General features: G+C 34.7%; 98 protein-coding genes and 2 tRNA genes (2 of these 100 cut by a window edge). 64 read left to right on the top strand and 36 right to left on the bottom strand.

Annotated elements, in window-relative coordinates; genetic code table 11:
• From FDM27_RS04840 to FDM27_RS04825, 4 genes are all read left to right on the top strand, one after another.
• Positions 1-183 carry the end of a hypothetical protein gene (locus FDM27_RS04840; protein WP_140485411.1) on the top strand. It extends 462 nt beyond the left edge of the window, so only the last 183 of its 645 coding nucleotides appear in the window; its start codon lies beyond the left edge, outside the window; the stop codon is at positions 181-183.
• 138 nt (positions 184-321) lie between these two features.
• Positions 322-804, top strand: coding sequence for a hypothetical protein (locus FDM27_RS04835; protein ID WP_140485410.1), 483 nt, complete (start codon positions 322-324; stop codon positions 802-804).
• Between the two features lie 9 nt (positions 805-813).
• Positions 814-1,125, top strand: a complete 312-nt coding sequence (locus FDM27_RS04830; protein WP_140485409.1) for a hypothetical protein — start codon at positions 814-816, stop codon at positions 1,123-1,125.
• Positions 1,126-1,203: 78 nt separating this feature from the next.
• Positions 1,204-3,327, top strand: coding sequence for a Tex family protein (locus tag FDM27_RS04825; RefSeq protein WP_140485408.1), 2,124 nt, complete (start codon positions 1,204-1,206; stop codon positions 3,325-3,327).
• A gap of 76 nt (positions 3,328-3,403) precedes the next feature.
• Here the strand turns inward: FDM27_RS04825 and tatA are convergent, their stop codons facing one another.
• Complete coding sequence (gene tatA / locus FDM27_RS04820) at positions 3,404-3,592, bottom strand: twin-arginine translocase TatA/TatE family subunit (protein WP_071184357.1); 189 nt, start codon at positions 3,590-3,592, stop codon at positions 3,404-3,406.
• A 214-nt stretch (positions 3,593-3,806) separates the two neighbouring features.
• Here tatA and FDM27_RS04815 point away from each other — a divergent pair, with 214 nt between their 5' ends.
• The 5 genes from FDM27_RS04815 (at position 3,807) to FDM27_RS04795 (ending at position 9,352) form a co-directional block, all read left to right on the top strand.
• Entirely contained in the window at positions 3,807-4,307 is a 501-nt protein-coding gene (locus FDM27_RS04815) for a peptidase (RefSeq protein ID WP_140485407.1), read from the top strand.
• Positions 4,308-4,373: 66 nt separating this feature from the next.
• On the top strand, positions 4,374-5,876 hold the full coding sequence (locus FDM27_RS04810) for a GH3 auxin-responsive promoter family protein (RefSeq protein ID WP_140485406.1): 1,503 nt from the start codon (positions 4,374-4,376) through the stop codon (positions 5,874-5,876).
• Positions 5,873-7,552, top strand: a complete 1,680-nt coding sequence (locus tag FDM27_RS04805; protein WP_140485405.1) for a DUF6909 family protein — start codon at positions 5,873-5,875, stop codon at positions 7,550-7,552. The genes FDM27_RS04810 and FDM27_RS04805 overlap by 4 nt, the downstream gene beginning before the upstream one ends.
• Before the next feature lie 46 nt (positions 7,553-7,598).
• Positions 7,599-8,582, top strand: a complete 984-nt coding sequence (locus FDM27_RS04800; protein ID WP_140485404.1) for a UDP-glucuronic acid decarboxylase family protein — start codon at positions 7,599-7,601, stop codon at positions 8,580-8,582.
• Between the two features lie 2 nt (positions 8,583-8,584).
• Positions 8,585-9,352 (top strand): glycosyltransferase family 2 protein, encoded by a 768-nt coding sequence (locus tag FDM27_RS04795; protein WP_071184352.1) that lies wholly within the window; start codon positions 8,585-8,587, stop codon positions 9,350-9,352.
• Here FDM27_RS04795 and FDM27_RS04790 read toward each other — a convergent pair whose 3' ends face one another.
• Positions 9,353-9,883 (bottom strand): ORF6N domain-containing protein, encoded by a 531-nt coding sequence (locus FDM27_RS04790; RefSeq protein ID WP_140485403.1) that lies wholly within the window; start codon positions 9,881-9,883, stop codon positions 9,353-9,355.
• Positions 9,884-9,925: 42 nt separating this feature from the next.
• Positions 9,926-11,236, bottom strand: coding sequence for a phenylacetate--CoA ligase family protein (locus FDM27_RS04785; protein ID WP_140485402.1), 1,311 nt, complete (start codon positions 11,234-11,236; stop codon positions 9,926-9,928).
• Between the two features lie 150 nt (positions 11,237-11,386).
• Here FDM27_RS04785 and purD point away from each other — a divergent pair, with 150 nt between their 5' ends.
• Positions 11,387-12,661 (top strand): phosphoribosylamine--glycine ligase, encoded by a 1,275-nt coding sequence (gene purD, locus FDM27_RS04780; protein ID WP_140485401.1) that lies wholly within the window; start codon positions 11,387-11,389, stop codon positions 12,659-12,661.
• A 75-nt stretch (positions 12,662-12,736) separates the two neighbouring features.
• Here the strand turns inward: purD and FDM27_RS04775 are convergent, their stop codons facing one another.
• Positions 12,737-12,967 carry a DUF6341 family protein gene (locus tag FDM27_RS04775; protein WP_071184348.1) on the bottom strand — a complete coding sequence of 77 codons (231 nt, stop codon included), beginning with the start codon at positions 12,965-12,967 and terminating at the stop codon, positions 12,737-12,739.
• A gap of 143 nt (positions 12,968-13,110) precedes the next feature.
• Here FDM27_RS04775 and FDM27_RS04770 point away from each other — a divergent pair, with 143 nt between their 5' ends.
• Positions 13,111-14,040, top strand: coding sequence for a DUF6427 family protein (locus FDM27_RS04770; protein ID WP_140485400.1), 930 nt, complete (start codon positions 13,111-13,113; stop codon positions 14,038-14,040).
• On the opposite strand, the gene upp is transcribed toward FDM27_RS04770, so the two are convergent.
• Positions 14,035-14,688: a uracil phosphoribosyltransferase gene (gene upp, locus FDM27_RS04765; RefSeq protein WP_140485399.1), complete on the bottom strand. Its 654-nt coding sequence runs from the start codon at positions 14,686-14,688 to the stop codon at positions 14,035-14,037. The genes FDM27_RS04770 and upp overlap by 6 nt on opposite strands.
• A gap of 96 nt (positions 14,689-14,784) precedes the next feature.
• On the opposite strand from upp, the gene FDM27_RS04760 reads away from it, so the two are divergent.
• The 4 genes from FDM27_RS04760 (at position 14,785) to FDM27_RS16025 (ending at position 20,200) form a co-directional block, all read left to right on the top strand.
• Positions 14,785-15,390, top strand: a complete 606-nt coding sequence (locus FDM27_RS04760; protein ID WP_140485398.1) for a DUF4254 domain-containing protein — start codon at positions 14,785-14,787, stop codon at positions 15,388-15,390.
• Positions 15,391-15,432: 42 nt separating this feature from the next.
• Entirely contained in the window at positions 15,433-16,431 is a 999-nt protein-coding gene (locus FDM27_RS04755; RefSeq protein ID WP_140485397.1) for a glycosyltransferase family 9 protein, read from the top strand.
• Between the two features lie 186 nt (positions 16,432-16,617).
• A complete protein-coding gene (locus FDM27_RS04750) occupies positions 16,618-19,401 on the top strand; it encodes an outer membrane beta-barrel protein (RefSeq protein ID WP_140485396.1) in 2,784 nt (927 codons plus the stop codon).
• 37 nt (positions 19,402-19,438) lie between these two features.
• Positions 19,439-20,200, top strand: coding sequence for a GLPGLI family protein (locus FDM27_RS16025; RefSeq protein WP_181161634.1), 762 nt, complete (start codon positions 19,439-19,441; stop codon positions 20,198-20,200).
• A gap of 62 nt (positions 20,201-20,262) precedes the next feature.
• Here the strand turns inward: FDM27_RS16025 and FDM27_RS04740 are convergent, their stop codons facing one another.
• The 3 genes from FDM27_RS04740 to FDM27_RS04730 all read right to left on the bottom strand — a co-directional run bounded on the left by FDM27_RS04740 (position 20,263) and on the right by FDM27_RS04730 (position 22,554).
• Positions 20,263-20,571 carry a hypothetical protein gene (locus FDM27_RS04740; RefSeq protein WP_140485394.1) on the bottom strand — a complete coding sequence of 103 codons (309 nt, stop codon included), beginning with the start codon at positions 20,569-20,571 and terminating at the stop codon, positions 20,263-20,265.
• Positions 20,572-20,610: 39 nt separating this feature from the next.
• Positions 20,611-21,312, bottom strand: coding sequence for a GIY-YIG nuclease family protein (locus FDM27_RS04735; protein ID WP_140485393.1), 702 nt, complete (start codon positions 21,310-21,312; stop codon positions 20,611-20,613).
• Between the two features lie 192 nt (positions 21,313-21,504).
• Positions 21,505-22,554 carry a ferredoxin--NADP reductase gene (locus tag FDM27_RS04730; protein WP_071184339.1) on the bottom strand — a complete coding sequence of 350 codons (1,050 nt, stop codon included), beginning with the start codon at positions 22,552-22,554 and terminating at the stop codon, positions 21,505-21,507.
• 352 nt (positions 22,555-22,906) lie between these two features.
• On the opposite strand from FDM27_RS04730, the gene FDM27_RS04725 reads away from it, so the two are divergent.
• The 15 genes from FDM27_RS04725 to FDM27_RS04650 all read left to right on the top strand — a co-directional run bounded on the left by FDM27_RS04725 (position 22,907) and on the right by FDM27_RS04650 (position 38,655).
• Positions 22,907-25,522 (top strand): tetratricopeptide repeat protein, encoded by a 2,616-nt coding sequence (locus FDM27_RS04725; protein ID WP_140485392.1) that lies wholly within the window; start codon positions 22,907-22,909, stop codon positions 25,520-25,522.
• Between the two features lie 5 nt (positions 25,523-25,527).
• Positions 25,528-25,914, top strand: coding sequence for a polymer-forming cytoskeletal protein (locus FDM27_RS04720; RefSeq protein ID WP_071184337.1), 387 nt, complete (start codon positions 25,528-25,530; stop codon positions 25,912-25,914).
• Entirely contained in the window at positions 25,898-26,128 is a 231-nt protein-coding gene (locus FDM27_RS04715) for an AtpZ/AtpI family protein (protein ID WP_071184336.1), read from the top strand. The genes FDM27_RS04720 and FDM27_RS04715 overlap by 17 nt, the downstream gene beginning before the upstream one ends.
• Before the next feature lie 538 nt (positions 26,129-26,666).
• Positions 26,667-27,830 (top strand): F0F1 ATP synthase subunit A, encoded by a 1,164-nt coding sequence (gene atpB, locus FDM27_RS04705; RefSeq protein WP_071184334.1) that lies wholly within the window; start codon positions 26,667-26,669, stop codon positions 27,828-27,830.
• 113 nt (positions 27,831-27,943) lie between these two features.
• Positions 27,944-28,135, top strand: a complete 192-nt coding sequence (atpE, locus tag FDM27_RS04700) for an ATP synthase F0 subunit C (RefSeq protein WP_026712861.1) — start codon at positions 27,944-27,946, stop codon at positions 28,133-28,135.
• Between the two features lie 124 nt (positions 28,136-28,259).
• Positions 28,260-28,760 (top strand): F0F1 ATP synthase subunit B, encoded by a 501-nt coding sequence (locus FDM27_RS04695; RefSeq protein ID WP_071184333.1) that lies wholly within the window; start codon positions 28,260-28,262, stop codon positions 28,758-28,760.
• 4 nt (positions 28,761-28,764) lie between these two features.
• Positions 28,765-29,298 (top strand): ATP synthase F1 subunit delta, encoded by a 534-nt coding sequence (gene atpH / locus FDM27_RS04690; RefSeq protein WP_140485390.1) that lies wholly within the window; start codon positions 28,765-28,767, stop codon positions 29,296-29,298.
• A 37-nt stretch (positions 29,299-29,335) separates the two neighbouring features.
• Complete coding sequence (gene atpA, locus FDM27_RS04685) at positions 29,336-30,913, top strand: F0F1 ATP synthase subunit alpha (RefSeq protein WP_071184331.1); 1,578 nt, start codon at positions 29,336-29,338, stop codon at positions 30,911-30,913.
• Positions 30,914-30,994: 81 nt separating this feature from the next.
• The gene (gene atpG, locus FDM27_RS04680; RefSeq protein ID WP_071184330.1) at positions 30,995-31,855 is read left to right on the top strand and encodes an ATP synthase F1 subunit gamma; all 861 of its coding nucleotides are present in this window, start codon (positions 30,995-30,997) and stop codon (positions 31,853-31,855) included.
• A 159-nt stretch (positions 31,856-32,014) separates the two neighbouring features.
• On the top strand, positions 32,015-33,490 hold the full coding sequence (locus FDM27_RS04675; RefSeq protein ID WP_140485389.1) for a lipopolysaccharide biosynthesis protein: 1,476 nt from the start codon (positions 32,015-32,017) through the stop codon (positions 33,488-33,490).
• A 30-nt stretch (positions 33,491-33,520) separates the two neighbouring features.
• Positions 33,521-33,955: a dUTP diphosphatase gene (dut, locus tag FDM27_RS04670; protein ID WP_140485388.1), complete on the top strand. Its 435-nt coding sequence runs from the start codon at positions 33,521-33,523 to the stop codon at positions 33,953-33,955.
• A gap of 112 nt (positions 33,956-34,067) precedes the next feature.
• A complete protein-coding gene (locus FDM27_RS04665; protein WP_140485387.1) occupies positions 34,068-35,078 on the top strand; it encodes a sugar phosphate nucleotidyltransferase in 1,011 nt (336 codons plus the stop codon).
• A gap of 111 nt (positions 35,079-35,189) precedes the next feature.
• Positions 35,190-36,539, top strand: coding sequence for a tetratricopeptide repeat protein (locus FDM27_RS04660; protein ID WP_140485386.1), 1,350 nt, complete (start codon positions 35,190-35,192; stop codon positions 36,537-36,539).
• A gap of 1 nt (position 36,540) precedes the next feature.
• On the top strand, positions 36,541-37,317 hold the full coding sequence (locus FDM27_RS04655) for a DUF4292 domain-containing protein (protein WP_071184325.1): 777 nt from the start codon (positions 36,541-36,543) through the stop codon (positions 37,315-37,317).
• Between the two features lie 24 nt (positions 37,318-37,341).
• Positions 37,342-38,655: a murein hydrolase activator EnvC family protein gene (locus tag FDM27_RS04650; RefSeq protein WP_181161633.1), complete on the top strand. Its 1,314-nt coding sequence runs from the start codon at positions 37,342-37,344 to the stop codon at positions 38,653-38,655.
• A 266-nt stretch (positions 38,656-38,921) separates the two neighbouring features.
• Here the strand turns inward: FDM27_RS04650 and FDM27_RS04645 are convergent, their stop codons facing one another.
• The 7 genes from FDM27_RS04645 to FDM27_RS04615 form a co-directional block, all read right to left on the bottom strand.
• On the bottom strand, positions 38,922-39,854 hold the full coding sequence (locus FDM27_RS04645; RefSeq protein WP_071184323.1) for a transglutaminase domain-containing protein: 933 nt from the start codon (positions 39,852-39,854) through the stop codon (positions 38,922-38,924).
• Between the two features lie 5 nt (positions 39,855-39,859).
• The gene (locus tag FDM27_RS04640; protein WP_083382059.1) at positions 39,860-40,813 is read right to left on the bottom strand and encodes an alpha-E domain-containing protein; all 954 of its coding nucleotides are present in this window, start codon (positions 40,811-40,813) and stop codon (positions 39,860-39,862) included.
• 40 nt (positions 40,814-40,853) lie between these two features.
• The gene (locus FDM27_RS04635) at positions 40,854-42,290 is read right to left on the bottom strand and encodes a circularly permuted type 2 ATP-grasp protein (protein WP_071184322.1); all 1,437 of its coding nucleotides are present in this window, start codon (positions 42,288-42,290) and stop codon (positions 40,854-40,856) included.
• Between the two features lie 301 nt (positions 42,291-42,591).
• A complete protein-coding gene (locus FDM27_RS04630) occupies positions 42,592-43,446 on the bottom strand; it encodes a polysaccharide deacetylase family protein (protein ID WP_140485385.1) in 855 nt (284 codons plus the stop codon).
• Positions 43,447-43,464: 18 nt separating this feature from the next.
• The gene (locus tag FDM27_RS04625) at positions 43,465-44,490 is read right to left on the bottom strand and encodes a hypothetical protein (protein ID WP_140485384.1); all 1,026 of its coding nucleotides are present in this window, start codon (positions 44,488-44,490) and stop codon (positions 43,465-43,467) included.
• Between the two features lie 322 nt (positions 44,491-44,812).
• Entirely contained in the window at positions 44,813-45,271 is a 459-nt protein-coding gene (locus tag FDM27_RS04620) for a c-type cytochrome (protein WP_140485383.1), read from the bottom strand.
• Between the two features lie 160 nt (positions 45,272-45,431).
• Positions 45,432-46,550, bottom strand: a complete 1,119-nt coding sequence (locus FDM27_RS04615) for a PQQ-dependent sugar dehydrogenase (RefSeq protein WP_140485382.1) — start codon at positions 46,548-46,550, stop codon at positions 45,432-45,434.
• A gap of 446 nt (positions 46,551-46,996) precedes the next feature.
• On the opposite strand from FDM27_RS04615, the gene FDM27_RS04610 reads away from it, so the two are divergent.
• Positions 46,997-47,266, top strand: a complete 270-nt coding sequence (locus tag FDM27_RS04610; RefSeq protein WP_140485381.1) for a helix-turn-helix domain-containing protein — start codon at positions 46,997-46,999, stop codon at positions 47,264-47,266.
• Positions 47,266-47,736 (top strand): hypothetical protein, encoded by a 471-nt coding sequence (locus FDM27_RS04605; protein WP_140485380.1) that lies wholly within the window; start codon positions 47,266-47,268, stop codon positions 47,734-47,736. The genes FDM27_RS04610 and FDM27_RS04605 overlap by 1 nt, the downstream gene beginning before the upstream one ends.
• Here the strand turns inward: FDM27_RS04605 and FDM27_RS04600 are convergent.
• Entirely contained in the window at positions 47,726-47,968 is a 243-nt protein-coding gene (locus FDM27_RS04600) for a hypothetical protein (protein ID WP_140485379.1), read from the bottom strand. The genes FDM27_RS04605 and FDM27_RS04600 overlap by 11 nt on opposite strands.
• A gap of 400 nt (positions 47,969-48,368) precedes the next feature.
• Between FDM27_RS04600 and FDM27_RS04595 the strand changes: the two genes are divergently transcribed.
• Positions 48,369-49,925: a sodium:solute symporter gene (locus tag FDM27_RS04595; protein ID WP_140485378.1), complete on the top strand. Its 1,557-nt coding sequence runs from the start codon at positions 48,369-48,371 to the stop codon at positions 49,923-49,925.
• A 30-nt stretch (positions 49,926-49,955) separates the two neighbouring features.
• Positions 49,956-50,876 (top strand): dihydrodipicolinate synthase family protein, encoded by a 921-nt coding sequence (locus tag FDM27_RS04590; RefSeq protein ID WP_140485377.1) that lies wholly within the window; start codon positions 49,956-49,958, stop codon positions 50,874-50,876.
• Positions 50,877-51,733: 857 nt separating this feature from the next.
• Here FDM27_RS04590 and FDM27_RS04585 read toward each other — a convergent pair.
• Positions 51,734-52,603: an AraC family transcriptional regulator gene (locus tag FDM27_RS04585; protein WP_140485376.1), complete on the bottom strand. Its 870-nt coding sequence runs from the start codon at positions 52,601-52,603 to the stop codon at positions 51,734-51,736.
• 264 nt (positions 52,604-52,867) lie between these two features.
• Between FDM27_RS04585 and FDM27_RS04580 the strand changes: the two genes are divergently transcribed.
• The 22 genes from FDM27_RS04580 to FDM27_RS04475 all read left to right on the top strand — a co-directional run bounded on the left by FDM27_RS04580 (position 52,868) and on the right by FDM27_RS04475 (position 86,710).
• Positions 52,868-54,466 (top strand): fucose isomerase, encoded by a 1,599-nt coding sequence (locus FDM27_RS04580; RefSeq protein ID WP_140485375.1) that lies wholly within the window; start codon positions 52,868-52,870, stop codon positions 54,464-54,466.
• A 645-nt stretch (positions 54,467-55,111) separates the two neighbouring features.
• Positions 55,112-56,260, top strand: coding sequence for an ABC transporter substrate-binding protein (locus tag FDM27_RS04575; RefSeq protein WP_140485374.1), 1,149 nt, complete (start codon positions 55,112-55,114; stop codon positions 56,258-56,260).
• Complete coding sequence (locus tag FDM27_RS04570; protein ID WP_140485373.1) at positions 56,257-57,393, top strand: CaiB/BaiF CoA transferase family protein; 1,137 nt, start codon at positions 56,257-56,259, stop codon at positions 57,391-57,393. The genes FDM27_RS04575 and FDM27_RS04570 overlap by 4 nt, the downstream gene beginning before the upstream one ends.
• 3 nt (positions 57,394-57,396) lie before the next feature.
• Entirely contained in the window at positions 57,397-58,533 is a 1,137-nt protein-coding gene (locus tag FDM27_RS04565) for a CaiB/BaiF CoA transferase family protein (RefSeq protein WP_140485372.1), read from the top strand.
• A 119-nt stretch (positions 58,534-58,652) separates the two neighbouring features.
• Entirely contained in the window at positions 58,653-59,900 is a 1,248-nt protein-coding gene (locus FDM27_RS04560; RefSeq protein ID WP_255510478.1) for an ABC transporter substrate-binding protein, read from the top strand.
• Positions 59,901-59,902: 2 nt separating this feature from the next.
• A complete protein-coding gene (locus FDM27_RS04555; RefSeq protein WP_140485371.1) occupies positions 59,903-60,970 on the top strand; it encodes a Gfo/Idh/MocA family protein in 1,068 nt (355 codons plus the stop codon).
• 92 nt (positions 60,971-61,062) lie between these two features.
• The gene (locus tag FDM27_RS04550) at positions 61,063-61,506 is read left to right on the top strand and encodes a MaoC/PaaZ C-terminal domain-containing protein (protein ID WP_035661941.1); all 444 of its coding nucleotides are present in this window, start codon (positions 61,063-61,065) and stop codon (positions 61,504-61,506) included.
• Positions 61,507-61,526: 20 nt separating this feature from the next.
• Positions 61,527-62,828 (top strand): L-fucose:H+ symporter permease, encoded by a 1,302-nt coding sequence (gene fucP, locus FDM27_RS04545; RefSeq protein WP_140485370.1) that lies wholly within the window; start codon positions 61,527-61,529, stop codon positions 62,826-62,828.
• Positions 62,829-62,963: 135 nt separating this feature from the next.
• On the top strand, positions 62,964-67,007 hold the full coding sequence (locus FDM27_RS04540; RefSeq protein ID WP_255510477.1) for a hybrid sensor histidine kinase/response regulator transcription factor: 4,044 nt from the start codon (positions 62,964-62,966) through the stop codon (positions 67,005-67,007).
• A 236-nt stretch (positions 67,008-67,243) separates the two neighbouring features.
• Positions 67,244-70,228, top strand: a complete 2,985-nt coding sequence (locus FDM27_RS04535; RefSeq protein WP_255510476.1) for a SusC/RagA family TonB-linked outer membrane protein — start codon at positions 67,244-67,246, stop codon at positions 70,226-70,228.
• A gap of 11 nt (positions 70,229-70,239) precedes the next feature.
• A complete protein-coding gene (locus FDM27_RS04530; RefSeq protein ID WP_140485368.1) occupies positions 70,240-71,838 on the top strand; it encodes a RagB/SusD family nutrient uptake outer membrane protein in 1,599 nt (532 codons plus the stop codon).
• A 31-nt stretch (positions 71,839-71,869) separates the two neighbouring features.
• Entirely contained in the window at positions 71,870-73,015 is a 1,146-nt protein-coding gene (locus FDM27_RS04525) for a SusE domain-containing protein (RefSeq protein ID WP_140485367.1), read from the top strand.
• Between the two features lie 12 nt (positions 73,016-73,027).
• Entirely contained in the window at positions 73,028-74,101 is a 1,074-nt protein-coding gene (locus FDM27_RS04520; protein WP_255510475.1) for an arabinogalactan endo-beta-1,4-galactanase, read from the top strand.
• Between the two features lie 89 nt (positions 74,102-74,190).
• Entirely contained in the window at positions 74,191-76,617 is a 2,427-nt protein-coding gene (locus tag FDM27_RS04515; protein ID WP_140485366.1) for a DUF4982 domain-containing protein, read from the top strand.
• Positions 76,618-76,871: 254 nt separating this feature from the next.
• Positions 76,872-78,539, top strand: coding sequence for a glycoside hydrolase family 28 protein (locus FDM27_RS04510; protein WP_140485365.1), 1,668 nt, complete (start codon positions 76,872-76,874; stop codon positions 78,537-78,539).
• A gap of 106 nt (positions 78,540-78,645) precedes the next feature.
• The gene (locus tag FDM27_RS04505) at positions 78,646-79,317 is read left to right on the top strand and encodes a LamG-like jellyroll fold domain-containing protein (RefSeq protein ID WP_140485364.1); all 672 of its coding nucleotides are present in this window, start codon (positions 78,646-78,648) and stop codon (positions 79,315-79,317) included.
• A 30-nt stretch (positions 79,318-79,347) separates the two neighbouring features.
• A complete protein-coding gene (pelA, locus tag FDM27_RS04500; RefSeq protein ID WP_140485363.1) occupies positions 79,348-80,535 on the top strand; it encodes a pectate lyase in 1,188 nt (395 codons plus the stop codon).
• A gap of 254 nt (positions 80,536-80,789) precedes the next feature.
• Entirely contained in the window at positions 80,790-82,685 is a 1,896-nt protein-coding gene (locus FDM27_RS04495) for a glycoside hydrolase family 97 protein (RefSeq protein ID WP_255510474.1), read from the top strand.
• Between the two features lie 345 nt (positions 82,686-83,030).
• Complete coding sequence (locus tag FDM27_RS04490) at positions 83,031-84,305, top strand: ATP-binding protein (RefSeq protein WP_181161632.1); 1,275 nt, start codon at positions 83,031-83,033, stop codon at positions 84,303-84,305.
• A gap of 6 nt (positions 84,306-84,311) precedes the next feature.
• Positions 84,312-84,743 carry a response regulator gene (locus FDM27_RS04485; RefSeq protein ID WP_140485360.1) on the top strand — a complete coding sequence of 144 codons (432 nt, stop codon included), beginning with the start codon at positions 84,312-84,314 and terminating at the stop codon, positions 84,741-84,743.
• Positions 84,744-84,807: 64 nt separating this feature from the next.
• Positions 84,808-85,806, top strand: a complete 999-nt coding sequence (locus tag FDM27_RS04480; RefSeq protein ID WP_140485359.1) for a hypothetical protein — start codon at positions 84,808-84,810, stop codon at positions 85,804-85,806.
• A gap of 76 nt (positions 85,807-85,882) precedes the next feature.
• Positions 85,883-86,710 carry an ATP-binding protein gene (locus tag FDM27_RS04475; RefSeq protein WP_140485358.1) on the top strand — a complete coding sequence of 276 codons (828 nt, stop codon included), beginning with the start codon at positions 85,883-85,885 and terminating at the stop codon, positions 86,708-86,710.
• 591 nt (positions 86,711-87,301) lie between these two features.
• Here the strand turns inward: FDM27_RS04475 and FDM27_RS04470 are convergent.
• The 3 genes from FDM27_RS04470 to rseP all read right to left on the bottom strand — a co-directional run bounded on the left by FDM27_RS04470 (position 87,302) and on the right by rseP (position 89,267).
• Positions 87,302-87,375: transfer RNA gene (locus tag FDM27_RS04470), tRNA-Asn, on the bottom strand.
• 340 nt (positions 87,376-87,715) lie between these two features.
• Positions 87,716-87,789, bottom strand: a tRNA-Asn gene (locus tag FDM27_RS04465).
• A 134-nt stretch (positions 87,790-87,923) separates the two neighbouring features.
• Positions 87,924-89,267 carry an RIP metalloprotease RseP gene (gene rseP / locus FDM27_RS04460; protein ID WP_140485357.1) on the bottom strand — a complete coding sequence of 448 codons (1,344 nt, stop codon included), beginning with the start codon at positions 89,265-89,267 and terminating at the stop codon, positions 87,924-87,926.
• Positions 89,268-89,420: 153 nt separating this feature from the next.
• Here rseP and FDM27_RS04455 point away from each other — a divergent pair, with 153 nt between their 5' ends.
• From FDM27_RS04455 to FDM27_RS04445, 3 genes are all read left to right on the top strand, one after another.
• The gene (locus FDM27_RS04455) at positions 89,421-90,488 is read left to right on the top strand and encodes an NADH:flavin oxidoreductase/NADH oxidase (RefSeq protein ID WP_140485356.1); all 1,068 of its coding nucleotides are present in this window, start codon (positions 89,421-89,423) and stop codon (positions 90,486-90,488) included.
• 125 nt (positions 90,489-90,613) lie between these two features.
• On the top strand, positions 90,614-91,657 hold the full coding sequence (locus FDM27_RS04450) for a Gfo/Idh/MocA family oxidoreductase (protein ID WP_140485355.1): 1,044 nt from the start codon (positions 90,614-90,616) through the stop codon (positions 91,655-91,657).
• Between the two features lie 244 nt (positions 91,658-91,901).
• Positions 91,902-93,116: an MFS transporter gene (locus FDM27_RS04445; RefSeq protein WP_071184298.1), complete on the top strand. Its 1,215-nt coding sequence runs from the start codon at positions 91,902-91,904 to the stop codon at positions 93,114-93,116.
• A 42-nt stretch (positions 93,117-93,158) separates the two neighbouring features.
• Here FDM27_RS04445 and FDM27_RS04440 read toward each other — a convergent pair whose 3' ends face one another.
• The 5 genes from FDM27_RS04440 to FDM27_RS04420 form a co-directional block, all read right to left on the bottom strand.
• Complete coding sequence (locus FDM27_RS04440; protein WP_140485354.1) at positions 93,159-93,776, bottom strand: hypothetical protein; 618 nt, start codon at positions 93,774-93,776, stop codon at positions 93,159-93,161.
• An 88-nt stretch (positions 93,777-93,864) separates the two neighbouring features.
• Entirely contained in the window at positions 93,865-95,739 is a 1,875-nt protein-coding gene (locus FDM27_RS04435; protein WP_140485353.1) for a M1 family metallopeptidase, read from the bottom strand.
• Positions 95,740-95,792: 53 nt separating this feature from the next.
• Positions 95,793-97,415: a S8 family peptidase gene (locus tag FDM27_RS04430; RefSeq protein WP_140485352.1), complete on the bottom strand. Its 1,623-nt coding sequence runs from the start codon at positions 97,413-97,415 to the stop codon at positions 95,793-95,795.
• A 154-nt stretch (positions 97,416-97,569) separates the two neighbouring features.
• Positions 97,570-98,199 (bottom strand): MCP four helix bundle domain-containing protein, encoded by a 630-nt coding sequence (locus FDM27_RS04425; protein ID WP_140485351.1) that lies wholly within the window; start codon positions 98,197-98,199, stop codon positions 97,570-97,572.
• Between the two features lie 123 nt (positions 98,200-98,322).
• Positions 98,323-98,898 (bottom strand): porin family protein, encoded by a 576-nt coding sequence (locus tag FDM27_RS04420; RefSeq protein ID WP_071184293.1) that lies wholly within the window; start codon positions 98,896-98,898, stop codon positions 98,323-98,325.
• Between the two features lie 276 nt (positions 98,899-99,174).
• On the opposite strand from FDM27_RS04420, the gene FDM27_RS04415 reads away from it, so the two are divergent.
• Positions 99,175-101,136, top strand: coding sequence for a transglycosylase domain-containing protein (locus FDM27_RS04415; protein WP_140485350.1), 1,962 nt, complete (start codon positions 99,175-99,177; stop codon positions 101,134-101,136).
• A gap of 201 nt (positions 101,137-101,337) precedes the next feature.
• On the opposite strand, the gene FDM27_RS04410 is transcribed toward FDM27_RS04415, so the two are convergent.
• The 3 genes from FDM27_RS04410 to FDM27_RS04400 all read right to left on the bottom strand — a co-directional run bounded on the left by FDM27_RS04410 (position 101,338) and on the right by FDM27_RS04400 (position 104,259).
• Positions 101,338-102,375, bottom strand: a complete 1,038-nt coding sequence (locus FDM27_RS04410; RefSeq protein WP_140485349.1) for an aldo/keto reductase — start codon at positions 102,373-102,375, stop codon at positions 101,338-101,340.
• Between the two features lie 112 nt (positions 102,376-102,487).
• Positions 102,488-103,429: an OmpA family protein gene (locus FDM27_RS04405; protein ID WP_140485348.1), complete on the bottom strand. Its 942-nt coding sequence runs from the start codon at positions 103,427-103,429 to the stop codon at positions 102,488-102,490.
• Positions 103,430-103,494: 65 nt separating this feature from the next.
• On the bottom strand, positions 103,495-104,259 hold the full coding sequence (locus FDM27_RS04400; protein WP_140485347.1) for an exodeoxyribonuclease III: 765 nt from the start codon (positions 104,257-104,259) through the stop codon (positions 103,495-103,497).
• A 243-nt stretch (positions 104,260-104,502) separates the two neighbouring features.
• On the opposite strand from FDM27_RS04400, the gene FDM27_RS04395 reads away from it, so the two are divergent.
• Positions 104,503-106,308 (top strand): GNAT family N-acyltransferase, encoded by a 1,806-nt coding sequence (locus FDM27_RS04395; protein WP_071184288.1) that lies wholly within the window; start codon positions 104,503-104,505, stop codon positions 106,306-106,308.
• 246 nt (positions 106,309-106,554) lie between these two features.
• On the opposite strand, the gene FDM27_RS04390 is transcribed toward FDM27_RS04395, so the two are convergent.
• The 7 genes from FDM27_RS04390 to metG form a co-directional block, all read right to left on the bottom strand.
• A complete protein-coding gene (locus FDM27_RS04390; protein WP_071184287.1) occupies positions 106,555-106,740 on the bottom strand; it encodes a hypothetical protein in 186 nt (61 codons plus the stop codon).
• A 79-nt stretch (positions 106,741-106,819) separates the two neighbouring features.
• Complete coding sequence (locus FDM27_RS04385; RefSeq protein ID WP_071184286.1) at positions 106,820-107,338, bottom strand: ferritin; 519 nt, start codon at positions 107,336-107,338, stop codon at positions 106,820-106,822.
• Between the two features lie 123 nt (positions 107,339-107,461).
• Entirely contained in the window at positions 107,462-108,976 is a 1,515-nt protein-coding gene (locus FDM27_RS04380; RefSeq protein WP_140485346.1) for a hypothetical protein, read from the bottom strand.
• A gap of 59 nt (positions 108,977-109,035) precedes the next feature.
• Entirely contained in the window at positions 109,036-109,728 is a 693-nt protein-coding gene (locus FDM27_RS04375; protein WP_219846403.1) for an HAD family hydrolase, read from the bottom strand.
• Between the two features lie 108 nt (positions 109,729-109,836).
• Positions 109,837-110,475, bottom strand: a complete 639-nt coding sequence (locus FDM27_RS04370; protein ID WP_071184283.1) for a hypothetical protein — start codon at positions 110,473-110,475, stop codon at positions 109,837-109,839.
• Between the two features lie 112 nt (positions 110,476-110,587).
• A complete protein-coding gene (locus FDM27_RS04365) occupies positions 110,588-111,466 on the bottom strand; it encodes a DMT family transporter (RefSeq protein WP_140485344.1) in 879 nt (292 codons plus the stop codon).
• A 75-nt stretch (positions 111,467-111,541) separates the two neighbouring features.
• Entirely contained in the window at positions 111,542-113,602 is a 2,061-nt protein-coding gene (gene metG / locus FDM27_RS04360; RefSeq protein ID WP_140485343.1) for a methionine--tRNA ligase, read from the bottom strand.
• Positions 113,603-113,853: 251 nt separating this feature from the next.
• Between metG and FDM27_RS16015 the strand changes: the two genes are divergently transcribed.
• A complete protein-coding gene (locus FDM27_RS16015; RefSeq protein ID WP_181161631.1) occupies positions 113,854-113,991 on the top strand; it encodes a hypothetical protein in 138 nt (45 codons plus the stop codon).
• 39 nt (positions 113,992-114,030) lie between these two features.
• Here FDM27_RS16015 and FDM27_RS04355 read toward each other — a convergent pair whose 3' ends face one another.
• Positions 114,031-114,546, bottom strand: coding sequence for a TlpA family protein disulfide reductase (locus tag FDM27_RS04355; RefSeq protein WP_140485342.1), 516 nt, complete (start codon positions 114,544-114,546; stop codon positions 114,031-114,033).
• Between the two features lie 144 nt (positions 114,547-114,690).
• Here FDM27_RS04355 and FDM27_RS16010 point away from each other — a divergent pair, with 144 nt between their 5' ends.
• Positions 114,691-114,837: a hypothetical protein gene (locus FDM27_RS16010; protein WP_181161630.1), complete on the top strand. Its 147-nt coding sequence runs from the start codon at positions 114,691-114,693 to the stop codon at positions 114,835-114,837.
• 365 nt (positions 114,838-115,202) lie between these two features.
• On the top strand, positions 115,203-115,343 hold the beginning of the coding sequence (locus tag FDM27_RS04350; protein WP_317133609.1) for a TonB-dependent receptor. Its footprint extends 2,646 nt past the window's final position; 141 of the gene's 2,787 nt are visible here — the first part of the coding sequence; the start codon lies at positions 115,203-115,205; its stop codon lies beyond the right edge, outside the window.

The following is a 115,343-nucleotide window of genomic DNA, read 5'->3' as shown; positions in this document are numbered from 1 at the left end:
CAAATGATATATTATAAATCATTAACAGACTACTTAAGAAGTTATTATGATAAAAGAATAAAGATTTTAAATAAAGAATTGCATTGCAAAACGGAAGAATTAATAAGAATTCAAATGGAAATAAATGTAATAAAAAACGAATTAAAGTTAATTGCTGTCAAAAATAAATTATACAATGATTAAAATGAACTAATAGAATTATGTACAATTTTCACACCAACTGTTTTAATAGATATTTACAATAAAAATGGAAGTAATTTTCAACAAAAGAAATGTGTGATTGGGTTTTAAAAAGATATATTTAGTAAAAAATAAATAATTATGAATTATTCAATTGAATTTAAAGAAGCAATAGATTTTTGTAAAGAGAATAAACTGTTTTTAGGATATGGTAATCCTAATGGAAAAATTTTAATGATTGGAAAAGAACATTATTTTAATCATTCGATTAAGGAAGATTCATCTGAATTTTATGAAGAAATACTAAAAGCTAGAGAAATAGAAAATAAAAATAATTTTACTTCTTGGGAAAATAATTTTGAAAATAATTTTGAGCCTGAATGGAATCCAAATCAAGACTTTCATTGTGATAATAGCAATGCTTATACAGCTTGGTGGAATCAGAAAAATGTACAAGACAAAAACTTTAACGGCGGTACAAGTAATACATATTTACATTATCAAAAATTATATCAAAATGTATTTTTAGGTGGACAAAAAGAAGACCGTATTAATTTTCAAAAAGAGTTTTTCAACACGGAACTAAATGATCTTCCTGCTAAAAAAGATTTTAATTTACCATAATTAAATAAATTGAAAAAAGGATTTATTTCAAGACGTCAAGAGTTATTTAATTTATCATTTTTTAAAACCTTTCCAGTTATAATAGTAGCATCAGGACACTATCCTAGTAAATATAATTTTGATATTGAAAAAATATTTGAAGTTACTTGGGATAAAAAAACAATCCCAGTAGGTAAATCTTGGTATAATTTACATTATAGTAAAGATATAAATCAAAAGAGATTGCTTATCCATACAAGACAATTAAGTACATCTGTTTCATCTGATTTAATGGAAGAATTAAGTATTGTAATTAAAGACTTTCTCAAAGATTTAAATTAATTTTGATAAATATAAATGATTAATAAATCCTTTGCGAACTTTGCGAAACACTTTGCATCTTTGCGGTAAAACAGACCAATGACTAATATAGAATTCATCTCCAAAATAGTTGCTACAGCAGCCATAAATATTAAAAATACCATTCAGTTATTACAGGAAGATTGTACCGTTCCTTTTATTTCCCGTTATAGAAAAGACACTACAGGAAATCTGGATGAAGTACAAATTGAACAAATTGCTAAACTTCAAAAAGAATACGAAGCGATTGTAAAACGCAAAGAAGCGATTTTAAAATCAATTGAAGAGCAAAACGGATTGACCCCGGAATTAGACAAAAAAATCCAACAAAGTTTCGATTTACAGGAACTCGAAGATTTTTATTTGCCGTTCAAAAAGAAGAAAAAAACGAAGGCTGATGTTGCGCGTGAAAATGGTTTGGAACCTTTGGCGAAAATCATCATGGCGCAAAACAATGACGATGTTGATTTCCTGGCAACGAAATATTTGAATGATAATGTTCAAAATGAAGATGCAGCTTTGCAAGGTGCACGCGATATTATTGCTGAATGGATTAACGAAAATATTTTTGTTAGAAAACAGTTGAGAAGACTTTTTCAACGAAAAGCAACTATTACAACCAAGGTTGTAAAAACAAAAAAAGACGAAGCAGACGCTCAAAAATTCAATCAATATTTCGATTGGTCAGAACCGTTGACAAAAGCACCTTCTCACCGATTGTTGGCGATGCTTCGTGCCGAAAATGAAGGTTTTATCAAGTTTAAAGTCGAAGTGGATATTGATGAAGCTTATGATATTATTGACGAATTGGTTTTAAAAGGGCAAAATACTACTACACCACATGTTCAATTAGCCATTGAAGACAGTTATAAAAGATTGTTGAATCCTGCTATTTCAAATGAAACTTTACAGGAAGCCAAAGCCAAGGCTGATGCCAATTCTATTCAGGTTTTTGCTAATAATTTAGGACAATTATTGTTGGCACCGCCATTGGGTGAAAAACGTATTTTAGCCATTGACCCCGGATTTAGAAGTGGTTGTAAAGTGGTTTGTCTGGATGAAAAAGGCGATTTGTTGTACAACGAAACCATTTATCCACACGCACCACAAAATGAAAGCGCGATGGCGATGAAAAAAATTCGTTCGATGGTGAATGCTTATAATATAGAAGCAATTTCAATTGGAAACGGAACGGCTTCCCGCGAAACAGAGTTCTTTATTAAGAAAATTGCTTTCGATAAACTGGTTCAGGTTTTTGTGGTTTCCGAGGCTGGAGCTTCGGTGTATTCGGCTTCTAAAATTGCCCGTGAGGAGTTTCCAAATTATGATGTGACCGTTCGTGGTTCGGTTTCTATTGGGAGAAGATTGAGCGATCCATTGGCCGAATTGGTTAAAATTGATCCGAAAGCTATTGGAGTAGGGCAGTATCAGCATGATGTGGATCAAACAAAATTGAAAGAAGAATTAGATACTACAGTTGTTCGTTGCGTGAATTCTGTTGGGGTAAATATCAATACCGCCAGTAAACATTTGTTGAGTTATGTGAGTGGAATAGGAGAGAAGCTGGCCGAAAATATTGTCAATTACCGTTCTGAAAACGGACCATTTGAAGATAGAAAACAATTGAAAAAAGTACCCCGATTGGGCGAAAAAGCCTATCAGCAAGGTGTGGCTTTTATTCGAATAAAAGACGGAAAAAATCCATTGGATAATTCGGCGGTACATCCGGAAGCTTATCCAATTGTGGAAAAAATGGCAAAAGATTTAAAGTTAAAAGTAACTGATTTGATTGGAAATAAAGAAAAAACAGCACTTATTAAAGCAGAAAATTATATTACACCCGAGATAGGTTTGCTAACTTTAAAAGACATTATTAAAGAGTTGGAAAAACCAGGATTGGATCCAAGAAAAGCTGCTAAAGTATTCGAATTTGATCCGAATGTAAAAACGATAAAAGATTTGAAAACAGGCATGATTTTGAACGGAATTGTCAATAACATTACCAATTTTGGTTGTTTTGTTGATTTGGGTATCAAAGAAAGCGGCTTAGTTCACATTTCTCAGCTTAAAGCAGGCTTTGTAAGCGATGTTAATGAAGTGGTCAAATTGCATCAACAGGTTCAGGTAAAAGTGACCGAGGTGGATGAGGACAGAAAGCGTATTCAGCTATCGATGGTTTTGTAAAATCTCAAAAATAAAAAATCCCAAAATCTAATTACTATAATCAGATTTTGGGATTTTTAATAAAAAACAAAATTTTTTATTTAGTCTCTTCTTCGCTTTTTTCTTCTTTTTTATCAGCTGGTTTTTGGTCTTCTTTTGCAGCGTTTTTGAATTCTTTAATTCCGCTTCCTAGACCTTTCATTAATTCAGGAATTTTTTTACCTCCAAAAAGTAATAAAACAACTGCCAATATAACCAGGATTTCTGTAACTCCAAATCTTCCCATGATTGAATAATTTATGCCGAAGCAAATTTGTAATAAAAACTGGCAGCAAAGATAATTAGAATAACTGAACAGGAACTCATTTTAAGGCAATTATTTAGTTTATATAACGTTAAAAATTATTTAATTTTTTTTCAATTATTTATAATGATAAGCTAATGCTGGCTAAGCACAATGATTGACATTAATTATTATATTTGTGAAATAAAGAAAAACCATGTCAGGGAAAAGATTAAAAAGAAAGAAACTTCACAGTAAATTATTCACTAAAAACCGATTGGTTATTTTGAATGAAGATACTTTTGAGGAAACTTTTTCTTTAAAACTGACTTTAATGAATGTTTTTGTGGTAGCATCATTGGGAGCTATTTTCCTGATTGCGGTAACTACTTTTATCATTGCTTTTACACCTTTGCGCGAGTTTATTCCGGGTTATTCTTCGACCCAATTGAAGAAAGACGCAGCCGAACTGGCTCTAAAATCGGATTCCTTAACTAACATTTTAAAGAAAAATCAGGCTTATATTTCATCAATACAAAAAGTATTAACGGGTAAGTTAGATTATGCTAAGTTCAATAAAGATTCCATCTTAGCATCAGCGACAGATACGATTCAAAAAGTAGATTTGTCGCCTTCAAAAGAAGAATTAGAACTGAGATCTGAGGTGGAGAAAGAAGATAAAAAAGCACAGCAAACAGTTGTAAAAAAGAAGAAATAATTAAACATTTAATTTCTTAATTGAAACCATTTATTTTCTTCAACAAATTATAATCAGCAAAACGAAATGTCAATAAAATCAATAGCGGCAAAACTATTTGCTAAAAATATTTATAAAAAAACACAGCTTTGGGCAAGGAATCCGGTAGCGGCTCAACAAGCGGTTTTTGAAAGTTTAATCAAAGACGCGCAACAAACGCAATTTGGAAAAGATCATCATTTTGACCAAATTAAAACCACCGCCGATTTTGCCAAGCAAGTTCCCATTCGTGATTACGAAGATTTAAAATCTTATGTTGAAAAAGTCGTAAAAGGAGAGAAAAATGTATTGTGGAAAGGCAAGCCATTGTATTTTGCCAAAACTTCTGGAACGACTTCGGGAGCTAAATACATTCCGCTTACCAAGGAATCTATGCCGTATCATATCGAAGCGGCCCGAAATGCAATTTTGCATTACATTCACGAAACAGGAAATGTTGATTTTGTTCATGGTAAAATGATTTTTCTACAGGGAAGTCCTATTTTAGAAGAGAAATACGGAATCAAATTTGGACGACTTTCAGGAATTGTGGCGCATTTTGTGCCGAGATATTTACAAAAAAACCGCATGCCTTCCTGGGAAACCAATTGCATGGAAGATTGGGAAGCTAAAATTGATGCAATCGTCGAAGAGACTTTTGATGAAAATATGACTGTAATTTCGGGGATTCCATCCTGGGTACAAATGTATTTTGAGAAATTACAGCAAAAAGGAGGAAAGCCTGTAGGCGAAATCTTCAAGAATTTCAATTTGTTTATTTATGGCGGTGTCAATTATGAACCGTACAGAGCTAAGTTTGAAAACTTGATAGGACGAAAAGTAGACAGTATTGAATTGTTTCCGGCTTCGGAAGGGTTTTTTGCATATCAGGATTCTCAAAAAGAAAAGGGAATGTTGTTGTTATTGAATTCTGGAATTTTCTACGAATTCATAAAATCGGATGAGTTTTACAATGAAAATCCTCGACGTTATACGATTGGTGAAGTCGAATTAGGAGTGAATTATGTATTGATTATTTCTACGAATGCGGGACTTTGGGGCTATAATATTGGCGATACCGTTCAGTTTACAAGTTTAAAACCATACAGAGTGATCGTTTCGGGTAGAATCAAACATTATATTTCCGCTTTTGGCGAGCATGTTATTGGCAAAGAAGTAGAATGTGCTTTGCAGGAAGCTATGGAAGGAACTAACATTCGGGTGAATGAGTTTACCGTGGCACCACAAATTAATCCTGCCAGCGGTTTGCCGTATCACGAATGGTTCATTGAATTTGATCCCGAAGCTTCGGGAGAACCCGATAATTTGGAGGATTTTGCGGAAGCGATAGACAACGCCATGCGCAAGCAAAATATTTACTACGACGATTTGATTGTGGGGAACATTTTGCAAAAAGTGGTGATTACTAAAGTGCCTAAAAATGGTTTTCAGGAGTACATGAAATCCATTGGGAAATTAGGAGGTCAGAATAAAATACCAAGACTTGCCAACGATAGAAAAATTGCGGATTTTTTATCTAAAAACTCATGAAAGAAGCTAAAAACATATCCAGAACCAGAGCCCAGGAATCATCGGCGGCTATTGAAAAAATGTACATTACAATGCGTCATTTGTTCAATAGAGGTTTTTATAAACCGATGGGTGTTTCGGGCGATACTTTGCGGGAAGCATTGATGACTTTACGTCCCGAAATTTATGGAAATATAGCCGACGAAAAAGTAGAATTAAAAGGACTTTTGTACGTTATCGAGCGCTTGCCGTTAGGAATTGAAGAATGTCGTTTTATCAACCTGACTTCAGATGAAGGTTATTCGAAATCGCATTTTCAAGCGATTGTTCCGCCCAAAAGAAAACGCAATTGCTACCGAATTGACGAAGAGCAAATGAATATCGAAATTACCCGTGGACGTTCGGATATTTATGATATTCTGACGCATCTGACTTTTATTTTTATCGAATCGCATAAGATAAAAGACAGGGTTTTATTGGATGATGGAGGCGAAGTTTCGCGCGATTGGCAGAAATTAGAACAGGCGGTTTTACAAAATGAAAAACTAACTTTGGTCGAAAAGGAAATTGCCATTTCACATGCTGCCAATATTTTAGGCAGAACCTTTGAAGATGTATTGGATATTTATGATGATTTTGGTTCGAATGAATTGCCGGATCGTTTTTTACATATCATTTTTTGGTTGGGAAAATTAGCTATCGAAGAAGTGGTTCACAACAATAAAAGAACCATTACTTTCAGTCCGATTCTTAGAGAACGTTTAGGGCATCATATTCATGGTGAAATATGGGCAACGAATATCAAGGAGGTTTTAAAGGAAAATCAGCTTTTAGAACGTCCTATTCACATTATTAGTGCCAATATGCACTCGGTAATGAATTCTATTTTTGCAAAAAAGGTTTTAAAAACTACTTTCAAAGGCAAATCGGATTTTGACATTTTTGAAGAATTAAGCAAACCTACTGCCAATGGATTCAGAAGTAAGGTTGTTGAAGAAGCTTTAAAGCAAGGAATGATTTCACTTCCGGAGACGGTAGGAACTAATATTGACGTTCAAATTTTTGATACCGCTAAGATTGACTGGGCTACAAGCGCTTTTCCGGAGGCTTATTTTGAAGGAGAAAAACCGGTGCTTATTGTGATGGATTATGCTTTTGGCGAACAGGCTTATGAAACGGTAGACGAGTTATTAAAACCTTATAAAAAGAATATTTTTTTAAATATTCAGTCGGTTTCAATCATGGGAAAAGCAGGAATTCTCGAAGGAGGAAAAGGAGATATCATGATTCCGAATGCGCATATCAATGAAGGAACCGCCGATAATTATTTTTTCGAAAATGAATTAACTGCCAAAATGTTTCAAGGAAATGGAATTTCGGTTTATGAGGGTGCGATGGTGACTGTTCTTGGAACTTCGTTGCAAAACAGGGATTTGTTGAAGTTTTTTCACGAATCGACCTGGGGCGTTATCGGTTTAGAAATGGAAGGTTCACATTATCAAAAAGCGATACAATCGGCTTCTAAAATCAGGAAAAGTATTCCAAAGGATGTCAAAGTACGTTATGCATATTACGCTTCAGATAATCCACTGGAAACAGGAAGTACACTGGCTTCAGGCGGATTGGGAACAACGGGGGTAAAACCTACTTATTTGATTACCATTAAAATATTAGAACAAATTTTTAATATCAATTAGATTAAATAGAGGAATAGATTGCTTCGTTCCTCGCAATGAAATAGTTATGAAAAGAATATTGATTACAGGTGCTGCGGGATTTTTAGGTTCTCATTTATGCGATCGTTTTATCAAAGAGGGTTATTTTGTTATAGGAATGGACAATCTCATTACTGGAGATTTGAAAAATATTGAGCATTTATTCAAACTGGAAAATTTTGAATTCTATCATCATGATGTTACCAAGTTTGTTCATGTTCCGGGTGAATTGGATTATATTTTGCATTTTGCCTCACCGGCAAGCCCAATCGATTATTTAAAAATTCCAATACAGACTTTGAAAGTAGGTTCTCTTGGGACACATAATCTTTTAGGATTAGCAAGAGTAAAAAAAGCCAGAATTTTGATTGCTTCTACTTCGGAAGTTTATGGAGATCCATTAGTTCATCCACAAACAGAAGATTATTATGGAAACGTAAATACCATAGGACCAAGAGGAGTTTATGATGAAGCGAAACGTTTTCAGGAATCCATAACGATGGCATACCATACTTTTCACGGCGTAGAAACCAGAATTGTCCGAATTTTTAATACTTATGGTCCAAGAATGCGTCTCAATGACGGTCGTGTAATTCCGGCGTTTATTGGCCAGGCGATTCGTGGTGAAGATTTAACCATTTTTGGTGATGGGTTGCAAACGCGTTCGTTTTGCTATGTAGACGATCAGGTGGAAGGAATTTTCCGTTTGTTACATTCGGATTATGTATATCCGGTAAACATTGGTAATCCGGACGAAATCACCATTAAAGATTTTGCCGAAGAAATCATTAAATTAACAGGAACCAATCAAAAAGTAGTTTATCATCCATTGCCAATAAATGATCCTTTGCAACGTCAACCGGATACTACCAAAGCCAAAGAATTATTGGGTTGGGAAGCTAAAGTAGGTCGCGCTGAAGGAATGAAAATTACTTATGAATATTTCAAATCTTTGTCTCCTGAAGAACTTTCTAAAGAAGAGCATAAGGATTTTGCGGATTATATTAAGTAAAAATGGAAAAGCCTTTAGTATCTGTAATTATACCAACATTCAATTCTGAAAAATACATTTCAGATACTATTATTTCTGTCCAAAATCAAACGTACCAAAACTGGGAAATGTTATTGGTTGACGACGGTTCGACTGATGAAACCCAAACTATAATTACTACTTTTTTAACGGATAAAAGGATTCAATTTTATCCGTTAGAAACGAATTCCGGAACCGGAGTAGCACGAAATTTTGGGGTTTCTAAGGCTGCCGGAAAATACATTTCGTTTCTGGATGCCGATGATTTGTGGAAACCTGAAAAATTAGAAAAGCAAATCAGTTTCATGCAAAAGCAAAATGTACCATTTACTTTTTCGTTCTACGATTGCATTGACGAGCAAGGAAATTCATTAAATAAAAGGGTAGAAGCACCGCGAAATTTGTCGTATCTCCAATTGTTTTTCTGTAATTATGTGGGGAATCTGACCGGGATTTATGATGTAGAATATTTTGCAAAAATCGGTATTTCTTCCATTCGAAAACGTCAGGATTGGATGCATTGGCTGACCATTTTGAAAAAGATTAAAACTGCAAAACCGGTTCCCGAGAGTTTGGCTTTGTATCGCGTGAGAGATAATTCCTTATCCACTTCTAAAACTGCCTTAATCCAATATAATTTTGCGGTTTACAGGCAATTTCACGGCTTTAATTTGGTAGTTTCCAGCTTGTGTATGATTGGGTTTTTATTTACCCAATTAGCCATAAAACCTTTTTATTCTAAGGAGGGTTAACTATTTTTTGTATCCAATTTTTGTTCTTGGTTTCTGCTCCTCTTTTTTCTCAGTTAACTCATCTAAATAAGAGAAAACCAATTCAATATTTTTGCCTTGATTTTCCAGTTTTTTCTGAATTTGAACAATATCCAATTTCATTTCGGTAGTGTCCAGAAGCATTTGTCTTACTTTGGTAAATATCCTCATGATTTGAATATTCGTTTGAATGGCTTTTTCGCTATTCAAAACGCTAGATAACATTAAAATGCCGTGTTCTGTGAAAGCATATGGAAGATATTTTTGATGGGCGCCTCTTCCTTTCTTTAAGGTCGCAATTTGCGACCTTAAAGAATTGTTCTCATTTTCGGTGAGTTGAAACATAAAATCTTCTGGAAATCTAGTTATATTTCTTTTAACTTGCTCATTAAGTCGTTTATTTTCAATTCCATAAAGTATTGCTAAATCCCTATCCAGCATCACTTTTTGATTTCTAATGTAGTAAATGGTATTAGAAATTGTTTCTTCCGAAAGAATAAGTTTAGAGTCCATCGTTTAATAGTTTATAAATACTAATATACGATTTTATTTACATTATAAAAATGATGTAAACTGTTTGAGTTTTCCTCTAGTGGTTCTTTCTAAAGTATTTTTTCTAATGAATTCAAAATGCAGTTTGGGTTCTAAATATAAAGCTATGGCTTCTTCAATTTTTTGAATTTGTTCTAAATTTAATTCATTTTCACTTACGTATTCAATCTCAAAACTATCTGTTTTTCGTTGTTTGATTATAAATTCTTTGACATTTCCATCATCCTCAATAATGGATTTAGTTACGTAATAAAACGTCAATCCAGGTGATTTTTTACCACTTGGTAAAATCGCAATATCATTGGTTCGACCAATAAGTTGTTTTAAAATGGGTTTTTCTAAAGTACTTCGTTCGTCCAGAATTCCAATATCACCAATATCATAACGAATAAAAGGATGCGCTTTGTTGAATAAAGAAGTTATTACAATGCGACCTTCTTGGCCATAAGGTAAAACCTGATTGTTTTCGTCCAGGATTTCAACAAAAATGGTTTCGGAATTGATTTGCCATTCGCCTTTAGGATTTTCAAAAGCAATTAAATCCAGTTCGGAGGCACCGTATTCATTGACAATTGGAATTCCGAATTGCGTTTCTAATAATTTTCTATCGTCTTCAAAAAGCATTTCGGAGGTGACCATACACACTTTTAAAGTAGGACAAATAGCCGCCAAGATGAGGTTTCGTTTTCGCAAAAATTTGGCAAACAATACAATAGAACTGGTGTAACCGTTGAGATATTCGAATTTTGTATTCTGAAATTTTTTCAGCATTTTTTCTAAAACCACATCTGATAAATCAAAAATTGGAAATCGGAAACGTTTGCTCAAAAAGTCCTTAAAACGTTCTTTTTTGTATCCAATAAAATCCAGCGGAATACCATAAAATCGGGCTTGCAGTGAACGATTAAAATCAATTCCAAACCAACCAAAACGGTACATATTTGAAGCCCAGGTAAGTGCATGGGCATATTTGTCTTTGGCAAAAATAAAAGGTTCACCACTGGAACCTGAGGTTTTGTTAATGTAGCTATTTTTAGTTGTAAAACCTTTTGAAAGTCTGGATTCTAATGGACTTTGGAGATTGGTTTTGTTTAAAACGGGTAAGTCTTCCCAGTTTTTATAGTCTTTAGAACCAACTAATTTTTGATAAAAGGCATTGTTTTCCAAATGAAATTCCACAATAGCTTGTTTCTGATTTTCAATAAATTGCTTTTTTTCGGATGGAGAAAGCGCAACTATTTTGTCCAAATCGGATTTTGCTTTCCTGATCGGGAAAGCATTTAGTTGGAGCGAAAGGTTGAAAATAGAAAACATGTGAGTGTTTATTTCATCAAAAATAATATTCTATCAATAACTAAAGGGGAAGAATCGACAACTTTTTAAAAAATAATTATTTTTTACGTCCAAAAGCAATTATTTTTGCAGCACTCTAAAAATGAGTTTTTGCAACTAAAATTTAAAGACATGAATATATTACTATTGGGTTCAGGCGGAAGAGAGCATGCATTTGCATGGAAAATGGTTCAAAGTCCATTATGCGATACTCTTTTTATGGCACCTGGAAATGCTGGAACTGATGCAATTGCTACGAATGTTGCCATTGCTGTAACCGATTTTGAAGCCATTAAAGCTTTGGTTATCAAGGAAAAGATTGAAATGGTTGTGGTAGGCCCTGAAGATCCATTAGTAAAAGGTATTTATGATTTCTTCCTAAATGATGCAGCCTTAAGTCATATTCCGGTAATTGGTCCGTCTAAATTAGGAGCTACACTAGAAGGAAGTAAAGAATTTGCTAAAGAATTTTTGGTAAAACATAACATTCCAACAGCAGCTTATGATAGTTTTACTGCAGAAACTGTTGAGCAAGGTTGTGCTTTTTTAGAAACATTAGCACCTCCTTATGTGTTAAAAGCCGATGGATTAGCAGCAGGAAAGGGAGTGTTGATTATTCAGGATTTGGCTGAGGCTAAGACCGAATTAAGAAATATGTTAGTAGGTCAAAAATTTGGAGCTGCGAGTTCAAAAGTAGTTATCGAAGAATTTTTGGATGGAATTGAATTGAGCTGTTTTGTATTAACTGATGGTAAAAGTTATAAAATTTTGCCAACTGCCAAAGATTACAAACGTATTGGTGAAGGCGATACAGGATTGAATACAGGAGGAATGGGAGCAGTTTCTCCGGTTCCTTATGTAGATGCAGTTTTGATGGAAAAAATTGAGACACGCATTGTAAAACCTACTATTGAAGGATTCCAAAAAGATGGAATTGAGTATAAAGGATTTGTTTTCATTGGGTTAATCAATGTTAACAATGAACCATTGGTTATCGAATACAATGTGCGTATGGGAGATCCTGAAACTGAAGTAGTTGTTCCAAGGTTGCAATCGGATTTAGTAGAGTTGTTTCAGGCTGTGGCCAACCAAAAACTAGATGAATTCGAATTGAAAATCGATCCTAGAAGTGCTACTACAGTAATGTTGGTATCTGGAGGTTATCCTGAGGATTTTGAAAAAGGGAAAGTAATCAGTGGTTTAGAAAAAGTAGAGAATTCTATCGTTTTCCATGCAGGAACAAAATTAGACAACGGTAATGTGGTTTCTAATGGAGGACGTGTAATGGCTATCACTTCTTATGGAGATTCTTTTCAGGAAGCTTTAGCTCAATCTTATCAAAATGTAGATAAAATTACTTTTGATAAAATGAATTTTAGAAAAGACATTGGTTTCGATTTAGTATAATCGAAACCATATTCAATAAAAAAACGTCCTGATAGCTCTATCAGGACGTTTTTTTTTAAACTTTTCGTTCTATTCTTATTTTAAGAAAGAGTGAGCTGTAGTATCTTGATTTTCAGTTCCTGCATCGTCAAAAATACGTAATTGTTTAATCCAGTAAACAATTGCAGCTGTACAGATAATCATAAAAATCCAGTTTAGTGTATTAGCACCAAACCAAGAAACTAGTTCTAATGAACGTAACCAATCTAATGGTTTGAAAAGAAAATCTACAAAAAGAGATTGTATTCCTTCGAAAAATGCTTTCATGATATAGAATTTTAAATTTTATGAATCGTTTTATAATTGGGTAAATAATTAAAAATTTCATTAACCCAATAAAATTTTAGTATAACTCGTTTCCTTTTTAAACAAGTATTATATTTACAGTCACAAAAGTATAAAATATCCGTATGATTACAAGTGTTTTTAAAAAATCTACACTATTAAATTTTTCTTTGATAGTATTTTTGATATTGTTTTTCGATTTTATATATCAAATTCAGGATTTAGCTTGGTCAAATTCTGCTGTTTTAGTCATAAAAAAAACAGCAATAGGAGTTGTAGTTTTGTTTTCGGGATTGATTACTAATTTTGTATCTAAACGCAACAATATTAGTAAAGACAGTGGTTATAGCCTATTATTCTTTTTGTTATTCTTGCTTTTCTTTCCGACACTTTATGATAACATCAATCTTATTTTTGCCAACTTTTTTATCCTTTTAGCTCTTCGCAGACTGATTTCGTTACAATCTCAAAAATCTTCTAAGGAGAAAATTTTTGATGCTTCTTTATGGATTTTTGTGGCTTCCTTATTCCATTTTTGGTGTATAATTTTTTTAGTATTGGTTTTTATTTCTATTATTTCTCATGTTTCGGGAGATTACAGAAACTGGCTTTTGCCTTTCATTGCTTTTTTTGCCATAGCTATTGTTTTTGCTATGTATTCGTTAGCATTTAATAATGATGCCATCAGTTATATTACCAATGGAATAGAAACTAATTTTAGCATTGATTATTTTACTAATAATTACCAGAATGCAGCCTTGTCTATTTATGCTACGGTGGCTTTATTTTTTGTTATTTCGATGGTCATGACTTTGTCTTCCCGACCATTATTATTGCACGCTTCGTTTAAGAAAATTTTGTTTGCGTTCTTTCTGTCAGCTATTATCTATGTGATTTCTGATAATAAAAGCAACGATTTATTAGTGTTTACCATTGCTCCTTTGGCAATGATGGCGACAGCTCATATCGAAATGCCTCAGTCAAAATTAAACCAGGAATTGGCTTTGGGAGTATTGATGTTGTGTAGTTTATTTGCTTTTTTCTCCCAATTATAATTTGATTCCGTAAGCCAAGTCGCCAGCGTCTCCAAGACCCGGAACTATATAACTATGTTCATTTAGTTTTTCGTCTAAAGCACCAATCCATAAATGACAGTTATCCGGTAAATGTTTTTTCAGATAAGCAATACCTTCAGGAGCGGCGATTGTCACGGCAATATGAATTTTTTTAGGAGTTCCTCTTTCCATCAATCGGTTGTAAACAGCAACAATTGATTGGCCGGTTGCCAGCATGGGATCTACTAGCAATAAGCATTTATCATTAATATCAGCAATGGCCTGATATTCGACTTTGATTTCAAAAAAATCGTCTGTATTTGGGTGAAATCGATAAGCAGAAATAAATCCGTTTTCGGCTTGGTCAAAATAATTTAAAACCCCCAAATGCATACTTAAACCCGCTCTTAAAATCGAACAAAGCACAATGTTATCGGCAATTTGAGTTGTTTTTTTGATCCCAAGCGGAGTTTGAATTTCAATGGTTTTATATTCCAATTCTTTGCTCAATTCGTAAGCCATAATTTCGCCAATGCGTTCTATATTTCGTCTAAATCGCATAGAATCTTTATGGATATTTACATCTCTTATTTCTCCTAAAAAATGATTTAGAATACTGTTTTTTTCTGATAAATGATGGATTTGCATAAGAGAAGATGTTATTTAAGATGAGCTATAGAAAGTTACAATGTAATTTTTTTATAAAAGTATAAAAAGTATCTTTGTCTAAATAAAAAGATAAAGATGTTTTCAAAATTAGCCTATTCCGTTTTTGAACAAAGTATAAAAGATTATCACCAATTTGATAATGTAGATCAACCGATAAACAATCCTTATCCTAAGGAACAGTTTGAGCATTTATTGTACCTAAAAAACTGGATTGACACTGTTCAATGGCATTTTGAAGACATTATTCGTGATCCACAAATTGATCCTGTTGCGGCTTTGACTTTGAAAAGAAGAATTGATGCTTCTAATCAGGAGCGTACTGATATGGTAGAATATATTGATAGTTATTTTCTCCAAAAATACAGCAAAGTAGTTGTAAAAGACAATGCTAAAATTAACTCAGAAAGTCCAGCCTGGGCATTTGACAGATTATCAATTTTAGCTTTAAAAATTTACCACATGGCTGAGGAAGCCAATCGTGCAGAGGCTTCGCAAGAACACAGAGACAAATGTCAGGAAAAACTAAACGTACTATTAGAACAAAGAACAGATTTATCAACAGCCATTGATGATTTGTTGACTGATATTGAAAATGGAGATAAATTCATGAAAGTGTACAAGCAAATGAAAATGTACAACGATGACGAATTGAATCCGGTTTTATACCAAGGAAAGAAATAATTGAAAAGTCAGTTGACTCCAAAAATAAAGCATATCGCCGTCATGAGACTCTCCGCAATGGGAGATGTCGCCATGACGGTTCCTGTTTTACGAGCCTTTGTAAAACAGCATCCTACCGTTCAAATTACGGTGGTTTCCCGACCATTTTTCAAGCCTTTTTTTGACGGAATTCCGAATCTCTCTTTTTTGGCTTTTGATGAAAAAGAACGTCATAAAGGTTTTTTAGGTTTACTGCGTTTGTTTAATGAATTGAGACAATTAAAAATCGACGCTTTTGCCGATTTGCATAATGTACTTCGCTCTAAAGTTGTGAGAACACTTTTTGCTTTAAGCGGAAAAAAAGTAGCCGCCGTTGACAAAGGGCGTGAAGCTAAAAAAGCATTAACCGCTCTTGAAAACAAGGTTTTTAAACAACTCCCAACAATGTTTGAGAACCATACTCAGGTATTTGAAAAATTAGGTTTTGCCATTGATTTATTGAATCCTGAATTTCCTAAAAAAGCGGTTTTAAGTGCTGAAATTATTTCGATAATAGGTGAAAACAATCAGAAATTAATCGGAATTGCTCCTTTTGCACAATATGATTCTAAAGTATATCCTTTGGATTTAATGCAGGAAGTGATTTCGAGATTAGCAGAAAATAAAAATCATACTATTTTGCTTTTTGGCGGAGGAAAAAAAGAAATTGAAATCTTAGATTCTATTTCGTCTTCATACGAAAACGTCATCAATATGGCGGGAAAAATCAAATTTCAGCAGGAATTAGAACTCATCAGCAACCTCGATGTAATGCTTTCCATGGATTCCGGAAATGCACATATTGCGGCCATGTTAGGGGTAAAAGTAGTCACACTTTGGGGTGCTACACATCCTTTTGCTGGATTTTCACCTTTTAATCAACCACTGGAAAACGCCTTGGTTTCCGATAGAAATTTGTTTCCTAAATTACCCACTTCTGTTTACGGGAACAAAAAAGTTGAAGGTTATGAAGATGCTATGCGAACAATTACAGTTGATTCAATTGTAAAAGTTTTAAATTAGTGTAAACAAGTATATTGTACTTTTTCCAGGTTTTACAGGACTTTACAGTTGTGTTTTTTGAAAGAATAACTTTACCAATAATTTAACAAATAGCTTTTGATTTATAAGTGTAAAAAATACTATTTTGGCTCTCTTGTGAGTTAGGTCTTACGACTCAGGGTGTAATACTATAAAAAAGAACTATTTATGCAAAGAATTACCGGATTAATTACAATTTTGTTTTTTTTCTCTTTTTCAGCTTTTTCTCAAAAAGCCAATATTTCGGGTGTTTTAACCGATGGAAATGACAAAACAGCCGTTCACAATTCGGTCGTGGCGTTATTAACTCCAATAGATTCTATTCTGTACAGATTTACCCGATCGGACAAAGAAGGAAAATTTAATCTAAAAAATGTAAAACCGGGAAATTACATACTGATGACTTCTCATAATCAATATGCGGATTATGTTGATGAAATAATGGTTAATGAAGGCGAAAAAAAATTGGGAACTATCGCTTTGAAAAATAAAATAGAACTGCTTCGAGAAGTAATTGTAAAGTCGGGTTCAATCAGGATTAAAGGAGATACTACCAGCTACAGAGCAAGTGATTTTAAAGTGGATGCTAATGCCAACGTTGAAGAATTACTTAAGAAATTGCCCGGAATTCAGGTGGATAAAAACGGAACTATAAAAGCCATGGGAGAGACCGTCCAAAAAGTATTGGTTGATGGCGAAGAATTCTTTGGTGATGATCCGGGTATGGCTGTTAAAAATTTACGGGCGGATGCAGTGAAAGAAGTTCAGGTTTTTAACAAAAAAAGCGATCAGGCTGAGTTTACAGGAATAGATGATGGCAATTCTAAGAAAACAATCAATCTGAAATTAAAAGAAGATAAGAAGAAAGGGTATTTTGGTAAAATTGATGGAGCCAATCAGCCGTTTACAGATGCCGATTCCAGATACAACAGCAATCTGATGTTTAGCAGTTTTAAGGGGAAAAGAAAGCTTTCGGCATTTTTATTAAATGGAAATACAGGTCAGGATGGTTTGAACTGGGAGGACAGCGAGAAATTTGGAGCTCGTGAGAACAATTTCAGTATGAATATGGACGACGACGGAAATGTAAATTATGAATGGGTAGGAGGTAATAATGATGGAGAACCTTATATTAATACTCAAAATGGTTTTATCAAAAACACCAATGCCGGTTTGCAGTACAGCAATAAATGGAATGATAAACAAACGCTGAATGTATCGCCAAAATTCAATAAGCAAATTTACACTAATAACAACAGTAGAATTTCGCAAACACAGGTGGGAGATACTCAGCTAAATGAAGACAGAACCACGGTAACTAATGTTGACAGGAGTAATTTTAAACTCAATGCTACTTACGATGTAAAATTAGACTCGCTAAATTCAATAAAATTTACAGCCAGAACTAATTTTTATAATACGGAAAGCGATGAATTTACAGATGGAATTACTACCGGAAATGATGGAGTTTTAAAAAATAAACAGCAAAGATTGTTTACTACAAATTCGGATAAATCCTCTTTGTATGCCGGTATGTTGTTCAAACATAAGTTTGCCAAAGCCCGACGTACATTTTCTGTAAATAGCAGTTGGAGTCTTTTGAATACCAATTCAAATAATTTTTTAAAGTCTTCTAACGAAAGTTATGTTGATGGAGTTCTTGATTCTAAAGTGGATGTGGATCAAAATAAAATAGGCGATCGTTCCAATCAAAATTTTTCAGCCAATTTTACTTATTCGGAACCCATTGCTAAACAATTGTCACTTCAGTTTGCTTACCAAATTGCTTTTGATAAGGGAAAAAACAATTATTTCACCTATGATTATTCCGAAGATACAGGTAAATATGATGAAATAGTGACTTCGTTATCCAATCAGTTTGAGCAAACAGTAATTACCCAGAGACCCAATTTAAAGTTGAGTTACAATGCTAAAAAAATCAATTACAGTATTGGAAGTGGTTTTGGATTTACAACTTTCGATTTGTTAGATAAAACGATGGACAAACAATACAAACGCAATTATACTAACTTTTTTCCTTCGGCAAGTTTCTCCTACAGGTACAAAAGCAACAGCGACTTACGTGTGAATTATCAGGGAGCAACCCGTCAGCCTACTCTGGAACAATTACAGCCTTTGACAAACAATCAGGACTTTTTTAATCAAACTTTAGGGAATCCGGATTTAAAACAGTCTTTTACCAATAGTGTAAACATTTATCAGAATAGTTATGATATGCTGACCGAAACTCAAATTTATCAGGGGCTTTCTTTTAGTACAACGAGCAATTTAATTACTTATAGCAGAGTGATAGATCCGGAAACAGCCAAAACAGTTTCCAAACCAATAAACACTAATGGCAATTTTTCAGGAAATTTCTATTTTGGATATGGATTTAAGGTAAAAAAGATAAACTTAAATGTTAATCTTAATCCATCCGTTAATTACAGTAAAACAGTACTTAGCATTAATGATAAAATAGGTAATTCTAAGAATTTAAACACAGGATTTGGCGTTTATTTATACAAATCAAAAGAAAAGAAATACGATCTTAGTTTAAGTAACCGATTTTCGTTTAATCGAAACAGTACCACTCAAAATGATGAAATCAAATCGTTTAACACCAATAATTTGAATCTGGATATAGGAGTTTATTTAGATGAAAAATGGAAACTATCAACCGATTATAATTTGAATACCCGACAAAAAACAATCGATTTTCAGGATAATTTAACTAATCAGTTGTGGAATGCAAGGTTACAGCGTACTTTCAAAAAAGACGAGTTTACAGCTTATATTTTGATAAGGGATATTTTAAATCAAAATATAGGAATTCAAAGAAATGTTTATGAAAACACCATTAGTCAGGAACAAAACGACAGACTCAAAAGATATGTCATGGTAGGTTTTACATGGAATTTTAAAAACGGTGGCGGAACATCCCAAAAATAAATTCAAAGACAATTTCACAACTCATAACTTATAAACGATGAAAACAATATATTTTTTTATAACCGCACTCATTTTTACAACTACCATAAGAGCGCAGCAATTTGTAGATAAGGCTGTAATTGAATATGAGGTAAGTACCAATCTCAAAAAAACAATGAGTAATGATAGTTGGGACGAAATGATGAAAGACAATCTTTCTGATCTTAAAATTTCTTATTTCAACTATACTTTTGAAGACAATAAAAGCATATTCAAATTTGACAGATGGAACCCAAAAACAAGAATTCCAAAATACTACAAAGAGGTCGATGAAGAAAATATTTGGTATTTTGATTTTACTTCCGGGACAATGAACATGCAAAAACAGATTGTTGGAACTAATTTTGTTATAGCCGATAGTATTCCAAAAATTGAATGGAAAATTACCAATGAAAACAGAGAAATAGCCGGATATAATTGCCGAAAAGCCGTTGGCAAAATAATGGACGACGTATATGTATTTGCTTTTTACACGGATGATATTACCATTTCGGGCGGTCCCTGTTCTATCAGTGGTTTGCCAGGTATGATTTTAGGGCTTACCATACCACGATTATATACTTCTTATATTGCGACTAAAGTTGATGTGACTTTTGCTAATGCAGCTGATATAAAACCCATCGCAGCCAAAAAGACCTATGATTTTGTAGGACTGAAAACATTGATTGAAGAAAAAACAAAGGAGTGGTTCAGCTATGGCGAGGATAAAGAAGAAAACAAAAGGCAAAAAAACATGTTTTTGTGGAATGCGTTTCTTTAGTAAATTCTAAATAAAAAAATTCCAAATCTCAGTTTTTATACAATTGGGATTTGGATTTTTACTTATAAATAAATCTTCTCATCCCTACATCTATCATAAATATAATTCTTTAGATTCGAAATAGTTTCCTGATAATCAGGTGGAGGATAACCAAAGCGTTCGTGTTCCATTTGCTCTTTTTCGACGGCATTACAGCCTTTAATGACTTCTTTAATCATATCGAGCATAGGGAGTTCTTTATTGTCAGTTTTTTGAAATTTAAACTCAACAATTTCGTCTTGCAATTGCTCGCAATAATCTATAAGTTGTATTACTTCTGGTTCATCAAGAAGCGATGGATTGTTCTTAAATATTTCTCGAATGGATTTCATGGTATGAAGACTTGAAAAGGATTTGTTTTTATAATTTTTTTAGAATGGCAGATCATTTACATCATTAATTTTATCAATATCATTTTGTTCTGGTATTGTTAAAAAATCAGATATAGGACAATTAAATTCTTCAAGATATGGAGGAAGTCCAATATAATTTTTTGCGAAATTACAAATCTCAGTTAGTTCTTCTTCGTTTAATTTAAACCATTCTTTTCGGTATCTATTTTTTTCTAATTTTTCATGAATAAGTTTTTCTAATTTTCTACAACTTTCTGTTTCAAAAAATTCATATAAGGTAAACTCAAAAGGATTTCCAGTTTCAAATTGTTTTATTCGTTGATTGATATTTTTTGTAATACCAATTTTAAATAAGTTAGAATTATTTGTATGAATTATATATAAACCTAATTTATTTTTACTTTTTTCTGATATGATACAATGCATAATGTTACCTTGACAATATTTTTTCCCATCTTTCCATACTATCATTGGTTCATCTAACTTGATAATCTCAAATCCATTTTTTATTAGCATTTCATTTGAAGGAAAGTATTCATTTTCATCATGATCTTCAAAAATGACTTCACATATTTTAGTTGCTTCAACATCTTCCAAATCATATCCCTCCATACTAACAAAAAATTTTTCAGCTAAATATTCATCATAAGCAATTACAAACCAATTTTCGTGATTGTCGTTAGTTTTTAACCAATAAAAATTTTTATTATAAATGTCCATGGCTGTTAGGAATTTAAATAATTTATTAAACGCATGTGTGACTTCTAATGTTTTTATAATTTAACTTAAAGTCAATAAAATTATATTTCATAGTCTAGTCTCTGCTAATATAAGAAAAACCCCAACATCCCTAAAACAAAAAAACTTCCCTTTTCAGAGAAGTTTTAGTTATTGAGTTTTAGAATTTAACTACTAAACATCATCAAAATCCACATAAATAGTATCCGATGTTGGATGTGCCTGACAGCTCAGGATTAAACCTTCGGCAATTTCTTTATCGGTAAGGATGGAGTTTTTCTTCATTTCGGCACTTCCTTCGGTTACGCGACAAAGACAGCTGCTGCAAATTCCGCCCTGGCAAGAATATGGAGCATCGATTCCTTGTTTTAAGGCTGCTTCCAGAATGGTTTGTTTTTGGGACATTTCGAACGAAGTTTCTTCATCGTCCACCATAACGGTAATTTTTGAGTGTCCGCTCAAATCTTTGATTTCATTTTCAAAAGCCGAAGCTGTAAAAAGCTCAAACTTTATAGCCGAATCTTTTACGTTTTTCTCTTTTAAAATGCCAGATACGGTATCAATCATTTGTTCAGGACCACACAAATAGAATTTTTCAAATTCTATGGCAGCGTGTTTGTTGTTCAAAACATAATTCACTACCGATTTGTCAATTCGACCAAATAAAGCTTCATCAGCCTTAGCCTGGCTATAAACATAATGAACTAATAATCGGCTTACATATTGCAGGTGTAAATCGTGTAATTCCTGGTGAAAAATGGTTTCTTCGGGCGATTTGTTTCCGTAAACCAGCACAAAAGAACTCTTAGGTTCACTTTTTAAAACCGATTTGATGATAGATAAAACAGGCGTAATTCCGCTTCCGGAAACGAAGGCCACATAGTTTTTTTGTCGGTTAGTATCAGGTTCAAAAGTGAATTTTCCTTCTGGTTTTCCTACTTCAAGGACATCGCCTGCCTTTAGTTGGCTATTGGCAAATTGAGAAAACAAACCATCTTTAACGGCTTTCACAGCAATGCGCAATTCGCCACTTTCAGGCGAAGAACAAATGGAATACGCACGACGAATTTCTTTTCCGTCCAATGTTAATCGGATGTTTACGTATTGTCCCGCGATGAATTTATAGTTGTCTTTTAATTCTTCAGGTACATTAAAAAGGATAGAAACAGCAGCGACAGTTTCTCTTTTAACCTCTTTTATAATGAGTTTAAGAAAATTTGGCATGTGATATAATTTTTTACAAAAATAGAAAACGCTACATAATTAAGATACTGAATTTGTGGAATATTTTGCGGAATCATTAATTTTGATTCCCTAAAACAAGCTTATCTGAAAGTTCAGTTTCAAAAAAGTAGCTTTTTTACTAGTCTTAATTTTTTGTTATTGTATTTAAACAGTTGATTTTGATTTTTTTGAGAATTTAGATAAGAATTTTAAAAGTGTATTTTGATTAATTTCAAAACTACTCAAAAGCTTTTCCGGCTTTAAATTTAAATATTTCAAAAAGAAACGTATTTTTACCAGTCATTATACTAAAAAAACTTTTTAAAAGTTTAATGATAAAACCAGCGAATCATTGAAAACCAACAAAATTAAATATTCAATTCCCTTAGGGTGTTTGTGTATTTTGGTAGCTTGTTCTACCAGGAATGATACTTTTTTGGCTCGAAATTCACATGCTTTAAGTACAAAATATAACATTTTGTACAACGGTCAAATAGGATTAGACAAAGGAATTAAAGGTATTGAGGCCAGCAACGAAGATAATTTCTGGGAGCGTTTGTCTATTGAACCCATGCACATCAATGAAGATATTGTAGTAGATACCACAAAAAATGCCGATTTTAAATTGGCAGAAACCAAAGCGACCAAGGCCATTCAAAAACATTCGATGAACATTGGCGGTCGGGAACGCAATTCTCAAATTGACGAAGCGTATTTATTGTTAGGAAAATCCCGTTACTACGATCAACGATTCATTCCGGCACTGGACGCTTTTAATTATATTTTATACAAATATCCTAACAGCAGCCGAATAGAAGAAGCTAAAATTTGGCGTGAAAAAACCAATATGCGTTTAGGCAACGATGCTTTGGTGGTGAAAAATATCAGCAAAATGCTCAAAGACCACAAACCTAAAAAACAGGTTTTGGCTGATGCCAATGCGCTTTTGGCGGCTTCTTTTTTAAATTTAGAAGAAAAAGACAGTGCGATTGTTACATTAAAAAAAGCCGTGATTTTTACCAAACGCAATAATGAAAAAGCCAGATACCGTTTTATTTTGGGGCAATTGCATGAGGAAATGGGTCAAAATGAAATTGCAAAAGAGTATTATCAGGCGGTGATTAAGATGAATCGTAAATCAGACAGGAAATACATGATGCAATCACAGGCCAGATTAGCTGCATTGTTTGATTATCAAAATGGTGATAAAATGGTCTTTGATGAGAAATTCCATAAATTGTTAGAAAACCGTGAGAACCGTCCTTTTTTGGATGTTTTAAATTACCAGATGGGTGTTTTCTATGACAAGCAAGGCAAGGACGAAAGGGCTTTAGAATATTACAATGCTTCTTTAAAAAAGGCTCAATCCGATAATTATTTAATAGCGTCCGATTACAGAAATATAGGAAACATGTATTTTAAAAATGCACGTTATCCGCTTGCGGCTAAATATTACGACAGTACTTTGGTAAAACTGAATCCTAAAACCAGAGAGTTTATTCACATTGAAAAAGTGCGTAAAAATCTCGATGAAGTAATTTTCTATGAAGACATAGCTACCAGAAACGACAGTATTCTACATGTAGTTTCCTTACCTGAATCCGGGAAAATAGCCTATTTTGACGGTTACATAGAGAAGTTAAAAAAATCAGATGAAGCCAAAAGAATTTTAGAGGAGAAAGAAGCCGAAAAGCAAAAAAATATCGAAAGAAACAGTCAGTCTTCGGTTGCTGATGCTGCTAAATCAGCTAATCCTGCTGCTAAAACGCCATTTGCTCCGCCATCTATGGCGAGCATTCAAACAGAAAACAGCTTTTATTTTTACAATCCTTCTACGGTGTCTTTTGGGAAAATTGCCTTTAAGAAAAATTGGGGGAAACGCGTTTCAACAGGATTTTGGAGAGTTAGTTCCTCAATTAATTTGAATCCGAATAATGCAATTGCTAACGATTCACTTAGCGTTCAGGAACAGGAAGTAGTGGCTGAGAAAGTTTCGAAAGAAAAAGAAGTTGAACCTAAATACACGGCTGATTTTTATTTAAAACAGCTTCCCGTAGCAGTGACAGCTATTGACAGCATTGCCAAAGAGCGCAATGATGCTTATTATCAGTTAGGTGTTATTTATAAGGAAAAGTTCAAAGAATATGATTTGGCTGCAAAAAAATTGGAACAATTATTAGCCAATCAACCCGTAGAAAAATTAGTACTTCCTAGCTTATATAATTTGTATAAAATTTATCAAGTTACAAATAATGAAAAAGCTGAGGAAATCAGGAACAAAATTATAAGTCAATATCCAAATTCGCGGTATGCTCAAATTTTAAACAATTCGAATGTGATAGTTGAGGAAGGAAGTCCCGAGGAGGTTTATAAAAAACTATATCAGCAATACAACAACGAAGAATTTGATGCTGTTTCGGCCAAAGTGGACGGATTAATCAATCAGTTTTCGGGTGAAGAAGTGGTACCTAAATTTGAACTTTTAAAAGCCAATACCATTGGAAAACAAAAAGGATTAGTTGCTTATAAAACTGCATTGGAATTTGTGGCAGCGACTTATCCAAATACCGAAGAAGGTAAAAAGGCACATAGCATTCTGGCAGAGCAAATACCGTCATTAGAACAAATGGATTTTGATTTTAAAGAGTCCACTCATTGGAAGATATTGTATCCGGTAGCTCTAAATGCTGCTAATGATAAAAAAACAATAGAGGAAAAAATCAGTAAGTTTATTAATGCTGAGAATGCTCAAAAATTAAATCTGGCTTATAATTCCTATGCTGAAAACCAGGGATTTGTAATCGTTCAGGGTATTTCCACACAGGAATATGCCACGAGTGTAGCAGGAGTTTTAAAAGAAAATCCAAGTTATCAAATCACAACTGTTCCTATAATTATTTCGAACGAAAATTATAAAATAGTTCAAATCAAGAAAAATCTAAACTCATATTTAGAAGCCAAAAAATAATTGCAATGTTTAATAAAAAAGAAAAACCCTATACCGAGCTTTTAGGTAAAACTAATAGAATCGTTGAAGGAACCATTATAAAAGGAGATATTATTTCGAAGGCTGATTTTAGATTAGATGGCGAATTAATAGGGAATTTTCAATCTATGGGTAAGTTAGTTATAGGCCCTACAGGAAGTGTTACGGGAGATGTTAGTTGTAAAAATGCTGATATTGAAGGGAAATTTAACGGAACAATTATAGTAGCCGAATTATTAAATATAAAATCCAAAGCAAGTATTCAGGGCGATGTTACCGTGGGAAAATTAGCAGTAGAACCAGGAGCCGATTTTTCTGCCTCCTGTACAATGAAAGAAAGTCAAAACATATCAAGTGATGGAAACGAATCCTAACGATAAAAAGCCTGGTAAATGGCTCGCTTTGATTAATATTCCCATACAAATGGGAGTAATCATTTTTTTGTTTGCGTATTTAGGTGACTGGCTCGACGAAAATCATCCGCATCCTAAGATTTATTACAACAAAATATTTGTTATGATAGGGGTGTTCTTAGCATTGTATAATGTAATAAGGCAGGTTAACGAGATTAATAAAGATAAAGAATGAACCGTCTTTTCCGGACAAAACAACAATTATGATTTTAAAAAATTACAAGTATCTTCTCTTTTTATTCATTTCGGTAGTTGTAGCTTATGTAGTGCATCAATTGGTTTTTTATTTTTTCAAAATCGACCAGCAGACGTTTTATTACAGTTTAGAGCAGTTGTATGGCATCTTTTTTATATTGTCTTTTGTGATTGTTTTTATTCTTTTAATGATAAAAAAACGCAATTTTGATCAGTTGGGAATGTCTTTTTTGTTGTTAACCAGCAGTAAACTTGTTTTCTATTATTTACTCCTAAAGCCGATTTTGAATAGGACTCATTATGACATTAGAATTGAGAAGATAAATTTTTTTGTACTATTTGTCCTTTTTTTGACAATTGAGACTGTTCTAACTATAAGAATATTAAGCAAAAAGCCTTAAAAAAGAGCCTTAAATCAGAGATTAAAAAAAATATATTTTTATATCCTTTTAGATGTAAATAAAAAATGTACCTTTGCGCCAAATTTTAGAAACGTAAATATAACATATTTAGTAATTATGGTGATTTTAAAGAGACCACTTAGATTTATAATAGCAACATTTTTAGCGTGTCTTCCATTGGTAAGTTTTGCAAATCAAGAAGTTGATTCGGCACAAGTAAAGGTAGAAGCCACTCACGAAGTAGCAGCCGAGGGGCATCATGAAGGAGCTCATGCTGAACCAACAGATTTAAAATCTAAAATTAAAGCGTTCATTGGTCACCACGTTTTGGATTCTCATGATTTTTCATTAACTCAGGATGATGAGACAGGAGAAAGCTGGGGTTTTCCATTGCCTGTAATTTTATGGGATAATAATGAATTACACGTTTTTTCTTCTGCAAAATTCCACCACGGAAAAGAAGTAGCAGAATCTAAAGGTAACTTTTATGCTATCAATCATCATGATGGTAAAATTTACAGAACAGATGCTTCAGGAACAATTACTGAGGATGAAGAAACTGGTTTCCCGACTAATGTTCGTCCTATTGACTTTTCAATTACTAAAACAGTAGTTTCAATTATTGCTGCTGCTTTATTAATGTTTTTCATTTTTACTAATTTGGCTAAATCTTACGCTAAAAACGGAGGAATTGCTTCTGGAGTAGGTCGTATTTTTGAACCATTAGTAGTATATGTTCGTGACGAAATAGCTATACCAAACATTGGTGAGAAAAAATATAAAAACTATATGAGTTATTTATTGACAATCTTCTTCTTTGTGTTGTTCTTAAATATCTTCGGATTAACTCCACTAGGAATTAATGCTACTGGTAACTTAACAATTACTTTCTCATTAGCATTTTTAACTTTCTTAATTACTAACTTAACAGCTAATAAAAACTATTGGGGACACATTTTCTGGATGCCGGGTGTGCCAAAACCAATGCGTATCATCTTAGCGCCAATTGAATTGTTAGGTGTTTTTATTAAACCTTTCTCATTAATGATACGTTTGTACGCAAATATTTTTGCAGGACATATTGTATTGATGAGTATTATCGCTTTAATGTTTATCTTTAAAAGCTGGATTGGAAGTCCGTTATCTTTTGGGTTAGCATTTGCACTTTCTATTCTTGAAATTTTAGTTGCATTCTTGCAGGCTTATATTTTCACAATGTTATCGGCACTTTATTTTGGTGCGGCTGTTGAAGAACACCACCACGAAGAAGGTCACCACTAAGATTGTTGATTTTAGATTTATGATTTTTGAATGTAGATTTGCATTCTGAAATCTAAAATCGTTAATCTTCATTCTGAAATCAAATTGAATGTTTAATTTTTAATATATATATCATGGAAATTCCACAAATTATTGGAGCTGGATTAATCGTTATCGGAGCAGGTTTAGGTATTGGTAAAATTGGTAGTTCAGCAATGGACGCTATTGCTCGTCAACCAGAAGCTTCAGGAAAAATCCAAACAGCTATGCTTATCGCTGCTGCACTTATTGAAGGTATTGGTTTCGCAGCTTTATTCGCAGCTTAATTAAAACTAAAAAAAGACAATAGTTGCAACGGTTGGTTGTAACTATTGCTTTTAAAATTAAAACATTACATTGCAGCAATGCAACAAGATTAAATTTAGAATATAAAACTTAGAATTATATATAATGGAAAAGTTAATAAATCAGTTTGAGTTTGGTTTGTTTTTTTGGCAAGTATTAATATTTGTTGGATTAATATTATTATTGAAAAAATTCGCTTGGAAACCTATTCTTGATGCAGTTAATGAAAGAGAAGAAGGAATCAAAAACGCATTAGAATCTGCTGAAAATGCTAGAAAAGAAATGCAAAATTTGCAAGCTGACAATCAAAGAATTTTGAACGAGGCAAGAGCTGAGCGTGATGCTATGTTGAAAGAAGCTCGTGAGATGAAAGAGAAAATGATTGCTGATGCTAAAGGTGAAGCTCAGGCACAAGGTGAGAAAATGATTGAGCAGGCTAAAGCAGCAATTAACAGCGAAAAAAATGCAGCTATGGCTGAATTGAAATTGCAGGTTTCTACTTTGTCATTGAGTATCGCAGAGAAATTATTGAAAGACGAATTATCTAACACTGAAGCTCAAACTAAATTAGTTGAGAAAATGTTAGGTGACGTAAAGCTAAACTAATATTATGGCAGGTACAAGAGCAGCAATTCGTTACGCAAAAGCGATTCTTAGTATGGCAGACTCAATTGGAGTTGCTAATGAGATTAATAACGATATGATTTTAATTGCTTCAACTATTAAAGGAAACTCTGAATTAAATGCGTTTATTCAAAGTCCAACTATTAGTGTTGAGGTAAAAGAAAATGCACTATTGGAAGTTTTTGCTAATGTTAATGGTGTAACTAAAGGTTTCTTTCATTTATTATTCGAAAATAAAAGATTTGAAATTCTTGAAGCTATTGCAGTAGCATATTCTGAATTATTTGATGAGGCTAATGGTTTAGAAGTAGCTGTAGTAACTACTGCTATTTCTATGGATGCGGCTTTAGAAGCTAAAGTTTTGACTAAAATCGAATCTTTGTCAGATAAAAAAGTAACCATTAAAAATATAGTAGATCCTGCAATCATTGGAGGATTTATTCTAAGAATAGGTGATAAGCAGTACAATGCTTCTATCGCTAACAGATTACAAGTATTAAAGAGAGAATTAAGTAACTAGTTTTATTGCACATTAAGTGTCTAAATTATAAATTAAGATGGCGGAAATCAAACCTGCTGAAATTTCAGCAATATTAAGAAAGCAAGTAGAAGGTTTTGAATCTGGCGCTACGCTAGAGGAGGTAGGAACGGTACTTCAAGTTGGAGATGGTATTGCTCGTATTTACGGGCTTTCGAATGTACAATATGGAGAGTTAGTAGAATTTGAAAATGGTCTTGAGGCTATTGTATTGAATCTTGAAGAAGATAACGTAGGTGTGGTACTTTTAGGACCATCTACAGGAATCAAAGAAGGTTCTACTGCTAAAAGAACTCAACGTATTGCTTCTCTTAAAGTAGGAGAACAAATGGTAGGACGTGTAGTAAATACTCTTGGTTTTCCAATTGATGGAAAAGGACCAATCGGTGGGGACTTATACGAAATGCCTTTGGAAAGAAAAGCTCCTGGAGTAGTTTTCCGTCAACCAGTTACTGAACCATTACAAACAGGTGTAAAAGCGGTTGATGCTATGATCCCGGTTGGTAGAGGTCAACGTGAGTTGGTTATTGGTGACCGTCAAACAGGTAAATCAACTGTTTGTATTGACACTATCTTAAATCAAAAAGAATTTTATGATGCTGGTAAACCAGTATTCTGTATCTATGTTGCAATTGGACAAAAAGCGTCAACTGTAGCAGGAATTGCAAAAATGTTAGAAGAAAAAGGAGCAATGGCTTATACAGTTATCGTAGCTGCTAATGCTTCTGACCCAGCTCCAATGCAAGTTTACGCTCCATTCGCTGGTGCTGCTATTGGAGAATATTTTAGAGATTCTGGTCGTCCGGCTTTAATTGTTTATGATGATTTATCTAAACAAGCTGTGGCTTACCGTGAGGTATCTCTTTTATTAAGAAGACCACCGGGACGTGAGGCTTATCCTGGAGACGTTTTCTACTTACACTCTCGTTTATTAGAAAGAGCTTGTAAAGTTATCGCTGATGACGGAATTGCTAAAAACATGAATGATTTACCGGATTCTATCAAAGGAATCGTTAAAGGTGGTGGTTCATTAACAGCTTTACCAATTATCGAAACTCAAGCTGGTGACGTTTCTGCATATATCCCAACAAACGTAATCTCGATTACTGATGGTCAGATTTTCCTTGATGGAGATTTGTTTAACTCAGGGGTTCGTCCGGCAATTAACGTAGGTATTTCTGTATCTCGTGTTGGAGGTAATGCTCAAATTAAATCAATGAAAAAAGTATCAGGTACTTTAAAATTAGATCAGGCTCAATTCCGTGAATTGGAAGCGTTTGCTAAATTTGGTTCTGACCTTGATGCTGTTACTTTAAACGTAATTGAAAAAGGAAAAAGAAACGTTGAAATCTTGAAACAAGGTTTGAATGATCCTTATACTGTTGAAGACCAGGTAGCTATTATCTATGCAGGTTCTAAAAACTTATTAAGAAATGTTCCTGTAAATAAAGTAAAAGAATTTGAGAAAGATTTCTTAGAATTCTTAAACGCTAAGCACAGACCAACTCTTGATGCTTTAAAAGCAGGTAAGTTGACAGACGAAATTACTGATGTAATCGAGACTGTAGCGAAAGAAGTTTCAGCAAAATATAATTAAGATAGAAGTTAGAAGCTGGAAGTAAGAAGTTAAAATCTTACTTCCTACTTCCATCTTCCAACTCCAAACTTTTACAAAAAAATGGCAAATTTAAAGGAAATCCGTAATAGAATTACTTCCGTTTCATCTACGATGCAAATTACATCGGCGATGAAAATGGTATCTGCAGCCAAGCTTAAAAAAGCTCAGGATGCAATTACAGCCATGCGCCCTTATGCCGAAAAATTAACGGAATTATTACAAAATCTTTCTGCAACTCTTGAAGGAGGAACAGGGGAAGAATTTACTACACAACGTGAAGTGAAGAAAGTATTATTAGTAGCGATTACTTCTAACAGAGGTTTGTGTGGTGCTTTTAATTCGAATGTAATTAAGGAAGCTAAAAATCGTTCTGAGTTTTATGCTGGTAAACAAGTTGATATTTTTGCTATTGGTAAAAAAGGAAATGATGTTTTAAGTAAGACAAATACAGTAATTGAAAATCAAAGTGCTGTATTTGATAATTTAACTTTTGATAATGTTGCTGCTATTGCTGAAACATTAACTCAAAAATTTGTTGGTGGTGAGTATGACAGAATTGAATTGATTTATAACCAATTTAAAAATGCTGCTACTCAAATTGTTCAAACAGAGCAATTTTTACCATTAGCTCCTGTTAAATCTGATTTGAATGTTGCAGCCGGAGATTATATCTTCGAACCATCTAAAGAAGAGATTGTATTGACTTTGATTCCTAAATCATTGAAAACACAATTGTACAAAGGAATCCGTGATTCATTTGCTTCAGAGCATGGTGCGCGTATGACTGCAATGCACAAAGCAACAGATAATGCTACTGAATTGAGAAATCAATTGAAATTAACATACAACAAAGCACGTCAAGCTGCAATTACGAACGAGATCTTAGAGATTGTTGGTGGAGCAGAAGCTTTGAATGGATAAGAAAAAAATAATTTTTCTATATAAAAATAGCCTCGTACTTACGGGGCTATTTTTTTTTGAAATTTTTTAAAAAGAAATTAGAATAGGCGTAAAAGCTACACCGATTAAACCAAAGATTTAGTTATTTTTGTTTTCTAAAAAGTATTAAGACATATCACTTTGGGTTTATATAAAAATCTTTTCAAACAAACAGCCATTTACGGACTAGCTACAGTTTTGCCTAGAATGTTTAGTTTTCTGCTGGTGCCACTTTATACCGATTTGCTTCCCAAAGCAGAGTACGGAAAAGTGACTATTATATTTGCCTGGATGATTTTTTTTAATGTGATTCTGGCTTACGGAATGGAAACGGCTTTTTTTAGATTCTACAATAAAGAAGAAGATAAAAAAATAGTGGTCGAAACTTCAATGGTTTCTATTTTTTGGACTACCATAGTGTTTTTATTTGTTGCACTTTTATTCCGAACTACCTTAGCCGATTGGTCCGGAATCGATTCCCAATACATTACCTATACCATTTGGATTTTGACATTGGATGCTCTGGTTATTATTCCTTTTTCAAAACTACGAGCTTTTCAAAGACCGATGATGTATGCCATTATCAAAATTGGAAATGTGTTAGTGAATTTATTATTGAGCATTTTGTTTTTGATTTATTTACCTAAAATGGCAGAATTAAATCCTACGGGTTTAATCAGTTCGTTTTATATAGAAAATTTTCAGGTAGGTTATATTTTTCTTTCTAATATCATTGCCAGTTTATTGACTTTTGTGGTTTTGTCTCCTGATTATGTTTTTCTAAAATGGAAGTTCAATTTTAGTTTGTGGAAAAAAATGATGGTTTATGGGTTACCCATTTTGGTTGCCGGAATTGCTTTTGCCATCAACGAACAATTTGACAAAATTCTTTTAGACCGATTATTACCCCGCAATATTGCTGAAGATGAAGTAGGAGTTTATTCGGCTTGTTATAAGTTAGGTTTGTTCATGGTTTTGTATCGAACGGCTTATACACTTGGTATTGAACCTTTCTTTTTTAGTCATGCTAAAGACGAAAACGCACCACAAACTTATGCAATGGTAACCAAATATTTTGTCATATTCGGTTCGTTTATTATGTTAAGTGTGATTGTTTTTGCCGATTTATTCAAGTTTATAATGATTCGTGACGAATCCTATTGGGTAGCAATGAAGGTGGTGCCGTTGATTATTCTGGCTAATTTTTGTTTGGGAATTTACACGAACCTTTCAGTTTGGTACAAATTGATTGATAAGACTTATATTGGTGCTTATATTTCTATTGTGGGAGCTATCATTACTTTGGTTCTGAATTTCCTGTTAATTCCGTCCATGAGTTATACCGGTTCAGCTATTGCAACATTGGCTGCCTATGGAAGTATGATGTTGATTTCGTATTATCTTGGAAATAAATATTATCCTATTCCTTATGATTTTAACAAAATAGGAGGCTATCTTGGTTTGTCTGTAATTTTCTCAGTAGTTTCATTTTATGGTTTCAGAGAAAATTATTTTGTTGGAATTGCGTTACTGCTTTTGTTTCTCTATTTCATTTACCACAATGAAAAAGAAACGTTAATGAGTATTATGAATCGAAAAAGTAATCAGAAAAAATAAGTGCCACTTATTTCTATATAAAATAAAAAAATGAAAATAAATATTATCAATAAATCACAACATGCCTTGCCTGGTTATGAAACTATAGCTTCGGCAGGAATGGATTTAAGAGCTAATTTAACCGAATCGATAATACTACAACCTTTAGAAAGAACCATCGTTAAAACAGGTCTTTTTATCGAATTGCCGATAGGTTACGAAGCGCAGGTGCGACCAAGAAGCGGATTGGCATTTAAAAATGGAATTACCGTATTGAACAGTCCCGGAACCGTTGATGCAGATTACCGTGGAGAAATTGGAGTAATTTTAGTTAATTTATCCAATCAGGCTTTTGAAATTCAAAATGGAGAGCGCATTGCTCAACTCATCATAGCCAAACACGAACGTGCCGAATGGGAAGAAGTCACTGAATTGACTGAAACGTCTAGAGGAGCAGGAGGTTTTGGGAGTACAGGCGTAAAATAGCAGCATACAATTCTGATTTAAAAAAATAAAGTAAATAACCAACAATAGTGAAATTTTCGGTTCCATTTGTGCCATACATTTGGATTGAAATTTTCATTCAAACTTAAGAACAATGAAAATAATCGTCCCAATGGCAGGTAGAGGTTCTCGCCTACGCCCACATACATTAACCATTCCTAAACCTTTAATTCCAGTTGCCGGAAAACCTATCGTTCATAGATTAGTAGAAGATATTGCCGGTGTTTTGAATCAGGATATTGAAGAAGTTGCTTTTATAATCCATGAAAGTTTTGGCGAAAAAGTAGAGCAGGATTTAATTGCTATTGCCGAAAAACTAGGTGCAAGAGCAACTATTTATTATCAAAATGAAGCTTTGGGAACAGGTCATGCGATTATGTGTGCCAAGGAATCACTTTCTGGTCCGGCGGTAATTGCTTATGCCGATACTTTGATTAGAGCTGATTTTGAATTAGATCCAACAGCTGATTCTGTTATTTGGGTAAAACAAATTGAGAATCCGGAAGCTTTTGGTGTAGTTAAACTAAATGATAAAAATGAGATCATCGAATTGGTAGAAAAACCAAAGGAATTTGTGAGTGATTTGGCTGTTATTGGAATTTATTATTTCAAAGATATTGCTGTTTTAAAACAAGAATTGCAAAATGTTTTAGACAATAACATCCAAAATGGTGGCGAATACCAAATTAACGATGGTATCAAAAACATGATGGCCAACGGAAAAGTATTTAAAACAGGTGAAGTAAGTGCCTGGATGGATTGCGGAAACAAAAATGTAACTGTTGAAACCAATTCGAGGATGCTTGCTTTCTTAGCAGAAGATAAAGAAAGTTTGGTTTCGCCAAAAGTAAAAATTGAAAATTCGACTATTATTGAGCCTTGTTTTATAGGTGATGATGTGGTTTTAATTAATGCTACTGTTGGTCCAAATGTTTCCCTTGGAAACGGATGCCATGTAGTGGATAGCAGCATCAAAAACAGTTTGGTACAAACTCATGCGCATATTAAAAATGCTAATTTAGACAACGCCATGATAGGAAATCACGCTAGTTTTGATGGTAATTTTACAAGTATAAGTATTGGGGATTATTCGGTTTTAGAATAATGACAATAACTATAAAAATTTACCATTAAGAAAATTAAGTTGATTAAGCTTAATGGCTTAAATTCCTTAATGGTAAAATAATAAAGTGCTTTTGAAATTTAATTGGTAAAAATGAAAAAGGTAATTTCTTTACTGATAATGTTGGTTTTGCTATGCAATTCGGCTTTGTTATGGGGGCAAACGGAACCTGAAGAAATTAAACTCGAAGACAATAAATTTAAAGAATATTTTTTTGAAGCTTTAAAGCAAAAGGCAATTGAAAATCACGATAAAGCCATAACCGCTTTAGAACGTTGCCTGAAATTGGATTCCAATAATGCCACGATTTACCACGAATTAGGCAAAAATTATCTGGCTTTAAAAGAGTATAAAAATGCCTATTCTTCATTCGAAAAAGCCAATTCGATAGACCCCAAAAACAAATGGTTTTTAATTGGTATGTATGATGTGGATTATGAAACCAAGGATTATATCGATGCAATTAAGGTAATTAACAAACTCATTCCGTTTGATCCCAAGTTCAAAGAAGATTTGACTTCCTTGTATATGAATACAGCTGAATTTGATAAAGCTTTATTACTTATCAATGAATTGAATGAAACTGTGGGCAAATCAGAAAGGAGAGAAAATTACAAGCTTCAGATTTTGTCCCAAGGAACTTATCAGGACGCTGAAATAACTAATTTGATAAATCAAATCAATCAATATCCTAAGGAAGAGTCTAATTATATTTCGTTGATTTATTTGTATTCCAAGAAAGATAATTTAGAAAAAGTACTCGAAACGGTTCGAAAGTTAGAAAAAGAAATTCCTAATTCTGAATGGGCTCAGGTGAGTTTATTTAAAGATTATTTAGTTAACAAAGAAAGTCAAAAGGCAATAAAAGCCATGAATACGGTGCTGGCAAGTACAAAAATAGACAGCAAAATAAAACATCGTATTTTTAATGAATTTTTAATTTATGTCAATACTAATCCGAAGTTAGAGACTGATTTAGATAAGGCAATTGCTTATTTTGATGAGGATAAAAATGTTAATGTTGCTAAGGAAGTTGGTAAATATTACCACAACAAAAAGCAATGGGATAAGGCAATAAAGTATTATCTCATGGCACTCAAAAAAACAGGAGAAGCCGACGTAGAAATTAGTTTGCTTTTGATAGATGTATATTCGCAATTGGAGCAATTTGATAAAATTGCTAAAATTGCTAACGAAATGATTGAATTGTATCCGGTTCAGCCTCAATTTTATTATTTTGCAGGATTAGCTTACAATCAGTTGCGAGAGTTTAAAAAAGCGAAGGAAATATTAGAAATGGGCATGGATTATGTAGTGGAAGATGTATCATTAGAAATAGGTTATAATATTCAGTTAGGAGAAGCCTATAATGGTTTAGGAGATAATAATAAAAAAGAGTTCTATTTTTCGAAAGCAAACGAACTATTAAAAAAGCAAAAATAAAATGAAGAAGTATTTAGCAATAGTAGCAATTGTTTTTATGGTTTCCTGTAAACCAAAAGCAGTTGTAACATCAACAACAGTTACCGAACCGGTTGACGAGATGAAGGCAACTAAAATAATTGACAATCATTACAGCAATAAAAGTGATTTTTCTACATTATATATCAAAGCCAATGCTCGTTATGCCGATGATAAACAAGCCCAAAATGTAACTGCAGAAATTAAAATTAAGAAAGACCAGCAAATTTTAGTAAGCATTCGTTTTATAGGTATTACCATGGCAAAAGCTTCGATAACACCTACATCGGTGAGTTATTACGAAAAAATTAAAGGCACTTATTTTGATGGCGATTTCAGTGCATTAAGTCAGTGGTTAGGAACCGATTTGGATTACAATAAAATTCAAAACATGCTAACAGGAGAGGCTTTGGACGATTTAAACAAAGGAAAATACACTAAAATTCTGTTAGACAATCTCTATCGATTAGACGATTCGAATAATGGAAATACTAAAAAAAGTTATTATTTTAACCCAACTGATTTTAGTGTTAACAAACAAGAAGTAGTACAGGAAGCTGAAAACAGAAGCATTCAAATTGCTTACCCGGAAAGAGTAGCCCATAAAGAAGCTAATTTACCATCATCGGTTGAAATTAAAACGGCTCAGCCTAAAGGAAAATCTGAAATCAATTTGAATTACAATTCGGTTTCCTTTAACGAAGAACTTTCTTTTCCATATAGCATTCCTGATGGTTATAAAAGAATAATAATTAAGTAAATTTGCAAAAAAATATTTTTTAAGATGCCAAAATATCTCCTTAGTCTGTTATTTCTGTGTTTGACCTCTACTATGTGGAGTCAGTCCCAGCAAGAAAAATTAGAACAACGCAAAGCTCAAATTCAAAAAGAGATTAGAGAGAATGAAAAGATGCTGAAAAGTGTCAAGTCAAAGGAAAAATCAGCTATGAATGTTTTTTTGATTCAAAAGAACAAGATTAGACTAAAAGAAAATCTGATTCATACCACCGAAAAGCAAACCCGACTTTTAGGCGATGATATGTATCGTAATCAGCTTAAAATAAACAAGCTCAATAGAGAATTGAAAGTTTTAAAAGAAGATTATGCTAAGAAAATTGTAAATTCATACAAAAGTCGTTCAGAGCAAAGCAGAGCGATGTTTATACTTTCGTCAGAGAATTTTTTACAAGCTTATAAAAGGGTACAATATTTAAAACAATACACCAGTTTTAGAAAATCCCAGGGAGTGGAAATTAACGCTAAATCGACCGAATTAGTTCGTTATAACGAAAAATTAAAGCTTCAAAAAATTGCTAAACAAAAATTGCTTGCCGAAAATCAAAAGGAAAGGGAAGCCCTTGTAAAAGAAAAACAAGAGCAGGAAAAATTAGTCAATTCGATTAAAAAAGATAAAAACAGGATTGTTTCTGAAATTAGAAAAAAACAAAGAGAATCCAGAACTATCGATGCTCAGATTAACCGTTTAATTCGTGAAGCCATTGCCGAAGCGAATAGAAAAGCAGCTGCTGAGCGTGCTAAAGCCGCAGCATTAGCTGCAGCTGAAAGATCAAAGTCTTCTTCCAAATCTTCAACTACAAAAGAGGTGAAAGAGGTAAAAGAAACCGTTTCCAGAGCTTCAGTTTCTTCTTCAAGAATTGAAATGACTCCAAGTGACAAATTAGTTGCCGACAATTTCAGAGCAAATCGTGGTAATCTCCCTTGGCCAGTAGAAAAAGGATTTATTTCCTTAGGCTATGGCGATCAGCCGCATCCTATTTACAATACGCTAGTGGTGCATAATAGTGGTCTGGAAATTACAACAAATGAAGGAGCCAATGCCAGAGCTGTTTTTGGCGGGGAAGTTGCTAGTGTGATGGTTTTATCTCCGGTAAATAAAGCGGTTATGATTCAGCATGGAGATTATTTTACTATTTATCAAAATCTAAGTTCAGTTTCAGTAAGTAAAGGGGATAAGGTGAGTATTAAACAAAATTTAGGAAGAATACGTACCAATGGCGATACGGGTAAAACAGTAATTAAATTTTTGCTGTTGCAAAATACAACTTATAATAATCCACAAAGCTGGCTGGCAAACTAATTCAGGTTTTCTATAAAAAGCAATATGACTTCCGTTTCTTATACCAATTATTGAGAATGGCACACGGATAAAACTGATTTTAAAAGATTTTCGCTGATTGTAATTTACACAAAAAGCTTAAAAAATCCGTTTTTATCTGTTCAATCAGTATAATCTGTGACCTATTTTTCATGTGGTCCGCTAAGCGGACAGTCATAAAAAGCAAAAAGCGAGTCAGAAATTTGATTCGCTTTTTTTTGTGTTTAAAAATGGAGTTTTTTTAAAAATTACTGCTGCTGTTGTTCGGCATAATCCAATTGTTGTTGGTATTCAACAGAGTTTTTTTGTAATTCTACATCGTTGATTTCTTCAAAATGTCTGCCGTCTTCATAACCAATAGAAACACAAACAGAAAGGGTTTGTTTAGAAACTCCTTTAAAAGTTCCTTTTACCGGCGTACAATCTATAAAATTATGTCCTACAGCAAGTTTGACATGGTTGTCCATAGTCCAAATATTATTAGTAGGATCAATACCCAGCCAGCCTTGTTTAGGTGTATAAATTTCGACCCAGGCGTGTGTGGCACCTTCTCCTCTAAGTCCGCTTTCGTTAGGACAAATGTAGCCACTTACATATCGGGAAGGAATACCGGCAGTTCGTAACAATTGCAGTAATACGTTGGCAAAATCCTGACAAACGCCTTTTCGATGTCCTAAGATTTCATCAACGGTAGTCTCGATATTGGTGATTCCTTTGGTATAGGCAAAATGGTTATAAATGTATTTACTGCACTCATAGGCAATTTCGATGATTGATTTATCGGAGCAATCAATTTCTTTTAAAATCGCATCAATTTCGTCTTGTTTTGCAATGGTTTCAGGATAGCAAAGACGCAACAAATAAATATCGTTGTGCAAATTCAAATCGGAAACCTTAGTATGGTCTATTTCGGGTATTTTAAGCGAATGATTCACACGCACCAGCATTCTTGATTCAATCGTCATTTCGGTATGCGATTCCAGTGTATTGAAATTCCCAACCCTGTTGCCATGATAATCGTTGCTTATAGCCACATTAGGATTTTGTGTAATCGAAAGTTGGTATTGCAATACATCCTGATTTTCAAAGTTGTGCGGAAACAAACGAATTTCGTTAATACTTTCTTTGATGGGTAAGTTGTATTGGTATTTTGTAATATGTATAATATTGAAAACTGCCATTGTGTTTATGTGTATGAAAAGAATAATTTAGAGAAATCCATCGAAAATTCATTCAGTTGATCTTTGGTATTTTTTAATACCTCCTCTAATTGATAGTTACTAAGATGATGGTAATCGGTGTATTCGACATAACTTTTTAATCGTCCAAACTGATTGCGCATTTTGCGGGCTTCCATGAGATTATTATTTTTAAAAACACAGTCTAAATAAGTTTCGATTAGTCCCAAAGTAAATATCACCGAATGAGCAAAATCAGGATTGAAAATCACATGTTGGATTACCTTTCGATTGTGCGGAATATTGCTATAACTTTTTAAATACAATTCGTAACCCGATAAAGACAATAATAATTTTCGCCAATACAATAAATCTTCTTTTCCTTCCAGATTGTATTCAATGGGAGCATAATACGATTGGGTCATCGAAATGGTTTGCAAACATCTTTCGATATGTTTACCAATGCTTGAAAAACACCAGCCTAAACCTCTGGGCATGGTCACATGAAAGATTCCATTGTAAAGCAAAAAATCTTTATTTAGTTTGGCCAAAATACTAATAGCTTCAGGTGTTTCCAGCCTTTTAGGTAAATCGGCAGCATTGATGTAATGGTACATCGAATTGATGTGTTCCCAAAGTTCCTTGGTAATTTTATCCTGAGAACCTCGGGCATTTTCTCTGGCTTTGGTAATTAAATTCCGAACCGAATTGAGGTTTTTGCTGTCGCAAATGACATATTTCAACACAAAATTAGTGTCATGCTGAAATTCGGCAATGTATTCAGGAGGCAAATCGGTATAGTATTTTAATAAGGGTTTGTATCCTTGGTAATCATTAGTCTCCTGGTCAAAAGACATGATGTACAGCGTGTTTAGGGTAAGTAACATCCCATCGGTTCGTTCCATATATCGGTTAAGCCAAAACATTCCGTCGGCTACACGACTCAGCATATTTACTTCCATAGTTATTTCTTTAAAAGTTTAAAAAACAATTTGTGTGCATTTATTTCATAATCCAGGTATCCTTACTTCCGCCGCCTTGGGAGGAATTCACCACTAAGGAACCTTCGGTTAGTGCCACCCGGGTGAGTCCGCCGGGAACTATTTGAACTCCGTTAGGGCCACATAAAGCATAAGGGCGCAAATCAACATGGCGTAGTTTTAGCTCGCCATCAATGTAGCAGGGAACGGTACTCAACTGAATGATAGGTTGGGCAATAAAATTGCGCGGATTATTTAAAATTGCCACTTTGGCTGCTTCCAGTTCTTCTTCGGTCGCTTTATTTCCCATCACCATTCCGTAACCGCCACTTTGGTTGGTTTCCTTAATCACCATGTTTTCCATGTCGGCAAAGACTAATTCTCTTTCTTCCGGATTTTCCATTTGGTAGGTTGGAACGTTCTTTAAAATAGGTTCTTCGTTGAGATAATATTGAATCATTTGTGGCACATAAGCATAAATGGCTTTGTCATCGGCAACACCATTTCCTACTGCGTTTACAAGAGCAACATTACCCATTTTATAAGCACTTATCAATCCGGGAACGCCCAGTGTACTATCGGGTTTGAATACCAATGGATCTAAATATTCGTCGTCCAATCGTCTATAAATAACATCTACCTGTTGCAAGCCCGAGGTGGTTTTCATATATACTTTGTGATTGTTCACCACAAGATCACGACCTTCTACCAGCGGAATTCCCATTTGCCTTGCTAAAAAAGTATGCTCGTAATAAGCCGAATTATAAACTCCCGGAGTCAATAAAACTACATTGGGATTAGAGATGTTCCTTGGCGAAAGCGAAATTAAAATGTTATGGAAAATCATAGGATAATTGGCCACCATGCTTACATTGTTGGCGCGAAACATTTCCGGGAAAATCCTTTTGGTAATTTCCCTGTTTTCCAGCATATAGCTCACTCCACTGGGACACCTTAGGTTGTCTTCCAGAACATAGAATTCCCCTTTTTCGCCTCTGATTAAATCAATTCCGGCAATGTGCACATGAATGTTGTGCGGTACTTTGATTCCATGAACTTCCGGAATATAATGCGGACAGGAAGCAATTAAGGAAGCCGGTATAATACCTTCTTTGATAATTAATTGCTCGTTGTAAATGTCTTCCAGAAAAAGGTTTAAGGCTTTCAAGCGCTGACTAATTCCGGTTTCCACTTCCAGCCATTCGTTTTTGGTAATTATTCTGGGAATAATATCAAAAGGAAATATTCTTTCGATTCCCTGGTTGTCATCGCTGTAAACCGTAAAAGTAATCCCCTGGTTCATAAAAATATCCGAAGCCTGTTTCTGTTTCACATTCAGCTTATCAATATTTAAACTCTCTAATGTTTGTAATACTTGTTTGTAAGCGTCTCTTACTCCATCCCTGGAAAACATTTCATCCCATCCTCTTGGACTTAAATTTGGTGTTAAATTTACCATTCTATAAATTATTGAAAAATTAATAAAAACCAATTTTGATTATAAAAACATCAGTCTTTAGGCTAATTTAACAATTTTATTAATAAGTATTTGAAAATTTGTTGCGAATAGTATAATTAATACAGCATTCTTTTTTTGACTATCTGTTTTTTGAGAATTAGTGTTTTTAAATTCTTTTTTTTCGGAATTTTTCAATAACCAAAAATAATGGAACAGCAATGCAACTCCATTAGAAATAAGGAGTTTGGAAAAAGAGTAAAAAGAAATCTGATTAAGAAAGATTTTTTAGCTAAACAAAAAGCTATTTTTTATTTGCAAAAGTAGTTTCCATGGATTTCATCATGCGGTCAGTGGACCAGTTTCCGGACACAATCATGCGTCGGATGGTGAATAAAGGATCAATCGAATCTCTTTTGGTCGAAAGGATAAAAGCCATTTTATAGCCACTTTTTTTAATTTCAGCAATGGCTTCTTTGTTCCATAATCCAAAAGGATAAGCAAAATTAGTTATCGGTTTTCCAATGATTTCCTCCAGTTTGGCTTTTGGTTTTACTAATTGGGTGTTCCAGTCGTCTCCGGCATATTTAGTTACCATGTGATGATCCCAGGTATGAGCCGCAATACAATTTCCCGAATCAGAGAGTTCTTTAATATCTTCTTTGTTTAAATAATTCGGTCGGTTGATGGAAACGGTCATCACAAAGAAAACGCCTTTGAAATTGTATTTTTTCATTTCGGCTGCGCCAATGCTGTATTGCTCGCCTCGGGTATCGTCAAAGGTAATCATGACTGGTTTTTCAGGCAATGGCTTGTTATAGACCAAATAATCATACAATTGATTGGGTAAAATGCTGTGGTAACCGGCATTGGCTAAGGCTTTCATTTGCTCGGCAAAGTTGGCCGGTTTTACCGTATAGGTTTTAGTCATTTCACCAGCAGAATCCGTAAAATCTTTGATATTATGATAGCATAAAATAGGTACTTCTTTTCTAGCCAATATAGCCGCAGCATTGTTCATTACTAATTTTTCTTCCTCTTTTGGAGTTGCTATAGTATCCGGAACAGCAGTTTTGGTTTCAACGGGAGCAGTTGTTTTTTGTTGGCAACTGAACATCAAAAAAAGACCAATTGTACTTAAGAATATCAATTTTTTCATTTTGGAATAGGCTTACAATTATTGAAACTGAATGTAACTTGGTTTGGGCGAAAATTCTAATAATTGTTCCGGAGTGTATATTTTCCAGTCGTTCCAATTGTCATTTTTGTAGAATAATTTAAAACCAGTAAACTGAACCGGTTCTCTGTAAATGTATCTCAAATAAGTAGAACGCTTTAAAACCTGACTACCAAAACCGTCCATGTGCATCACAATCTGAACTTCGGGAACAGTCTTGATGGCTTTGTAATTAGTCACCATACCCTGGGTAAACCGATGTACCACTAATATTTTTGGTGTCAATTTTTTTTCGCGAACAATTCGGGCCAAAATATCAATGGCATCATTGATATCATCGGCAGACATGGTTCCAATTTTTTTGCCGGGAACATGACCACTTTTCATTGAAAACTCAGGATCAATTCCTAAATGAACATTTGGTAAAGCCAGATATTCTTCAAGTTGGCTTACTTCTTCCTTAACCGTGCTGTGTCCCACCTGAATATCTAAAAAAACCAAAGCATTTATAGGTTTTGCCCAGCTTAAAAGCGTATCGATTTGTTTAAAAGGCATTCGCATATTGTATCTGTTGGCTTTTCCCGGCTGACTTTGAGCCGAAACGGCAATATAATGAAAGGCAGGAATGGTGGTTACACTGGAATCGGCAGCCTCCCATTTGGCTACTTCTCCCTGTAGTTTTGCGATCATTTCGTCTTTTGGGTATTCGCCCAAAACACCCATTCTTTTCGAATACAAATTTCCGTAAAAAGCAATAATTCGGTTATAAGGCAACAAAGCTCCCGGCAAAGGATACGGTGCTTTAACAGGCCACATTCCGGTAGTGTCTTTGTTAGCCAAAGCAATCATTCTTTGGTTGTAATCAACGGTGTCAATTGCAGTAATCGGCTTTTTTTCTGGCGAAGTTTTTACAGCAATACTGTCTTTTATACTACTTTCTTCAGTATCGGATTTACTTTTGTTGCAATTACTAAAAAGAGAAAATACAAAAGAACTCACTAAGATTGCTAAGGCATATTTTTTCATAAAAAAAGGCATTTGAGGCAGATAAAAAAGAAATACTATTTGGAGGTTTTTAACTAAAATTCAGCATTAGAAAATATGATTATCCGTTTCTTATACCAATCACTAGGCAAACGCACGAGTTTTATTTTTGCCACGAACCTGTCTGCCGACAGGCAGGTTCCACGAATTAGTATAAATATTACTGATTTTAAATAAATTACACTAATTTTTTATCTGCCAAAGGCAGATTCGTGGAATATGATGACATTCCAATTTGTGTTATTTCGTGGAATTCGTGGCTGTTTTTTATTTAGTCCGCTAAGCGGACAGTCATATTAGAAAATTAAGGTTTTACTAAAGCAACTTCTTTAGTAGTAACCATTTTTTTGCTTTTATTAGTCCAGGAATTAGAAATATAATTCATCACATCGGCGACTTCTTCATCGCTTAAACCCATTGGCGGCATGATGCCGTTGTATTTTTTTCCGTTTACCACAATTTCGCCTTTCTGACCGTATTTTATGGCATGAATGCTTTCGGTTCTTTTTTTCTTCAGCCAGTCAGATCCATCCAAAGGAGGAAAAGTGGTTCCGTTTCCTTTTCCGGTTGCTAAATGGCATTGGATACAAAAATCGGTATAGACATCTTTGCCACGAGCCATGCTTTTTTGCAAAGGCGTTTGCTGTTGTTGTTTTATAGATAAATACTCTTTTGTGGAGTCGGTTAAAATTGTTGGATTTGAAAAATACAAACCACCTAAGAGTAACAGGCTTAAGCCAATATTTATTTTAGTAAATAGCATTTTAATTTTATTAGGTTTAATTTATTGAAGCACTGTTTTCTTTTTTTTACCGCAGATTCAAAGATTTTTTTATGATAATCTGCGACCCAAGCGATAGCGAACAGGCGAAGCAATCTGCGGTAATTTTTTAAATAGTTGAGAAACTCTAATCTACGGTAATTTAGTTTGGTATAATTTTTAGAATTCCTTTTCCTTCTACGCCCATGTAAATAAATCCATCAGGGCCCTGGGTTACATTGCGCAAACGACCAATGTCAGTTGCGATTTTTTGTCGGCCAATGATTTTATCACCGTCTAATTTTACCAATTCCAAATATTGAAATTTAAGCGAACCTACTAATAAATGTCCTTTCCAGTTCGGGTATTTATCACCGCTTACAAAAGTCATTCCGCTTGGTGCAATGGATGAAACCCAATAATAGATAGGATTTTCAATGCCCGGTTTTTGTTGTTCATTACTAATAATGCTGTTGTTGTAATCAATTCCGTAAGTGACTACCGGCCAGCCGTAATTAGCTCCTTTTTTGATAATGTTGATTTCGTCTCCGCCTTGTGGACCGTGCTCATGTTCCCAGATTTTACCGGTAACAGGATTTTTTACTAATCCCTGTGGATTGCGGTGTCCGTAAGAATAAATGGCTTCTTTGGCATTGGCTTGTCCCACAAACGGATTATCTGTTGGGATGCTGCCGTCGTCATTGAGGCGGTAGATTTTTCCGTTGTCACGGCTGATGTCCTGCGGATTCACAAAATGATTGCCGCGTTCTCCTGCCGAAAAATACAAATAACCTTCGTTGTCAAATACCATTCGCGAACCAAAATGCTGTCCTCGGGTGGTATTAGGCTCACATTTATAAAGCGATTCTATTTGGGTTAAGCTTTCGTTTTCCAGTTTGGCTCTGATGAGTTGGGTATTGCCGCCTTCGCCTTCGCCCTCGGTAGAAGCATAAGTAATGTAAATCCAGCCATTAGTACTGTAATTTGGATGTAAAACAATATCCATCAAACCGCCCTGACCACGGTTGTACACAGCAGGAACATTTTTAACCTCTGTTTTTATGCCTTTTGTAATATGAAATAAAATACCGCTTTTCTCGGTAACTAACAACGAACCATCGGGAAGAAAAGCCATTCCCCACGGATTGTTAATACCATCAGCCACAGTTTCTAAGCTGTAATTTTTTGCATCTTCCTGTAGCGGAATAGCATCGTTCGTTTTTAACTGCGCCTCACAGTTAAAAATGAAAAAGGAAAAAAATAATAAGGATAAAGTCTTCATAGTTTTATGGGTTAAACTCGGACTTTAAAGGTAGTGAAAAAGCTTAAAAGAAGTTCTATCGTTTTGCAACTTAACAATGTGGAGGATTAAGTAAACTAAACTTTATGTTTTGTTCATTTTTTTAGTCAATTTGTCTATTGAATTCTTTATCAGGAAAGTTTGTTAAGCGAGATATTTTTGCATTCTTGTTTATTTTAAAACTTCTTACGATTTCTCGTTTCATAATAATTTGTTGAGTTTTGTTCAAACTTTTTAAACTTCAAGTAAATCGGAATATGGCATATTCCAAATTTTTTAGGTTTTACGTTCCAATCTTTTTGTGAGGAATGAGCAAAAAGGATTTCTATTGCAATCTCTAATGCAAAATTTGTTTACATAAGAAAATTCAATTTCAATGATACACATTGTCTGTTGATAAAAACATACAATGTGTATAGTTTCACATTATGGTAAATAAACATCTAATTAGAGAGTTTGGTCAAAGAATTAAACAGCTCAGAAATGAAAAAAAATTAAGTCAAGAAAATTTGTCTTTTTCAACAGGTTTTCATAGAACTTATATCGGAATGATTGAACGTGGTGAACGTAATATTTCGCTGACTAATATAGCTGTGTTTGCTAAGGTTTTTGAAATTTCAATTTCAGAATTGTTAGATTTTTCATCAATAAATCCAAAACATTCTTATAAAAATTACGAAATAAAAATTGAAAAATAATGTCTAGAAAGCATTCGTTTGTATTGACATTATCTAACAATGTCACAGAAAAAGAAGGAATCAATTTTTTGATTGAAAATTATACTGGTTTTTTCAAAATTGATTTATCTACTAAAAAGCAATTACTTGATATGCTCAATATTGAGCATCGGTTTTTGCAATCTTTTGATTTAGTTTACATTCCTGATTTAGTTGGTGTTGAAATAAATACGGAATTTTTACAAACGTATTTAGAAGATATTATTTTGGTAGAATTAAAAACAACCAAAAAATATCTACCAGAAAATCCTAAAGGATTTTTCTTTGGGGCAACAGAAAACGAATTTAATTTTGGAAAAATTTTAGGTTCAAAATTCAGATTTTGTTTTGTTAGTTTAAATGAAAAAGGTTCGTCATATTCTTTGCAAACACTTGAAGAACTTGAGGCGAGAATAAAAAACAGAAGAATTCAATACCAGATTAACTTATAGTTTGGTCAATATGCCAAATCCATTTTTCAAATTCATTTGTAAACTCAAGTTCAGTATATCCATTATTCCAAGAGAAATTCCAAAATTCTTCAGTAGAAAATATAAAAAATCTTTCTCTTTTACAAAATACATCTTTTGTTATAGTTAAACTCCCCATTCTTAGAGATACTTCATAACCTAATGGTACGATTTCCTTTAGCTTTTGAATTAATTCAATTGTATTTAATTGCATATAAAATGATACTTATTGTGTGTAAATATAAAACATTATTCGGTATTTACTTAATTTCTAATTAATCCTTTGAGTTTTTTGAGCGTTGTCGAAACTGAAATAAGTAAAATTTACAGGAATGACAAGTTTGCGGTTATTTTCTGTTGTAAACCTTTGTTCAATCCGAACGAACTGTTAATGTGTTGTTTAGATTTTTTTAGTTTGTATGATTTTGTTTTGAGCGGGAATTGAATGAATTATAAACGTACTTAAAACACTTTATGATAATATCCTATAATATTCTGAAAAAATCTCATAGGAAATCGTTGTAGTTTTCGGATACATTTGTAAAATCATCAATACATTGTACGATATGCTTATTTGTGTTGAGATATTAAATATAAAATCCCATCTTTAATAAATGAAAAATTTACCATTATTAGATATCGCTATAATTGCAATTTATTTGATTGCTATGGTTGGCGTGGGAATTTATTTCTCCAGAAAAAATAAAAGTGCAGAACAATATACAAAGGCTTCGGGTAAAATTCCCGGTTGGGCAATAGGACTGTCTATTTATGCCACATTTTTGAGCAGTAATACTTTTTTGGGAGTTCCCGGTAAGGCGTTTGGAGGAAACTGGAATGCTTTTGTTTTTAGTATTTCGATGCCATTTGCAGCCTGGGTAGCGGCTAAATATTTTGTGCCGTTTTACCGCAGCACCGGAGAAGTTTCGGCTTATACCAATTTAGAAAAACGTTTTGGTCCCTGGGCCAGAACTTATGCCGTTGTTTGCTTTTTGCTAACGCAAATTACCCGAATGGGTTCGGTGTTTTTTGGAATTTCCCTTACGTTGCAAGCCCTGACAGGTTTTAGCATGGAAACTATCATGCTGGTTACCGGAATCTGTATTGTGATTTATACCGTATTAGGAGGTATTGAGGCGGTAATCTGGACCGAAGTGGTTCAGGCCATATTGAAAACGGGTGGTGCTTTGTTGATTTTGTATTTGATAGTTTCAAAAATGCCGGGAGGTGTTTCTAAAATAATGGAAATTGGACAACAAAATGATAAGTTTAGTTTAGGTAGCTTTTCGTTTGATTTTACAAGCTCTACTTTTTGGGTAGTGTTGCTGTATGGTTTTTTTATCAACCTGAATAATTTTGGGATGGATCAAAATTATGTGCAACGTTACCATGCCTCGTCTTCAGCTAAAGAGGCTTCAAAGTCAATTTGGTTGTGTGTTTGGATGTTTGTTCCTGTTTCTTTGGTGTTTTTTGTGATAGGTTCTTGTTTGTTTGCTTATTATCAAATGACTCCTTCATTGATAGAGCCCATTAAACTACAGGCAGCTGCAGAACATTTTGGAGCAGGGGCTTCTCAGACTGATATTGCCAATTATGCAAAAACATTACAACCATCGGATTATGGGGATAAGGTGATGCCTAATTTCATGGTCAATATGATTCCTACCGGTTTATTGGGGTTAATTGTTTCGGCGATACTTTCGGCGGCAATGAGTACCATCAGTTCAGGAATGAATGCTTCGGCAACGGTGTTTTCAGAAGATATTTATAAGCGATATTCGAAAAAGAAAATCAGCGACAAACAAAATATGCGTTTGCTGTATATCGGAACCGTTATGTTTGGATTGGGCGGAATGGCCTGTGGTATCGCGATGATAGGGGTGAAGAGTATTCTGGATATCTGGTGGCAACTATCAGGGATTTTTGCAGGAGGAATGCTGGGGCTTTTCCTACTGGGAATTATCAGTAAAAAATCAGGTAATACAGAGGCTATGGCTGCAACAGTTATAGGGATTATGGTGATTCTTTGGTTGTCGCTTTCGTACCTGATTCCTGATGGATATAGTTTTTTAAGAAGTCCGCTTCATGCTAATATGGTGATAGTGATTGGAACACTTGCTATCTATTTGACGGGTGCATTTATAGCAAAATTCAGAAGCGTAAAAGCTTAATAATATAAAAAAAGAGAAAATAGAATAACGATGAACAATTCAAAAAAAGGATTTATTCCAGTAATGTTAACGCCGTTTAATAATGATGGTAGCATTGATTACAAAACATTAACAGCTCTTACGGAACTTTATTTAAAGTCGGGAGTTACTGGTTTATTTGCCAATTGTTTGTCGAGTGAAATGTTTGAATTGTCAGAGGCCGAACGTATTCAGCTAACAAAACACGTAGTAGATGTTGTGGCTGGTCAGGTGCCAGTGGTAGCTACGGGAACTTTTGAAGGAAGCATTCAGCAGCAGGCTGATTTTACCAATAAAATTTACGGAACAGGAATTGATGCCGTGATTTTAATTTCAGGATTATTGGCTAAAGAAACCGATTCGGATGCTGTTTTTGTTGACAATGTACATCAGTTATTGAATTTAACGCCAGGGGTTCCAACAGGATTCTACGAATGTCCGGTGCCTTATAAAAGAGTGTTGTCGGCTGAACAATTAGGGGATTTTGTCAATGCAGGAAGAGTAATTTATCATAAAGATACCAGTTTAGATATCAATCAGATTAAGGCTAAATTGAGTGTGGTAAAAAATCCTGATTTTGGTTTGTATGATGCTTATATGGTACACGCAATCGAATCTTTAAAAGCAGGTTCGGCAGGATTGTCCTGTATTCAGGGGAATTTCTTTCCTGAACTGATTGTTTGGATTTGTGATAATTACAATGATGCTTCTAAAGCCGAGGAATTAGCAGCAGTTCAACAATTTTTAGAGTCTAATATGGGAGTTATGCACGATGTGTACCCTATTGTGGCTAAGTATACCTTACAAAAAAGAGGTTTGTCTATTTCTAATTACACGCGTAGGGAAGTAGGTAATTTTACTCCAATTGTAAAAAATGCAGTGGATCAACTGCAAAAAGAGTACGATATTCTCCAGAATGAGTTGTCATTCTAGTTTATATATTTTGGTTAGTGTTAGTGATTATTAAGTCGTCTGTTCGATTGTTTTTAAACAATGTCCGCTCCTCCCATTTTTTGGGCATTGTATAAGGATGTAGGAGTCTTTTTTTGACCATAATTTGGGCTCTTTATACAATTTCTGAAACAGAAGTTTTTCGGGCAGATGGGTTAATAATTGATCTAAACTAATATTCTTGTTGTTAAAAATATCTCTGATTTTTTTTGGAACACAGATTAGAAAAATTAAAGAAATAAACTTAGCGTATCTTTGTGGTTTTTTTTGTGAATCTCTGCGAAATAAAATAAATCACTGCAAATTATTTCTTTTATTTTCAGATATGAAAATAAGCTTATCTGTACTTTTTTATCACTTTTAGGATAACAAAACTTATATGTCTTATATGGTGAAAAATTCTTAGCGTGACTTTGCGAAACCCTCGTGCACTTTGTGGTTAAAAATTACCGCAGATTGCTTCGCCTGTTCGCTATCGCTCGGGTCGCAAATTTTTCCCCCAATCTTTAAGTTTAAAAATTAGCCACAGATTACACAGATTATCACAGATTTTGTCTTTGTCTTCTTTGCGGAAATCTTTGCTTCCTTTGCGGTTAATAAATCCGACACGAATGCACTATTGATTTTCTAATCTTTGTGTTTAGAATTACACGGATTTATATTTTCATAAATGAAAATAACTTATCTGAACTTCTAAATTATTTACAGAAGTAAAGAAAACTTATATGGCTTATATGTTTAAAAAAAATTGTGCCTTTTTCGCTTGCTTCGTGCACTTTGCGGTTAAAGACCAGTAAAAATCCCTATTTTGTCTATTTTCTTTGTTCTTTCCTCTTCTTCTAATTCGACAAATACCTTTTCTTATATTCCATTGGAGTAATCCCGGCTACTTTCTTAAAATGGCGGTAAAAATTGGATACATTATTAAAACCACATTCAAAACAAATCATCTCGGTAGGGATTTTGTTTTCAATCAGTAATCTACAGGCATGGCTGATGCGGATTTCTATTAAAAAATCATAATAGGTTTTCTTAGTCATTAGCTTAAAATAGCGGCAAAAGGAGGTAACACTTAAGTTGCTAAAGGCTGCAATTTCTTTTAAGGTAATTTCCTTTTTATAATTCGAAAGCGTATAACTGCATATTTTATTCAGTCGAATCGAGTCTGATTCATTGGATTGATAAAACGCATGCGAAGAAGTTATTTCGGTGTATTCTTCTGTTTCCGATAGAAATTTTAAGATGTTTAACAGGATAATCAGCTTGTCAATATGATTGGCATTGGGTGCTTTTTTCATTTGCTCCATCACCATTTCTTTGGTGTTTCCATGAATAATCATCCCTTTTTTTGCCTTTTCAAAAAGTTTCGGAATCAGGAAAGATTCGGGTAAGTGTATGAAATCTTTGCCTAAACAATCCGGTAAAAACTGAATCACGATGGCTTCAACATCCAATTCTTTTTTGTTCTGATAATATTCTTCATGACAACGCCAGGTATGAGGCAGATTTTCACCAAGTAAAATAAGCTCTCCTGAGCCGAAATTACTGATGTTGTCGCCTATAAAACGCACTCCTTCACCCTTTATCACATAATGCAATTCCAGTTCAGGATGGTAGTGCCAAATCTTCCCAAAGTTAGGTTCTTTGTTGTGTCTTACCTCAAAAGAACTTTGGATACTGGTAGGGACTTTGTGAAATAAAGGCTTCATAAACAAGTAGTTTGGAATTATCCTGCTAAATTAGTGTTATTTTTACAATTGCAAATAATTTTATGATAATATCCTATAAATACATGCAAATAAATAATAAGAGCCTAAGTCTAATTTTTAGCATATTTGAATATAGACTGCAACCGTTTCAATTTAGAGTTGGTTGATGGTTTAAGGGAAAATAAATCATAGCGTATCACAAAACAATTTGAATAAAAAATTCGAATTGTCTTTGTGTTTTATTGCTTATAAATAATTTAAAATATGAACATCTATTTAGTAGCAAGTGGCGATTTGCGTTTATCAGCAAATCAGGTATGTTGGGATGCACAAGCCCAAATGGAACAATTATTATCAGAAGCTGTTGCCGAAGCAGGCGGAAAAATCATCAGAGCGCATGCTTATGACGAGAAAAAACAGCATGGTTTTATTGACAGCCAAAAAATGGGAATGCAGGTTTTTAAAAATATTGACCCAACGGCACCACTGATTGTTGCTGAAAGTGTTTGGCAATATTCACACCATGTTTTGGCAGGTTTGATTACGCATCAGGGGCCTATTTTAACAGTGGCCAACTGGAGTGGTGAATGGCCTGGACTAGTTGGGATGCTGAACTTAAACGGTTCTTTGACTAAGGCAGGAGTGCAATACAGCACGCTTTGGAGTGTGGATTTCAGCGATGAATTTTTCAAAAACAATTTGAAAAACTGGATGCAAACGGCTACTGTACAACCTGATTTAAGTCACGTAAAAGCGTTTGATAAAGCACTTATTCCTGCTGACGAATTTGCTAAAGGAACTGCTTTTGCAAAAGCTTTCAGAAAAGAAAAAGCCATTATGGGTGTTTTTGACGAAGGTTGTATGGGAATGTTCAATGCGATTGTTCCTGATCATTTGTTGCATCCAACAGGAATTTATAAAGAAAGATTGTCTCAGTCTTCGCTTTACGCTAAAATGCTAACGGTGAAAGACGAAGAAGCTGAAGCCGTTTTACAATGGTTGCTTGATAAAGGAATGAAATTCGATTGGGGAACGGATGAAGTTACTCAATTAACTAAAAAGCAAACGCTATTGCAATGCAAAATGTACATTGCCGCTGTGCGAATTGCTGCTGAATTTGGTTGTGATACTATCGGAATTCAGTACCAACAAGGTTTGAAGGATTTAGTGCCTGCCAGTGATTTGGTCGAAGGTTTATTAAACAATCAAAACAGACCTCCTGTTTTTGATGAAGAAGGAAACGAATTGTTTGCCGGTGAAGCTTTACCGCATTTCAATGAAGTGGACGAATGTGCCGGAATTGATGCTTTAGTTACTTATAACTTATGGCGTTCTATGGGATTGAAAGGCGAGAATACACTACATGATTTGCGTTATGGAGAATATTATAAAAATGAAACTGTTGACGGATTTGTTTGGGTTTTCCTAATCAGTGGAGCGGCACCGCCAGAACATTTTGTAGGTGGTTATGAAGGAACTTCCAGTGAAAGACAGCCTGAAATGTATTTCAGATTAGGTGGAGGAAGTGTAAAAGGAGTGAGTAAACCGGGTTCAATTGTTTGGAGTCGCGTTTATGTGATGGACGATGCCTTGCATTGTGATTTGGGAATTGGGGAATGTGTCGATTTGCCAAAAGAAGAATTAGACAGAAGATGGAATATGACTACGCCACAATGGCCTATTATGAATGCTATTTTAAAAGGAGTGAGTCGTGACCAAATGATGGGACGTCATAAGGCAAATCACATTCAGGTGGTATATGCTGAAAATGAATCAGAAGCAAATAAATTGTGCCGAATTAAAGCCGCAGCCTTACAGGAACTGGGAATCCAGGTTCACTTTTGTGGGGATGTTGCAGTGTAATGAAAACGGTTTATTGTACGTCAGTTTGAGGTTTAAAAGAAACAATCTAAATGATGTTGATTTAGAGATAAATCGTTCTGTTATTTGCGAATTTCAATTGTCCTTAGCTTTCGCAGTCGAGTGTCAAATGTTTGAAGAATGCGTAAAAAGAAAAGCTGTTTGAGTCCCGAAAGCTTTCGGGACGAGTTCTTTTCTTTTAGCATTCGAAAACTAATTTGACCGACGAGGAAGCGTAAGACTTGAAATCGAAGATTCATGAATACCAAAAAACAATAAGAACGCATGAATATTTTTTTGTTTCTTTTTTGATCAAGCAAAAAAGAAAATTAGTAAATCATAATTTCACTTTTACTAAAAACGGTTCTCGATACAAATTTTCAGAAAAAGCTATTCGCGTTTTCTGAAAATTCACTCGAACTGACGAAATTATAATACAGAACCAAATATGTCAATTCGAGTGTTTTTTGTTTCGTTAAGCTACAAAAAAACACTCGAATTGACGTTTAATGACTATATTCACAGTTGTTTTAAAATGAAAAAAATAGATAGAACACAGATAATAACGGATAAAAAAGAATTAATTAGTTTTCTTAATTTTAATTTTTGGAAATCTGTATTCTAATAAAAAAATTGAAAAGTCAAAAAATGAAGAAATTGAAAGGGATTACATGGAACCATACAAGAGGCCTTTTGCCTATGGTTGCTACTGCTCAGCGTTTTACGGAGCTGTATCCAGATGTAGAAATTAGTTGGGAAAAAAGAAGTTTACAAGAATTTGCTGATGCCTCGATAGAGAATTTAGCCAAAAGATTTGATTTATTGGTGATTGATCATCCATGGACAGGTTTTGGTGCTGCTACCAATACTATTGTTCCTTTATCGGATCATTTTTCAAGTGAATATATAAAAGATCAGGAAGTCAATACGGTAGGGAAATCATACGAAAGTTATGTTTTTAACAACAAACTTTGGGCTTTGCCTATCGATGCTGCCACTCCGGTAGCTGCGGCTCGTTTGGATATTTTAGAAAGTAAAGGATTAAAAGTTCCTGAAACTTACGAAGATTTATTGGCTTTAGCCAAAAAAGGATTGGTTGCTTTTGCCGGAATTCCGGTAGATTCATTAATGACTTTTTATTCGTTTTGTTGCAGTTTGGGTGAAGCACCATTTTTGTCTCAGGAGAAAGTAATTTCAAATGAAACAGGAATTAAAGCTTTGCAAATGCACCGCGAATTAGCACAGTTGATGGATCCGGCTAATTTTAATAGAAATCCAATTCAGGTGTACGAAGCAATGGTAAATACAGATGAGATTGCTTATTGCCCATTTGCTTACGGTTATTCTAATTATTCACGAATTGGCTACAGCAAAAATCTACTTCATTTTTATGACTTAGTAAAATTGAACGATCAACCCATGATTAGTTCTTTAGGAGGAACAGGATTAGCTGTTTCTGCTTTTAGTCAAAACCTTCCGGAAGCGTTGAAATATGCTGAATTTACAGGTTCTTCACATGTTCAACAAAATATTTTTGCTGACAATGGTGGGCAACCAGGGCATTTACAAGCCTGGAAAAGCGAAAGAATCAACCAAATCACTCATGATTATTTCAAGAATACTTTGCCTGCTTTAGAACGTGCTTTCTTGCGTCCAAGATATTCAGGGCACATGTATTTCCAGGATCATGCCGGCGACTTAGTGCGTGATTATTTGATGAACGGTGGCGATGAGGTTGCTGTACTTGAAGCAATGGATGCTTTGTATGTAAAATCGCTTAACGTAGCTACAGTATGAGACCTTTAGAAGGTGTGGTTGTTTTAGAGTTTTGCCAGTTTTTGGCAGGACCTTCAGCAGGATTGAAACTCGCCGATTTAGGCGCCAGAGTCATCAAAATTGAAAGACCGGTAAAAGGAGAGGCTTGTCGCCAATTAAGTATCAAAGACTTATTTGTGGACGAAAGCAGTTTGTTATTTCATACCATTAACAGAAATAAAGATTCTTTTGCTGCCGACCTTAAAAATCCATCCGATTTAGAATTAGTCAAAAAACTGATTGCCAAGGCTGATATTATGACGCATAATTTCAGACCGGGGGTGATGGATAAAATTGGTTTGGCTTTCGCCGATGTCATTGCCGTCAATCCGAAAATTATCTACGGAGTGGTTTCAGGCTATGGAGAAGAAGGACCTTGGTCTAAAAAACCGGGACAGGATTTATTGGTGCAATCTTTATCCGGTTTGACATGGTTGAGCGGACGAAACAGTCAGGGACCGGTTCCTTTTGGTTTATCTACAGCCGATATTATGTGCGGAAATCATTTGGTTCAGGGGCTTTTGGCGGCTTTATTAAAAAGAGCCAAAACGAATAAAGGTGTTTTGGTTGAGGTTTCTTTAATCGAATCCATTTTAGATGTTCAGTTTGAAGCCATTACTTCTTATTTAAATGATGGTGGAAAATTGCAGGAAAGAGGTGATGTTGCAGGAAGTGCACATGCTTTTTTAAGCGCGCCTTATGGGGTGTATAAAACTCAGGATGGTTATCTTTCTTTGGCTATGGGCGATTTAATGTTCATCAGTGAATTGTTAGAAGTAAATCTAGAAAAATACAGAGAAAAACATCTGTGGTTTGAATTCCGTGACGAAATCAGAACACTTCTAAGCGAACGAATCATTCAGGAAGCTACAGATCATTGGTTGCAATTGTTACAGGAAAAAGGCGTTTGGTGCGGAAAAGTATTGAATTATCAGGATTTGGATCAAATTGATTTTGGTATGCCAATGAAGCAAACCATCGAAAATTCAGAGAATAAAAAAATTGTCACTACCAGAAGTCCGATTCAGTTAGACGGTCAGATTTTGACCAGCACTAAAGCAGCGCCAAAAGTAGGAGAGCAGAATAAAATGATACAGGAAACTATTTTAAATTAGAAGATGAAACCATTAGAAGATTATTTAATAATAGATTTCAGCCAGTTTCTTTCGGGGCCTTCGGCAAGTTTACGCTTGGCCGATTTGGGTGCTCGTGTGATTAAAATTGAGAAACCGGGTACAGGTGATATTTGCAGAACCTTATATACTTCGGATTTGATAATGAACGGAGAATCGTCTGTTTTTCATACAATCAACCGAAATAAAGAATCCTTCGCGATTGATTTTAAACAGCCGGAGGAATTAGCAAAACTTAAAGTATTGTTGGCAAAAGCCGATGTGGTGATGCATAATTTCAGACCGGGTGTGATGGAACGCATCGGACTGAGTTATGAAGAAGTACAAAAGATAAATCCTAATGTAGTCTATGCTTCGATAAGTGGTTATGGTTCGAAAGGTCCTTTTAAAGATTTGCCGGGACAGGATTTGTTGTTGCAATCGTTAACTGCTTTGACCTGGCTAACAGGAAACGAAGGCGATGGTCCGGTTCCTATGGGATTGTCTATTGTCGATATGTTGGCTGGAGCGCATTTGGCTCAGGGGATTTTGGCGGCTTTATATCGAAAAGTAACCCAGAATGTAGGTGCTTTGGTTGAAGTAAGTATGCTGGAATCGGCGTTTGATTTTCAGTTTGAAACCATCACAACTTTCTTTAATGACGGTGGCGAATTGCCTGTAAGAACAAAAACAAATAATGCCAATGCTTATTTAGGTGCGCCTTACGGAATTTACGAGACTAAAAATGGTTACATGAGTTTGGCTATGGGTTCTATTCCCGTTTTAGCCGAATTGCTGTCTTGTGACGATTTGAAGCAATTCCCGGAAAATAAATTTACCTTAAGAGACGATATTAAATCTATTTTAGCAGCGCATTTGCGTACACAGGATTCAGAATATTGGTTGAATATTTTAGAACCGGCTGATATTTGGTGTGCCAATGTGTTGAACTACGAGCAGCTTTTTGCTCAGGAAGGATTTCAGGTTTTAGACTTTGTTCAACAAGTGGAAATGATAGACGGTTACAGTTATAAAACAACCCGATGTCCAATTAGAATTGATGGGGAATTGTTTACTTCGGGTAAGGCTTCGCCAAAGTTGGGTCAGGATAACGAGCGAATTATTAAGGAGTTTTTAGTTTAGAAATTGGACTAAAGTCCAGCCTTACAAAATGGGTCGAGCCGATGGCTCTATTACGTAATGTGAGAGTCCGCTGTAGCGGACGAGACATATTGTAGCAACGGATTTTAATCCGTTGGATAATGGAAAAATACATAGTAATGGAAAACACAACATTTAGAATCGCGGTTAGGAAATTTGGGCCTTTTGAAAGTGCCTTACACAAATTATGGGATGCGTTTTGTTTAAAATACGATATCAGTATTGCGGTCGAAATGGTTCCCATGGAATTGCACGATTTGTACGAACAAACCATCACCGAAGGAGGTTTGAAAAAAGGCGATTGGGATATTGCCCACATCAACACCGACTGGATTTTTGATGCGGCTCAGGCCAATGCAGTTCAGGATTTAACGTCTTTTATTGCTAAAAAAGCACCTCAGGATTTTCCTGAAGGCTGGCACAATTCGTTGTTGCATTTACAGGAAATTGACGGAGGGATTTATGGATTGCCTTTTCACGACGGCCCTGAATGTTTGATTTACAGAAAAGATTTATTCGAAAATCCGATAGAAAAAGAGAATTTCAAAAAGCAGTTTGGTTACGAATTAGCACCACCTAAAACCTGGACGGAATTCGAGCAAATTGCTACTTTTTTTAATCGTCCAGGCGAAAATTTATACGGCTGTGTTTTTGCCAATTATCCTGATGGACACAATATGGTTTTCGACTTTTGTCTGCATTTGTGGACCCGAGGAGGTTCCTTGTTGAATGCCGAAAACCAAATGGATATTAACACACAGGCCGCCATTGACACCTTAGATTATTACCGTTATATCGTTAAAAATACCGCTGCCGTTCATCCCGGTTCTGCCGATTTTGGTTCTGTCGAAGCCGGTATGGCTTTCGCCAATGGTGAAGCAGCCATGACCATTAACTGGTTTGGTTTTGCTTCCATGTGTGAAGTCATTGCCGAATCGAAAGTAAAAGGAAAAGTAGATGTTACCACTTTGCCTTTTGCTGTGGGTGGAAAAACCGCTTCGTTAAATGTGTATTGGTTATACACCATAGGAGCCGGAAGTAAAAACAAAAAATTAGCCTACGACTTTTTACGATTTGCCACCACTGCCGAAAGTGACAAATTATTGACAAATGAAGGCGGAATAGGCTGCAGAAAATCGACATGGAAAGATGCCGAAATCAATGCCACCATTCCTTATTACCACAAGCTGGAAAGTTTGCATGAAAATGCTCTGACCTTACCTCAAATAGCAGTTTGGCCAGACATTGCCATACTGATAGACCAGATGGTTTTAAAGGCATTAAAAACAAATATTCCATCGGCAGATTTATTAAAAGACACACAAATAGAAATTGAAAAAATACTATAATTATGCAAATTCCTTATAAACCAGAACTGCCAAAAACCAACCAACCCATAGTAATTATTGGCGCTAGTGGAATTGTAAAAGATGCGCATTTGCCTGCTTATAAAATGGCAGGATTCGAAGTTTTTGGGATTACCAACAGGACTTTTGCCAAAGCTCAGGCAATGGCTGCGGAATTTGGAATTCCTCATGTTTTTGAAACAGTGGCGGATGCTGTTCAACACGCTCCTGCCAATGCTGTTTACGATATTACGGTTATGCCGGAACAATACATTGAAATATTAGAGCAGTTGCCTGATGGAGCTGCCGTTTTAATTCAGAAACCAATGGGAAATGATTTGGCTGAAGCCAAAGAAATCTTGGAAGTTTGTGAAAGAAAAAATTTGGTAGGCGCTATTAATTTCCAATTGCGATTTGCTCCTTTTGTGGCTGCGGCTCGTTATTTGATTAATGAAGGAATCATTGGAGAATTGTATGATATGGAATTTAAGGTGACCGTGAATACGCCTTGGGAATTGTTCCCGTTGGTTAAAGTACATCCGCGATTAGAGATTTTATTCCACTCTGTACATTATATTGATTGTATCCGTTCGTTTGTTGGAGATCCAAAAAGTGTTTTGGCTAAAACCTGGAGACATCCATCGAAAGATTTATCTTCTTCGCGTTCGACTATTATTCTGGATTATGGAGATACGATGCGTGCGGTAATCAATACCAATCACGACCATCATTTTGGACCGGAGCATGAAGAAAGCTACATTAAATGGGAAGGAACTAAAGGAGCTGTTAAGGCTAAGATGGGATTATTGATGAATTATCCTGCCGGATTAGAAGATGTTTTTGAATATTCAGTTCAAAACGAAGCCGGAAAGTACGAATGGAAAAAAGTACAACTGGAAGGTTCCTGGTTTCCGGAAGCTTTCGTGGGTACCATGGCTAATCTGATGCGCTACAAAGAAGGTTCGGACAGCGAATTGTATGCCAGCGTAGAAAACGTACTGGGAACCATGAAAGTGGTAGAAGCCTGTTATGTCAGCAATCGAAATGGGGGCATTTCATTGGGAGAATTATAAAACAAAATGTAGTCCTTAGTCCCTAGTCCTTAGTTTTTTGAGGCTACACTAATTGCTAGGGACTAACAACTAAGTACTAAAAAACTAAAAATATGTATTTTAAATCAACATTTTTTGAAGATTACCAATTAGGAGAAAAGCGCGTGACGCTGGGGAGAACCATCACAGAGACTGATTTTGTGGTGCACGCAGGACACACAGGCGATTTTTTTCCGCACCATATGGATGAAGAATGGTGTAAAACACAACCTTTTGGACAACGTATTGCCCACGGAACGATGGTACTTGCCATTGGGGTAGGATTGACGGCATCGGAGATTAATCCGGAAGCTTTTTCTAAGGGTTATGACAGAATGCGTTTTGTAAAACCGGTACATATTGGCGATACAATTCACTCAGAGATTACCATTTCAGAGAAAGGTGATGCTAAAAGACCGGAGATGGGAACAGTAACAGAGCACTTAGAAATTATTAACCAAAGAGGCGAAGTAGTGATGGTTTGTGACCATTTATTACTTGTAAAAAGGAAAAATTAACCAACCAATAAATATAAAACATGCAAGTAACCAATCAGTTGGGTGACCAACATTCAGTGCCTACCGAAAAGGGGCAAGGGCCAAATTATGTATTGCCTTTTATTTTAATAACGAGTTTGTTTTTCCTTTGGGGAATGGCTCACAATCTGGATTCAATTTTGATTCCTCATCTTAAAAAAGCCTGTCAGTTAAACAACCGTCAGTCTACATTAATTGACACTTCGGTGTTTTTGGCTTATTTCCTGATGGCCATTCCGGCGGGAATGATTATTAAAAAAGTAGGTTATAAAAACAGTATTATCATCGGACTTCTGGTTTTTGCAACGGGTGCTTTTTTGTTTGTACCAGCAGCAGATACTCAGGCTTATGAATTGTTTTTAGTTGCCTTATTTATTATTGGTTGCGGATTGACGATTCTGGAAACCAGTGCCAATCCGTATGCTGCTATTTTAGGTCCACCCGAATCTTCGTCTAAACGATTGAATCTGGCTGCTTCCTTTAACGGTTTGGCTGCAATGGTAGCGCCAATTGTGGGTTCGATGTTTATTCTTTCGGGAAAAAGTTTTACTCCGGAGCAAATGGCTGCTATGCCTGATGCAGAAAGAGTAGCTTATTTAGCAGGCGAAGCATCAGCAGTAAAAATGCCTTATATTGTTTTAGGAACGATATTAGTTTTGGTAGCGATTTTGTTTTATTTCATGCACCTGCCATCGATGAAACCGGAACATACTGAGGTGGAAGTGAAACCCGGATTTTTCTCAGTTTTAAAACATCGTCATTTGAGCTGGGCAGTGATAGCACAGTTTTTCTATGTGGGAGCTCAGGTGTGTGTAACGAGTTTCTTTATCAGAATGGCGGAACAAGGTGCTAATATGGATGAAATTACCGCGGCTTATTATTTAGGACTTTATGGAGTGTTATTTATGGCTGGACGATTCATAGGAACTTTCTTTTTGAAATATGTTAAGGATTATGTGTTGCTTTCTATTTATGCGGTTTTGAGTGCGATTCTTTGTGCTGTGGCGATTTACGGAAGCGGTATTTATGTGATTTATGCATTAGGCGCTATCGGATTTTTTATGTCGATTATGTTCCCAACGATTTTCTCTTTAGGTTTAGTAGGTTTGAAAAGCAATACCGAAACAGGTTCTTCCTGGTTGGTAATGTCTATCGTGGGAGGAGCTATCTTACCTTATGGAATGGGAACTTTGATTGACATGAATCATGACGATATTCAATCAGGATATTTGATTCCGTTAGTGTGCTTTTTGATTATTCTTTACTTTGGTGTCTTTGGGCATAAGGTGAAAAAAGTAGCTTAGTCACATTTTTATAAAATAAATAATCAAACCCGACCGCTTTCAAAAAGCGGTCGGGTTTTTTGTAATAACTTGTTTGCTTATTGTGATTAGGAATTAGAAAGTAGTTAATTTTATAAATTCTAATACCGGCCAATTGTGAAAATATTTTTAAACTTCTTTATCGTATTTTTTTTAGGGATATCAATTTGTCTTTCCCAGTCGCAGGTTGTATTTAAAAAAATCAATCAATCGACCGGATTGTCAAATGGTAGAATTACCAGTATGGCTAAAGAAAAGGATGGATTTGTCTGGATAGGGACTAATAATGGACTCAATCGATATGATGGCCTGGGGATTAAAGTGTACGACAAAAGAAACAGTACTATTGGCTCTAATGACATTTCGGATATTTTAATTGACAGTAAAAACAGAATTTGGATTACCACTCTTGGAGGAGGATTGAACTATTATAATCCTCTAAATGATACTTTCCAAATATTTAAAAATAACCCCAACAATCCTAAATCATTACTGTCTAACAATGTTAGTACGCTGATTGAAGATTCAAAAGGACTTATTTGGCTTGGGACAGAAAAAGGATTGTGCTGTTTTAATCCTGTGAACAAACAATTTGTTTCTTATACCAATCAATTCAGTAACAATCAAACCAAAAAAAGCAATAGTATCACCAGTATTTATGAAGATAAAAACAGGGATTTATGGATAGGTACTTTTGGGAATGGTTTGTTTTTATTTGACAGAACTGAAAAAAAATTCCATCAAATTAAATCGGAACAAATACAAGTTTCGGATTTCATAAACGTGATTTCTCCTTTAGATCCTGACAGAATTCTTATAGGAACCAGTGGCAGTGGTTTGTTGTTGTTTGATTTGGCCACACACAAGTTTTCCGATTTCTTAAAGGAAAATCTAGCCTTAAAGCAGGAAATAAATATTGTTCGTTCTATAGAGTTAGACGGTAAAAATAATTTATGGATTGGTACTGATGGTAATGGTCTTCTGGAAGTGGAGTATCCTAATACCAATCATCCTGTAATTCACAACTATTTGTATAATTCACAATTAGAAACCTCGCTTTCAGGAAATGCCATTTATTCCATAATGGATGATAACGATTCAAATATCTGGATAGGTACGGCATGGAATGGTATTAGCGTTTTGGATAAAAAAAACAGGAGTGAATTGTTATTTAGTGATATTGTAGGTTTAAATCCGTCGCCGGTACTTTCAATTTACAAAAGTAATCAGGAATTGTATCTGGGATTGGATGGCGAAGGAATGACCGTATTTAACACAGCCACTAATAAAGTTAAATATTACAACGAAAAGAATCATAATTCAGGCATCAAAGGGAATTACATTCAGAAAATAACAGAAACTAAAGATGGTACATTGTGGTTAGGAACCTTTAAAAACGGACTGGTTAAGTTCAATAAAAAAACCGGTCAATTTATACAGTACAAGCATGAGTTTAAAAATAAAAGTTCCATAAGTTATGATGATGTAAGAGATATTATTGAGGATAAAAACCATAATTTATGGATAGCTACCTGGGGAGGAGGTTTGAATTATTTTAATACTAAAACAGAGCAATTCATTAGTTATAGAGAAAGTGCCAATAATAACAAAACCGTAAACAATGACAACCTGATTGATATGGTTCCCGATGGGGATAAAATCTGGATTGCTACTTTTGGAGGAGGCTTAAATCTATTCGACACTAAAAAAGGACTTTTTCGCTATTACAAATACAAAGATTCAGATCCTGCTACCATTAGTAACAACAACATATTCTCCTTATGTAAGGATTCCAAAGGCTATTTATGGATTGGTACTGCCGGTGGTGGTATCAATCGAATGAATTTAAAAACCAATAAGATTGAACGTTTTGAAAAAAATGATAACATCAAATACCAAACTGTAACAGGAATTATCGAAGATGATAATAATACCATTTGGTTCAGTACAAAACAAGGTATTATAAACTACAGTTATTTTACCAATAGGTTTAATATGTTGTCTAAATTGTCCTCCGAATTTCATATCAATTCTATTTTTAAGGATGAAAAAGGATGGATTTATTTTGGAGGAATTGACGGGGTTGTTAAGGTCAATCCAAAAACAATAGAAGTAGACAGTAAACCACCAAAGGTTAAGCTGACTAATTTTAAATTATTTAATAAGGAAGTCGCTATTGATAAAAATGGAATTCTAACAAAAGATATTGCATTTACAGACGAAATCACTCTTGATCACAATCAGAATGTATTGACTTTTGAATTTTCGGCATTACAATTTCCTTTTTCTAATAGTTGTGGGTATGCTATTAAAATGGAAAATTTTGATGAAGACTGGCGTGATATTGGAAAAGACAGAACAGCAACTTATACTAACTTGTCTCCGGGAGAATACATTTTCAAAGTTAAAAGTAAAGAAAATGGCGGGCAATGGGGAAAAGAATATGCTTCGGTAAAAATTCATATTTTAAAACCCTATTGGTTCCAATGGTGGGCTTTTTTAATTTATGGTATTGTATTGGTGTTTTTGTTTTATCTATTCAGAAAGTATACTATCGCTTGGGAACGCTTGAAAGCCAATCTTGAGTTTGAGAAATTGACTCATGAAAAGGATAACGAATTGTATATGTTGAAGCAGCAGTTTTTTACAAATATCTCCCATGAAATCAGAACTCCGGTAACCTTAATTTTAAGTTCTATAAACAGGTTGTTTGATAAGGGCGAAATGCTCGAAAGCAAACAAATAAAATCGGCACATACTATTCGTAAGAACAGTAATTTATTACTTCAATTGGTAAATGAGCTTTTGGATATCAGAAAGCTGGAAGCTAATGATATCAGTTTAAAAATTACCGAAGGTGATTTTGTTTCTTATTGTAAAGAGATTTTTCTGTCCTTTTCAGAAATTGCTTCCGATAGGGATATCGACTATACTTTTCATTCTGAAAAACCTAAAATAGAACTGTGGTTTGATAAAAATCAATTTGAAAAAGTACTTTATAATTTGCTTACCAATGCTTTTAAATTTACTAAAAACGGTGGAGCCATCAGTGTTGAAATTGAAATGGATAATGATGCTGTTTATTTGATAGTGAAGGATACCGGTATAGGAATGTCTGAATCACACATGAGTAAAATATTTAATCGCTTTTATCAGATTAAAAATGCAGAAACCGATGAAAAATCAGGATTTGGTCTTGGTTTATCTATTGCAAAAGAAATTATAGAACTCCATAAGGGGACAATTGATGTTAAAAGTGAGAAAAATAAAGGAAGTGTTTTTGAAGTAAAACTGCTAAAATCGAATGCTCATTTCTATGATGTTGAAATTGAGAAAAATGATGTTTTAAGTAATCAGGAATCAAAAACTATTAAGCAATTAAAGCAAAAAATAGTAAAAAGCGAAGTCAAAAAAGAGACGATTTTAATTGTTGAAGACAATATAGAGATTCAGGAATCTTTAAAAGAAATATTGAGTAATGACTATGATATACTTCAGGCTTATAATGGTGAGGAGGGTTTAAAAATTGCAATTGACGAGTTTCCAAACTTAATAATAAGTGATGTTATGATGCCTGTTATGGACGGTATCGAATTTGTCAAAAAATTGAAATTAAATACATTCACCAGTCATATTCCAATCATTATTTTAACGGCAAGAACTACCTTAAAAAACACCATGGAAGGCTATGAAACCGGAGCCGATGATTACATAGCCAAACCTTTTGATGAGGAATTGTTAAAAGCAAGAATCACTAATTTGCTTAACAATAGAAGATTAATAAGGGAAAAAATCATAAATGATAATCTTTTAAATCCAAGAGAATTAGCTATTAGTTCTCCAGATCAACTGTTTTTAGAAAGACTGTATAAAAGTCTGGAACCTAATTTAGAATCCAATAATCTGAAAGCCGAGATTGTTGCCAAAGAAATTGGGATGAGCCATTCGGTAATGTACAAAAAGATAAAAGCATTAACAGGACTCTCCTATGTTGAATTTATCCGTGACTATAGATTGTCTATTGCAAAACAGTTGATACAAGATTTAGGATATTCTGTTTCTGAGGCTTGTTATAAGGTCGGCTATTCAGATCGAAAATATTTTAGTAAATTATTCAAAGAAAAGTTTAAAAAGAACCCTTCCGAATTCTTAAAATCATAAAGTCTTTTTTTAAGTTATATGTAATTTATTTGAATATTTTTTTTGTATTTGATTAAAATTCAGTGCTTTTTGCATAAAGCAACGAATTCTTCACCCCTAATCAATGAAACTGACCCACATCAAAACTTAGATAATCCAGGTACTTGCACCTATCTATTTAGTATGTATGATTTTCAGTGAGGATAAAAAAAGAAATACATATTAAAAACTAAACAAACTAACTTAAAAAATTATTTATGATGAACCGCTATCGAAAAAAAAGGGGGTATTTTAATGTAAAACAACATTTTCTTATCGGGTTGTTTTTATGTTTTTCCATAGCTTCTTTTGGTCAAAAATTAAAAATTTCGGGAATTGTTAAAGATGCGACTACTGCCGCTTCTATTCCCGGAGTGAGTGTAATTATCAAGAGTTCCAATCTTGGAACCACAACCGATTTAGATGGTAAATATCAAATCGAAGTGAATCAGAATGATGTTTTGGTGTTTTCTTATATGGGATATCAAAAGGTCGAAATGCCAGCAAAATCCAAAACTATTAATATTAGTTTAATAGAGGATACTCAAAAACTGGATGAAATAGTTGTGATAGGTTATGGTAGTACAAAAGTTAAGGATGCTACAGGATCAGTAACTTCAGTAACTGCTAAAGATTTTAATAAAGGAAATATTGTTACTGCCGAAAATCTTTTAACAGGTCGTGTGGCAGGTTTATCCATTACAACAGGCGGGGATCCGGGAGCGGGATCTACTATTAGAATTCGTGGGGGAGCATCATTAGGAGCATCAAATGATCCTTTGATTGTAATTAATGGAATGCCTGTAGATAATAATTCAATAGGAGGTTCACGTTCTATATTAAGTTCGATTAATCCAAATGACATTGAATCTTTTTCAGTTTTAAAAGATGCTTCGGCTACTGCTATATATGGTTCCAGAGCGTCAAACGGAGTTATTATTATTACTTTGAAGAAAGGGACTAAAACCTTTTCTGCTACTTTAGATATGAGCATGAGTGTAAACACCCTTGCTAATAAAGTGGATGTCTTTAGTGGAAATGAATTAAGAGAATTGGTAAGTGTACAGGATCCAACTTTGTTGCCCTTATTAGGAACAGCAAATACCGATTGGCAAAAAGAAATTTACAGATCCAGTATCTCTTCAAATACGAATGTTTCGGTAAATGGAATGTTGTTTGATAAAATTCCATCGAGAGCTTCTTTTGGAAGAACATTACAAAATGGATTGATGTTAACTTCGGAATTTGAGCGCAACACGGGTTCTGTAACCTTAAATCCAAGTTTGTTTGATAATCATTTAAAAATTAGTGTTAATGTTAATGCTTCTTTGGAAAAAAACAGATTTGCTTCAGGACAACAAGGCAATGCCATAACTTTTGATCCTACGCAGCCTGTTTATGATGCCAATTCTGTTTTTGGAGGTTACTTCCAATATTATAAAGACAATCATGACGGTGTTATTAATAAAAGTGATTTAACTGAACGCGCCCCATTGAATCCGGTTGCTGAGTTAATGCAACGCAATAGCAGAAGTGAAGTGAAAAGGTTGTATGGTAATGTGAAATTAGATTATAATTTTCATTTTTTACCTGAATTAACTGCGGTGTTAAACTTAGGTATGGATAAAAGCACAGCCGATGGTTTTACAAAAGTCTCCGATAAAAATCCGCTTTCTCAGGCCGACGGACGTATTATAGGATCTCATTCAGAATATTCTAACGAGCTAAGCAATTATTTAATGGATGGCTATTTCGCTTATAAAAAAGAATTCGGGAAACTAAATTTTGAAGCTACAGCGGGTTATTCGTATCAAAAATTCACCAATGAAAGATACAATACCAATGAATTATTAAACGATGGTGTTGATAGTGCTCCTGTTTTAAACATAGATCCAAACTTGGTTTTAATTGGGTTTTTCGGAAGAACTAACCTTTCATTTTATGATAAATATCTCTTTACAGTATCATATCGTAGAGATGGTACATCCCGTTTTAGCGAATCAAATCGTTGGGGTAATTTCCCTTCTGCAGCCTTTGCCTGGAAAGTTAAAGAAGATCTATTCCCAGAGTCTAAAACGCTATCTAATTTAAAATTAAGATTAGGTTGGGGAGTAACAGGTCAGCAAGATATTGGGCAAGCTAATTTAGACTTGTACATGTCAAGATATAGTACAGGTTTACCAACTTCCCAATATATTTTTGGGGGTACAGTAACTCCTATTGCTATACCGCAATTTAGAAATGAAGATTTAAAATGGGAAGAAACCACAACTTACAATGCTGGTCTTGATTTCGGATTTCTTAATGACAGAATAACAGCTACGGTAGAAGGTTTTTATAAAGAATCTAACGATTTGCTTGCCAATGCCGCTATTTCAGACGGTTCCAATTTTAGTAATTCAGGATTCCAAAACATCGGTAATTTTACTTCAAAGGGTCTTGAGTTTTCTGTAGGTGCCGACATTATTAAAAATAAAAACGGACTGAAGTGGAATGTTAATTTCAACAGCACTTTTATAAAAACAGAAATTAAAAGTCTGGCATTAGGTCAGGATCAGTTAGTAGGTACAACCGGTGCTGGTGCCGGTGGCGGATCTACTGCTCAAATACACAGAGTAGGTTACACTCCTTTTTCATTTTATGTATACAAACAAATTTATGATACCAATGGTAAACCAATTGAAGGTGCTTATGCCGATTTGAATGCTGATAATATCATTAATGATGCTGATTTGTACATACACCATAATGGTATGCCAACGGTAACTATGGGATTTGCATCAAATATTAATTATAAAAACATAGACCTTTCTTTTAATATGAGAGCGAGTTTGGGTAATTACGTATATAATGGTGCTAATGCTACAAGAGCGCAATACAATTTATTAAGAAACAGTTCGGTGGTGTCAAACTTACCCACTTCAGTTTTAGATACTAATTTTAAATCTACCGAAAACGTATTACTTTCTGATTATTATGTTGAAAATGCTTCCTTTTTAAAAATGGATAATGTAAGCCTTGGATACACATTTGAGGATATATTTAACTCCAGTTCCTCTATACGTTTGTCTGCCAGTGTGCAAAATGTATTTACTATTACAAAGTATTCAGGTTTAGATCCTGAGGTATTTTCTAACGGAATTGATAATTCAATAACTCCCCGACCAAGAACTTTCCTGGTAGGAGCTAATGTGAAATTTTAAAAAGAAACAATATGAAGAATATAATAAAAAATAAAACAATTTACATTCTGGGTATGCTGTTGGTACTTTTTGGATGTACAAATGATCTTAATATTGATGCTAAAGACCCTAATGTACTTTTGGTTGATGATTTCTATTCTACTCCGGAATCTTATAAAGAAGGATTGGCGGGAGTTTATGGGAACTTGTCTTTAACAGGAGCATCAGGACCGGGTAGTTCTAATATATCAGGTTTAGATGCGGGAACAAGTCAATATGGAAGAGGTTTTTGGAATTTACAGGAATTAACTACTGATGAGGTTAAATGGTCCTGGGAAAATGATCCGGGTCTAAGAGGCTTAAATCGCAATACATGGACTTCAGATAATGTGGTTATTAGAGGTTTTTTCGGAAGATGCATGACAGAGGTTGCTTTTGTCAATGAGTATCTTCGTCAAACATCTGACGCTAAGTTGAATAGTAGAGGGGTTAGTGCCGAATTGCGTAACGAAATTAAAACCTATAGAGCCGAAGCTCGATTTTTAAGAGCATTAGCTTATTACCATTTAATGGATTTGTTTGGTAAAGCGGGCTTTGTTACCGAGAATGATCCGGTAGGAGCTTATCAATCGCCAGAATATAGTCGTCCTGAGTTATTTGAATTTATAGAATCAGAATTGACAGCGATAATCCCGGATTTGAAAAACCCACTTCAAAATGAATATGCCAGAGCCGATAAAGCTGCTGCCTGGATGTTACTGGCTAAAATTTATTTGAATGCAGAAGTTTTCATTGGAGAGAAAAAATACGATCAGTGTCTTAGTTATTGTAAAGATATTATCAATGCAGGATTTTCATTAAACCCGTTATATGCAAACAATTTCAAGGCAGATAACCATACCGGTGCTGCCAGAAACGAAATTATATTCCCTATTGTTTCTGATGGAGTGGTAACTCAAAATTATGGTCCGACTACTGTAATGGTTAATGCTCAGGTAGGATCTTTAGAACAAAACGGAGCTGATTTTGGAGTTGCAGGATGGGCAGGAGGATTGAGAGTAACGAAACAGTTTTCCCAAACCATGCTAAATGGAGACTATGACAATGATAACAGAAATACCATTATCAGTAAAGACAGAACCATTGAAATGACCAGTATGGACAATTATGGAACCGGATATGTTACGGCAAAATGGTCTAATAAAACATCTACAGGGGCAAACGGTTCAGCAACTGAAATTGTAGATACCGATTTTCCTATGTTTAGATTGGCTGATGTTTATTTAATGTATGCCGAAGCAGTTCTTAGAGGAGGCACTGGAGGTTCGTTGACAACAGCAAAAGATTATATTAATCTATTGCGTAGCAGAGCAAATAATACAAAATTGATAACTGTTAGTAACCTCAATTTAGATTTAATTCTGAATGAGCGAATGGTAGAACTCTATGGTGAAGCTCACAGAAGACAGGATTTAATTCGTTTTGGAAAATTTACCGGAGGAACATACAACTGGTCTTGGAAAGGGAGTGTGGTTAGTGGTATTGCAATTAGCGATATATACAAGGTATTTCCAATTCCCAGAGCAAGCATCGCTGCTAATCCAAATCTTAAACAGAACACAGGTTATTAAAAAATAGATAAAAAAATTAAAGATATATACAATGAAAAAACTAATCATACTATTCATAGCATTTATAACATTAGTAAGTTTAAATGCTTGTTCAGACGATAATTCACCCGTTTTTGTTGCAAAACCAGATGTTGATGGTATAGCATTTACTAACTCTTTTTCGGCTAATTATTTATTGTCAAAATCTACAAAAGAAAATGTGGCAGATCGATTTATTTGGGAGTCGGCAGATTTTGGAGTTCCAACAAATATCTCGTATGAGCTTCAAGGTTCTATTCATGAAAGTTTTACCACTTTTAAAGTTATTGGTGCTACAAGCGAAAATAATTTGGCTGTTACCGTTGCTAAGTTGTTAGAATTTGCTGAAGATTTAAAACTTGATGATGACCCATTAACGACAAATACAGATGGTTCGGCAAATAATACCGGTCAGGTGTATTTTAGAGTAAAAGCTACTGCTGGTACTACAGGTGCTAATGAAACCTTCTCGGTAATACAGCCAATTAGTATTAAATGGATCGAAACTGTTGCCACAGGAAATACTTGTCCATCACTTTTTGCAGTTGGAGCAGCCTTGACTGATATAGGTTGGAATTTTAAAACTACCGGTGAAATGAAATGTGAAAATAATGTTTTACAGGCAAAAGTTAGGTTAACTACCGGTAATTTTAGATTTTTTCAGGAATCAGGAAATTGGTCATCCGATTTAAAATACGCCTACTACAAAGCACAGGGCTATACAATTGACGCTAAATTAGAAGATGCTTTAGATAATGAAAACTTTAAATTTGTTGGAACTCCGGGGATTTACACAATCACTATTGATAATACTAAAAAGACAATTGTATTAACAGCATCCAGCTCTCTTTGGGCAGTAGGAGGGGCTGTACCTGGTGGCTGGAATTTTAATGCAGTTAGTACTATCGAATTTGTTGAGGCTACGCCAAATATCTGGTCTGCATCTATTACATTATCAAATGATGTTTTCCGATTTTTTCACGCTTTTAATACTTGGGATACTAAAAATAACTATGCTTATTATAAAGATGCTGGTTTTAAAATCAACGCTAATTTAGTAAGTGACGGAAGTGGTGATGCCAATTTTAAATTTACAGGTACACCGGGAACTTATAAATTAACGATTAATGGAGTTGATAAAACAATTACTTTAGAATAAATTTGACGACCGATGAAAAAAACAATGAAATTTTATATCAAGACATTTGTAGCATTAGTTTGTTTTAATTTAGCATCTTGTCAGAATGATGCTGGAAGTACAGAAAAAGATCCTGTAGTAACTGAACCAATTACCGAAAATGGTTCTTTTTCAAAAGGAGCCGATGTGGGTTGGTTGTCACAAATGGAAGCAACAGGCTATCAATTTTATGATGTTGATGGAAGCAAAAAAGATTGTCTGCAATTATTGAAAGACCGCGGAATAAATACCATAAGATTACGTGTTTGGGTAAATCCTTCCAATCATAAAATAGACGGACATTGTAGTCCGGCCGAAACCGTTACGATGGCTGTTCGTGCTCAAAAATTAGGAATGCGCATCATGATTGATTTTCATTACAGTGATACTTGGGCCGATCCCGGAAAACAAGCTAAACCCGCTGCCTGGGCAAATCATTCTTTTACGGAACTATTAAATGATGTCTATAAACATACTTTTGATGTTTTGACTTCACTAAAAACGGCTGGAGTAACACCAGAATGGGTGCAGGTGGGCAATGAAATTCCTGATGGTATGTTGTGGCCGGAAGGGAAATCAGCTAATTTTGGTCAGCTTGCACAGCTTTTGAACAAAGGTTATGAGGCTACAAAAGCCGTCAATCCGTCAATCAAGGTAATTGTTCATATTGATAAAGGAAACGATAATGGAAGATTCAGATGGTTTTTTGATAATACCAAAGCAAATAATGTAAAGTATGATGTAATTGGGATGTCCTATTACCCATATTGGATAAATAGTGACTATAAAGTGACTATTTCCGACTTGCAAAATAATCTAAATGATATGGTTTCCAGATACGGAAAAGAAGTCATGGTTGTGGAAGTTGGCGGTGATTATACTTTGGAACAAAATACTCATGACATGATAGCTGCCGTTATTAAGGCGGTTAAAGCTGTGCCAAATAATAAAGGTTTAGGTGTGATTTATTGGGAACCTGAAGGAGAAAAATCCTGGAGTGGTTACCAATTAAACGCTTGGAGAGCTGATGGAAAACCATCAAAGGCATTAGATGCATTTAAAGAATAATTTATTGATAGAATAGCTTAATAAAGTTACATTGAAAAAAGATAAAAATCTTTTCGTATCATAATATTAAATAATTAGACAGATTGATAATGAATAAATTGATAAATATTCTAATTGTATTTTTAACAATTACACAAATTTCCCTTGCTCAGCTACGAACAGTTAGAGAATTAGACTCGAACTGGAAGTTTCAAAAAGGAGATTTCGAAAATGCTCCCCAAACCAATTTTAATGATTCAAAATGGGAAAAAGTGAGCGTGCCTCATGATTGGGCAATTTACGGTCCTTTCGATAAAGAAATAGACAAACAGAGCGTAGCCATTGTTCAGAATGGTGAAAAAGTGGCTTCTGAAAAAACAGGAAGAACAGGTGCTTTACCTCATATTGGGACGGCCTGGTACAGAAATAAATTTACGATTTCGGCTGCCGAGAAAGGAAAAAAAGTGATTCTGCTTTTTGAAGGTGCCATGAGCGAACCACAGATTTATTTAAACGGTAAAAAGGTGGGCGAATGGGCTTATGGTTACAGCTATTTTTATTTTGATATCACTGATTTCATTTCAGCAGGAGAGAATACCCTGGCGGTAAAGTTAACCAACAAAGAATTTGCTTCCCGTTGGTATCCGGGTGCCGGTTTGTACAGAAAAGTAAGCCTTATCATTAAAAATAAGGAAAGCATTGATCAGTGGGGAACTACTATTACAACGCCTTTTATTAGCAAGGAGGTTGCTAAAGTAAACGTTAAAACAAAGGCTACAGGTGAAAAGGGCTATTTAGTGACTACCATTTTTGATGCCAATGGACAAAAACTAAGTTCAGATAAGGCAACAACAAAATTTGGGAATGAATTCGATCAAAATATCAAGGTTGATAATCCCAAGTTGTGGAGTCCGGAAAGTCCTTATTTGTATAAAGCCGTTTCGCAATGGTTTGTTGGAGATCAGTTAAAAGATGAGGTGACTACCCGTTTTGGAATTCGTGACATAAAATATGAAGCTAATAAAGGATTTAGTTTAAATGGCGAAGTACGAAAGTTTAAAGGAGTTTGCCTGCACCACGATTTAGGACCTTTGGGAACAGCAATAAATGTGGCAGCCTTACGTCGTCAATTGACTATTTTAAAGGATATGGGTTGTAATGCCATTAGAAGTTCCCACAACATGCCATCATTGGAGCAATTAGAATTGTGTGACGAAATGGGATTTATGTTCCTAGCTGAAAGTTTTGACGAATGGGCAAAGCCAAAAGTTAAGAATGGATACAACCGCTTTTTTGAAGCGTATGCCGAGAAAGATTTGGTTAATTTAATTCATGCCACCAGAAATCACCCTTCTATTGTAATGTGGAGTTCCGGAAATGAAGTTCCTGATCAATGGGGAGAAGCCGGAGTAAAACGTGCCAAATGGTTACAGGAAATTTTCCACCGTGAAGATCCGACTAGACCGGTTACAGTAGGTATGGATCAGGTTAAGGCTACTATGGAGTCCGGTTTTGGAGCTTTGTTAGATGTTCCGGGCTTAAATTATCGAGTGCATTTGTATGAAGAGGCATTTAAGAAATTCCCACAAGGATTTATTTTAGGTTCTGAAACGGCTTCTACCGTAAGTTCAAGAGGGATTTATAAATTTCCTGTGGTAAAAGAAAAAAATAAACAATACCCAGACTTCCAGAGTTCATCTTATGATTTGGAAGCCTGTAGTTGGTCTAATGTGCCTGATGAGGATTTTGTGTTGCAAGATGATAAGCCATGGGTTATAGGCGAATTTGTCTGGACAGGTTTTGATTATTTAGGAGAGCCTACTCCTTATGATGAGAAATGGCCATCCCGTAGTTCTTATTTTGGTATTAGTGATTTGGCAGGTTTGCCTAAAGACCGATTCTATTTGTACAGAAGCCGTTGGAATACCGAAAAAGAAACCTTACACATTTTACCGCATTGGAATTGGGAAGGACGTGAAGGTCAGGTGACACCGGTATTTGTTTACACCAATTATGATAGCGCTGAGCTTTTTGTAAATGGAAAAAGTATGGGAATTCAAAAAAAGAATAACACAACACCACAAAACAGATACCGTTTAATGTGGATGGATGTGAAGTACGAACCGGGAACAGTGAAAGTAGTTGCCTTTGATAAAAATGGAAAAGCGGTTGCCGAAGAGGAAATTCATACCGCTGGAAAAGGATACCAAATTGTATTGGATGCTGATAGAAAAACCATAAAAGCAGACGGAAAAGATTTATCTTATGTTACTGTTTCGGTAGTAGATAAAAATGGAGTGCCATGTCCTACACTTACTAATCAATTACAATTTAAAGTAAAAGGAAAAGGAAAGTATAAAGCAGCTTGTAATGGCGATGCAACTTCGTTAGAACAATTTCATTTGCCAACAATGAAACTATTTAGCGGGAAATTAGTGGTTACAGTACAATCTCTAAAAGAAGCCGGAACTATGGAATTAACCGTTAGTGGAAAAGGTTTAAAAACTGCAACATTAAGTATTAGCACTACTAATTAAGCATTACTAATAAAAACACCAAGCCCTCTTTTCAGAAATGGAAAGAGGGCTTTTTTGTTGCCGAATTTCTAAATGAATACTCCAATTTTTGTTATCAAAATAGCTTGTTTTCTTCCGGATATAAATTTTAACAATAAAGTATCGAAAAGAGTGGTATGCTTATTGGTCATAAATCAATTAATTTTAAATACATTTGTAGGACAATCGATTACATTCGTCATTAAATTCAAAAAATAACATCTAAAAAAATAAGAATGAGAAAAAAATCAAGAAATTTACTTTTTGCTGCTTTTGTTATTATGCTTTCGGGCTTTTCGCAAAACAGCGTAGCACAAAATGCAAATTACGAAGGAATTGAATTTAAAATGGCAATAGTCAAAGAACCGGTTATACCCAATAATTCCGTAAATATCAAAGATTTTGGTGCTGTAAGTGGTGGTGATGTTTTAAATTCAGAAGCTTTTGCTAAAGCTATTGATGCTGTTTCTAAAAAAGGCGGTGGAAAAGTGATTATTCCTCCGGGAATCTGGTTAACGGGTCCTATTATTTTAAAAAGCAATCTGGAATTGCATGCACAAGCAGGAGCATTGATCAAATTTTCACCTGACAAAAGTTTGTATCCATTAGTAGAAACCAGTTTTGAAGGATTAAATACCTGGCGTTGTATTTCGCCACTTTATGGTAAGAATTTAGAAAACGTTGCTTTTACCGGAAAAGGAGTCTGGGATGGTTCAGGCGAAGTGTGGAGACAGGTTAAAAAAAGCAAGATGACAGAAAGTCAATGGAAAAAAGTTATTGCTTCAGGTGGTGTGCTTAATGCATCTAAAACCAGCTGGTATCCATCGGAAGTTTTTATGAATGCTTCTGAAGGTGCAGATCAAAATGTACGTTTGGACTTGAAAACCAAAGAAGATTTCGAAAAAATTCATGATTTTCTTCGTCCGGTATTGGTAAGCATTCAAAACAGTAAAAGAGTATTATTTGATGGGCCTGTGTTCCAAAATTCACCTGCCTGGAACATTCATCCGTTAATGATTGAAGATTTGATTGTTCGAAATGTATCTGTTCGTAATCCTTGGTTTTCTCAAAACGGCGACGGTCTTGATGTAGAATCCTGTAAAAATGTATTGGTAGAAAACTCCAGTTTTGATGTAGGTGACGATGCTATTTGTATTAAATCAGGAAAAGACAAAGACGGACGCGACAGAGGAATTCCATGTGAAAATCTGATTATTAGAAACAATATTGTGTATCACGGTCATGGTGGAGTTACTGTAGGCAGCGAAATGTCCGGTGGGGTAAAAAACATGCATGTGTCTAACTGTACTTTCATGGGAACTGATGTGGGATTGCGTTTTAAAAGTAATCGTGGTCGCGGAGGAGTTGTTGAAAACATCTTTATTTCGGATATTTTCATGACCAATATTCCTTCTCAAGCTATTTCTTTCAATTTGTATTATGGCGGAAAATCAATTGCCGAAACGCTGGAAGAAGGTGGAACTCCAGTAGAGAATAAAATGATTCCTGTTGATGAAAAAACGCCACAGTTTAAGAATATTTCGATGAAAAACATCACTATTGCAGGAGCTAATCAAGCCGTTTTTTTACAAGGTTTGCCTGAAATGAATCTGGAAAATATTGAAATTTCTAACTTGAAAGTAAAGGCAGACAAAGGGTTTACTATTATTGATGCCAAAGGAATTAAAATTACAAATGCAGCTATAGATTTAAAAGACACCGCCGTATTTGATATCTATAATGCTAAAAATTTGTCGCTTAAAAATGTGGAATTCAATTCGACTTCTCCAAAAGCGGTTACTATCAATGGAGCAGCTTCTGAGAATATCGATTTAACAACTTCTGATTTGTCTAAGAAAACGTTTATCGGAGCAAAAGTTCCTAAAAAAGCAGTAAAATTTTAAATATAAATTAAAATATCCGAAATCTCCAAAGTCAGCTGATTTTGGAGATTTTTTTATCCCGGAAAATTCCTCAGAAAACCTTTTTATTCCTTCTAAATCTTAAAGAATGAAAATAACTTCGGTATGTACAGCTTTGCTTTGTCTGATTTTTTCTTTTGTTTCGAAAGCTCAAAATACAAATCCTTTTTCGAATAAAAAGACTGAATGGCTGGTTGCCTCTTTGCTTCAAAACAAAACTGAGGAAACCACAATTTTAGGAAACCCAACAATGGTTTTATCTCCTTACGGAAATGCAGTTGCTTTTAATGGAATTGACGATGCCTTGTTTTTAAAAGAAATGCCATTAAAAGGTTTAAAATCCTTTACTGTCGAAATGATTTTTAAACCCGAAAGCAATGGCATTTTTGAACAACGCATTTTGCAAATAGGCGAAAGTACAGGCGACCGAATGTTGTTAGAGATTCGTGTGCTGGATAACAATTGGTATTTTGATAGTTTTGTGGCTTCCAAAGGAGTGAAATTGGCTTTGGCAACCGAAGAATTATTGCATCCTTTAGGCCAATGGTATCATGTGGCTTTTGTGGTTACACCCAATAGTCTGACCACTTATGTCAATGGAAAACAGGAATTGCATAAAGAATATGCGTTTCATCCTATTGAACAAGGACAAACTTCTATCGGGGTGCGAATGAATAAAGTCACCTGGTTTAAAGGAGCTATTTATAAAATCCAAATTTCGCCCGAAGTGCTTAAACCAAATCAGTTTTTAAAACTCTAAGTTATAACCAACCTTAAAATGATAGCAACTATGACCACTAAAAAAAGAAATTATTTGGTATTTCTGATGGTATTTGTGTTATCGAATAGTATTATAAATGCCCAAACCAAAAAAGATGCTGATGTTATTTCTACAAAACCATTTGGCGACAGCGAAAGACATTGGTACGGAATAAAAGATCCGACTAATTTAGTCGATCCGGTTCCTAATCAGCCTAAATATCCCGAATCCGATTACACTAAAATTGCCGATAATATGATTCTTTTTCAGCGTGCTAATGGCGGCTGGCCTAAGAATTATGATATGAAAGCGATTCTTACACCGGAACAAGCTGAAAAAGTAGCATCAACCAAAGCTATTTTACATACTACTTTTGACAACGAAACCACTTATACCCATGTGTATTATTTAGCTCAGGTATATACAGCCACTAAAATTGAAAAGTACAAGGAAGCCTGTCAAAAAGGAATTCAGTTTATCCTTGATGCGCAATATGCTAATGGTGGCTGGCCACAATATTTCCCATTGGAAAAAAATTACAGCCGTCATATTACTTTAAATGATGGAGCGTATATGGGAATTATGAATTTATTAGACAAAATAGTCCATAACAATCCTAATTTTACTTTCTTAGATGAAACGTTTAAGTCGAAAGTGCTACAGTCATACAATAAAGGACTGGATTGTATTTTAAACATGCAAATTAAGGATAATGGCCGACTTACCGCCTGGTGTCAACAACACGATGAGGTAACTTTAGCTCCTGCATGGGCTCGAAAATTTGAACCACCAAGTATTTGCAACGCCGAAAGTGTGGATGTTGTTTTGTTTTTGATGAAAATCAAAAATCCAGACGAAAGAATTATTCAATCAATACAAAGTGCTGTAAAATGGTTTGAAGATTCGAAAATTTATAACACCCGAATTGAGTCTTTTGAAATTGATGCATTTGAGTCTAAATATAAAACCGTAAAAAGAGATGTCAGAGCTGTAGCCGATCCTGCTGCGGCACCTATCTGGACGCGTTATTATGAGTTGGGTACGAATAAACCTTTGTTTTCAGACAGAAACAGTGAGTTGTTGTATTCCCTGGCTGAGGTGAGTGTAGAACGTCGCAATGGCTATGCCTGGTACACTTCCAGCCCTCAAAAAGTATTGGACAAATATCCGGATTGGCAACAGAAATATGCACCGGCTAATAATGTGTTAAAGAAATAAAAAATTTGATTTTTCGAAAAAAAAGACAGTGAGAGCTGTCTTTTTTTATGTTTTAGTTTATAGCCTTTATTGTTTTGTGTCAAATAGTGTATAATTCACACTTTATTATTATGAAACTAATAAATATTTGGTATTTTTGGTTTTCTAACCTAATCATAAACTAAGAAATGACCTTTTCAATTTTTAAATCTCCTCGATTTATTTCTCTTAAATCAATGTATTATTTTTTGCTTGTTAGTTTTTTTGTAACCAATATGCAAGCACAAACTGTTGTAACAAGCCCCGACGGAAAACTTACTGTAAATCTGGCTGTAGATAATGGAACACCTACTTATAGTGTTTCATACAACGGAAAATTGTTTTTAGAACCTTCACCTATTGGATTAAAAACCAATATAGGAGATTTTAGCACAGGCTTAGAATTAAAAGCTAATCAAGTTCAAAACAAAATTGATGAAACTTATGAATTGCCTAATATTAAGCAAAGTAAAGTTCATTATGTAGCTAATGAAACTGTATTTTCGTTTTCAAAAGACAATAAAGCAGTGATTGATATTATTTTTAGAGTGAGTAATAATGATGTGGCTTTTAAGTATAAAGTATATCCGCAAAAATCAACGGTTGCTGCAGTGGTTCAGGAAGAAGCATCTGGATTTTTATTCCCTGCGGGAACTACTTCGTTTCTTTCAGCACAAAGTAAAGCTATGGTAGGTTGGGAGAGAACGATGCCTAGTTACGAAATTCCGTATGTTGTTGATGCGCCCGTAGGTGAAAACGGAAAAGGAGAAGGTTATACTTTTCCTTGTCTTTTCAAGCTTAAAAATAATGGCTGGGTCTTGATTTCAGAAACAGGCGTTGACAGTTATTATTGCGCCAGTAGATTAATCGGTCATGAAAAAGGTTTATACACTATTGGTTTTCCTATGCAAGGCGAAAACAATGGCGTTGGTTCATCAACTCCCGGGATTAGACTTCCTGGCGAAACACCTTGGAGAACAATCACTGTTGGCGAAACTCTAGAACCTATTGTGACTACGACAGTTCCTTTTGATGTAGTAAAACCTCGTTACGAAGCTTCTCAAAAATACCAATATACTAAGGGAACCTGGAGCTGGATTATTGGTATGGAGAAAAGTATGAATTATGATGAACAACTGCGATATATTGATTTTAGTGCCGACTTGGGTTATGAAACACTTTTAGTTGATGCACTTTGGGATACTCAGGTAGGGCGAGACAAGGTAGAAGCTTTAGCAAAATATGGTGCCAGTAAAGGTGTTGGTTTGTATTTATGGTACAATTCTAATGGATATTGGAATGATGCGCCTCAAACGCCTAGAGGAAAAATGGATAATAGTATTGTCCGACGTAAAGAAATGGCTTGGATGAAAAGTATTGGTATTAAAGGTATCAAAGTGGACTTTTTTGGAGGTGACAAACAAGAAACCATGAAGTTATATGAAGATATTTTATTCGATGCTAATGATTACGGAATTATGGTTATTTTTCACGGAACGACTTTGCCACGAGGATGGGAAAGAATGTTTCCTAATTATGCTTCCAGCGAAGCGGTACTGGCAAGTGAGAATCTTTTCTTTACTCAGGAAAGCAATAATTTAGAGGCTTTTAGTGCTACTTTACACTGTTTTATCCGTAATACAGTAGGAAGCATGGATTTTGGAGGAAGTGCTTTGAACAAATTTTACAACGATAAAAACACGCCAGATAAAGGTTCTAAACGACTAACTTCTGATGTTTATGCTTTGGCTACTGCCGTTTTGTTTCAAAGTGGAGTTCAGCATTTTGCTTTGGCACCAAACAATTTAACCGATGCTCCGCAATGGGCAATCAATTTTATGAAAACAGTGCCTACCACCTGGGATGAAGTTAAATTTATTGATGGTTATCCTGGAAAATACGCTGTATTAGCCCGTCGTCATGGAGATAAATGGTATGTGGCAGGAATCAATGCTCAGAAAGAAACACTAAAAATTAAGGTAAAATTGCCAATGATTGCTGCGGGAACTGAATTGAAATATTACAGCGATGATGCACAATTAAACGGAAAATTAAGCACCACAAAACTAAAAAAGAATCAGGAAATCGAACTGACAATTCCTTGCAACGGAGCTGTGGTTTTGGTGAATTAGTAATTAGCTTTTTTTTCAGAACATAATTTAGGGTTGTAAGAATGCGATGTAAGTTGCATTCTTACAACCTTTTTTGTTTAGGAACACCAAAGGCTGTTTATAATTTCAAAAAAGTAATGCGTTATTTACAAAAATATTCTTTATATTAGCGGGAGACTTCTCAAGTGCCCCAAAACTTAACAGAAGCTACAGTTCTTTTTTTGCTTTTGTATTTCGATATTTAAAAATCGAAATGTAAAAGTGTAAGTAAGAATTGTTTTTAAATTAAAAAGAATAAGGACTTTTTTCGGAAGTTTTTATTCATAACCTACTATTGTAAAACAAGAAGCATTAATAATAATGGTTATGAAAACACACGCCGTTGATTTCCAGAAAGTATTTTTATCAGCTCCGAGCTTGTTTTTAATTTTATCGACTGATTTTACCATTTTAGACTTGAATGACTCCTATGAAAAGGCAACAATGAAAAAAAGGGAGGAAATGATTGGTCGGAATTTATTCGAAGTTTTCCCTGATAATCCTAATGACAAGTCGGCCGATGGTGTGTCTAATTTATCGCAATCGCTTCATTCGGTATTGAAAGAAAAAAAACGACATGTAATGGCGGTGCAGCGTTATGATGTGCAAGGCCCTGACGGAATTTTTGAAAAGCGTTATTGGAGTCCGGTGAACATCCCGATATTGAATTCTGAAAATGAGATGGATTGTATTGTGCATCGTGTGGAAGATGTAACTGAATTTATGATTTTAAAAGGCGAACAATTAAAATCAAGAAATCAGACCAAAGATTTGCAGCAAAAAGTAGATGAAATGGAAGTTGAAATTATCAAACGTTCCAGAGAAATTCAAAAAATGAATTTAGAATTGGAACAAAAGGTAAGAGAACGAACAGAAACTTTGTTAAAAAGAGAAGCTCTGCTTGCGGAACAAAACAGAAAATTAAAAGAACAAAATAAGGAACTGGAACAATTTACCTATATCACTTCTCATGATTTACAGGAACCTTTGCGTTCATTGGTAAGTTTTACCGAATTACTCCAAAAAGAATTTGCAGGAACATTAGACGGAAACGGCAATCTCTATATTGATTTCATATCCCAGTCTTCCAGACGCATGCAGGCATTGGTCAAAGGATTATTGGATTATTCCAGAATTGGTCGAAAAAAAGAATTGGTTGAGGTTAATTGTAGCCAAATTGTAGATGAGGTACTTTCGGATATAACCCTGACGATTACAGAAAGTAAAGCCAAAATAACCGTGGGTGATTTACCTCAGATAAAAGCTTATTCAACCGAATTGAGACAGCTTTTTCAAAATCTTATCAGTAATGCTATCAAATTCAGAAAAAAAGAGGTTTTGTCCGAAATCCAAATTTTTGCTCAGGAGCAGGAAAACGATTGGCTTTTTTCGGTTCAGGATAATTCCATAGGTATTGACCCAAAAGACATGAATAAACTTTTTGTGATTTTCAAAAGATTGCATGATCGGGATGAATATGATGGGACAGGTATTGGTTTGGCGCATTGTAAAAAAATAATGGATTTGCATTGTGGGACTATTTGGGTTGATTCAAAGTTGGGCGAAGGAAGTACATTTAAATTTACAATTCCAAAATTTTAAAGAGCTATGAAAAAGAAACTCAATTGCGTATTATTGGTTGACGATGATAAAGGGACTAATTTTATTAACGAGATGATTATAAAAAAATCGGGTATAGCCGAACGAATTCAAACCGTATTAAATGGCAGGGAAGCTCTTGATTTTATTACTAATAAAGGAAAGTATGAAGCAGCGGGAAATGTGTTTCCGCAACCAATGTTAACCTTACTCGATATTAATATGCCGGTTATGGATGGTTGGGAATTTCTGGAAGCTTATCACGCATTAGAAGAACATCAGAAAGGAAAAATCATTATCGTCATGCTCACCACTTCGCTGAATCCTGATGATAAAACCAGAGCTGAAGGAATCTCCGAAGTTTCCGATTTTAAAAACAAACCACTATCGCATGAAGCCTTTGCCGATATTATTAAAACCCATTTTCCGGAGTGTTTTTAGAAATATTATTTTATTTTTGGTCAGGATTTTAGTTGTAAAATTACTTTTATATAAAAAAATAAACATGAAAAAATTATTCCCAATTCTACTATTATTAGGTTCAATTAATTTGTTTTCACAAAATTTGGTTGAGGATTTCGAAATACAGATTCAAAATAGAGGTTTGAAAAGTAATTTTAACAAAATTATTGTATTGGATTCAAGATTAGATACTACAAATGTTGGAGTAATCCAAAAAGGAGCTTTTAACAGGAAAGCTTTTTTAAAAGCAAAAGTACCATTGAATCATCAAATTGAAAATGTTTTTAAGGCTTTAATCCAAAGTGATGCAAAAGAAGGGGAATTGGTATTGAATTTAAGAGATTATAAATTTACAGAAATAACAGAAGCATTTTCTGAAACCGGATATTGTTACTTAAAGGCTGATTTGTTTGTTAAAAAAGAATCGGGATATGAAAAAATTGATTTTATAGATCGTGTTTTTGAAGTTAACGCAATGGATGTTACTAAAAAAAATATTAGAAACGGTTCTGAAAAGTTGATACAATTTATTGAAGGTAATTTAATGTCGTTCAAAATAGGAGAGGCTTATACTTTTGATGAAATAAAAAATATTAGCAATATCGAAAAACGAAAAACTCCAGTATATAATACAAATATATATGTAGATGGAATTTATAAAGATTTCGAAAGTTTTAAGAATCAGATTCCGAGCTCGAGAGAGTATAAAGTAACCAGAAATAAAAAGAATGTTATTACTAAGCTTGAAGGAGTTTCAGATGGAGTTGCGTTTAAAGTGGATACTGATTTTATTTATTGCTTAATTGATCAAGGTAAAATTTACTTGATTCAGAAGAATTTGTTTGTTCCTGTTGAATTTAAAGATGATGACTTCTACTTTAAAGGAAGGGCAAAAGTAACAGCAAAAACAGGTGATGTAGTATTAGCCAGTGCCTTTTTTGGTATCATAGGAGGTGCTTTAGCTTCTAATGCAACTTCCGAATTCCTTATGAAAATTGATCATCAGAATGGCGCAACCGTTCAGGTGACCGAATTAAAATAGATGATTTTTAAATTTATTGCTAATAATTTTACTTTTGTGATAAGTCATTTATGTATAACGAAACAGCTAATATAGTATGAAATACAAGTTTCTAAGTTTATCCGCTTTTATAATACTAAGTTTTACCACAAAAGCCCAACAGCTTTCAAAACCGATTTGGGAAAGCAAAAATCTTCGGGTACCGGAATCAGTACTTTACAGCGCAGCTGACAAAAAACTATATGTAAGTCTGATTGATGGTGCCGGGAACGTAAAAGATGGAAAAGGAGGTATTGCTGTTCTTGATACAGATGGTAGTGTGAAAAATGCAAACTGGATTGAAGGCTTAAACGCGCCTAAAGGTTTGGTACGTTTTAAGAACACGCTTTTTGTGGCAGATATCGATGCTGTGGTAAGTATTGATATTTTGACGGGAAAAATTATTGATAAAGTAGCAATTGAAAATGCTGTTTTTCTGAACGATGTAACGGTAGATGACAAAGGAGTTGTTTATGTATCTGATACGCGTACCAATAAAATCCATCGTATCAAAAATGGACAAAGCGAACTTTATTTAGAAAATGTAACCAATGCCAATGGTTTAAAATGGATTAATAAAAACCTGTATGTTTTAGCTAATACAGAACTTCTAAAAATTGATAAAAATAAAAATAGAACCATTGTTGCCAAAGGTTTTGAAAAGCCGGGAGATGGTGTGGAACAGCTTAAAAACGGAGATTTTATAGTTAGTTGTTGGGCTGGCTTGATTTATTATGTGAAAGCCAATGGTGAAATAAGTAAACTACAGGATGTACAAGGGCAAATGAACACCGCTGATTTGGGTTATAATCCAAAAGAAAATATATTGTACATCCCAACTTTTAACCATAACAGTGTAATTGCTTATAAGTTGCTGGCAGATTAAATTTTTTTAAAGAATGTAAAATAGAAAAGCCTTTGCAGTGATGTGAAGGCTTTTTGGTATAAAAGTTTAGAGCAAAAAAAAGACCATCATTTCTGATAGTCTTTTCTAAAAAAAAGCTCCTCCGCCGTGGCGGACTCGAACTGGGTTCGAAATATTTTTAAAACAAAAAATCCAGTCTAAATGAATAAACTGGATTTCTTTAAAAAAAGCTTCTCCGCCGCGGCGGACTCGAACTAAGCTGAATAAGGTTAGGTTTTAAACAAAAAAAAAGACCATCATTTCTGATAGTCTTTTCTAAAAAAAGCTCCTCCGCCGCGGCGGACTCGAACCAAGCTGAATAAGGTTAGGTTTTAAACAAAAAAAAGGCTTACATTTCTGATAGTCTTTTCTAAAAAAAAGCTCCTCCGCCGCGGCGGACTCGAACCAAGCTGAATAAGGTTAGGTTTTAAACAAAAAAAAGACCATCATTTCTGATAGTCTTTTCTAAAAAAAAAGCTCCTCCGCCGCGGCGGACTCGAACCAAGCTGAATAAGGTTAGGTTTTAAACAAAAAAAAGACCATCATTTCTGATAGTCTTTTCTAAAAAAAAAGCTCCCCCTCTTGGGCTCGAACCAAGGACCCTCTGATTAACAGTCAGATGCTCTAACCAACTGAGCTAAGGAGGAAACTGTATATTTAATATGCGTAAGGAACGTTTTAGGTGCTATTGTTAAGCTGTGTTAGCTTGTTCTTAGCGGATGCAAATATAGTAGGTTTTTTGAATGTAGCAAATAAAAGAGTTGTTAATTCGTGATAAGATTTGGAAAATTTTGAGTAAAAAAGCTTTTATGCTTTGATGGGTTAAAGTTATTGTCAGGCTGAGCTTGTCGAAGTTTTTTGGTTAAAAAAGATTATCCTTCGACAGGCTCAGGATGACATCTTTTTTGATGTAGATTTGAGTCAAGTTGGTAAAGTTTAGAGCAAAAAAAAAAGACCATCATTTCTGATAGTCTTTTCTAAAAAAAGCTCCCCCTCTTGGGCTCGAACCAAGGACCCTCTGATTAACAGTCAGATGCTCTAACCAACTGAGCTAAGGAGGAAACTGTATATTTAATATGCGTAAGGAACGTTTTTAGGTGCTATTGTTAAGCTGTGTTAGCTTGTTCTTAGCGGATGCAAATATAAGATGTTTTTCGAATGTGGCAAACAAAAAATGAGATTTTTTTCAAATTTTTTACTTCCCAATAACAGCCTTGTAAATGTCGTTTCCGTTGGCAAATACTAATAGTGTGATAAGTAATACAAAACCAACCATTTGAGCATTCTCCAGGAATTTATCACTTGGTTTTTTACCTGAAACTATTTCGTATAATAAAAACATTACATGACCACCATCTAATGCCGGAATAGGCAATAAGTTCATTACCCCAAGCATAATTGATAATATAGCAGTAATGTTCCAGAATGCTTCCCAGCTCCAAGTATTTGGAAAAATATTATAAATAGCGGCAAATCCACCCACTTGTTTGTAGGCTTTTGTTTCAGGGTTAAAGATCATTTTCAATTGTCTTCCGTAATTTACTAATTTGTCTTTACCTTTTTGAAGCCCAACAGGAATAGATTCTGCAAAACTATATTCTTTAGTACTGATTTTATAGTATCCTAATTTTTCTAATGTTTTTAAATCTAAATCTCCTGGTTGCACACCTAATTTCCCTTCTGCAGAAACTTTAACTGTAATAGGTGTTTCTTTAAAATTGCGTAAAACAACAACGTTAATTGTTTTATTTTTATTCTTCTCTAAAATAGTTCTCGCCTGATCAAAATATTTTACTTTTTCTCCATTAATAGAAACAAATAAATCTTTTGTTTTCAAATTTTTGTTAGGAGATTCTTCTGTAATTGCTGCTACTACAAAAGGTACTCTGGGAAGAATAAGTGCACTTTTTTCGTATTTTGACAATTGATCAATAACATCAGTAGGGATTTTAACAGAAAGCTGTTTTCCGTTTCTTTCAATCAAAATTTCTTTTGACATGATAATATTCATTGGAATATCATTGTCAAAATTTTCAATTTTTTGACCATCAATTGAAATTATTTTGTCTCCCGTTTTAAATCCTGCTTTAAGCATTACAGGATTTTCAATCCAAATACCATCTTTCATGTCAGAATTAGCAATATAAGTATCGCCATAAACAAAAGCCATCCCAATGTAAATAATGAAAGCTAAGATAAAGTTCACTGTAACTCCGCCCAACATAATGATCAAACGTTGCCAAGCTGGTTTAGTTCTAAATTCCCAAGGTTGTGGTGGCAAGGCCATTTGCTCTTTGTCCATACTCTCGTCGATCATGCCCGAAATTTTCACATAACCGCCTAGGGGCAGCCAGCCAATTCCATATTCAGTTTCACCGATTTTCTTTTTTAGCAGCGAATATTTTACATCAAAAAACAAATAGAATTTTTCGACTCTGGTTTTGAATAATTTAGCAGGAATAAAATGTCCTAGTTCGTGCAGTATAATTAGTAATGATAAACTCAATAAAAATTGAGAAAGCTTGATAATTATTTCCATTTTTTAATTTTCTATTCTTTTATTTTCGGCTAAAGTAACATTTTCTGTTTTAGTTGCAAAGATTTACCATTAGCTTGGGTAATAAATGTTTGTTAATAATTTTCATTTTGCTTTGTGAAGTGTAACTTTACGTTTCTCTAAAAAATAAATACTATGGCATCTCCATTATTTTCTCCTATAAAAATTAAAGATTGTACCCTTAAAAACCGAATTGTGATTTCTCCAATGTGCCAATATTCGTCAGAAGGCGGTTTTGCTAACGATTGGCATTTGGTACATTTAGGAAGTCGCGCCAGCGGTGGAGCGGGATTGATTATTCAGGAAGCAACTGCGGTAGCTCCCGAAGGTAGAATTTCGCCTGAAGATTTAGGGATTTGGAAAGACGAACATATTGAAAAGCTGAAAGCCATCACTGCTTTTATCAAAAGTCAAAATGCTGTTCCCGGAATCCAGTTGGCGCATGCCGGACGAAAAGCGAGTGTTTCGTCGCCCTGGAAAGGCAATAAAAAACTGGATGCCTCACAAGGCGGATGGCAAACGGTAGCGCCATCAGCAATAGGCTATCATGACGATGAAAAACCAATGGCTTTAGACAAAAACGGAATCCAAAAATTAATTTCCGATTTTAAAGCAGCAACCAAGAGAGCGGTTCAGGCGGGTTATGAAGTGCTCGAAATTCATGCCGCTCATGGGTATTTGAATCATCAATTTTTATCGCCTTTATCGAATACCAGAACAGATGAATATGGCGGAAGTTTTGAAAACCGAATCCGTTTTACGATAGAAGTTCTTGAGGCAGTACAAACCGAATGGCCTGCGAATTTGCCTTTGTTTGTTCGAATTTCAGCTACAGACTGGGCTGAAGGTGGCTGGAATGTTGAAGAATCTATCGAATTTTCGAAAATTCTAAAGGAAAAAGGAGTCGATTTGATTGATGTTTCTTCAGGTGGATTGGTTTCGCACCAAAAAATTCCATTGGAGGCGGGTTACCAAGTCCCTTTTGCCGAAAAAATTAAAAAAGAAACAGGAATCTTAACGGGAGCCGTTGGTTTAATTACCGAAGCCAGCCATGCCGAAGAAATACTGACGAGCGAAAAAGCCGATTTGGTTTTGTTTGCCCGAGCATCATTGCGCGATCCTAATTTAGGATTAAATTTTGCGAAAGCATTAGCAACAGATGTCGCTTGGCCTTCACAATACGAAAGAGCAAAACCAAGATAATTTAATAGTAACAATGATAAATAAACCATTAAGAAATTAAGTTTCATTAGAGTCAAAGCTTAATTTACTTAATCTCTTAATGGTGAAGGAAAAATAATTTTTAATGTTTGACAAAAAATAAAAATATGAAAACAATAAAAGCAGCCTTACTTGCTTATGGAATGTCGGGGAAAGTATTCCAGGCACCCTTTTTAGAATTGCATCCCGGTTTTGAATTATTAGGTTCCTGGGAAAGAAGTAAAAAATTAATCCAGGAAGATTATCCTCAAGTGAAGAGTTACGCTTCTTTGGAGGAAATTTTAGCTAACGATACAATTGATTTAGTGGTTGTCAATACACCAATCGACACACATTTTGAATATGCCAAAAGAGTTTTGGAAGCCGGAAAACATGCCATTGTAGAAAAAGCATTTACCACCACCGTTGCCGAAGCCGAGGAATTAGCTGCTTTAGCGAAAGAAAAAGGACTGAAATTAGCTGTTTTCCAAAACAGGAGATGGGACAGCGATTTGAAAACGGTACGCCAAATTTTATCAGACGGTGCTTTGGGCGAAATTGTAGAAGCCGAATTCCATTTTGACCGTTACAATCCGCTTTTAAGTCCGAAACAACATAAGGAAACCGTGAATTCAGGTTCGGGAATTCTGAAAGATTTAGGACCACATTTAATTGATCAGGCCTTGTATTTGTTTGGTTTTCCAAAAGCTGTTTTTGCCGATATCAGAACTACGCGTGAGAATTCAGTGGTGGATGACTGGGTAGATGTTTTGTTGTATTATCCTGATTTCAGAGTGCGTTTGAAAGCGAGTTTCTTTGTACGCGAACCTAATCCGGCTTATGTGATTCATGGAAAAAAAGGTTCGTTTTTAAAACCACGCGGCGATGTACAGGAAGACGATTTGAAGGTAATGAAGAAACCCAATCTGGATTCCTGGGGAACGGAACCGCTGGAAAAAGAAGGTTTTTTACACACTGAAATTGGCGGCAAAATAATGCACGGAAAAATCCCAACGCTTCAGGGGAATTATTATGATTTTTTTGAAGGGGTTTACAATGCTATTGTCAATGATATAGCCGAGCCTGTAACCGCTGAAGACGGGGCAAAAGTGATGCAAATTATTGAAGCCGCTATTTTAAGTAATAAAGAGAAAAGAGTGGTCGATTTGTAGTTTTTTTGTGTATAATATTAACCGCAGATTCACAGATTAAATAAATCTGCGAATCTGCGGTTTTTGTTTTAATTAAATCTGTGCGAATCTGTCAAAATCCGTTTTATCTGTGTTCCATTATAAAGCCTTATTCTATAAACTTATAAACGATAACGATGTATTATTGGCTGCTTTAGCCAAATTAGCAGGCTGTCAGGATTGCTTTTTGTATTTTTGCAGCAGCAAACCCTAAAACACAAAGCCTTTGTTACGATTAAATTTTATAGGAAGCTTTAGAGCACAAGGAAAGATTAAGAAGAGTTTTAGAAATGCTAAACTTTCTTATTTAAACAGAGTGCGTATTGCTGTTTCGTCTTTTTATTTCGGAATGGGATTGTGTTTTGCAACCTGGGCGAGTAGAATTCCGGATATCAGAGTCGCACTGCAACTTAGTGATGCCGATTTGGGGTCTATTCTTTTTGCCTTGCCTGTGGGGCAGTTGACTATGATGGCATTTTCAGGAAAATTAGTTACTCGTTTTGGTAGTCATCGCCTAGTGGTATTGTCTTTGAGTATGTATGCTTTTTGTTTGACTAATTTAGGTTTGGCAACTACTGCCTGGCAATTGGCTTTAGGACTGTATGTGTTTGGGATATTTGGGAACATGAACAATATTGCCGTAAATACTCAGGGCGTTTATACCGAACAACTTTTTAAGCGAACTATTATGGCTTCTTTTCACGGTGTGTGGAGTTTTGCCGGTTTTACAGGAGCATTGGTTGGACTGGGAATGTTGGCTTTGAATTTAACTCCTTACCATCATTTTATTGTTGTGGGAATCATCACGGCATTACTTATTATTTTCAATTATAAATTTTTGGTCAAAGCCAAAGAAAAACGAAAAGCCCCGGAGAAGAAAAAACTATTTTCAAAACCTGATTCGGCTTTAATTTGGCTGGGAATAATTGGTTTTGGATCCATGGCCAGTGAAGGCATTATGTTCGATTGGAGCGGATTGTATTTTAAAGATATTGTTCAGGCGCCGGGACCATTAATTATTTTGGGTTATACCTCTTTTATGATTATGATGGCTACCGGACGTTTTCTGGGTGATGGAATGATTAATAAATTTGGTAGAAAAACAGTATTACAAACAGGAGGAATTTTAATCTCTACAGGACTTTTTACAGCGGTATTTTTGCCGTTTTTAATTCCTTCAACCATCGGTTTTATGTTGGTAGGACTTGGGGTTTCGACTATTGTGCCTACGCTTTACAGCATTGCCGGAAAACACCCAACCATTCCTCCCGGCGAAGCTTTGACAGCTGTATCCAGTGTTAGTTTTCTTGGGTTTTTGATGGGGCCGCCCGTAATTGGTTACATAGCCGAATTATTTGGACTCCGATTTTCATTTGCTTTTATCGGAGTATTTGGAATTCTAATTGCTTTATTAGTGCCAAGAATTAAAGTGATTCAGTAGTTTTTATTTTTTTGGTAATGTACTGAAAAATGCTTGGTGGTATTAATAATTTGCAGAGAGCTGTCTTACTTCTTTATTTTTTGTTATAATTGAAATTCGGGTTTCTTTTAAGCAGGCTCCTTTTTCATCTTTGCTTTCACAACGTACCAAAATTTCGTCAATAAGTTGGTTGTTTTTGTCTTTAACAACAATTCTGGAAAGTTCATTATTGCTGTAATAAAAATATTGGGTGTAAAAAGTTGAAAAATTATCTACAATCTTATCGATAGTTCCATCGGCATTGTAATGATAAATACTTTCGTTTTCCTTGTACTGTTTTCGGGTGTAGCAGCTAATGCGTTCGCGTTGCCCCGGTTTCCATCGTGTTTTACAATAATAGGTTTCCTTACCGGGATATAATTCTACAATAAACCATAATTTCTTTTTGGTTTCCTGTATTAGATTACCGTTGGCATCCATTGTTTTAGAATGTTTTACACGACCATTTGCGGTAAAAATCATTTCTTTTTTTTGCAAAAGGTGTTGCTCATTATCGACCACTTTATATGTTTCTTCGGTTGCCGATTTAATTCCTTCAGGCAGTAGTTGTGTCTTGATATACTTTTTTGTAGCGCAGGATTGCAGTGTCAGGATTAGGATAAAGTACAATAATGCTTTCATAACCACGTTGTTTAGCGGAATACTAAGTTACGGATTTTAAAAGTTTTAAATTTCAGTTCGTCAAAAAAACATATTGTTAAGTTTGAATTTATTTCACCTCAAAAACATTATTAGTCATTTTCACATCAGCCATTAAGCCGCTTGGGTCAATGGTGATTTTTTTGATAGTGCTTTTCGGTTTTTCAATACTAAATTTATATTTAGGATTTGCCCAAGCCCAGTCTCCTAAAACCGTTCTTTTGATGGCTGGATTAGGATTTCCTTTTTCAAAGTACATCATACGCAACGGAATGTAAAAACTTTCCACTGTTCCATCTACATATTCTACCTGCAAGTCGATAGGCATTGGCATTCTGCCTATTCGTTCTAAATTGACAACCGTATTTTTGTCGTTTTCTGTAACGGCTGTAATTCCGTAATCAATGGTATTAGTGGTTTGCGTCCAGTCGGTTAAATACCAGTCGAGTGCTGCCCCCGAAACTCTTTCGGCAGTGCGTTTAATATCATTAGGTGTAGGATGCTTGAATTTAAAATCCTGATAAAATCGTTTGATGGTTTCGGCTAATTTATCCGGACCTATTAAATAACCCAACTGCGACAGGAAAACACTTCCTTTGATATAAGACGAAATACTGTAAGGTCTGTTCTCATCATATCGGTCACTATGTGTGGTTTGTGGCTGTTCCTTGCCTGAGTTTACTAAATCAGTATAAAGAACATAATTTTGTTTAAAAGGATTTTGTACTTTTTTTGCCGTCATTTCATTAGTTACCAAATTCTGTACATAAGTGGTAAAACCCTCGTCCATCCAGGCGTGTTTGGATTCATTAGAGGCTAAAACATGCTGAAACCAGGAGTGTCCCAGTTCATGAGTGGCAGTTCCAAAAATCCCTTCCAGCGTTCCGTTTCCTAAAATCAAAGTACACATGGCATATTCCATTCCGCCATCGCCACCCTGAATAAAAGAGTATTGTTTGTATGGATAATTGCCAATGTGTTTATTGTACAAATCCATTACTTTAACCATCAAAGGCTGGACATTCTTCCAGTTTTCGATTATTTTAGGGTTGTTTTTATATAAAAAATGCAAATCGACATCATTTGGTCCTTTTACCACATCATGCAGGTATTCTTTATCGGCAGCCCAGGTGAAATCATGCACCATGGGAGCTACAAAATGCCAGCTTAGATTTTTAGTTTTCTTTGGATGTTTTACTTCAACTCCGGTTTCCTGATAACCATGACCTATTTCGTTAGGATTTTGCAAATAGCCTGTGCCTCCTAAAACATAGTTTTTGTCGATGGTAATTGTTACATCAAAGTTGCCCCAAACTCCGTAAAATTCTCTTGCGATATAAGGATCAGCATGCCAGCCTTCGAAATCAAATTCGGCTATTTTAGGATACCATTGCGACATGGAAAGGGCTACTCCTTCGGAATTATTCCTGCCTGAACGGCGAATTTGAACCGGAAGCTGTCCGTCAAAATCCAGTGTAAAAGTAGTTGTAGAATGAGGCAGAATTGGCTTTGCCAAAAAAACTTCTAAAATTGTTCCTGTTGTTTTTGTTTTGGCTGCAACACCATCCTGTTTGAAATTGCTAATGTTTAAATAACCAATTTCATCGGGTTTTAAATTTTTAATCCGACTTTGTTTTACTTCTGTGCCATCCACCTTGGTTTTTGTAACCATTCGGGCATCGGGATCTTTGATGTTTTGGGCTCTGAAGTCCATTTCGCTTCCCGGTTGAAAAGCATTGTTGTACAAATGATAATATACTTTTTTCAAAGTATCCTGAGAATTATTGGTATAAATTAATTCTTGTTTTCCTTTGTATTGAAAACGCTCCGTATCCATAAATACGTCCATTTTATAATCTGCTTTTTGTTGCCAATATGCGGTGTTTTGGGCAAAAAGAGAAAAGCTATTCCATACAATACAGACTGTTAAAAGAATCTTTTTCATTTGTATCTAATAAAAAAATGGAAGAATGTTGCCGTTCTTCCATTAGATTAATATTATTTTTTTGATATTGCATTAGCCATCAAAATGGCATTGTAGGCATTTACTATTTTTCCTGTTTTGGATAATTCATTAAACGGACGAATATCTTTGGCATTTCCTCCTACAACTACTTCTTTATTGATTGCCACTCCTGATTCCATCAAAATCTGTTTTACCTGAGCCGCTTTTAATTTAGGATAATACGAACGGATTAATGCTGCAACTCCGGCTACATTAGGCGCAGCCATTGATGTTCCTTTTAAAAATTTATATTCATTATCAGGGATAGAAGCATAAATTTTTACTCCCGGTGCAAAAACATCCACATTGATTTTTCCAATGTTCGAAAAACCGGCTACAATGTTAGATCCATATTCAAAATTCAAAGCACCTACAGTGATTAGATTATCGGAAAACTCGGTTTTTCTATCCTCAGAATCATTAGGGAAATTGTCAAAGTAATCAATGTTTTTAGCGTCATTTCCTGCGGCATGAACAATGAGTACATCTTTTTCGGCGGCGTATTTTATGGCGTCAAAAACCCAGTTTTTATGCGGAGAAAAGGCTTTCCCGAAACTTCCGTTGATTACTTTTGCACCATTATCTACAGCATAGCGAATGGCCAGGGCAATGTCTTTGTCGTATTCATCTCCATCAGGAACAGCGCGTGCGGTAAGAATGGCTACATTATCGGCAATTCCGTCTCCTCCTATATTGTTGTTTCTTACTTGAGCTACAATCCCGGCAACGTGAGTTCCATGAAGTGCTTCGTCCTTATCAGGGCCTATCACATTGTTGTTGCCATAAGCGGTATTGCTAATATCGTTAGGATTATCGCCAAGTACTTTTCGGTAATCCGGTTTTAGATTGTCACCGTTTATAATGGATTCGTTTTTCTCGATTTCTTTTATAAAGGTTTCTTCTAAACCTTTTATGCTCATGCCATAAGAAAACATTTGTTTCATGACCATTTTGCTTTTTTGAACCAATTCATCTTCCGATACTATTGCGTCTAAGTCTGCTGCTGTATAAACACTTTTAGCCAGTTGTTGACTAATAACTTTATCGGCTTCCTGCATGTCATTCAGCAACTTAGCATAGTGTTTTTTGTACAATGGAGCTTCGGCAACAACCTTGTCGTTAAATTTTTTGGCTGCCTGATAAGTGACTTCGTCAGCAATGCTTTTGTCTTTGACAATTCTTTCGTATTCTAAATTTTCCTTAGTAATATCGCCCAGAAAATTCCATCCGTGAATGTCATCAACATAGCCGTTTTTGTCGTCGTCAATACCATTTCCCGGAATCTCTTTTGGATTTGTCCAAATGATTGATTTTAAATCTTCGTGTTCAATATCTACTCCTGAATCGACAATACCAACAATGACTTTTTTGGCTTTTCTTTTTTGTAATAATTCAGCATAAGCCCTGTCCACACTCATACCCGGTACGGTATCTTTTATAATGTCATAATGATTCCAACGCTTTAATTCGGTTTCGGTTAAGGGTTTCTTTTTAGCAATATTCCCAATTTCGGTTATTGGGGTAAATGATTTGTAATTAGGTAGTTTTTGGGCTCCACATCCTGCTAAAACCAAGGCAGACAATAGAGAAAGAAAGATGGGTTTTATAGTATTCATACAATTTACATTTTTAGTCCATTTCAAATATAGATTAAAAATAATTTTTCTATTCGAAAAATACCGGGATTAACACTAGATTAAGATATAATTGTAGCTAGAAAACATATTTAGAAGTTTTGGTTTGAATGTATTTTGATAATTGAGCCTGGTTTTAGTTCATGCTGGGGTTTTCGGGGATTTTTATTTTGACTTTCATTTTTTTCAACACTAATAAATAAGCCGAAAGACAAGCCAAAATAACATACAAAGCAATCTCAAATTGAGCAAAAAACTGATTGCCATCATGCAAGGCATTAGCTATTATCAGTGCTGTTTTGCCTTCGTCAACCTGAATTCGGGCTAAAATTGCTAAACTGCCCAAGCTTTGTTCACTTAACAGGCTTATTTTTTGCCAGTTTTTATCTTTATTTTGGGTTTGTATAGCCATACATTGATTTTGAAAAATCCGGAATTGTTTTTTCTCGTCCGGAGTCAAAATTGTTTTCAGGTATTTTTTATCAATTTGGTGAATTGTGTTTAAATGGCTTAGGATAAATTGTTGTTTTTCAAAATCGATTATTTTCAGGCTGTTGGCAGTTTCTTTAATTTGATAAATAGTATGAGTGTATTGAAAAACATAGTGGCTAACCATTAAACGATCATTGTAAATTGCCTTAATTGTTTCATTGGTTTTTTTGGAATTCAAACCCATGAAATAATTGCTTATTAAAAGCAAAATGGTCACAAAAATCAGTACTGCCGCTGCTTTTGTATTTCTATTAATGCGATTGAGATCTTTCATGGATCATTTTAATTTAGTTACGAAAGATAAGTCTTTGTTTTTGATTTCGAAATGCTTAGCTGTAACTAGGCATAAAAAAACCACGCGATTTGCGTGGTTTTTGATAAGTATTTCTAAAAAATATTAGAATTTGTAACCTACAGAAGCCTGGATTCCAAAACGGTTGTTTCCGTTTGCACCATGTTGTAAATCCAAGAAATTATAAGTGTATCTTGCTTGGATAAAAGCACCCATGTTAAAATCATAAGCTAAACCTGTAGCAGCAGCAATATTGTATTTTCTAAAATTAGCTTCAGCATCTTCACCAGTTAATTTTGTTTTTACAATTACACTAGCCTGAGGTCCTAATTCTAAAGACAAACCTTTAACAAGGTAAAATTTAGCAATAACCGGTACAGCTATTTCGCTAATTTCTATTTCGTTGCCACTTGTGTTTCCGTTTCCGTCAAAACTGTATTTAGAGAATGAATACAAAGCTTCAGGCTGGATAGAAAACGCATCACAAAATTTGAATTCAGCAACTAAACCTGCATGGTATCCTACTTCCGGACGTAAATCATAAACTGATGCAGCACCTGTTGATAACCAATCGTAATTAGCTCCGGCTTTAACTCCTAATTTTACAGTTTCTTTAGTTTCTTGAGCATTAGTAAATGCAAATGCTAAAACGGCTACTACCGATAAAATAACTTTTTTCATGTTTATTTTTATTTTTTTTTGAGTGTGCAAATTTAGATAAAAACACTCGTAAACTCCAGTGTTTTCAAGGGTTTTAACATAGTTTCATAGCTTGCTGACTTGCAGTCTTTTATCCAAAAAAGAGTATACAAAATAGTTGAAAACTAAAAAAAACTGAAAATATTTTGCTTTTAAAAATGTCTTAAAAACAAAGTATTTCCTAAAGTTTAAGTTAAGTTTCTGAATCCAATAAAAAAAGTTATTATTTTAGCCTGTTGCCAAAATGTGTCCTAATTCATGAAAACCCGAAGACAAAAAATAATCTTAGTTGCCAAAATTCTTGTTGCTTTTCTATTCATTACAATTATTGGACTTTTTAGCTTCAGAGAAATGCTTTTGCAGCAAATTATCACTAAAACGGCAAACAAGATGGAAGTAGATTACAATAGCCATTTTGTCGTAAAAAAAGCTGCTTTCGAAGGACTTTCGGGCATCAATCTAACCGATATTACTTTAGTTCCAAAAAATGCTGACACCCTGTTCAATATCCAAAGAATGAGAACTTCGGTCAATATCTGGCGTTTATTTGTTGGCGACGTTCAATTAGGAACTTTAGAAATTAAAAACGGCTATGTTCAGCTAACAAAAAAAGGGAAAGTCAAAAATTTTGCCGCTTTTTTAAAAAGAAATAAAGACGAAGAACAAAGCAGCGATAAGAGAGATTATGCCGCTTTTGCCTACCGGATTATCTCGAAGGTACTCCATTTAATTCCGACTGATATGGAAGTCGAAAACCTGAAATTCAAACTCGATGATAACGGAAAAAGAGCCACAATTGACATCAAAAAATTAGTATTGGCAAATAAAGAACTCGAAACTTCGATTCATGTAAAAACCAATACTTTTGCCCAACGCTGGAAAATAAAAGGTTTTGCCGACCCTAGAAATAAAAAGGCTGACATTCGCTTTTTTAATATCGATACAGGAGCTATCAAAGTTCCTTATTTTGATGAACGTTACAATTTGATTTCCAGTTTTGATTCCATTCGACTCAATATTGAAAACATTGACAAAAGTGGCGGTGAATTGCATATTGACGGTTTTACTTCTATTGCCAATTTGAAAATCAATCATGCTAAAATTGCCCGAAAAGATGTACTGATTAAAAACGCCCGTTTTGATTACCGCCTGCTTTTAGGCTCTGATTTCGTTTCAGTTGACAGCAGCTCGACAGTACAATTTAACAAAATAAAATTGCACCCCTACCTGGCTTACGAAACCGAAGAAGATACCATTTATAGACTTAAAGTCAACATTCCAAAGATGAAAGCACAGGATTTTATCACTTCGCTTCCTGATGGATTGTTTACTAATTTTCAAGGTATGGAAGCTAAAGGAACTTTTGATTATAATTTGGATTTTAAATACAATAAAAACAAAGCAAACGATTTGGTTTTCAACAGTAATTTAAAGAAAGAAAATCTAAAGATTACCAAGTATGGCGAGGCAAATTTAACAAAACTCAATAGTGAGTTTATTTATCGTGCCATCATTAATGGCGTTATGCAGCGTCCGGTTTTAGTGGGTACGGCTAATGTGAATTATACTCCGCTGGATCAAATTTCGCCTTATTTGCAAAAATGTGTCCTGACCACCGAAGATCCTTCGTTCTTTTCGCATCATGGTTTTATTAACGAAGCTTTCAAACAGTCGATTGTTAAAAATATTAGAACCCGAAAATTTGCCCGGGGTGCCAGTACCATCAGTATGCAGTTAATCAAAAACGTTTTTTTGACCAGAGAAAAAACTTTATCCAGAAAACTGGAAGAAATTCTACTGGTTTATATATTAGAAAACAATCGGATTGTGAGCAAAGAACGCATGCTTGAAGTGTATTTTAATATCATCGAATGGGGACCAAATGTATATGGAATTGGTGAAGCGGCACAGTTTTATTTCCAGAAAACTCCAGCCGATTTGACTTTTAACGAATGCCTCTATCTTGCCCGAATTATTCCAAGTCCAAAAAAATTCATGTATCAGTTTAACGACGAAGGCAATCTAAGAGAATCGGCGGTAAAACAAGTTTCTTTTTTAACGGATTTGATGATTCGAAGAGGATTGTTGACTATCGACGACACTATTTTTAAAAGTCAGGCTACCATTTTAACAGGTCCCGCAAAATCATTACTCCGTATAAAAGTAAAAGATACAACAGCAGTGGATTCTTTAGCGGTAAAAGAGGAATTTGAATTTTAAAATTTAACCACAAAGCCCACTAAGAAGGCACGAAGGACACTAAGATTTTTTAATATAAATAATTAAAAAAAATTACCGCAGATTACAATCTATAATCTGCGAATCTGCGGTAATTTTTTTGAATTTTCCTTTGTGTTCTTTGCGAAAAAACTTTGCTCTCTTTGCGGTTAAGTAAAATTATAATACGGTTAGAGAAAAAAATTAAGGCGCAGGATCAGGAACAACAGCGTGAACGGCATTGATTTCATTGATAATTTCTTCCGATAAAACCACATCAATCGATCCGATATTTTCTTTTAATTGCGCCAGATTAGTTGCTCCAATAATATTACTGGTAACAAAAGCCTGTTGGTTTACAAAAGCCAAAGCCATTTGAGCTAATGATAAACCATGCTTTTTTGCAATTTCGCTGTATAGTTTAGTAGCCTGAGTACATTCGGCGCTATTGTATCTTGAAAATTGGGGGAACAGTCTGATTCTGGCATTTGGATGATCAAAACCGGTTAAAAATTTCCCGGACAAAACGCCAAAAGCTAATGGTGAATAAGCTAGTAAGCCCAAATTTTCCCGGATACAAATCTCGGCAGAACCTCCTTCAAAAAGACGGTTTAATAAGGAATATGGATTTTGAACGGTTTTGATTTTGGGTAATTTATTATACTTGCTTTCCTCCAGAAAACGCATAATTCCCCATGGCGTTTCATTGGAAAGTCCAATGTGTTTTATTTTTCCTTCTTTGATAAAACCTTCTAAGGTTTCTAGCACCAATCGGATATTATCTTCCCAAATATCATCCTGAATTTTAAAACCACGTTGCCCGAAGAAATTGGTTTTTCGTTCCGGCCAATGCAATTGATAAACATCAATATAATCCGTTTGTAAACGCTGCAAACTTTTGTCTAAGGCATATTTGATACTGGCAGGCGAAAAATCATTTTTCTCGCGCATGTAAGTAAAATTCGGATTCGGTCCCGCAATTTTAGATGCCAATACAATTTCTTTTCTTTTGCCCGATTTCTTAAACCAGCTTCCAAGGATTTTTTCGGTGCTCCCATAGGTTGTTTCTCGTGCCGGTACCGAATACATTTCGGCAGTATCAAAAAAATTAACACCATGTTCTACCGCATAATCCATTTGGGCATGACCATCGGCTTCGGTGTTTTGTTCGCCAAAAGTCATGGTGCCAAGGCATATTTTGCTGACTTTTATATCCGTATTGGGTAAGGTTGTGTATTTCATTTATCTATTCAAAAAGGTTAAAAAACAAAGTTACAAAGGTTCGTAAAAAGTATTTAAATCAAAAAGGTTCAAAGCAGTACTTCGAACCTTTTTTAACTTTTACTTAAAATGCTTAGTTGATTTCGTTCAACATCTCGGCAATTTCGTCTAATCTTGGTGTCAAAATAATTTCAATTCTTCTGTTTTTCGCTTTTCCATCAGCTGTTTCATTAGTAGCCAAAGGCGAAAATTCTCCTCTTCCGGCAGCGGTCAAATTCTTTTTGTCAATTCCTCGGTTTTCACTTAAGATCCCTACGATAGCCGTAGCTCTTTTAGTCGATAAATCCCAGTTATCAGCAATTGGGCCTGAACCGCCATAAGGAACATTATCGGTATGACCTTCAATAAGTACTGAAATCTCCGGATTATCAGCCAGAACTTTTCCTAGTTCTTCTACTGCTTTTTTCCCTTCAGATCCTACTGACCAACTTCCGGAACTAAAAAGTAATTTGTTTTCCATAGAAACATACACTTTTCCGTTTTTTTGTTCTACGGTCAATCCTTTGCCTTCAAATCCGTTTAAGGCTTTTGATAAGGTTTCTTTTAGTTTTCGCATCGTTGCTTCTTTGGCAGCAATCATATCCTCTAACTCTTTCAAACGTTGTGCGCTTTTGCTTAAGCGTTCTTGTTCGATTGTTAAGGCTTTTTGTTTGGCTTCTAATTCAGCTAATAAATCACGGTTTTTCTTCAAATTAGACTGCAACGCATCGTTGCTGTTTTTTTCCAAAGCATTGTATGAATCTTGTAAACGAGCCATTTTTTCATTCAGCGCTTTTTGGTCGGCGGTCAATTTATCACGCTCAGATTTGAGTTTGCTTAATTCGTTATTTAGCGCATCACGATCTAATTCCAGTTGATTTTTGGCTTTTAAAAGATCGGCGTTTTCATCAGCTAAGCTTCTGTTTTCTTTCTTTAAATCGGTGTATTTGTTTTCTAAATCAGTGTATATTTTTTTAGAAACACAAGAGGTCGAAAGTGCTAAAACTAACAAGCCTAAGGAGATTTTTTTTATCATTTTTATTTAATTTTATTGAAACCTAATTGTTTTTTTGTCATTGATATTTCTATTGAAATTGCTATTTATTCTATATCTACAAGAACGGGACAATGGTCAGAATGTTTTGCTTCGGGCAAAATAAGTGCTTTCTTGATTCTGTCTTTCAATGGTTCGCTTACCAGGCAATAATCAATACGCCAACCTTTGTTGTCTTCTCTTGCGGTTTTTACACGCACCGTCCACCAGGAATAATTGCCGGGTTCTTTGTTTAAAAATCGGAAACTGTCAATAAATCCATTTTTCAAAAAAGCATCCAGCCAGGCACGTTCCTCGGGAAGAAAACCAGAGACTTTTGCGTTTCTAACAGGATCGTGAATATCTATGGCTTCGTGACAAATATTATAATCGCCACAAATAATCAAATTCGGAATTTCCTTTTTTAAATCATTGATATAGTTTTGGAAATCATCCATAAACATGAATTTATGATTGAGTCTTTCGATATTAGTTCCCGATGGTAAATACAAACTCATAACCGAAAAATCATCAAAATCCACGCGAACAGTTCTTCCTTCGAAGTCCATGTGCTCAATTCCGGTACCATAAACTACGTTGTTGGGTTTTATTTTTGATAAAATGGCAACACCACTATAGCCTTTTTTAGTGGCCGGAAACCAATAATGATAAGGGTAACCTGCTAATTCAAAGTCTAACAACGGAAGTTGATCCGGGGTAGCTTTAATTTCCTGAAGGCAAACCACATCCGGTTTTGCCTGTTCTAACCAATTAATTAATCCCTTTGAAATTGCTGCCCGAATTCCATTGACATTATAAGATACAATTCTCATTTATTTTCTTTTTTTGATTCCCAAAAATACTAAAAAATAAATCGGCCGGATTATAAAACTTTCTTAAGGTTATAGTCTAATTTAGAAAATGTTTTGTTGTTGTTTTAAAATATTGACTGCATTTATTTTGTCGATTCAGTGTTTTTTTAATGCTGAATTTGCTTTAAAATCAAATTAGGCTCATAGTCGGATAATGGAGTTTTTTTCTATCTTTGTTTTTCTCTCAAAAAAAATAAAAAGTAAATGGGTTTAGTTACGGCCAAAGAAGTTGCAAAAGCAATCAATGTTGAGAAATACGGAGCATTAGGGACTTTATCAGGTTGGCTATTAATGAAAGTACTGAAAATTTCCACTTTAAATAAAGTGTATAACCGCAACAAACATTTAAAAGAAATTGATTTCTTAAATGGAATTGTGGACGACTTGCAGATAAAATTCGAAATTCCCGAAGAAGATTATAAACGTTTACCTAAAGACGGAGCTTATATCACCATTTCTAATCATCCGCTTGGAGGAATTGATGGTATTTTGTTATTGAAATTAATGCTTGAAAGAGAGCCAAATTTTAAGATTATTGCCAATTTTTTATTGCATAGAATTGCTCCTTTAAAGCAATACATCATGCCGGTAAATCCTTTTGAAAATCATAAGGATGCCAAATCCAGTGTGTTAGGAATCAAAGAAACCTTACGTCATTTAAGTGATGGGAAACCACTGGGAATGTTTCCTGCCGGAGAAGTTTCCAGTTATAAAGACGGACAACTTGTTGTGGACAAACCCTGGGAAGAAGGTGCTATCAAAGTAATCAGAAAAGCACAGGTTCCTGTTGTTCCAATTTATTTTCATGCCAAAAACAGTCGTCTTTTTTACATTCTTTCTAAAATCAGCGGGACTTTGCGCACGGCTAAATTGCCTTCGGAATTGTTTAGTCAAAAAAACAGAGTAATTAAAGTCAGAATTGGGAAACCTATTTCGGTTGCTGAACAAAACGAATACGAAAGCATCGAAGCTTATTCGGAATTCCTGAGAAAGAAAACCTATATGCTGGCTAATCCTTTTGAAAAAGAAAGCAAATTGCTTACTCCTTCGAGTCTAAAAATCACCCGAAATCCTAAAGAAATAGCGAATCCTGCCAATGGAGAAAAAATAATTTCGGAGGTAAATGCCTTAAGAGATACCGATTGCCGATTGTTGCAAAGTAAGAATTACGAAGTGTTTTTTGCACAGGCCAACAAAATTCCGAGTATTTTGCATGAAATAGGTCGTTTGCGCGAAATTACCTTTAGAGAAGTAGGAGAAGGAACTAATGAATCGATTGATTTAGACAAGTTTGATCAATACTACCACCATTTGTTTTTGTGGGATGATGAAGCTAAAAAAATTGCAGGTGCTTACAGGATGGGATTGGGTTCAGAAATTTACCCTAAGCATGGAATTGAAGGTTTTTATTTGAATGAACTTTTCCGTTTTGAACCCGAATTATTTGAAACCATGCACCAGTCTATCGAGATGGGACGTGCTTTTATCATCAAAGAATACCAGCAAAAACCAATGCCGCTGTTCTTGCTTTGGAAAGGAATTATACATACAACATTGCGTTTTCCGGAACATAAATACCTTATTGGCGGCGTGAGTATTAGTAATCAATTTTCTGATTTTTCAAAATCGTTGATGATTGAGTTTATGAAATCGAATTATTACGATCCCTATATTGCACAATACATTCATCCGAAAAAAGCGTATAAAGTAAAACTGAAAGACGCCGACAAGGATTTCATCTTCAATGAAACCGAAGCCGATTTGAATAAGTTTGACAAAATTATAGACGAATTAGAACCTGGGATTTTACGTTTGCCTGTGTTGATTAAAAAATACATCAAGCAAAATGCAAAAGTGGTTGCTTTTAATGTTGATCCATTATTTAATAATGCTGTTGATGGCTTAATGTATATCAGAATTGCCGATATTCCTGAAAGTACCATGAAGCCGGTAATGGAAGAGTTTCAGGCTGAACTGGAAAGGAAAATTAACGAAAAAGGGGAGTTGTAAACTCTTTTGATATAGAAAAAGTCGCTTATTATAAAGTTAGTAAGCGACTTTTTTTATGGTCTTGAAACGACAAGTTTATAAATCTGGATTACGCATTGGAACACAGATTAAACGGATTCAAACGGATTTTTTAAGCATAAAATCTGCGATAATCTGCGAGACAAAAAAACAAAAAAAATCTAATGTGGATTCTGGGTAAAAACACAAAACCCATTCGCGGCGACGAATGGGTTTTTCTATATAAAATTAGGCTACTTTTTGGATCAAATCATACATAGGACAACGTTTGCAACGTTTGTTTTCTGATTTTTTGAATTTTTCGCAACAGGAAGATTTACAGTTTTCCACTTTTTTGATGACATTAAGAGCTTCTTTTTTCTTTTTGTCTTTCTTCTTGCTTTTCTTCTCTTTCTCTTTGTCCTTTTTGCTCACCTTTGCTTTTGCTTTAAAACTGAGGCAAATATAAAAAGAAAATATTGTTTTTATGTATTCTAAATAAAATTTAACGTTTTTATTTTGGATTTATAGCAACAGAGCTTGTTACGGTTAGTTGCTGAATATCACGATCAAACAAGTACAATCCTCCTTTGTCGTCACCAATTAGGTTGATTTTATCCAAAATAGTTTTAGCTGTAGCCTCTTCTTCGATTTGTTCAGAAACATACCATTGTAAGAAGTTGTGAGTAGCATAATCTTTTTCGGAAAAAGTGATATGAACCAATTCGTTAATAGAATCAGAAACGAAAATTTCGTGTTGGTATAATGCTTCAAACATTTCTTTGAAAGTAGTATAAGTCGTTTTAGGAGCTTTCAAATCGGTGATTTGTGCGTGTCCGCCACGTTCGTTTACATATTTAATTAATTTAAGCATGTGAGCGCGTTCTTCGTCGGATTGAGCATACATAAATTGTGCAATTCCTTCGAGTCCGTTTGCTTCTGCCCAACAAGCCATTGATAAATAAGTTTGAGAAGATTCGGCTTCAATGCGGATTTGCTTGTTTAATGCAGTTTCTATATTTTTTGATAACATGATCGAGAGTTTTTTGTTAAACGTGGAGTAAAGTTACTAAAAATCGTATAAAAACCATTGGTATAAGCTTATTTGATTTTTATACAACAATAGTTTTAATCTATTTAACTCAATTCCTTTTTTTTACCAATTGAATCCGTCAGTAAATTTACGCATTATAAATTGTTTTGACTCAACATCATAATAACCCAGGATATAATAATCATTATATTTTGATATATTCTTTATTGTTATTTTTTTATTCATATCTAAAAAATAGTACAACTTATCAATCCCTATCGGCGGCTGTTCCTGATTTATAAATTCAAAATTATGATCTAATATACGTGGAAAGTAAACGGATTTAAAGTGTTCTATTGTTGAAAACTCTGCATTAAAATACGGGTCATCTTCTTCATATCTATTCACTATATAAGTTTGATTTCGAAATGAAGCCCCTTGTTTTTTAATTACTGGAACTCCTCCAAAAGTAACCAACGTATTTTCTTTATTTTTAAACACGGACAAACCTATATCTAAAGTCTGTAAATGTTGCAAAAATCTTTTAGGACTTCTTATTTCACCAGGTTTTCTTGAGTCTATTTGAATGAATAAAGGAACATCTTTAGATCTTTTATCATCTTCACTTAAAACTCTAATGGTTTTTAAAGTTTGATCCGAATTAAAATCTTTTATATCCAGTAAAAGTTCTGATTTACTTGTATTAATTTGATAAAGCTTACCATCCTGATAAAAAGAATTACTCATCTTTTTTGGATCTTGAAGAACCGTTTGAGGAAAGTTTTTCTCTATTAGTTCTTGATTTTCTAAATCAATATCAAATGCCTGAGTTAGTTTTGGATTATAATTGAATGTTAGAACAATGTGATTTTTCTGAATATAAAGCTTACTTACTTTAACAGCTTTGTCCAAAGGATTATAATCATGAACATCTATTTTTTCAATAGGATAATTTTTTATTAGATTATTAAATCTTAGCATTTTGCCATTTTTATGCTGAAAAGTTAAAGAAGAAAAATCAAATCCTTTCTTTGCTACTTTAGTATCCTGAAAAGTATAAACGATTAATCCTTGCATAATTCTGTGTTTCGCCAGAATATGAAATGAATTATTCATCTGAAATACTGTTACAGCAACCTCATTAGCCGGAAATTTAAAATCGGAAATTGTATGTGTTTTATTTTCTAAGTTGCATTTTAAAATTGAAATGAAAACTAATGGCGATACATTCTCAATTATATTAGACGAGAAATAAATAGTCGGATTTCCATCCTGGCCAAAACTGCATCCTATTATTGATTTATCTGCTAAATTTTGTAGAGGAAACACATACTCACTTTTTAAGAATAATGCTCGATTATATTTTAAAATTGTAATCTTCTCAATATCCTTTATAAAAACGAATACATCATGTGTTTTTTCATTTTCAATATTTAGAATTTGATTGTTTTCTTCCGAATTTTTAAAATCAGATGTTGCAGAGAGTGCTAATTCATTAAGTGTTCTTAATTTCTCAATATTTGGTTTCTTATTGTTTTTTTTTGATTTTTTAAAATCTATAGGATGAGAAGTCAATAGTGTTTGACTTAACAATATTGATGAATAAAATAAAAACAAAAACTGGAATAATTTTTTCATACGCTATTTTTAATGTGTTTTTACGTACAATAACTATTCCGTTTTTTTAGTTTATCTCATTATTTTAATTTTTTCAAAATTTCGGTAATTTTTTCAAAAGCACTAAAGTTTTCATGTTTCACTTCGTGATCAATTTTTTCATGTGCCCAGGTGGTGTGAAAAGGAACATGAGCTGCGTGTCCGCCTATGGCTAAAACCGGTAAAACATCTGATTTTAAGGAATTACCTATCATGAAGAATTCTGAGGGTTTAATTTCCAAACGTTTAATCAGATCCAGATAATCCTGTTCCTGTTTGTCTGACATTACTTCGATATGATGGAAATATTTTCCCAATCCTGAATTGTGTAATTTACGTCTCTGATCCAGCAAATCGCCTTTGGTAGCTACGACCAGTTTGTATTTTCCATGTAAGGCAGCCAGGGTTTCTTCAACACCGTCTAAGAGCACAATAGGTTTTTCCAATAGTTCTTTGCCATACTGTATAATTTTTTCGATAACTTCAACCGAAATGGTGTTGTTTGAAATAGTCATTGCGGCCTCAATCATAGAAAGGATGTATGCTTTAATGCCATAACCGTAGATTTTTAAATTAGCAATTTCTATTCTGAAAAGCTCTTGCGCAAGACCTTGTTGGGACAGATAATCACTCATTAATTCACAAAATTTTTCTTCTGTTTCTGAAAAATAGGTTTCGTTGACAAACAAGGTATCATCGGCATCGAAGGCAATTACTTTGAAAGACATAATCATTTAATTTTTATTGCAAATTCGGGATTTATTTTCTTTTAAAGAAATCATTTCTTTAAAAAACAAAAGAGGCCAAATGAGCCTCTTTTAGTGTATGTTTAAAAAAACAAATTAACTTTTTTCGTAAGGGAAATTGCGTCCCACTTTTCGCATCATGTGTTCCATCATAGCTTGAGGATTGCTCATTACATCTTCATCCATTTGCTTGTAAAAACGCCATAATAAATCTCCGTCTTTGGCATTATAAAGATTCATAGTCAAATCAGAAGTGGCTACTTTTCCTGTTCCAAAACCAATTAGTAAGCTTTTTACAATTGCACCACCTTCGCTACCTGTTTTTTGATAAGCATAAGAACATTTAATTACAGCGTCAACACCAAGTATTTTTGCTAATGCATCTGGAGTCAATTCGTCAAGTTTATCAAAACTCCCATTTTGTTTCAATAGAATATTAGTTCTTTCAGGATCCTGAACTGAAACTGAATAATCTGATGATTTTCTTAATAAATAAGTGTATAGTCCTGATTGTAAGCTAAGCGCTGATTTTTTTTCCTCTTCGGCATTGGTTTCCGGATTAAAATTCTTTGGAAGCCTTTTGTATGAGATGGTTGATTTAAATGGTAATACAGCTACCGTTTTGTGTGTTGAAATGGCTTCTTTTAATTTTGGAGATTCAAAAATCTGCTTACTTGATTGCGCCTGAATTATTGTAGTTACAATCAGGCAAATAAATAGAGTAATTTTTTTCATGTTTTGGTTTATTAAGATAATTAATACGTCGCAAAAGTATTATTTTTCTTAAATCAAAAAATTATTTTGATGATTTATTTCAAAAAAAAAGTGACTATAAAGAAAGATGTGTTTATCTGGATTTTTTAAAACCGATTGGTTTAGTATAAAATGTGATTCGAATTCCTAAAAGTAGAAAAACGGCACCGATAATCCTGAGCCAGCTCATTTTTTCGTCTAAAAATAACCAGGCGAGCAAGGTAGCCAGAACGGCTTGACCTAACAAACTAAGTGATACTCTTGTGGCCTGTAAATGTTGAGTGGAGTAACTGATTAATAACCAGGCGGTCAGTTGGCAAACGGCTCCCTGAATAAACAAAACCAACCAGGCGGTGTTTGAAAAACCACTAAAACTTTCGGCAGTAATTCCGCAAACCAAGGCTAAAAACAGACTCGAAGAAACCAGAACAATACTCATAAAAGAAAGTATGTCAACCTGGGATAAGATGTTCTTGCTGATTAGGATATAAGTAGCATAAAGCATTCCAGACAAAAGAGCGAGTACAAAGGCCAAGTCAAAATTGAGTTGGGCAAAAGTTTCAAAGCCTACTAAAGTTATCATTCCCATAAGGGCGATTGCGGTTCCAATCCAAAAGTTAGCCGAGGGTTTGTTTTTTAAAACCAGAAACGAACCCAGTCCCACCCAAACAGGAGATAGGTTAGCCAGTAAAGTAGCCTGGGTTGCACTCGATTTTTGAATGGCGATATTCCAAATGGCGATATCAGTTGCAAATACAATTCCGCAGACTACAGCAAGTAATGTTGTTCTCGTAGGTGGTAATTTGAATTTTTTGCTAAGAATAACGTAAGGAAGTAACAACACCGCCGCAATAAACATGCGGTAAAAAGCAGAAATCAATCCTGTTGTCAATTGCAGTCGAACCAAAATAGGAAAGATGGAAATACAAAGTATTCCAAGTGCTAAAGCCAGTTTGGGTTTTGCATTGTTCATGTTTCCTTTTGTTTATAAAAACCAATTGCCACGTGGAAGTGTGGCAATTGAGTGTAATTTATGATTGTATTTCTTTTAATTTATCGTCTCTCCGTTCCCAACACCTTCAGTATCCGGATTTACGAAAACCAATTTTCCTTCGGCATTATTGGTCATCAAAATCATTCCCTGACTTTCTACACCGCGAAGCGCTCTTGGAGCCAAATTTACTAAAACAGTCACGCGTTTTCCGATGATATCTTCTGGTTTAAAGCTTTCTGCAATCCCTGAAACAATTGTGCGAACATCAATTCCGGTGTCAACTTTTAAAATTAAAAGTTTGTTGGCCTTTGGCATTTTTTCAGCTTCTAAAATGGTTCCCACGCGTAAATCCATTTTGGCGAAATCCTCAAACTGAATCAAATCTTTTTGTGGTTCGGCTTTTTTGTTTTCAGCAATATTGGCCGTTTTAGTAGCTTCCAGTTTGTCTATTTGTTTCTGAATTTCTTCGTCTTCAATTTTAGAAAATAATAATTCCGCTTCACCAATTTGGTGACCGGCAGGCATTAAATCAGAAGTTTCAGTAATGGTACTCCAGTCTAATTTATCTTCGATTTTTAAGATACGAGTTAATTTAGTAGCAGTAAACGGAAGGAAAGGTTCGCAAAGTGAACTTAAAGCAGCAGCAATTTGCAAAGCCACATACATTTGGGTTTGTACGCGCTCCGGATTGTCTTTAATCACTTTCCAAGGTTCTTCGTCAGCCAGATATTTATTTCCTAAACGGGCCGCATTCATCATTTCGCCTAAAGCTTCTCTGAATCTGTATCTTTCCAATGAACTTGAAATCACCGCCGGATAGGCTTGTAATTCGGCTAAAGTTTGTTCGTCTACTTCCGAAAGTTCGTTTGGAGTGGGAACAATTCCGTTGTAATATTTATTAGTTAACACCACCACGCGATTGATAAAATTTCCAAAAATCGCTACTAATTCATTATTATTTCTTGCCTGAAAATCTTTCCAGGTAAAGTCATTATCCTTAGTTTCTGGCGCATTCGAAGTCAAAGCATAACGCAAAACATCCTGTTGATTTGGGAATTCTTCTAAATATTCGTGCAACCAAACCGCCCAGTTTTTAGAAGTTGACAATTTATTTCCTTCTAAATTCAGGAACTCATTTGCAGGAACATTGTCAGGCAAAATATAACTTCCTTCGGCTTTTAACATCGCCGGGAAAATCACACAATGGAAAACAATATTGTCTTTTCCTATAAAGTGAACTAACTTGGTTTTTTCATCTTTCCAATATGGCGTCCAATCCTTTCCTTCTCTCGCAGCCCATTCTTTAGTTGACGAAATGTAACCAATAGGCGCATCAAACCAAACGTATAATTTTTTCCCTTCGGCTCCTTCCACAGGAACATCAATTCCCCAATCCAAATCACGGGTTACCGCACGAGGCTCTAATCCGCCGTCAATCCAGGATTTTACCTGTCCGTAAACATTCGGTTTCCAGTCGTTTTTATGTCCTTCAAGAATCCATTCTCTTAAAAATGCATCGTATCTGTCCAATGGCAAAAACCAGTGTTTTGTCGATTTCAAAATAGGAGTTTCTCCCGTAATAGTCGATTTTGGATTAATCAAATCAGTAGCATTCAAAGTCGAACCACATTTTTCGCATTGGTCGCCATAAGCCTCTTCGTTGCCGCATTTTGGGCAAGTTCCAATAACAAAACGGTCTGCCAAAAATTGATCTGCTTTGGCATCATATAATTGTTCGGTTACTTCTTCAATAAAATCACCTTTTTCATATAATTTTTTAAAGAACTCCGAAGCTGTTTCGTGGTGAATCTTAGCCGAAGTTCGGGAATAATTATCAAATGCAATTCCAAAATCAGAGAACGATTTACGGATAATTCCATCATACTTGTCGATAACTTCCTGAGGCGTAATGCCCTCTTTTTTGGCTTTCATCGAAATGGCAACTCCGTGTTCGTCGCTTCCGCAAACAAACAAAACATCTCTTCCCTGCAAACGCAAATAACGCGAATAAATGTCCGCAGGAACATAAACCCCCGCCAAATGCCCAATATGAATTGGTCCGTTAGTATAAGGCAAAGCCGCCGTAATGGTATATCTTTCTGGATTCTGTAGCATAATTCAATTTTATAGAGCGCAAAAATAAGGAATAGAATTTTATTTGGAGCTATTTCCCGCTATCCGTTGCAAATATATTCACTGAACTCCGCTGTAAATAAAAGCTAGGTGAAGTAATCTTTTGTGCCGAACACCGGCACAAAAGGATTTTCACTGCTATCGGGGCTAGGGATTTGGTGTTTTGATACCGATTTTTTAATAATTTAATGTTTGTTGTTTCTAGCCAACGGATTAAAATCCGTTGCTACAATATGAATCGTTCCTATGGAACTTTTACATGCCTAATAAGAGCCGTAGGCTCGGTAAATCTTGTAGGGATGGATTTTAATCCATCTACATTTGACGAAATATTAATAGAGTGCCGTTGGCACGGACAATGTTCCAAATAGTATTCTGCTAAATCCGTCTATAAGTATTTAGATTTTAAATTAAAGCTGTTTCGTAGAATCGCTGCTTTTATATTTTTCGATAATATCTTTTATTACTTCAGAGCTTAGTTTATATCCAGTCAATAGTGGATAGCCTTCCCAGCGGACAATACCATTGGGATCTATCAAAATGCAATGCGGAATTCCTTTTACTTCTAAGGAATTATACATGCTTCTTTGTGTGTCAATGGCGCTGTAATATTCAATTTGAGGAGATGTCAATGCGGCTACTTTTTCTTTTGGTTCGTCGCTGATACCAATAACTACCAAATCATTTTCAAACTCCGTTTTAAAACGGTTCAATTCAGGAATGGCTATTTTGCAAGGGCCGCACCAGGTAGCCCAAAAATCAATCAGTACAAATTTTCCTTTTGTCTTAGGTTTTTCTGAAAGCCATTTTTCTACTACTAGTTTTGGTGCTTTTTGATTGATAACAGATTTTGCCCAGATTTTTTTCTCTTGCGAAAAAGTATTTAGGGCTAATAATAAGCATAGGGATAATAGTATTTTTTTCATCTTTGGTTGTGTTGATTTATAGTTTGGTTTTTCAAATACACTGTTTTTTTCTTACAAAAATATTACTGTCTTTCATTTGTTATTTGTAATATATTGTCAGTTAGCTTTGTTTATCTTTGCAAACAGATTTAAAGAAAATAAATCATGGCAAAAGGACCTGAAAAAAACACCAAAAACAAGGCTTTGCATACCAAATTATTGAATCGGAAAAAGGCGAAACTTCAAGAAGAAAAGAAAGAAAGAGCCTTGCGTTTGAAAGCTTTGGTTGCCAAAATGAATCAGCAAAAATGAGCATTCCCTTTTAGAGAATTCTAAACTAGCTTTTCCTTTTTTTTACTGCATACTAAAAAAAATAATTCTAAATGTTATTTTGTTAAAAGTTTTTCTTACTTTTAATTTGTCGAAAGTGCTATTTAACTTTGTTAAGTTATTTAATACCACCACTTTCTTTTTTTACTTATTTCCAAAAAAAACAATCCAATACTATAGCTGAATATTCCTTTTTGGGATGTTTTTGTTATGCTCAGCAGTCGCATTTTCAAGTTGTGTTACCTAAGCAATTTTCTTTTTAGACAAAGTTCATTGCCGATAATTCTATTGAGTTTATGAGGTGTTTTTTGGTTTTACTTTTCTGTATTGGGTCGGTCAATATATTATTGGCACAAAATCAGGTTCGAATTTCTGCCAAGGTTTTAGATGCTAAAACACTAAAACCTCTGGTTGCTGCGGTGGTTTCTATTCAGAATACCAATTTTACACAGCTCACTAATAGCGAGGGAATAGTTGTTTTCGAATCC

The organism is Flavobacterium sp. GSA192 (assembly GCF_006386525.1).
GTDB lineage: Bacteria > Bacteroidota > Bacteroidia > Flavobacteriales > Flavobacteriaceae > Flavobacterium > Flavobacterium commune.
The sequence above is the reverse complement of the archived record's forward strand: the minus strand, read 5'-3'. Positions and strand labels throughout refer to the sequence as shown.

Coding starts and splice junctions, on each gene's coding strand:
- FDM27_RS16010 (WP_181161630.1), top strand. CDS start 114,691: ATGGCAAAAGGACCTGAAAAAAACACCAAAAACAAGGCTTTGCATACC.
- FDM27_RS04785 (WP_140485402.1), bottom strand. CDS start 11,236: ATGTTTTCTATTTTCAACCTTTCGCTCCAACTAAATGCTTTCCCGATC.
- FDM27_RS04425 (WP_140485351.1), bottom strand. CDS start 98,199: ATGAAAGATCTCAATCGCATTAATAGAAATACAAAAGCAGCGGCAGTA.
- pelA (WP_140485363.1), top strand. CDS start 79,348: ATGACCACTAAAAAAAGAAATTATTTGGTATTTCTGATGGTATTTGTG.
- FDM27_RS04495 (WP_255510474.1), top strand. CDS start 80,790: ATGCAAGCACAAACTGTTGTAACAAGCCCCGACGGAAAACTTACTGTA.
- tatA (WP_071184357.1), bottom strand. CDS start 3,592: ATGGGAAGATTTGGAGTTACAGAAATCCTGGTTATATTGGCAGTTGTT.
- FDM27_RS04750 (WP_140485396.1), top strand. CDS start 16,618: ATGCAAAGAATTACCGGATTAATTACAATTTTGTTTTTTTTCTCTTTT.
- FDM27_RS04440 (WP_140485354.1), bottom strand. CDS start 93,776: ATGAAAGCATTATTGTACTTTATCCTAATCCTGACACTGCAATCCTGC.
- rseP (WP_140485357.1), bottom strand. CDS start 89,267: ATGGAAATAATTATCAAGCTTTCTCAATTTTTATTGAGTTTATCATTA.
- FDM27_RS04505 (WP_140485364.1), top strand. CDS start 78,646: ATGAAAATAACTTCGGTATGTACAGCTTTGCTTTGTCTGATTTTTTCT.
- FDM27_RS04590 (WP_140485377.1), top strand. CDS start 49,956: ATGAACAATTCAAAAAAAGGATTTATTCCAGTAATGTTAACGCCGTTT.
- dut (WP_140485388.1), top strand. CDS start 33,521: ATGAAAATAAATATTATCAATAAATCACAACATGCCTTGCCTGGTTAT.
- FDM27_RS04695 (WP_071184333.1), top strand. CDS start 28,260: ATGGAAAAGTTAATAAATCAGTTTGAGTTTGGTTTGTTTTTTTGGCAA.
- FDM27_RS04640 (WP_083382059.1), bottom strand. CDS start 40,813: ATGGAAGTAAATATGCTGAGTCGTGTAGCCGACGGAATGTTTTGGCTT.
- FDM27_RS04555 (WP_140485371.1), top strand. CDS start 59,903: ATGCAAATTCCTTATAAACCAGAACTGCCAAAAACCAACCAACCCATA.
- FDM27_RS04415 (WP_140485350.1), top strand. CDS start 99,175: ATGAAAACCCGAAGACAAAAAATAATCTTAGTTGCCAAAATTCTTGTT.
- FDM27_RS04625 (WP_140485384.1), bottom strand. CDS start 44,490: ATGAAAAAATATGCCTTAGCAATCTTAGTGAGTTCTTTTGTATTTTCT.
- FDM27_RS04815 (WP_140485407.1), top strand. CDS start 3,807: ATGTCAGGGAAAAGATTAAAAAGAAAGAAACTTCACAGTAAATTATTC.
- atpB (WP_071184334.1), top strand. CDS start 26,667: ATGGTGATTTTAAAGAGACCACTTAGATTTATAATAGCAACATTTTTA.
- FDM27_RS04615 (WP_140485382.1), bottom strand. CDS start 46,550: ATGAAGACTTTATCCTTATTATTTTTTTCCTTTTTCATTTTTAACTGT.
- FDM27_RS04610 (WP_140485381.1), top strand. CDS start 46,997: ATGGTAAATAAACATCTAATTAGAGAGTTTGGTCAAAGAATTAAACAG.
- FDM27_RS04525 (WP_140485367.1), top strand. CDS start 71,870: ATGAAAAAACTAATCATACTATTCATAGCATTTATAACATTAGTAAGT.
- FDM27_RS16015 (WP_181161631.1), top strand. CDS start 113,854: ATGAATCGTTCCTATGGAACTTTTACATGCCTAATAAGAGCCGTAGGC.
- FDM27_RS04490 (WP_181161632.1), top strand. CDS start 83,031: ATGAAAACACACGCCGTTGATTTCCAGAAAGTATTTTTATCAGCTCCG.
- FDM27_RS04770 (WP_140485400.1), top strand. CDS start 13,111: ATGATTACAAGTGTTTTTAAAAAATCTACACTATTAAATTTTTCTTTG.
- FDM27_RS04475 (WP_140485358.1), top strand. CDS start 85,883: ATGAAATACAAGTTTCTAAGTTTATCCGCTTTTATAATACTAAGTTTT.
- FDM27_RS04835 (WP_140485410.1), top strand. CDS start 322: ATGAATTATTCAATTGAATTTAAAGAAGCAATAGATTTTTGTAAAGAG.
- FDM27_RS04735 (WP_140485393.1), bottom strand. CDS start 21,312: ATGGACATTTATAATAAAAATTTTTATTGGTTAAAAACTAACGACAAT.
- FDM27_RS04375 (WP_219846403.1), bottom strand. CDS start 109,728: ATGATTATGTCTTTCAAAGTAATTGCCTTCGATGCCGATGATACCTTG.
- FDM27_RS04485 (WP_140485360.1), top strand. CDS start 84,312: ATGAAAAAGAAACTCAATTGCGTATTATTGGTTGACGATGATAAAGGG.
- FDM27_RS04660 (WP_140485386.1), top strand. CDS start 35,190: ATGAAAAAGGTAATTTCTTTACTGATAATGTTGGTTTTGCTATGCAAT.
- FDM27_RS04515 (WP_140485366.1), top strand. CDS start 74,191: ATGAATAAATTGATAAATATTCTAATTGTATTTTTAACAATTACACAA.
- fucP (WP_140485370.1), top strand. CDS start 61,527: ATGCAAGTAACCAATCAGTTGGGTGACCAACATTCAGTGCCTACCGAA.
- FDM27_RS04655 (WP_071184325.1), top strand. CDS start 36,541: ATGAAGAAGTATTTAGCAATAGTAGCAATTGTTTTTATGGTTTCCTGT.
- atpA (WP_071184331.1), top strand. CDS start 29,336: ATGGCGGAAATCAAACCTGCTGAAATTTCAGCAATATTAAGAAAGCAA.
- FDM27_RS04605 (WP_140485380.1), top strand. CDS start 47,266: ATGTCTAGAAAGCATTCGTTTGTATTGACATTATCTAACAATGTCACA.
- FDM27_RS04565 (WP_140485372.1), top strand. CDS start 57,397: ATGAAACCATTAGAAGATTATTTAATAATAGATTTCAGCCAGTTTCTT.
- FDM27_RS04430 (WP_140485352.1), bottom strand. CDS start 97,415: ATGAATACTATAAAACCCATCTTTCTTTCTCTATTGTCTGCCTTGGTT.
- FDM27_RS04365 (WP_140485344.1), bottom strand. CDS start 111,466: ATGAACAATGCAAAACCCAAACTGGCTTTAGCACTTGGAATACTTTGT.
- FDM27_RS04800 (WP_140485404.1), top strand. CDS start 7,599: ATGAAAAGAATATTGATTACAGGTGCTGCGGGATTTTTAGGTTCTCAT.
- FDM27_RS04550 (WP_035661941.1), top strand. CDS start 61,063: ATGTATTTTAAATCAACATTTTTTGAAGATTACCAATTAGGAGAAAAG.
- FDM27_RS04420 (WP_071184293.1), bottom strand. CDS start 98,898: ATGAAAAAAGTTATTTTATCGGTAGTAGCCGTTTTAGCATTTGCATTT.
- FDM27_RS04395 (WP_071184288.1), top strand. CDS start 104,503: ATGGGTTTAGTTACGGCCAAAGAAGTTGCAAAAGCAATCAATGTTGAG.
- FDM27_RS04480 (WP_140485359.1), top strand. CDS start 84,808: ATGAAAAAATTATTCCCAATTCTACTATTATTAGGTTCAATTAATTTG.
- metG (WP_140485343.1), bottom strand. CDS start 113,602: ATGCTACAGAATCCAGAAAGATATACCATTACGGCGGCTTTGCCTTAT.
- FDM27_RS04730 (WP_071184339.1), bottom strand. CDS start 22,554: ATGCCAAATTTTCTTAAACTCATTATAAAAGAGGTTAAAAGAGAAACT.
- purD (WP_140485401.1), top strand. CDS start 11,387: ATGAATATATTACTATTGGGTTCAGGCGGAAGAGAGCATGCATTTGCA.
- FDM27_RS04715 (WP_071184336.1), top strand. CDS start 25,898: ATGGAAACGAATCCTAACGATAAAAAGCCTGGTAAATGGCTCGCTTTG.
- FDM27_RS04380 (WP_140485346.1), bottom strand. CDS start 108,976: ATGAAAAAATTATTCCAGTTTTTGTTTTTATTTTATTCATCAATATTG.
- FDM27_RS04355 (WP_140485342.1), bottom strand. CDS start 114,546: ATGAAAAAAATACTATTATCCCTATGCTTATTATTAGCCCTAAATACT.
- FDM27_RS04455 (WP_140485356.1), top strand. CDS start 89,421: ATGGCATCTCCATTATTTTCTCCTATAAAAATTAAAGATTGTACCCTT.
- FDM27_RS04435 (WP_140485353.1), bottom strand. CDS start 95,739: ATGAAAAAGATTCTTTTAACAGTCTGTATTGTATGGAATAGCTTTTCT.
- FDM27_RS04385 (WP_071184286.1), bottom strand. CDS start 107,338: ATGTTATCAAAAAATATAGAAACTGCATTAAACAAGCAAATCCGCATT.
- FDM27_RS04795 (WP_071184352.1), top strand. CDS start 8,585: ATGGAAAAGCCTTTAGTATCTGTAATTATACCAACATTCAATTCTGAA.
- FDM27_RS04575 (WP_140485374.1), top strand. CDS start 55,112: ATGAAGAAATTGAAAGGGATTACATGGAACCATACAAGAGGCCTTTTG.
- FDM27_RS04560 (WP_255510478.1), top strand. CDS start 58,653: ATGGAAAAATACATAGTAATGGAAAACACAACATTTAGAATCGCGGTT.
- FDM27_RS04645 (WP_071184323.1), bottom strand. CDS start 39,854: ATGGCAGTTTTCAATATTATACATATTACAAAATACCAATACAACTTA.
- FDM27_RS04760 (WP_140485398.1), top strand. CDS start 14,785: ATGTTTTCAAAATTAGCCTATTCCGTTTTTGAACAAAGTATAAAAGAT.
- FDM27_RS04740 (WP_140485394.1), bottom strand. CDS start 20,571: ATGAAATCCATTCGAGAAATATTTAAGAACAATCCATCGCTTCTTGAT.
- atpH (WP_140485390.1), top strand. CDS start 28,765: ATGGCAGGTACAAGAGCAGCAATTCGTTACGCAAAAGCGATTCTTAGT.
- FDM27_RS04630 (WP_140485385.1), bottom strand. CDS start 43,446: ATGAAAAAATTGATATTCTTAAGTACAATTGGTCTTTTTTTGATGTTC.
- FDM27_RS04450 (WP_140485355.1), top strand. CDS start 90,614: ATGAAAACAATAAAAGCAGCCTTACTTGCTTATGGAATGTCGGGGAAA.
- FDM27_RS04570 (WP_140485373.1), top strand. CDS start 56,257: ATGAGACCTTTAGAAGGTGTGGTTGTTTTAGAGTTTTGCCAGTTTTTG.
- FDM27_RS04635 (WP_071184322.1), bottom strand. CDS start 42,290: ATGGTAAATTTAACACCAAATTTAAGTCCAAGAGGATGGGATGAAATG.
- FDM27_RS04620 (WP_140485383.1), bottom strand. CDS start 45,271: ATGCTATTTACTAAAATAAATATTGGCTTAAGCCTGTTACTCTTAGGT.
- FDM27_RS04825 (WP_140485408.1), top strand. CDS start 1,204: ATGACTAATATAGAATTCATCTCCAAAATAGTTGCTACAGCAGCCATA.
- FDM27_RS04410 (WP_140485349.1), bottom strand. CDS start 102,375: ATGAAATACACAACCTTACCCAATACGGATATAAAAGTCAGCAAAATA.
- FDM27_RS04755 (WP_140485397.1), top strand. CDS start 15,433: ATGAGACTCTCCGCAATGGGAGATGTCGCCATGACGGTTCCTGTTTTA.
- FDM27_RS04585 (WP_140485376.1), bottom strand. CDS start 52,603: ATGAAGCCTTTATTTCACAAAGTCCCTACCAGTATCCAAAGTTCTTTT.
- FDM27_RS04720 (WP_071184337.1), top strand. CDS start 25,528: ATGTTTAATAAAAAAGAAAAACCCTATACCGAGCTTTTAGGTAAAACT.
- FDM27_RS04530 (WP_140485368.1), top strand. CDS start 70,240: ATGAAGAATATAATAAAAAATAAAACAATTTACATTCTGGGTATGCTG.
- FDM27_RS04595 (WP_140485378.1), top strand. CDS start 48,369: ATGAAAAATTTACCATTATTAGATATCGCTATAATTGCAATTTATTTG.
- FDM27_RS04370 (WP_071184283.1), bottom strand. CDS start 110,475: ATGAAAAAAATTACTCTATTTATTTGCCTGATTGTAACTACAATAATT.
- FDM27_RS04535 (WP_255510476.1), top strand. CDS start 67,244: ATGATGAACCGCTATCGAAAAAAAAGGGGGTATTTTAATGTAAAACAA.
- FDM27_RS04775 (WP_071184348.1), bottom strand. CDS start 12,967: ATGAAAGCATTTTTCGAAGGAATACAATCTCTTTTTGTAGATTTTCTT.
- FDM27_RS04650 (WP_181161633.1), top strand. CDS start 37,342: ATGCCAAAATATCTCCTTAGTCTGTTATTTCTGTGTTTGACCTCTACT.
- FDM27_RS04805 (WP_140485405.1), top strand. CDS start 5,873: ATGAAAGAAGCTAAAAACATATCCAGAACCAGAGCCCAGGAATCATCG.
- FDM27_RS04810 (WP_140485406.1), top strand. CDS start 4,374: ATGTCAATAAAATCAATAGCGGCAAAACTATTTGCTAAAAATATTTAT.
- FDM27_RS04405 (WP_140485348.1), bottom strand. CDS start 103,429: ATGATAAAAAAAATCTCCTTAGGCTTGTTAGTTTTAGCACTTTCGACC.
- FDM27_RS04400 (WP_140485347.1), bottom strand. CDS start 104,259: ATGAGAATTGTATCTTATAATGTCAATGGAATTCGGGCAGCAATTTCA.
- FDM27_RS04580 (WP_140485375.1), top strand. CDS start 52,868: ATGAACATCTATTTAGTAGCAAGTGGCGATTTGCGTTTATCAGCAAAT.
- upp (WP_140485399.1), bottom strand. CDS start 14,688: ATGCAAATCCATCATTTATCAGAAAAAAACAGTATTCTAAATCATTTT.
- FDM27_RS16025 (WP_181161634.1), top strand. CDS start 19,439: ATGAAAACAATATATTTTTTTATAACCGCACTCATTTTTACAACTACC.
- FDM27_RS04520 (WP_255510475.1), top strand. CDS start 73,028: ATGAAAAAAACAATGAAATTTTATATCAAGACATTTGTAGCATTAGTT.
- FDM27_RS04600 (WP_140485379.1), bottom strand. CDS start 47,968: ATGCAATTAAATACAATTGAATTAATTCAAAAGCTAAAGGAAATCGTA.
- FDM27_RS04510 (WP_140485365.1), top strand. CDS start 76,872: ATGAGAAAAAAATCAAGAAATTTACTTTTTGCTGCTTTTGTTATTATG.
- FDM27_RS04665 (WP_140485387.1), top strand. CDS start 34,068: ATGAAAATAATCGTCCCAATGGCAGGTAGAGGTTCTCGCCTACGCCCA.
- atpG (WP_071184330.1), top strand. CDS start 30,995: ATGGCAAATTTAAAGGAAATCCGTAATAGAATTACTTCCGTTTCATCT.
- atpE (WP_026712861.1), top strand. CDS start 27,944: ATGGAAATTCCACAAATTATTGGAGCTGGATTAATCGTTATCGGAGCA.
- FDM27_RS04790 (WP_140485403.1), bottom strand. CDS start 9,883: ATGGACTCTAAACTTATTCTTTCGGAAGAAACAATTTCTAATACCATT.